The sequence below is a fragment of the Thiohalobacter sp. genome, assembly GCF_027000115.1.
Lineage (GTDB): Bacteria > Pseudomonadota > Gammaproteobacteria > Thiohalobacterales > Thiohalobacteraceae > JALTON01.
Genome location: NZ_JALTON010000058.1, coordinates 1 through 102448 on the forward strand (window position 1 = coordinate 1; position 102448 = coordinate 102448).

General features: G+C 66.0%; 87 protein-coding genes, 1 tRNA gene and 1 pseudogene. 31 read left to right on the plus strand and 58 right to left on the minus strand.

Going from position 1 to position 102448, the window contains the following annotated elements:
* Nucleotides 1-159: 159 nt before the first annotated feature.
* Genes pgi through gnd form a run of 3 tightly spaced genes read right to left on the minus strand, consistent with a single transcriptional unit; the run spans nt 160 to nt 4248 of the window.
* Complete coding sequence (gene pgi / locus MVF76_RS11720; RefSeq protein ID WP_297529338.1) at nt 160-1803, minus strand: glucose-6-phosphate isomerase; 1644 nt, start codon at nt 1801-1803, stop codon at nt 160-162.
* Nucleotides 1804-1834: 31 nt separating this feature from the next.
* Complete coding sequence (zwf, locus tag MVF76_RS11725; RefSeq protein WP_297529340.1) at nt 1835-3319, minus strand: glucose-6-phosphate dehydrogenase; 1485 nt, start codon at nt 3317-3319, stop codon at nt 1835-1837.
* A 20-nt stretch (nt 3320-3339) separates the two neighbouring features.
* Complete coding sequence (gene gnd / locus MVF76_RS11730) at nt 3340-4248, minus strand: phosphogluconate dehydrogenase (NAD(+)-dependent, decarboxylating) (RefSeq protein WP_297529342.1); 909 nt, start codon at nt 4246-4248, stop codon at nt 3340-3342.
* Nucleotides 4249-4379: 131 nt separating this feature from the next.
* On the opposite strand from gnd, the gene glgA reads away from it, so the two are divergent.
* Nucleotides 4380-5843, plus strand: coding sequence for a glycogen synthase GlgA (glgA, locus tag MVF76_RS11735; protein ID WP_297529343.1), 1464 nt, complete (start codon nt 4380-4382; stop codon nt 5841-5843).
* A 106-nt stretch (nt 5844-5949) separates the two neighbouring features.
* Nucleotides 5950-8745 (plus strand): phosphoenolpyruvate carboxylase, encoded by a 2796-nt coding sequence (gene ppc, locus MVF76_RS11740; protein WP_297529345.1) that lies wholly within the window; start codon nt 5950-5952, stop codon nt 8743-8745.
* Nucleotides 8746-8811: 66 nt separating this feature from the next.
* Here ppc and panD read toward each other — a convergent pair whose 3' ends face one another.
* The 6 genes from panD to pcnB form a co-directional block, all read right to left on the minus strand.
* On the minus strand, nt 8812-9195 hold the full coding sequence (panD, locus tag MVF76_RS11745; RefSeq protein ID WP_297529347.1) for an aspartate 1-decarboxylase: 384 nt from the start codon (nt 9193-9195) through the stop codon (nt 8812-8814).
* Nucleotides 9196-9268: 73 nt separating this feature from the next.
* Nucleotides 9269-10129, minus strand: a complete 861-nt coding sequence (panC, locus tag MVF76_RS11750) for a pantoate--beta-alanine ligase (protein ID WP_297529349.1) — start codon at nt 10127-10129, stop codon at nt 9269-9271.
* Nucleotides 10126-10935 carry a 3-methyl-2-oxobutanoate hydroxymethyltransferase gene (panB, locus tag MVF76_RS11755; RefSeq protein WP_297529351.1) on the minus strand — a complete coding sequence of 270 codons (810 nt, stop codon included), beginning with the start codon at nt 10933-10935 and terminating at the stop codon, nt 10126-10128. The genes panC and panB overlap by 4 nt, the downstream gene beginning before the upstream one ends.
* A 7-nt stretch (nt 10936-10942) precedes the next feature.
* Nucleotides 10943-11593, minus strand: coding sequence for a deoxynucleoside kinase (locus tag MVF76_RS11760; protein WP_297529353.1), 651 nt, complete (start codon nt 11591-11593; stop codon nt 10943-10945).
* 45 nt (nt 11594-11638) lie between these two features.
* On the minus strand, nt 11639-12169 hold the full coding sequence (gene folK / locus MVF76_RS11765; RefSeq protein ID WP_297529355.1) for a 2-amino-4-hydroxy-6-hydroxymethyldihydropteridine diphosphokinase: 531 nt from the start codon (nt 12167-12169) through the stop codon (nt 11639-11641).
* Nucleotides 12166-13488, minus strand: coding sequence for a polynucleotide adenylyltransferase PcnB (gene pcnB / locus MVF76_RS11770; protein ID WP_297529357.1), 1323 nt, complete (start codon nt 13486-13488; stop codon nt 12166-12168). Before pcnB ends, folK begins: the two co-directional genes overlap by 4 nt.
* 72 nt (nt 13489-13560) lie before the next feature.
* On the opposite strand from pcnB, the gene MVF76_RS11775 reads away from it, so the two are divergent.
* Nucleotides 13561-13636, plus strand: a tRNA-Glu gene (locus MVF76_RS11775).
* 194 nt (nt 13637-13830) lie between these two features.
* Here MVF76_RS11775 and MVF76_RS11780 read toward each other — a convergent pair.
* Genes MVF76_RS11780 through MVF76_RS11790 form a run of 3 tightly spaced genes read right to left on the minus strand, consistent with a single transcriptional unit; the run spans nt 13831 to nt 14904 of the window.
* Entirely contained in the window at nt 13831-14163 is a 333-nt protein-coding gene (locus tag MVF76_RS11780) for a DUF2173 family protein (protein ID WP_297529359.1), read from the minus strand.
* Between the two features lie 9 nt (nt 14164-14172).
* Nucleotides 14173-14511 carry a DUF2173 family protein gene (locus MVF76_RS11785; protein ID WP_297529361.1) on the minus strand — a complete coding sequence of 113 codons (339 nt, stop codon included), beginning with the start codon at nt 14509-14511 and terminating at the stop codon, nt 14173-14175.
* Between the two features lie 36 nt (nt 14512-14547).
* Entirely contained in the window at nt 14548-14904 is a 357-nt protein-coding gene (locus MVF76_RS11790; protein ID WP_297529363.1) for a DUF2173 family protein, read from the minus strand.
* 175 nt (nt 14905-15079) lie between these two features.
* Here MVF76_RS11790 and MVF76_RS11795 point away from each other — a divergent pair, with 175 nt between their 5' ends.
* Nucleotides 15080-15526: an RDD family protein gene (locus MVF76_RS11795; RefSeq protein ID WP_297529365.1), complete on the plus strand. Its 447-nt coding sequence runs from the start codon at nt 15080-15082 to the stop codon at nt 15524-15526.
* Between the two features lie 71 nt (nt 15527-15597).
* Here MVF76_RS11795 and lptG read toward each other — a convergent pair whose 3' ends face one another.
* Together lptG and lptF are read right to left on the minus strand one after the other, a co-directional pair.
* Nucleotides 15598-16662: an LPS export ABC transporter permease LptG gene (gene lptG, locus MVF76_RS11800; protein ID WP_297529367.1), complete on the minus strand. Its 1065-nt coding sequence runs from the start codon at nt 16660-16662 to the stop codon at nt 15598-15600.
* Nucleotides 16659-17738, minus strand: a complete 1080-nt coding sequence (lptF, locus tag MVF76_RS11805; protein WP_297529369.1) for an LPS export ABC transporter permease LptF — start codon at nt 17736-17738, stop codon at nt 16659-16661. Before lptF ends, lptG begins: the two co-directional genes overlap by 4 nt.
* A 158-nt stretch (nt 17739-17896) precedes the next feature.
* Between lptF and MVF76_RS11810 the strand changes: the two genes are divergently transcribed.
* The 7 genes from MVF76_RS11810 (at nt 17897) to MVF76_RS11840 (ending at nt 27030) form a co-directional block, all read left to right on the plus strand.
* Nucleotides 17897-19390 (plus strand): leucyl aminopeptidase, encoded by a 1494-nt coding sequence (locus tag MVF76_RS11810; RefSeq protein WP_297529371.1) that lies wholly within the window; start codon nt 17897-17899, stop codon nt 19388-19390.
* 16 nt (nt 19391-19406) lie between these two features.
* Nucleotides 19407-19850 carry a DNA polymerase III subunit chi gene (locus tag MVF76_RS11815; RefSeq protein WP_297529373.1) on the plus strand — a complete coding sequence of 148 codons (444 nt, stop codon included), beginning with the start codon at nt 19407-19409 and terminating at the stop codon, nt 19848-19850.
* A gap of 175 nt (nt 19851-20025) precedes the next feature.
* Nucleotides 20026-22788 (plus strand): valine--tRNA ligase, encoded by a 2763-nt coding sequence (locus tag MVF76_RS11820; RefSeq protein WP_297529375.1) that lies wholly within the window; start codon nt 20026-20028, stop codon nt 22786-22788.
* Between the two features lie 259 nt (nt 22789-23047).
* Nucleotides 23048-24133 (plus strand): HD domain-containing phosphohydrolase, encoded by a 1086-nt coding sequence (locus tag MVF76_RS11825; RefSeq protein ID WP_297529376.1) that lies wholly within the window; start codon nt 23048-23050, stop codon nt 24131-24133.
* Nucleotides 24134-24205: 72 nt separating this feature from the next.
* Nucleotides 24206-25300, plus strand: coding sequence for a ferrochelatase (gene hemH / locus MVF76_RS11830; RefSeq protein ID WP_297529378.1), 1095 nt, complete (start codon nt 24206-24208; stop codon nt 25298-25300).
* On the plus strand, nt 25297-26250 hold the full coding sequence (locus MVF76_RS11835; RefSeq protein ID WP_297529380.1) for a YbgA family protein: 954 nt from the start codon (nt 25297-25299) through the stop codon (nt 26248-26250). Before hemH ends, MVF76_RS11835 begins: the two co-directional genes overlap by 4 nt.
* 255 nt (nt 26251-26505) lie before the next feature.
* Nucleotides 26506-27030, plus strand: coding sequence for an REP-associated tyrosine transposase (locus MVF76_RS11840; RefSeq protein WP_297529382.1), 525 nt, complete (start codon nt 26506-26508; stop codon nt 27028-27030).
* Between the two features lie 168 nt (nt 27031-27198).
* On the opposite strand, the gene MVF76_RS11845 is transcribed toward MVF76_RS11840, so the two are convergent.
* Entirely contained in the window at nt 27199-28152 is a 954-nt protein-coding gene (locus MVF76_RS11845) for an RsmB/NOP family class I SAM-dependent RNA methyltransferase (protein ID WP_297529384.1), read from the minus strand.
* Nucleotides 28153-28307: 155 nt separating this feature from the next.
* On the opposite strand from MVF76_RS11845, the gene MVF76_RS11850 reads away from it, so the two are divergent.
* The 3 genes from MVF76_RS11850 (at nt 28308) to MVF76_RS11860 (ending at nt 31082) form a co-directional block, all read left to right on the plus strand.
* Complete coding sequence (locus MVF76_RS11850) at nt 28308-29543, plus strand: TIGR03790 family protein (protein WP_297529386.1); 1236 nt, start codon at nt 28308-28310, stop codon at nt 29541-29543.
* Nucleotides 29540-29866: a putative signal transducing protein gene (locus MVF76_RS11855; protein ID WP_297529388.1), complete on the plus strand. Its 327-nt coding sequence runs from the start codon at nt 29540-29542 to the stop codon at nt 29864-29866. Before MVF76_RS11850 ends, MVF76_RS11855 begins: the two co-directional genes overlap by 4 nt.
* Nucleotides 29867-30134: 268 nt before the next feature.
* Nucleotides 30135-31082 (plus strand): SH3 domain-containing protein, encoded by a 948-nt coding sequence (locus tag MVF76_RS11860; RefSeq protein WP_297529390.1) that lies wholly within the window; start codon nt 30135-30137, stop codon nt 31080-31082.
* A gap of 39 nt (nt 31083-31121) precedes the next feature.
* Here MVF76_RS11860 and MVF76_RS11865 read toward each other — a convergent pair whose 3' ends face one another.
* The gene (locus tag MVF76_RS11865) at nt 31122-31790 is read right to left on the minus strand and encodes an adenine nucleotide alpha hydrolase (RefSeq protein ID WP_297529392.1); all 669 of its coding nucleotides are present in this window, start codon (nt 31788-31790) and stop codon (nt 31122-31124) included.
* A 307-nt stretch (nt 31791-32097) separates the two neighbouring features.
* Here MVF76_RS11865 and MVF76_RS11870 point away from each other — a divergent pair, with 307 nt between their 5' ends.
* Nucleotides 32098-32301 carry a cold-shock protein gene (locus MVF76_RS11870; RefSeq protein ID WP_297529394.1) on the plus strand — a complete coding sequence of 68 codons (204 nt, stop codon included), beginning with the start codon at nt 32098-32100 and terminating at the stop codon, nt 32299-32301.
* 165 nt (nt 32302-32466) lie between these two features.
* Here the strand turns inward: MVF76_RS11870 and MVF76_RS11875 are convergent, their stop codons facing one another.
* Nucleotides 32467-32994 carry a hypothetical protein gene (locus MVF76_RS11875; RefSeq protein WP_297529396.1) on the minus strand — a complete coding sequence of 176 codons (528 nt, stop codon included), beginning with the start codon at nt 32992-32994 and terminating at the stop codon, nt 32467-32469.
* A 539-nt stretch (nt 32995-33533) separates the two neighbouring features.
* Complete coding sequence (locus MVF76_RS11880) at nt 33534-33962, minus strand: hypothetical protein (protein WP_297529398.1); 429 nt, start codon at nt 33960-33962, stop codon at nt 33534-33536.
* 292 nt (nt 33963-34254) lie between these two features.
* On the opposite strand from MVF76_RS11880, the gene MVF76_RS11885 reads away from it, so the two are divergent.
* A complete protein-coding gene (locus MVF76_RS11885; RefSeq protein WP_297529400.1) occupies nt 34255-35268 on the plus strand; it encodes an integron integrase in 1014 nt (337 codons plus the stop codon).
* Nucleotides 35269-35441: 173 nt separating this feature from the next.
* A complete protein-coding gene (locus MVF76_RS11890; protein WP_297529402.1) occupies nt 35442-36008 on the plus strand; it encodes a YSC84-related protein in 567 nt (188 codons plus the stop codon).
* 233 nt (nt 36009-36241) lie between these two features.
* On the opposite strand, the gene MVF76_RS11895 is transcribed toward MVF76_RS11890, so the two are convergent.
* The 7 genes from MVF76_RS11895 to nirB all read right to left on the minus strand — a co-directional run bounded on the left by MVF76_RS11895 (nt 36242) and on the right by nirB (nt 46842).
* Complete coding sequence (locus tag MVF76_RS11895; RefSeq protein ID WP_297529404.1) at nt 36242-36577, minus strand: TusE/DsrC/DsvC family sulfur relay protein; 336 nt, start codon at nt 36575-36577, stop codon at nt 36242-36244.
* An 11-nt stretch (nt 36578-36588) separates the two neighbouring features.
* On the minus strand, nt 36589-39270 hold the full coding sequence (locus MVF76_RS11900) for a nitrate reductase (RefSeq protein WP_297529406.1): 2682 nt from the start codon (nt 39268-39270) through the stop codon (nt 36589-36591).
* Nucleotides 39271-39291: 21 nt separating this feature from the next.
* The gene (locus tag MVF76_RS11905; RefSeq protein WP_297529408.1) at nt 39292-39624 is read right to left on the minus strand and encodes a hypothetical protein; all 333 of its coding nucleotides are present in this window, start codon (nt 39622-39624) and stop codon (nt 39292-39294) included.
* Nucleotides 39625-39649: 25 nt separating this feature from the next.
* Entirely contained in the window at nt 39650-41524 is a 1875-nt protein-coding gene (locus MVF76_RS11910; RefSeq protein WP_297529410.1) for a DmsC/YnfH family molybdoenzyme membrane anchor subunit, read from the minus strand.
* 262 nt (nt 41525-41786) lie between these two features.
* Nucleotides 41787-43967, minus strand: coding sequence for a molybdopterin oxidoreductase family protein (locus MVF76_RS11915; RefSeq protein ID WP_297529412.1), 2181 nt, complete (start codon nt 43965-43967; stop codon nt 41787-41789).
* Nucleotides 43968-44034: 67 nt separating this feature from the next.
* The gene (nirD, locus tag MVF76_RS11920) at nt 44035-44391 is read right to left on the minus strand and encodes a nitrite reductase small subunit NirD (protein ID WP_297529414.1); all 357 of its coding nucleotides are present in this window, start codon (nt 44389-44391) and stop codon (nt 44035-44037) included.
* Nucleotides 44392-44400: 9 nt separating this feature from the next.
* Nucleotides 44401-46842: a nitrite reductase large subunit NirB gene (gene nirB, locus MVF76_RS11925; RefSeq protein WP_297529415.1), complete on the minus strand. Its 2442-nt coding sequence runs from the start codon at nt 46840-46842 to the stop codon at nt 44401-44403.
* Between the two features lie 394 nt (nt 46843-47236).
* On the opposite strand from nirB, the gene MVF76_RS11930 reads away from it, so the two are divergent.
* Nucleotides 47237-48706, plus strand: a complete 1470-nt coding sequence (locus MVF76_RS11930) for a NarK family nitrate/nitrite MFS transporter (protein WP_297529417.1) — start codon at nt 47237-47239, stop codon at nt 48704-48706.
* 55 nt (nt 48707-48761) lie between these two features.
* The gene (locus MVF76_RS11935) at nt 48762-50468 is read left to right on the plus strand and encodes a bifunctional protein-serine/threonine kinase/phosphatase (RefSeq protein ID WP_297529419.1); all 1707 of its coding nucleotides are present in this window, start codon (nt 48762-48764) and stop codon (nt 50466-50468) included.
* Between the two features lie 4 nt (nt 50469-50472).
* Here the strand turns inward: MVF76_RS11935 and MVF76_RS11940 are convergent, their stop codons facing one another.
* The 8 genes from MVF76_RS11940 to MVF76_RS11975 form a co-directional block, all read right to left on the minus strand.
* Nucleotides 50473-52980 carry a bifunctional diguanylate cyclase/phosphodiesterase gene (locus MVF76_RS11940; protein ID WP_297529420.1) on the minus strand — a complete coding sequence of 836 codons (2508 nt, stop codon included), beginning with the start codon at nt 52978-52980 and terminating at the stop codon, nt 50473-50475.
* A gap of 327 nt (nt 52981-53307) precedes the next feature.
* A complete protein-coding gene (locus MVF76_RS11945; protein WP_297529423.1) occupies nt 53308-54888 on the minus strand; it encodes a peptide chain release factor 3 in 1581 nt (526 codons plus the stop codon).
* Nucleotides 54889-54996: 108 nt separating this feature from the next.
* Nucleotides 54997-55689 (minus strand): hypothetical protein, encoded by a 693-nt coding sequence (locus MVF76_RS11950; protein ID WP_297529425.1) that lies wholly within the window; start codon nt 55687-55689, stop codon nt 54997-54999.
* An 84-nt stretch (nt 55690-55773) separates the two neighbouring features.
* Entirely contained in the window at nt 55774-56205 is a 432-nt protein-coding gene (locus MVF76_RS11955; RefSeq protein WP_297529427.1) for a hypothetical protein, read from the minus strand.
* Nucleotides 56206-56548: 343 nt separating this feature from the next.
* A complete protein-coding gene (gene rimI / locus MVF76_RS11960) occupies nt 56549-57049 on the minus strand; it encodes a ribosomal protein S18-alanine N-acetyltransferase (RefSeq protein ID WP_297529429.1) in 501 nt (166 codons plus the stop codon).
* Nucleotides 57046-57801 (minus strand): uracil-DNA glycosylase, encoded by a 756-nt coding sequence (locus MVF76_RS11965; protein ID WP_297529431.1) that lies wholly within the window; start codon nt 57799-57801, stop codon nt 57046-57048. Before MVF76_RS11965 ends, rimI begins: the two co-directional genes overlap by 4 nt.
* A gap of 3 nt (nt 57802-57804) precedes the next feature.
* Complete coding sequence (locus MVF76_RS11970; protein ID WP_297529434.1) at nt 57805-59349, minus strand: 2-isopropylmalate synthase; 1545 nt, start codon at nt 59347-59349, stop codon at nt 57805-57807.
* 438 nt (nt 59350-59787) lie between these two features.
* Complete coding sequence (locus MVF76_RS11975) at nt 59788-61068, minus strand: tetratricopeptide repeat protein (RefSeq protein ID WP_297529436.1); 1281 nt, start codon at nt 61066-61068, stop codon at nt 59788-59790.
* Between the two features lie 163 nt (nt 61069-61231).
* Between MVF76_RS11975 and MVF76_RS11980 the strand changes: the two genes are divergently transcribed.
* Nucleotides 61232-61864 (plus strand): transglutaminase-like cysteine peptidase, encoded by a 633-nt coding sequence (locus MVF76_RS11980; RefSeq protein ID WP_297529438.1) that lies wholly within the window; start codon nt 61232-61234, stop codon nt 61862-61864.
* Nucleotides 61865-61883: 19 nt separating this feature from the next.
* Entirely contained in the window at nt 61884-63935 is a 2052-nt protein-coding gene (locus MVF76_RS11985; protein ID WP_297529439.1) for an HD domain-containing phosphohydrolase, read from the plus strand.
* A gap of 36 nt (nt 63936-63971) precedes the next feature.
* Here the strand turns inward: MVF76_RS11985 and pssA are convergent, their stop codons facing one another.
* The 5 genes from pssA to MVF76_RS12010 form a co-directional block, all read right to left on the minus strand.
* Nucleotides 63972-64751: a CDP-diacylglycerol--serine O-phosphatidyltransferase gene (pssA, locus tag MVF76_RS11990; RefSeq protein ID WP_297529440.1), complete on the minus strand. Its 780-nt coding sequence runs from the start codon at nt 64749-64751 to the stop codon at nt 63972-63974.
* Nucleotides 64752-64766: 15 nt separating this feature from the next.
* Nucleotides 64767-65390, minus strand: a complete 624-nt coding sequence (locus MVF76_RS11995; protein WP_297529442.1) for a phosphatidylserine decarboxylase — start codon at nt 65388-65390, stop codon at nt 64767-64769.
* Between the two features lie 50 nt (nt 65391-65440).
* The gene (gene ilvC / locus MVF76_RS12000) at nt 65441-66451 is read right to left on the minus strand and encodes a ketol-acid reductoisomerase (protein ID WP_297529503.1); all 1011 of its coding nucleotides are present in this window, start codon (nt 66449-66451) and stop codon (nt 65441-65443) included.
* An 84-nt stretch (nt 66452-66535) separates the two neighbouring features.
* The gene (ilvN, locus tag MVF76_RS12005) at nt 66536-67027 is read right to left on the minus strand and encodes an acetolactate synthase small subunit (RefSeq protein ID WP_297529444.1); all 492 of its coding nucleotides are present in this window, start codon (nt 67025-67027) and stop codon (nt 66536-66538) included.
* A gap of 69 nt (nt 67028-67096) precedes the next feature.
* Nucleotides 67097-68791, minus strand: coding sequence for an acetolactate synthase 3 large subunit (locus MVF76_RS12010; RefSeq protein ID WP_297529446.1), 1695 nt, complete (start codon nt 68789-68791; stop codon nt 67097-67099).
* 298 nt (nt 68792-69089) lie between these two features.
* Between MVF76_RS12010 and MVF76_RS12015 the strand changes: the two genes are divergently transcribed.
* The 5 genes from MVF76_RS12015 to MVF76_RS12035 all read left to right on the plus strand — a co-directional run bounded on the left by MVF76_RS12015 (nt 69090) and on the right by MVF76_RS12035 (nt 73443).
* Nucleotides 69090-69548 (plus strand): DUF4124 domain-containing protein, encoded by a 459-nt coding sequence (locus tag MVF76_RS12015; protein WP_297529448.1) that lies wholly within the window; start codon nt 69090-69092, stop codon nt 69546-69548.
* Between the two features lie 22 nt (nt 69549-69570).
* Nucleotides 69571-69915 (plus strand): phenylpyruvate tautomerase MIF-related protein, encoded by a 345-nt coding sequence (locus MVF76_RS12020; protein WP_297529450.1) that lies wholly within the window; start codon nt 69571-69573, stop codon nt 69913-69915.
* A gap of 45 nt (nt 69916-69960) precedes the next feature.
* The gene (locus tag MVF76_RS12025; protein WP_297529452.1) at nt 69961-70911 is read left to right on the plus strand and encodes a hypothetical protein; all 951 of its coding nucleotides are present in this window, start codon (nt 69961-69963) and stop codon (nt 70909-70911) included.
* A gap of 68 nt (nt 70912-70979) precedes the next feature.
* Nucleotides 70980-72680 (plus strand): proline--tRNA ligase, encoded by a 1701-nt coding sequence (locus MVF76_RS12030; RefSeq protein WP_297529454.1) that lies wholly within the window; start codon nt 70980-70982, stop codon nt 72678-72680.
* Nucleotides 72681-72912: 232 nt separating this feature from the next.
* Nucleotides 72913-73443: a lytic transglycosylase domain-containing protein gene (locus MVF76_RS12035; protein ID WP_297529456.1), complete on the plus strand. Its 531-nt coding sequence runs from the start codon at nt 72913-72915 to the stop codon at nt 73441-73443.
* A 249-nt stretch (nt 73444-73692) separates the two neighbouring features.
* Here the strand turns inward: MVF76_RS12035 and rlmD are convergent, their stop codons facing one another.
* From rlmD to cysM, 5 genes are all read right to left on the minus strand, one after another.
* Nucleotides 73693-75012 (minus strand): 23S rRNA (uracil(1939)-C(5))-methyltransferase RlmD, encoded by a 1320-nt coding sequence (gene rlmD / locus MVF76_RS12040; RefSeq protein WP_297529458.1) that lies wholly within the window; start codon nt 75010-75012, stop codon nt 73693-73695.
* 7 nt (nt 75013-75019) lie between these two features.
* Nucleotides 75020-75790: a 3'-5' exonuclease gene (locus MVF76_RS12045; protein WP_297529460.1), complete on the minus strand. Its 771-nt coding sequence runs from the start codon at nt 75788-75790 to the stop codon at nt 75020-75022.
* A gap of 98 nt (nt 75791-75888) precedes the next feature.
* Entirely contained in the window at nt 75889-76482 is a 594-nt protein-coding gene (locus MVF76_RS12050) for a YdbL family protein (protein ID WP_297529462.1), read from the minus strand.
* Nucleotides 76483-76573: 91 nt separating this feature from the next.
* Nucleotides 76574-78616, minus strand: coding sequence for a hypothetical protein (locus MVF76_RS12055; RefSeq protein ID WP_297529464.1), 2043 nt, complete (start codon nt 78614-78616; stop codon nt 76574-76576).
* An 84-nt stretch (nt 78617-78700) separates the two neighbouring features.
* On the minus strand, nt 78701-79591 hold the full coding sequence (gene cysM / locus MVF76_RS12060) for a cysteine synthase CysM (protein WP_297529466.1): 891 nt from the start codon (nt 79589-79591) through the stop codon (nt 78701-78703).
* A 215-nt stretch (nt 79592-79806) separates the two neighbouring features.
* Here cysM and MVF76_RS12065 point away from each other — a divergent pair, with 215 nt between their 5' ends.
* The 4 genes from MVF76_RS12065 to MVF76_RS12080 all read left to right on the plus strand — a co-directional run bounded on the left by MVF76_RS12065 (nt 79807) and on the right by MVF76_RS12080 (nt 89300).
* Nucleotides 79807-81912, plus strand: coding sequence for a TonB-dependent receptor plug domain-containing protein (locus tag MVF76_RS12065; RefSeq protein ID WP_297529468.1), 2106 nt, complete (start codon nt 79807-79809; stop codon nt 81910-81912).
* A 15-nt stretch (nt 81913-81927) separates the two neighbouring features.
* The gene (locus MVF76_RS12070) at nt 81928-82875 is read left to right on the plus strand and encodes an ABC transporter substrate-binding protein (protein ID WP_297529470.1); all 948 of its coding nucleotides are present in this window, start codon (nt 81928-81930) and stop codon (nt 82873-82875) included.
* The gene (locus MVF76_RS12075; protein ID WP_297529472.1) at nt 82875-85595 is read left to right on the plus strand and encodes an ATP-binding protein; all 2721 of its coding nucleotides are present in this window, start codon (nt 82875-82877) and stop codon (nt 85593-85595) included. Before MVF76_RS12070 ends, MVF76_RS12075 begins: the two co-directional genes overlap by 1 nt.
* Nucleotides 85596-85766: 171 nt before the next feature.
* Nucleotides 85767-89300, plus strand: a complete 3534-nt coding sequence (locus MVF76_RS12080; RefSeq protein WP_297529474.1) for a sensor domain-containing protein — start codon at nt 85767-85769, stop codon at nt 89298-89300.
* 55 nt (nt 89301-89355) lie between these two features.
* Here MVF76_RS12080 and acpS read toward each other — a convergent pair whose 3' ends face one another.
* The 14 genes from acpS to rpoE all read right to left on the minus strand — a co-directional run bounded on the left by acpS (nt 89356) and on the right by rpoE (nt 100520).
* Nucleotides 89356-89766 carry a holo-ACP synthase gene (gene acpS / locus MVF76_RS12085; RefSeq protein WP_297529476.1) on the minus strand — a complete coding sequence of 137 codons (411 nt, stop codon included), beginning with the start codon at nt 89764-89766 and terminating at the stop codon, nt 89356-89358.
* On the minus strand, nt 89763-90518 hold the full coding sequence (pdxJ, locus tag MVF76_RS12090; RefSeq protein WP_297529478.1) for a pyridoxine 5'-phosphate synthase: 756 nt from the start codon (nt 90516-90518) through the stop codon (nt 89763-89765). The genes acpS and pdxJ overlap by 4 nt, the downstream gene beginning before the upstream one ends.
* Complete coding sequence (recO, locus tag MVF76_RS12095; protein ID WP_297529480.1) at nt 90515-91261, minus strand: DNA repair protein RecO; 747 nt, start codon at nt 91259-91261, stop codon at nt 90515-90517. Before recO ends, pdxJ begins: the two co-directional genes overlap by 4 nt.
* Nucleotides 91262-91382: 121 nt before the next feature.
* Nucleotides 91383-92288 carry a GTPase Era gene (era, locus tag MVF76_RS12100; protein ID WP_297529482.1) on the minus strand — a complete coding sequence of 302 codons (906 nt, stop codon included), beginning with the start codon at nt 92286-92288 and terminating at the stop codon, nt 91383-91385.
* 7 nt (nt 92289-92295) lie between these two features.
* Nucleotides 92296-92991, minus strand: coding sequence for a ribonuclease III (gene rnc, locus MVF76_RS12105; protein ID WP_297529504.1), 696 nt, complete (start codon nt 92989-92991; stop codon nt 92296-92298).
* A complete protein-coding gene (locus tag MVF76_RS12110) occupies nt 92988-93335 on the minus strand; it encodes a DUF4845 domain-containing protein (RefSeq protein ID WP_297529483.1) in 348 nt (115 codons plus the stop codon). Before MVF76_RS12110 ends, rnc begins: the two co-directional genes overlap by 4 nt.
* A gap of 43 nt (nt 93336-93378) precedes the next feature.
* Complete coding sequence (lepB, locus tag MVF76_RS12115) at nt 93379-94185, minus strand: signal peptidase I (protein ID WP_297529485.1); 807 nt, start codon at nt 94183-94185, stop codon at nt 93379-93381.
* 37 nt (nt 94186-94222) lie between these two features.
* Complete coding sequence (gene lepA, locus MVF76_RS12120) at nt 94223-96028, minus strand: translation elongation factor 4 (RefSeq protein ID WP_297529487.1); 1806 nt, start codon at nt 96026-96028, stop codon at nt 94223-94225.
* Between the two features lie 103 nt (nt 96029-96131).
* Nucleotides 96132-96371 (minus strand): glutaredoxin family protein, encoded by a 240-nt coding sequence (locus MVF76_RS12125; protein WP_297529489.1) that lies wholly within the window; start codon nt 96369-96371, stop codon nt 96132-96134.
* A gap of 44 nt (nt 96372-96415) precedes the next feature.
* Nucleotides 96416-97849, minus strand: a complete 1434-nt coding sequence (locus tag MVF76_RS12130; protein ID WP_297529491.1) for a DegQ family serine endoprotease — start codon at nt 97847-97849, stop codon at nt 96416-96418.
* Between the two features lie 67 nt (nt 97850-97916).
* Complete coding sequence (locus MVF76_RS12135; protein WP_297529493.1) at nt 97917-98408, minus strand: SoxR reducing system RseC family protein; 492 nt, start codon at nt 98406-98408, stop codon at nt 97917-97919.
* Nucleotides 98405-99391, minus strand: a complete 987-nt coding sequence (locus tag MVF76_RS12140; protein WP_297529495.1) for a MucB/RseB C-terminal domain-containing protein — start codon at nt 99389-99391, stop codon at nt 98405-98407. Before MVF76_RS12140 ends, MVF76_RS12135 begins: the two co-directional genes overlap by 4 nt.
* Nucleotides 99378-99929 (minus strand): sigma-E factor negative regulatory protein, encoded by a 552-nt coding sequence (locus MVF76_RS12145; RefSeq protein WP_297529497.1) that lies wholly within the window; start codon nt 99927-99929, stop codon nt 99378-99380. Before MVF76_RS12145 ends, MVF76_RS12140 begins: the two co-directional genes overlap by 14 nt.
* Nucleotides 99930-99935: 6 nt before the next feature.
* The gene (gene rpoE, locus MVF76_RS12150; protein ID WP_297529499.1) at nt 99936-100520 is read right to left on the minus strand and encodes an RNA polymerase sigma factor RpoE; all 585 of its coding nucleotides are present in this window, start codon (nt 100518-100520) and stop codon (nt 99936-99938) included.
* A gap of 162 nt (nt 100521-100682) precedes the next feature.
* Here rpoE and nadB point away from each other — a divergent pair, with 162 nt between their 5' ends.
* A complete protein-coding gene (gene nadB / locus MVF76_RS12155; RefSeq protein WP_297529501.1) occupies nt 100683-102320 on the plus strand; it encodes an L-aspartate oxidase in 1638 nt (545 codons plus the stop codon).
* Here nadB and MVF76_RS12160 read toward each other — a convergent pair.
* A pseudogene (locus MVF76_RS12160) lies at nt 102317-102448 on the minus strand (IS481 family transposase); the annotation flags it as partial. The gene nadB and the pseudogene MVF76_RS12160 overlap by 4 nt on opposite strands.

The following is a 102448-nucleotide window of genomic DNA, read 5'->3' on the forward strand; positions in this document are numbered from 1 at the left end:
GTGCGCGACTTCACCATCAGGGCCCGGGCGGGCAACAGACCGCCCATATCACAGAGGCCGAATATATGCAGGCAACCGACCCCACCTGTCTTCCGGCGTCTTGCAAAACGGGGGAGTCCATATATGTCTTCCGTGGCGCTCTTTCTTCCGGCGCCCGGCTTAGCCCCCGCGCAGCGACTTCCAGTGGTTGATCAGGCCATTGGTCGAGGCGTCATGGCCGGTGACCTCGGCGCCGTCTTCCAGTTCGGGGAGGATGGCGCGGGCGAGCTGCTTGCCCAGTTCCACCCCCCACTGGTCGAAGGAATTGATGTTCCAGATCACGCCCTGGACGAAGATCTTGTGCTCGTAGAGCGCAATCAGGCTGCCCAGGGTGCGCGGCGTGAGGCGCCGATAGAGGATGGCGTTGGTCGGCCGGTTGCCCGGGAACACCCGATGGGGAAGCAGCCGCTCCAGGGCCTCGCCGGACAGGCCCTGCGCCGCCAGCTCCGCCCGCGCCTCGGCCTCGGTGCGTCCGCGCATCAATGCCTCGGTCTGGGCGAAGAAGTTGGACAGCAGAATGCGATGATGCGCGTCCAGCGGATGCTGCGGCTCGGCGGCAGCAATGAAATCCGCCGGGACCAGCCGCGTGCCCTGATGGATGAGCTGGTAGAAGGCATGCTGGCCGTTGGTACCCGGTTCGCCCCAGATCACCGGGCCGGTGTCATAGTCCACCACCTGCCCGTTGCGGTCCACGCGCTTGCCGTTGCTCTCCATGTCCCCCTGCTGGAAATAGGCGGGGAAGCGGTGAAGGTACTGGTCGTAGGGCAGCAGGGCGTGGGTCTCGGCGCCGAAGAAGTTGATGTACCAGATGCCGAGCAGCGCCAGCAGCACCGGCAGGTTGTCTTCCAGGGGCGCCGTGCGAAAGTGCTCGTCCATGGCATGGGCGCCCTCGAGCAGGGCCTCGAAGTTGTCCATGCCGATGTACAGGGCAATGGACAGGCCGATGGCCGACCACAGCGAATAGCGCCCGCCCACCCAGTCCCAGAAACGGAACATGTTGCGGGTATCGATGCCGAATGCGGCCACGGCCTCGGCATTGGTGGACACCGCGACGAAGTGGCGTGCGATGGCAGCGTCATCGCCGGCAGCCTCCAGCAGCCAGCGCCGGGCCGTGCGGGCATTGGTCAGGGTCTCCTGGGTGGTAAAGGTCTTGGAGGCCACGATGAACAGGGTACGCGCCGGGTCCAGGCCCTTGAGCGTTTCGTGAATGTGGGCGCCATCCACGTTGGACACGAAATGCACCCGCAGCGGGCCGCCCCAGGGCTTCAGCGCCTCGGTGACCATCAGCGGCCCGAGATCCGAGCCGCCGATACCGATATTGACCACATCGGTAATGGGGCTGTCGTCGTAGCCTCGCCATTCGCCGCGCCGTACCCGGTTGCTGAACGCACGCATCTGCGCCAGCACGGCATTGACTTCGGGCATCACGTCCTCGCCATCGACCTCGATGGGGCGGTTGCTGCGGTTGCGCAGCGCCACGTGCAGCACGGGTCGGTTCTCGGTGAAGTTGATCCGGTCGCCACGGAACATGCGCTCGATCCAGGCCGGCACGTCGCGCTCGCGGGCCAGATCCAGCAACAGCGCCAGCGTCTCCTCGGTGATGCGGTTCTTCGAGAAATCCAGCAGCAGATCCTCGAAGCGCCGGGAAAAGCGCCGGAAACGGTCCGGGTCGGCGGCAAACCAGTCGCGCATGTGCGCGTCCCGGATCTCGTAATAGTGGTCGGTCAGCGCCTGCCAGGTGCTGCCGTGGGTCAGTTCACTCATGGGCGGGCAGAGGGTCCTTCATGGCTGCGGATCAGGCCGGGCTGTCGTCGAGGGTATTGCGCCAGCGCTGGTCGTCACGGATGAAAAGACGATTTGCCTCGGGCGGCCCCCAGCTCCCGGCCGGGTAGGTGTGGATGTAGTCGCGCTCCACCGACCAGACCTTGAGGATGGGATCGACCACCTTCCAGGCCCAGTTGACCTCGTCGTAACGCAGGAACAGCGAGCGGTCACCGTCGATCACGTCCAGCAGCAGCGCCTCGTAGGCATCGAGCCCGTAGGCAGCGATCCCGCAGCTTGCTGCGTCAAGGCGTTGGGTCTGGGTGCGCATTTCCAGCCCCGTTTCCTTGACCTGGAGTTCGATGCGCACGCACTCGTTGGGCTGGATGTTGAGCAACAGCCAGTTGGGTTCCAGTCGCTCGATGTGGGTCTCCCGGAACAGTTGCTGCGGCGGGTGCTTGAAACGGATGCTGACCATGGAGTTGGCCTGGGCCATGCGCTTGCCGGTGCGCAGGTAGAAGGGCACGTTCCGCCAGCGCCAGTTGTCGATGAACAGCTTGAGCGCGCAATAGGTCTCCGTCGAACTGTCCGCGGGCACGCCCTCCTCTTCCAGGTAACCGGGCACCTTCTCGCCATCGACCACGCCCGCCGCGTACTGGGCGCGGAAGGCGTGGGCGTGCACCGCATTCTGCGGAATCGGTCGGATGGAGCGCAGCACCTTGACCTTCTCGTCGCGCAGCGACTCGGCATCCAGATTGGCCGGCGGCTCCATGGCCACCAGGGTCAGCATCTGCAGGAGGTGACTCTGCACCATGTCGCGCAGCGCACCGGCACCGTCATAGTAGCCGGCGCGCCCCTCGATGCCGCGCGACTCGGCATGGCTGATCTGCACATGGTCGATGTAGTTGCGGTTCCACAGCGGCTCGAGCATCAGATTGGCGAAGCGGAACACCAGGATGTTCTGGACCGTGCCCTTGCCCAGATAGTGATCGATGCGGTAGAGCTGCTGCTCGGTCCAGTCCCGGTGCAGGCGCTGATGCAGGATCTCGGCGCTCTCCAGGTCGTAGCCGAAGGGCTTTTCGATGACCACCCGGCGCCAGCCGCCATCCTCGACATTGAGCCCGACGGCAGCCAGCGAGCGGCTGACCACGCCGAAGTCGGCAGGGCTGATGGACATGTAGAAGGCGATGTTGAGCGAGAATTCCGGCCCGTTCTCCAGCCGCGCGCGCAGCCCGCTGTACATGGCGTCGTCGGTGAGATCGCCGGCAAAGAAGTACAGCCGGTCGCGGAACCGCGGCCAGACCTCGGGGTCCAGGCCGCCGCGCGCGCGCGGCGACAGCATCTGCTCGACCTCGTCACGCCAGCGGGCATCGTCCCAGTCCCGCCGGCCGATACCCAGGATGTGCGTGCCCTCCGGCAGGCGCCCGGCCTGATCCAGGTGATAGAGCGCGGGCAACAGCTTGTTGCGCGCCAGATTGCCGGTGGCGCCGAAGATGACAAAGGTGCAGGGGTCGGCCATGGATGCTCCCGGGGCAGAATTCAGCGCCTGACAATGCCGTGGCCGCCGAAGGCCTTGCGCATCATGGCCAGCAGACGATTGGCATAGCCTTCCTGGTCCTGGCTGGCGAAGCGCATGGCCAGTGCCATGCTGATCACCGGCAGCGCCACGCCTTGGTCGATGGCCTCGACGGCGGTCCAGCGACCCTCGCCGGAATCGGCCACCACCGGCGCGACATCGGCCAGTTCCTGGTCCTCGGCCAGGGCCTCGGCGGTCAGGTCCAGCAGCCAGCTTCGCACCACCGAGCCGTGCCGCCACAGCTCGCTGATCTGGGCCAGGTCCAGGCCGTACTCGTCCTTGCCGCGCAACAGCGCAAGCCCCTCGGCCAGCGCCTGCATCATGCCGTACTCGATGCCGTTGTGGACCATCTTGGTGAAGTGACCGGAGCCGATGGGACCCACGTGCGCCCAGCCGCGGTCGGGCGCGGGCGCCAGCACCCGCAGCGCCGGTTCCAGCAGCGACACGGCGGCGTCGCTGCCGCCCACCATCAGGCAGTAGCCATTGTCCAGACCCCAGATGCCGCCGGAGGTGCCGGCGTCGACGAACTCGATGCCGGCCTCGCCCAGCCAGGCGCCGCGCCGCTCGCTGTCGTGATAGTTGGCGTTGCCACCGTCCACGACCAGATCACCGGCATCGAGCAGCTCGCGCAGCCGCACCAGGTGGCTCTCGGTGACCTCGCCCGCCGGCAGCATCACCCAGACCACGCGCGGCGCGGACAACCTGCCGACCAGGTCCTCGACCGAGTCCGCCGGCTCCAGGCCTTCCTCGCGTGCCAGCGTCTGCACGATTTCCGGACTGCGATTGTAGCCGACCACCTCGATGCCACCACGCCGCAGGCGCCGTGCCATGTTGGCACCCATGCGACCCAACCCGATCATCCCCATGCGCATCTTGGCTCTCCCTGGTCCGCCGCTCCGGGCACCAGTATAGAACGCCTCGTCGTCCGACGTCAGACGACCGGGCATCTTGACCCCGCTGACCCGCTCGCGCAGGCTTGCGCCTTTACCCCGATGGATGCCACATGAAGATCCTGTTCGCCAGCAGCGAGGCCGTACCCCTGGTCAAGACCGGTGGCCTGGCCGACGTCTCCGGCGCCCTGCCCCAGGCCCTGCGCCGGCAGCATCAGGACGTGCGCCTGGTGCTGCCGGCCTACCGCAGCGTGCTGGACAGGGTCGGGGATTGCAGTACAGTCGCGCGACTGGTGGTCCACGGCCAGCCAGTGGACCTGCTGGAAACCCGGCTCGATGACAGCCGCGTGCCGGTCTATCTGGTGCATACGCCCGCCCTCTATGACCGACCCGGCAATCCGTACGTGGGCGCGGACGGCCAGGACTGGCCGGACAATGCCGACCGTTTCGCCCATCTCGCACGGGTGGTGGTCGAAATCGCCACCGATCGCGCGGGACTGCGCTGGCAGCCCGAACTGGTGCACTGCAACGATTGGCAGACGGCGCTCGCACCGGCGCTGCTCAGCCGCGAGGTCAAGCGCCCGGCGACCCTGTTCACCATCCACAATCTTGCCTACCAGGGCCTGTTCGACTGGCCTACCCTGCAGCGGCTCGGCCTGCCCGAGGAATGGTGGTCCTGGCAGGCACTGGAGTTCCACGGGCACCTGTCGTTCATCAAGGGCGGGCTGGCCTTTGCCGACTGGATCAGCACCGTGAGTCCGACCTATGCCCGCGAAATCCGCACGCCCCGGTTCGGCTATGGCCTCGAGGGCCTGCTGGAGCACCGTGCCGATCGTCTCGGCGGCATCCTCAATGGCGTCGACTACAGTGTCTGGGACCCCCGCCACGATCCGCTGTTGCCGGCTACCTACAACGGCCGCTCGCTGGCCGGCAAGCGCCGCTGCCGGGAGGCATTGCAGCAGCGCTTCGACCTGGATACGAACGCCGCGGCGCCCCTGTTCGCCCATATCGGCCGGCTGGTCGAACAGAAGGGCGTCGACCTGATCCTCGACTGCCTGCCGAAGCTGCTGGCCGAGGGCGCGCAACTGGTGGTGCTGGGCAGCGGTGATGCGCGCCTGGAGGCGGCCCTGCGCGCGGCGGCGACGAAGACACCCGGCCGGGTCGGCGTACACATCGGATACGACGAAGCGCTGGCCCACCTCATCGAGGCCGGCGCCGACAGCTTCCTCATGCCTTCGCGCTTCGAGCCCTGCGGCCTCAACCAGCTCTACAGCCTGCGCTACGGCACCGTGCCGGTGGTGCATCGCACCGGTGGCCTGGCCGACTCGGTGGTCGACACCACGGAGGAGACGCTGGCCGCAGGCAGCGCGACCGGCTTCCAGTTCGACATGCCAACCGCCGAGGCCCTCGCCGGCGCGCTGGAGCGGGCACTGGATGCCTGGCGCCAGCCAAAGCTGTGGCGGCAACTGGTCGCGTCCGGCATGCGCCAGGACTTCAGCTGGACGCGCAGCGCGCGCAGCTACCTGGAACTCTATCACCGCATCCTGTCGTCGCCGCGACACCCGGCGCCGGCCTGACAACGCCCTGATCCGGTGCGCCGGGTGCAGGATTACTCGGCTTCCAAGCTGGGCTATAATGCGCGCTCTTTGCCCGGGCTCGGGCGCCGATTCGCCGTGCAACCCCATGATCGATCAACCACGCGACAAGGAATTGCGGTCCCGTGTCCGCCTGTTCGGCAACCTGCTGGGCAACGTCCTGCGCCAGCATGCCGGCGGGCAGATCCTGGCGGCGGTGGAAACCCTGCGCAAGGGCTTCATCCGCCTGCGTTCACACGACGACCCGGACCTGCGCCAGCACCTGATCGAGCTGATAGATCGCCTGGACCCGGAGACGCTCACGCATGTAGTACGGGCCTTCAACGTCTACTTCAGCCTGGTCAACATCGCCGAACAGGCCTTCCAGTACCGCCAGCGCCAACGCCAGTTGTCCGGGGGCGGGCCGCTGTGGCTGGGCTCCTTCGACGACACCCTGCGCCGGTTCCGGCAACAGGGCATCGAGCCGGAACAACTGCGCGAACTGTTCGCACAGACCCGCTACATCCCGGTCTTCACCGCCCATCCCACCGAGTCCAAGCGCCGGACCATCATGGAATCGCTGCGTCGCATCTACGAAACGGCCGAACAGCTCGACCGCGGGCGCATCAGCCGGGAGCAGCGACAGGACATCATCGATGCCATCGAGGCCGAGATCCAGATCCTGTGGAAGACCGACGAAGTGCGCGCCCAGCGGCCACGGGTCAAGGACGAGATCCGCAACGGCCTCTACTATTTCCGCGAGAGCCTGTTCGAGGCCGTGCCCCAGACCTGCCGCAATCTCGACAAGGCCCTGACACGCATCTACGGCCCGGATCACGGCGTGGAGGTCAGCGGGCTGTTGCGTTTCGGCTCCTGGATCGGCGGCGACCGCGACGGCAACCCCTACGTGAAGCCGGAGACCACCGAAACGGCGCTGCGCCTGCACATGCGCGAGGTGCTCTGCCACTATCTGCGCCTGCTCGATGAACTGCGCCATCGCCTGACCCAATCCAGCCGCCTGATCACGCCCAGCGAGGCCTTCAGCGCCAGTCTGGCCACCGACAACGAACATTACGGGGCACGCTGCTTCGGCGACCACCCCCATCGCTTCGCCACCGAGCCCTACCGGCGCAAGCTCTATATCATGCGCTACCGGCTGCGGCAGACACTGCGCGCAGTCAGCGCCCGCCTCGACGGCGAGGACTGCGGCGACTGTACCGACCGCTATTGCAGCGAGCATGAACTGCTGAGCGACCTGCGCCTGATCCGGGACTCGCTGATATCGCACGGTGACGCACGCATCGCGGCCGGACGTTTGCAGGATGTCATCCGCACCGTCGAGACCTTCGGCTTCTTCCTCATGCAGCTCGACATCCGCCAGGAGTCCAGCCGGCACACCGAAGCAGTCGGCGAAATCTGTTCCGCAGCAGGACTGGGCGATTACATGGCCCTCGACGAAGCGTCACGCTGCGAACTGCTGGCAGGGTGCATCGCCGCCGGCGACCCGCCGACACTGGCGCGTGACCGGCTAACCGACGGCACGCGGGAAACACTGGAAGTCTTCGACGTCATCCGCCGCATGCATGCCGAGGTCAGCCCCGAGGCCTTCGGCAACTACGTCATCTCCATGACCCACAGCGCCAGCCATGTGCTCGAGGTCATGTTCCTGGCCTGGTGCTGCGGCCTGGCCGGCCGGCGCGACGACGAATGGTTCTGCCAGGTGCGGCCCAGCCCGCTGTTCGAGACCATCGAGGACCTCGCCCACGTCGAAACGGTGCTCACCGCGCTGCTCGGCAACGACACCTATCGCGCCCTGCTCGCCGCCTCCGGCAACCAGCAGGAGGTCATGCTGGGCTATTCGGATTCGTGCAAGGATGGCGGCATCCTGGCCTCGAGCTGGAGCCTGTACGAGGCGCAGCAGAAGATCATTGCCATCACCGGCCGCATGGGCGTGGGCTGCCGCCTGTTCCATGGCCGCGGCGGCACGGTGGGCCGCGGGGGCGGCCCCACCCACGAGGCCATCCTCGCCCAGCCACCGGGGACAGTGCATGGCCAGATCAAGTTCACCGAACAGGGCGAGGTGCTGTCCTACAAGTACGGCCATCCGGTCACGGCCGTGTACGAACTGACCATGGGCCTGACCGGCCTGATGAAGGCCAGCCGTTCCCTGATCGCGCCGGTCGAACCCGACCGGCCGGAGGACCAGGCCCTGATGGCGGAACTGGCCGGCATCGGCGAGCGCGCCTACCGCGACCTGGTCGACCGCACCGAAGGCTTCCTGGACTATTTCTACGAAGTCTGCCCGGTGGACGAGATCGGCATGCTCAACATCGGCTCGCGGCCCAGCCATCGCAATCGTGCCAATCGTTCCAAGGAATCCATCCGCGCCATCCCCTGGGTGTTCGGCTGGGCGCAGTCGCGCCACACCCTGCCGGCCTGGTACGGCATCGGCTCGGCACTGGCGGAGTGGCGGGGCTCGGATCCCGCGCGACTGGAACGCCTGCGCGGCCTGTACCGGGAATGGCCCTACTTCCGCGCCCTGCTCAGCAACACCCAGATGGCGCTGTTCAAGGCCCAGATGGACATCGCCCGCGAGTACACCCGACTGGCACACGACCAGCAACAGGCCCAGGCCATCTTCGAACGCATCCGCGGCGAGTATGAACGGACCCTGACCGAGGTACTGGCCGTCGCCGACATCGAAGTACTGCTGCAGGAGAACCCCGGCCTGCACCTGTCGCTGCTGCGGCGGGATCCCTACCTGGATCCGCTGAACCACATCCAGATTGCGCTGCTGGCCCGCTATCGCAACGAGGGACTGCCGGAAGAGGAACGGGAACGCTGGCGCGATCCGCTGCTACGCTCCATCAACGCTATCGCCGCGGGGATGCGCAACACCGGCTGATTGCAGAACGCCCCATCCCGGGCCGCCGGGATGGCGCGCGAGTGGCATCCGGGCGAAACCCGGATATCAGGAAACCGCCTGAACAGGGATGCTGTCGCCGATGCGGGTGATGCGGTTGTCGGCATCCAGATACACCAGCGTGGGACGAAAGTTCGCCGCCTCCTGCTCGTCCAGCATGGCGTAGGCGCAGATGATCACCCGGTCGCCCGGCGCGGCCCGGTGCGCCGCGGCACCATTGACCGAAATGATCCCGGAATGGGCCTGGGCGCGGATGGCATAGGTGGAAAAACGTTCGCCATTCGCGAGGTTGTAGATCTCGATGCGCTCGTATTCACGGATGCCGGCGGCGTCCAGCAGGGCGCTGTCGATGGCGCAGGACCCCTCGTACTCGAGTTCCGAGTGAGTGACGTGCGCCTTGTGGAGCTTGGCCTTGAGGAGAGTGAGCTGCATGCCGGATCACCTGCCTGTGGGGACGGCGAATTATCCCCAATCGCCCCCGGATTGGCAAGGTTAGCGCGTTAAATCAACTGCTTACCACGGGGATATTGTCGATCAGGCGGGTCCGCTCACCGAGCCAGGCGGCGGCCAGCAGGCGAAAGGCGCGATCGGCCGCGGTCGGCGGCTCCAGATCCGGGCGGCGGATGCTGAGGTAGTCGGGGCGGAAGCCGGCCTCGGCCAATGTCTGCACGCCCTCCGCCTCCAGGACGGCGAAGTCCCGTCGTCCGGCCTGCAGGGCCTCGCCGAGCCGGCACAGGGTCCGGTACAGCAGGGGCGCCCGCGCCCGCTCCTCTGCGCTGAGGTACTGGTTGCGCGAACTCATGGCCAGGCCGTTCGGCTCGCGGCAGACCGGGGCACCGATGATCGCCACCGGGAAGTCCAGGTCCTCGACCATGCGCCGGATCACCAGCAGTTGCTGGTAGTCCTTCTCCCCGAACACGGCCAGGTCCGGCTGCACGATGTGGAACAGCTTGGCGACCACGGTCGCCACCCCGGTGAAGAAGCCGGGCCGCGAGGCCCCGCACAGGATGTCACCCAGGCCGGGCACCGTGATCCGCGTGGTGGCCTCGCGCGGCCGCGGATAGAAACTCGCCTCGTCGGGTGCGAACAGCAGGTCTACGCCCAGCTCCGTGAGCGCCGCCCGATCCGCATCCAGGGTGCGCGGGTAGCTGTCGAAGTCCTCGTTGGGCCCGAACTGCAGCGGGTTCACGAACACGCTCACCACCACCCGGTCGGCACGCGCCTGCGCCATCCGCACCAGCGACAGATGCCCCTCGTGCAGGTTGCCCATGGTGGGCACGAAGCCGATGCGATCGCCGCCCCGCCGCCACTCGGCGATCCGGGCACGGGTCTCGGCGACAGTCGCGGTCTCGAGCAGCCGGGTCATGCGTATGCCTCCTCCGGCCCCGGGAAGTCACCGGCCTTCACCGCCCGCACATAGGCCGTGAGGGCGGCCGGAACGCTGTCCCGGCCGGCGAGAAAGTCGCGCACGAAACGCGGCCGGCGGCCGGGGGTGATGCCCAGCAGGTCATGCAGCACCAGCACCTGGCCGTCGCAGTCGGCGCCGGCGCCGATGCCGATGGTGGGCACGGCAAGATCCCGGCTGATTGCCGCGGCCAGCGGCGCGGGAATGCACTCCAGTACCAGCAGCCCGATGCCGGCCTCGGCCAGCACCTCGGCATCGGCGCGGATGCGTGCCGCCTGTTCCGGTTCCCGACCCTGCACCCGATAGCCGCCCAGCCGCCGTACCGACTGCGGCAACAAGCCGAGGTGGCCGCACACCGGGATGCCGGCGGCCAGCAGCGCCCGAATCACGGGCAGCATCTCCGAGCCACCCTCCAGCTTGACCATCTGTGCGCCGCCGTCCTCGACCAGCCGCCGGGCGTTGGCGACGGCCTGCTCGACGCTGGCATAGCTCGCGTGCGGCATATCCACGACCCGCAGCATGGGACCGGCGGCACGGGCCACCGCGCGGGCATGGTAGATCATGTCAGCCAGGCTCACCGGGAGGGTACTGTCCTGGCCCTGCACCACCATGCCCAGGGAATCGCCGACCAGCACCACGTCCACTCCGGCCTCCGCGAGGCGTGCGGCGAAGCTGGCATCGTAGGCGGTCAGGCAGGCAATCTTCTCGCCCGCCGCCTTCATGGCCTGCAGACCTGCCAGGGTCACCTCCGGCCGCGCTTCGTTCACGGCATCCTCACAGCGCCACCGGCGCCGGATTGAAATAGTGACGGCCGCTGCGCACCCGGCGCACCTCGCGCAGCAGCGCCTCGTAGTCGGCATCGTTGCCGGCCAGATCGATGTGCGCGGCGTTGACGATCAGCAGCGGCGCGTCGCTGTAGTGGTGGAAAAAGTGGGCATAGGCATCCGAAAGCCGGCGCAGGTAATCGGGATCGACGCGCTGCTCGAAGTCGCGGCCTCGCTTCTGGATGCGCTGCATGAGCACGTCCACCGGTGCCTGCAGATAGATCACCAAGTCAGGCCGGGGCGCGTCCAGCGTCATATGCGCATACACCTGCTCATAGAGCCGGAACTCTTCCTCATCGAGCGTGAGTTCCGCGAACAGCCGGTCCTTCTCGATCAGGAAGTCCGCCACCCGCACCGGCCGGAACAGGTCGGCCTGGCGCAGCGACTGCATCTGCTGCGCGCGCTGCAGCAGGAAGAACAGCTGCGTGGCCAGCGCCCCCTCGCGCGGATTGCGATAGAAGCGGGCGAGGAAGGGGTTCTCGTCCGCGCCCTCCAGCAGCAGCTCGGTGCCGAAGGTCTCGGCCAGGCGCCGCGCGAGCGTGGTCTTGCCCACGCCGATCGGGCCCTCGACGACGATGTAACCGGGTTGTTCAGACTTCATGGACTCCAGACCGGGACGATGGCAGCGACAGCACTGCGCAGGGGCTCATGATACCGGATCGGGCCAGCCATCCGGCAGCGGTGGCGGCGCCACCCGCACCAGCCCGCTGGCGTCCACGGCGGCGGCCAGCGTTGCCACCGGGCGACCGTCGGGCAGCGCCAGCTCCGGCGCGATCTCGACCAGCGGCGCGAGCACGAAGGCGCGCACCGCCAGTCCCGGATGCGGCACCTGCAGCCGGGGACTGTCGATGCAACGCGCGCCATACAGCAGCAGATCCAGATCCAGCGTGCGCGGCCCCCAGCGGGTGCCGTCGCGCAGCCGCCCCTGGGCACGCTCGATGGCCTGCAGGGCATCCAGCAGCGGTTCGGGCTCGAGCCCGGTTTCCAGCAGGGCAACGGCATTCAGATAGTCCGGCTGATCCGCCGGACCCATGGGCGGGTTGCGATAGAGCGAGGACACGGCCAGCAGGCGGGATTCGGGCAGGCTGGCCAGCGCCGCCACCGCCTGGCGCAACTGGCGTTCCGGTTCCCCCAGGTTGCTGCCCAGGCCGATGCAGGCCCTGACCGCGGCGGTCATGAATCGGGCTTGCGCTGCCGCCTGCGACGGCGCCGACGGCGGCCGCTGCGCGGCTCGGGCGTGACCATGCCGGCCTGCTCCTCCGGGTTCCGTTGCTGGAACTCGGTCCACCAGTCACACAGCGCCTGGTCCACCTCGCCGGCCTGCCCCCTCAGCAGCAGGAAGTCGTAGGCGGCACGAAAGCGCGGATGTGCCAGCAGTCGCTGTGGCCGGCGGCCATTGCGATTGAGGAACCGCGGCTGCAGGGTCCAGATCTCGCGCATGGGCTGGCTGAACCGGCGCGGAATGGAGGTATGGCGCGCCTGCTCGGCGATGATCTCGCCGGCGGCGATCTGGATGGCCTGGATCTCGCTCATGCCGGGCACGTCGTAGTCGGGCATGCGGCGACGCATGGCTTCCCACAGAAAGGCCGCAAAGAGGAAGGCCGGTGTCACCGGCTTGCCGGCCGCGATGCGCTCGTCGGTGTTGCGCAGGGCATGGACCACCAGCATGTGCGGGAAATGGTCTGTCTCCTCTTCCTCGCCCAGAACCTCTTCGGTGAAGGGAAACAGCTTGCCGAACAGGTCGTAGTGGCGCAGCAGTTCAAAGGTTTCCAGCGCCTCGCCACCCAGGAACAGCTTGAGGACCTCCTCGAACAGCCGCGCCGGTGCGATGTCGAACAGCAGCGGCGACAGCTCGGTGATCGGCGCCTCGCTGGGCGGGTCGATGCGGAAGCCGAGCTTGGCTGCAAAACGCGCCGCCCGCAGCATGCGTACCGGATCCTCACGGTAGCGGGCCTCGGGATCGCCGATCAGGCGCAGCCGCCCGGCCTGGATGTCGGCCATGCCACCGACGTAGTCGATGACCGAGAAGTCGGCGATGTCATAGTAGAGCGCGTTGACGGTGAAATCGCGCCGCCAGGCATCCTCCTCGATGGTCCCGTAGACGTTGTCGCGGAGGATGCGGCCCTCGTCGCTGAGCGCCGCCGCCCCGGTCTCCGCCTCGGGTGCGGCGCGGAAGGTGGCCACCTCGATCACCTCGCGGCCGAAGATGACATGGGCCAGGCGGAAGCGCCGGCCGATCAGCCGGCAGTTGCGGAACAGGGCGCGGATCTCCTCCGGATGGGCGTCGGTGGCCACGTCGAAGTCCTTGGGTTCGCGCCCGAGCAGCAGGTCACGCACGCCGCCGCCCACCAGACAGGCCCGGAAACCGGCATCGCGCAGCCGGTAGAGCACCTTGAGCGCATTGGGGCTGATGTCCGCCCGCGAGATGTTGTGTTCGGCGCGGGGAATCACCACCGGGGCAGGGGCAGCGGGTGGATTGGGGATGTCGCCGGGCAAGTCGGTTTCCAACGCAAAGGGTCGCTTGTGCGGAAAAAAGGTCGGCGTATAATACCACGCCGTTCCACCCCCGCTCCCTTCGTCTAGCGGCCTAGGACACCGGCCTCTCACGCCGGCGACAGGGGTTCGATTCCCCTAGGGAGCGCCATCTTTCCCGCTGTCTGATCGTGGCGGACCTGGTGCAGTGAATTTGCAGGATGGGCAAAGGAGCGCAGCGACGTGCCCATCAGCATCCCGTGACCGTCATGATGGGCACGGCCCTTCGGGCCTTTGCCCATCCTACAAATTCACAGGACTTCCATGTTCAGACAATTGTGAGAGGACTAATATCGACACTGGCGCTCAGTAGGTCGACGCCAGCTTCAGCTCTTCCATGACCTCGTTGAGCCGTGCCTCGCGGGTGTCGACCATGGCCGCCAGGTTGCCCACGCTGCACACGGTGCCCTGGGCGGCGCGGACAATCCAGCCGCCGGGCGGGGTCCAGCCACGCATCTGGGTGAACATGGACAACTGGTCGGCGTTGCCCTGCACCATGCGCTTGTACTCCAGCGCGAAACGCGCCAGGCGCTGCATCTGGGCATCATCCAGCATGCCATAACCCTCCACGAAGGCACCGTCATCCCGAAACTGGCAGACGGCAAATACGCCATCGAGTGCCAAAAGTCGCTTCAGCATGCAGCCTCCTCAGGCACCCAGGGCCGCATAGGCCGCGTCGTAATCGGCCTTGTCATTGTCCAGCACCACGCCCATGTTGCCATTGGCCACTGCCGACCACTCGAAACCGACCATGGTGAAACCCTCGATGGGGTAGAAGCCGCCCTGGCCGGTCAGTTTCTCCCAGCCGCGCGCCTGCATGGTCGCGATGGCCATGTTCGCCACCACGACATGCGCAAGCAGGTCCAGGGTATCGGCATCCAGCGGCGTATCCGCCGCGGCCCGATGATCCTCGAGTTCCCCGCGGTCGTTGAAACGAAACGCCGCCACGGCGCCATCGAGCTGCATGAGACTTTCCAGATCAGCCATGCGTACATCCCCCTTGCACTGTTCGTCCCTGCTGGTTCAGATGAGATCTTCCGTGGCATCAGCCAGCCGCTCGCGCATCAGCTTCATCACCCGGTTCAGGACCCCGGGCTCGTTGCGCAAGAAGCAGAACACGTTGGCGATCACGCAGACCGTCATCTGCGGGCCCCGCACCGCCCAGCCGCGCGCCGGCGCCACGCCGCTGTCCTCGCGGAAGCTGGCCATGATGTCGGTCTGCATGTGAACACCCATGGTATTGGCCCGGCACATGATGGAAGCCATGCGTGCCAGGTCTTCGTTGAGTTGCCCCTTGTAGGAAAATCGATCGCCGCGGTAGGAATACTCGCCGGCTGCGATCACACCTTCCTGATCTGCCAGCTCTCCGATCAATGACATCGCCCCCTCTCCTCTGGTGACCCGCCGTCTTTGTTGCTGTTCTGTGCCCAGCGCCTGGGAACAAGGGCTATACCTGAGCATTTAGGAAAACTATTTACACAACCCATCCCCCTTTGTCACGGTTGCGTCACCCCTTGTCATCTGGTACGAAGGTGTATTGACCCGACGGGCCGCCATGAAACGTCCACCGATTCCCTCACCCGCCACCGGCCTGCCGCGCGCAGGGCTGCTGCGCCGACTGGGCGCCATGTTCTATGACACGCTGCTGGTGCTGGCTCTGTTATTCGTTGCCACCGCGGCCGCCATGCCCTTCGGTGGCGGCGCGCGCATCGCACATGACAACCCGCTGTTCCCGGCCTATCTGCTGGCCGTGATCTACCTGTTCTTCGCCTGGTTCTGGATCCATGGCGGCCAGACACTGGGCATGCGCGCCTGGAAGCTGCGGGTACAGCGCATGGACGGCCGGCCGCTGGGCTGGCTGCAAAGCCTTTTGCGCTTCATGGCCGCCATCGCCGCGCTGCTGCCGCTGGGCCTCGGCCTGTGGTGGCTGCTGTTCGACCGCGAGGGCCTGGCCTGGCACGACCGCTTTTCGGAGTCGGAGGTGGTGGTACTGCCGAACTGACGTCCCCGGATTCCGCTACGCCGTATCCGGGCTAGCCCGCATATTGCTGCGGCCCTGGTGCAACATGCGGGCTAGCGCCGCAGATGCAGCATCCAGCCGCCGAAGGCAGCAAACAGGAGCGACGGCAACGCTGCGCTGGCGAGCGGCGGAAAACCGTATACCTGTCCGAGATGACCAAGAAACTGGTTGATCAGGTAGAACGCAAGCCCGAGCAGGATGCCGATCAGCAGCCGCTGTCCCACCCCGCCGCTGCGCTGCTGGACAAAGACGAACGGCAGTGCGACGTAGAGCATGACCAGCGCCGCGACCGGCGCCATGACACGCTGCCAGAAGGCCAGCTCGTAGCGGCCGGTATCGAGCCGGTTCTCGCGCAGATAGCCGATGTAGCGGCGCAGATCGCGCGCCGAAAGGCTGGCGGGCTCCAGTGCCACCACGCTCAGCAGTTCCGGATCGAGCACGGAATCCCAACGCATCTCGTCGAAGGGCTCCAGCGAGAAGCCGTCCTCGGCCAGGGTCGCCGCGCGCCCCTTGTACACCACCCAGCCGCGTTCGTCGAAGGCGGCGGTCTTGGCCTGCAGGATGCGCCGCAGCGCGCCGCGGTCGTCGGTTTCGTAAATCTCCACGCCACCGAGCCGGCCATCGGGGAAAACCTCGAGAATGCGCACGAATCGGTTGCCGTCGCGTGCCCAGATGCCGTACTCGCTGCGATAGGTCACCCGCTGCGACTGCGCCGTGGCGCGCAGGTTCTCGGCCATGTGCTGCGCCGGCGGCGCCACGAACTCGCCCACCGCCACCACCACGGCCAGCATCAGCAGCCCCGCGCGCAGCACCGACAGCGCAATGCGGTTGATGGACACCCCGGCCGCGCGCAGCACCACCAGTTCCGACTGCGCCGCCAGCGCACCGAGTCCCAGCAACGCGCCCAGCAGGGCCGATACGGGAAACAGCTCGTGGATCCGCCCGGGCACGGTCAGCGCGACATAGAGGATCACCTCGCGCAGGCCATAGCGGCCGCGGCCGATCTCCTGCACCTCGTTGAGGAAGGCAAAGAAGACATCGATGGCCACCAGCACCAGCAGCGCCATACCGGTGCCCAGCACAACCGTGCGCCCCAGATAGCGGTCGATGATCTTCATGTCCGCACGCGCCCGGGCCGCGGACGCGCCCGCCACCACAGCAGACCACCCAGCAGCAGTGGCAGGGCATGCACCCACCAGACGCCGGGCAGGGGCGGCAGCAGGCCGCGTTCCACCCAGACCTGGGCGGTGCCAAGGAGGTTGTAGTAGACGACGAACACCAGCACAGCGATGAACAGCCGGCCCCAGCGTCCGTCACGCGGCCGTGCGCGGGCCAGTGGCAGCGCCAGCCAGGTCAGCATCACTGCGGCCAGAGGCAGCGACAGTCGCCACTGCAGCTCGGCAATGTCCTTGGCGCTCGCCGAGGCCAGCAGTGCCGGCGTGGGCCGCGCGTCCTGCTTGTCCGGAACCGTCACCGTGCCGCTGTACTCGACGCGCAGCCCATGACGCTCGAAGCGCATGATGCGGAACGCCGGATCCCCCGGCAGGCCCTGATAGCGCCAGCCGTCCTCCAGCACCAGGAAGCGATCTCCGGTCTCGGGATGGGGCGCCACCTCGGCGCGACGGGCGGTGACGATCAGCGGCGGATCGTTGCGCAGATCGCGCACGAAAACATTTTCCATTGCCTGGCCGCCGGAGACCCGCTCGGCGTAGAAGATCAGCCGGCCCTCGCGGGCCTCCTGGAAGCGGCCCGCGACCACGCCACCGATGTCGGTGGCGGCCTCGGCCTGCGCGCGCAGCTCATAGCCGAGCGCCGCGGTCCGGGGCGCCACCTCCAGCGCCAGCAGCGCCAGCAACAGCGCAACCACGCCGGCCAATGCCAGAAGCGGCCGATACAGGGTGGCGGGACCCACGCCACAGGCAGCCAGCGCGACCATTTCACTGTCGCGATACAGGCGGCCCAGCGCCAGCAACACGCCCAGGAACAGCGCCAGAGGCAACAGCGTGGTGAGATAGCTGATGGACTTGAGGCCCAACAGGGTCATGATGACCGAGGCGGGAATCTCGCCGGCGGCCGCCTCGCCCAGGTAGCGGACCAGGCGGTTGACCACCACGATGGCCCACAGCACCAGGGTCACGGCCAGCCAGCTGGCCAGCACCTCGCGCAGCAGATATCGATCCAGGACTCGAAGCACCCGCGTACCCGTCCACCCATCTGGAAAAGGCCGGCGAAACCGGTAGACTAGCCGCCAAGTTGCGCCGGGCCGCGGCGCGGGCGGAAAGCCGCAGTGTACACCCTGCCCGCCGCGCTTTTCGAGTCGCTGCCCCCCTCACGCTTGCACAGGAGTCCCCCATGAAATTCACCGTCAAGAGTGGCAATCCCGAAAAGCAGCGATCCGCCTGCCTGGTGCTGGGCGTGTTCGAAAACCGCCGCCTCTCGGCACCGGCGCGCTCGGTGGACAAGGCTTCGCACGGCTTCATCGGCGGCGTGCTGCGCCGCGGCGATCTGCCCGGCCAGCCAGGCCAGACGCTGCTGCTGCACAATGTCCCCGGCGTGCTGGCCGACCGCGTGCTGCTGGTGGGCTGCGGCAAGGAACGCGAGTTCGACGAGACCAAGTTCCAGACCGCCGTGAGCGCCGCCGCGCGCTATCTGAACGATACCGGCGCCACCGAGGCGGTGAATTGCCTGACCGAGTTGCCGATCAAGGGCCGCGACCTGTACTGGAACCTGCGCCAGGCCGTGATCGCCACCGAGGACGCCCTGTACCGCTTCGAGCAGTGCAAGAGCGAGGTGCAGAAGGTCCGCAAGCCACTCAAGCGCATGACCCTGAGCGTGCCCAGCCGCCGCAACCTCGACCATGGCGAGGCCGCGGTGCGCGAGGGGACGGCCATTGCCGCCGGCATGAACCTGGCCAAGGACCTCGGCAACCTGCCCGGAAATATCTGTACCCCCACCTATCTCGCCGATACCGCCCGCGAGCTGGCCCGCAAGTCGCGCAAGGCAAAGGTGACGGTGCTGGATGAGAAGGCCATGGAAAAGCTGGGCATGGGTGCCCTGCTGTCGGTGGCACGCGGCAGCCGCGAGCCGGCCCGGCTGATCACGCTGGAATACCGCGGCGGCCGCAAGGACCGCAAGCCGGTGGTGCTGGTCGGCAAGGGCGTGACCTTCGACTCCGGCGGCATCTCGCTCAAGCCGGGCCAGTCCATGGACGAAATGAAGTTCGACATGTGCGGCGCGGCCAGCGTGCTCGGCACGCTGAGGACGGTGATCGAGCTGGAGCTGCCGATCAATGTCGTCGGCATCATCCCGGCCACCGAAAACCTGCCCGACGGCCAGGCCACCAAGCCCGGCGACATCGTCACCAGCATGTCCGGACAGACCATCGAGATCCTCAACACCGATGCCGAAGGACGCCTGATCCTGTGCGATGCCCTCACCTATGCCGGGCGCTACGAGCCGGACGCGGTCATCGACATCGCCACCCTCACCGGCGCCTGCGTGATCGCGCTGGGCAGCCATGCCGCCGGCCTGCTCACCAACCACGCGCCACTCGGCAACGAGCTGCTGAACGCCGGCCGCGCCGCGCGCGACCGCGCCTGGGAGCTGCCGCTGTGGGACGACTACCAGCAGCAGCTCGAAAGCAACTTCGCCGACATGCAGAACATCGGCGGCCGCGAGGCCGGCACCATCACCGCCGCCTGTTTCCTCTCCCGCTTCACCCGCGACTACCGCTGGGCGCACCTCGACATCGCCGGCGTGGCCTGGAAGCAGGGCAAGGAAAAGGGTGCCACCGGCCGCCCCGTGCCGCTGCTGACCCAGTACCTGCTGCACAAGGCGGGCCACTGAGCCGCCGGACCCCGGCATGACGCGGGTCGACTTCTACGTTCTCCCCGGCAGCGACCGCCGCGAGCGCGAGCTGCTCGCCTGCCGCATCGCCGAGAAGGCCTATGCCGCCGGCCACCGGGTCTATGTGCATGCCGCCAGCGCCGCCGAGGTGCAGGCACTGGACCAGCTGCTGTGGACCTTCCGCGCCGGCAGCTTCGTGCCCCATGTCTGTCACCCGGATCCCGAGGCCGCGCACACGCCCGTCCTGCTCGGCCACGACCACGAGCCCGACACCCACACCGACGTGCTGATCAACTTTGCCCAGGAAGTCCCCCTGTTCTTCGGCCGCTTCGAGCGCGTGGTGGAACTGGTCGACCAGCAGCCGGAATGGCTGGAGGCCGCCCGCGCCCGCTATCGCTTCTACCGTGAACGCGGCTACCCGCTGGCATCGCACAAGCTGGGCGAGGACAGTCGGAAATGAGGCGCTGACAACGCAGAGGTCGCAGAGGCGCAGAGCACGCCGAGAAGAAAGGGATGCCCGCCCGGCACGGCACGGCACCCACCGTGCCCCGCGCCCTGCCCTCACGCCTCACGCCCCACCCCTCACTCCGCTATAATGCGCCCTCCGCATCGCAGCCCCCGGAGCCCCTGGCCTGATGGACAAGACCTACGATCCCCACGCCATCGAGCAGCGCTGGTACGAAACCTGGGAATCCCGCGGCTGGTTCGCGCCACGTGGCGAGGGCAGGCCCTACTGCATCATGATCCCGCCGCCGAACGTCACCGGCAGCCTGCACATGGGGCATGCCTTCCAGGACACCATCATGGACGCGCTGATCCGCTACCACCGCATGCGGGGCGACAACACCCTGTGGCAGCCGGGCACCGACCATGCCGGCATTGCCACCCAGATGGTGGTGGAGCGCCAGCTCGAGGCCGAGGGCCTGACGCGGCACGATCTGGGCCGCGAGCAGTTCATCGAGCGGGTCTGGCAGTGGAAAGCCGAGTCCGGCGGCACCATTACCCGCCAGTTGCGACGCATGGGCGCCTCGCTGGACTGGTCGCGCGAACGTTTCACCATGGACGAGGGCCTGTCGGCGGCGGTGCGCGAGGTCTTCGTCAAGCTGTACGAGGACGGCCTCATCTACCGCGGCAAGCGGCTGGTGAACTGGGACCCGGTGCTGCACACCGCGGTATCCGATCTGGAAGTGGTGTCCGAGGAGGAATCCGGGCACCTGTGGCACATGCGCTATCCGCTGGCCGATGGCTCCGGCCATCTGGTGGTCGCCACCACCCGTCCCGAGACCCTGCTCGGCGACACCGCCGTGGCCGTGCACCCCGATGACGAACGCTACCGCGACCTGGTCGGCAGGACGGTGAGGCTGCCGCTGGCCGACCGCGAGATTCCGATCATCGCCGACGAATACGTCGACCCCGAGTTCGGCACCGGCGTGGTGAAGATCACCCCGGCGCACGACTTCAACGACTATGCCGTGGGCCAGCGCCACAAGCTGCCCATGATCAACGTGTTCACGGTCGATGCGGCCATGAACGACCAGGTCCCGGAGAAGTATCGCGGGCTGGACCGCTACGAGGCGCGCGATGTCATCGTGCACGACCTGCAGGCACTCGGCCTGCTGGAGAAGGTCGAGGACCACCGGCTGATGGTGCCGCGCGGCGACCGCTCCGGCGCGGTCATCGAGCCCTTCCTCACCGACCAGTGGTTCGTCCGCGCCGAGCCGCTGGCGAAGCCCGCCATCGAGGCAGTGGAAACCGGCCGCATCCGCTTCGTGCCGGACAACTGGAAGAACACCTATTTCGAGTGGATGCGCAACATCCAGGACTGGTGCATCTCGCGCCAGATCTGGTGGGGCCACCGCATCCCGGCCTGGTACGACGAGGCCGGCAATGTCTACGTCGGCCGCAGCGAGAAAGAGGTCAGGGAGAAGCACGGCCTGGGCGACACCCCGCTGCGCCAGGACGAGGACGTGCTGGACACCTGGTTCAGCTCCGCGCTCTGGCCCTTCTCCACCCTGGGCTGGCCCGAACAGACCCCGGAACTCGAAACCTTCTATCCCACCAGCGTGCTGGTCACCGGCTTCGACATCATCTTCTTCTGGGTGGCCCGCATGATCATGATGGGCCTGAAGTTCATGGGCGACGTGCCCTTCCGCGAGGTCTACATCCATGGCCTGGTGCGCGACGCCCACGGCCAGAAGATGTCCAAGTCCAAGGGCAATGTACTCGATCCCATCGATCTCATCGACGGCATCGATCTCGAATCGCTGATCCGCAAGCGCACCTCGGGACTGATGCAGCCGCAGATGGCTAAGAAGATCGAGCAGCAGACGCGCAAGGATTTCCCCGACGGCATCCCCGCCTTCGGCACCGACGCCCTGCGCTTCACCTTCGCCGCGCTGGCTTCCACCGGCCGCGACATCAACTTCGACCTGGGCCGCATCGAGGGCTACCGCAACTTCTGCAACAAGATCTGGAATGCCGCGCGCTACGTGCTGATGAACACCGAGGGCCGGGACTGCGGCATCGACGGCGGCGACATGGTGTTCAGTGTCGCCGACCACTGGATCCGCTCGCGGCTGGCGCAGGCCACGGCCCGGGTGCGCGAGGCCGTCGACGGCTACCGCCTCGACCTGGCCGCCCAGGCCATCTACGAGTTCACCTGGAACCAGTACTGCGACTGGTACCTGGAACTGTCCAAGAGCGTGCTCAGCGACGAGGCCGCCAGCCCGGAGGCGCAGCGCGGCACGCGCCATACCCTGATCACCGTGCTCGAGAGCCTGCTGCGGCTGACGCACCCGCTGATGCCCTTCATCACCGAGGAAATCTGGCAGCGCGTCGCGCCGCTGGCGGGTCGTGGCGGGGAAACCATCATGCTCGCGCCCTATCCCGAGGCGGATGAAAGTCAAATAAATGACGCGGCCATCGCCGAAATGGAATGGGTGATGACATTCATCCTCGGTGTACGCAAGATCCGCTCCGGCATGAACATCGATCCGCGCAAAAAGCTGCCGGTGATCGTCGATCCGGCCGGCGAGGAAGACAGAAAGATTCTGGAAAGGAACCGCCAGTACTTGATTAATCTCGGAAGAGTGGCGAGTATAGAGATCCTCGCCGAGGGCGGGGAGGCGCCCGAGTCCGCCACGGCCCTGGTCGGGAAGACCCGACTGTTCATCCCGATGGCCGGGCTGATCGACAAGGAAGCGGAACTGGCGCGCCTGAAGAAGGAACTGGACAAGCACCGTACGGAGTGGGAGAGGGCCGAGAAGAAACTCGCCAATCCCGGCTTCGTGGAAAAGGCTCCGGAGGCCGTGGTGGCCAGGGAACGGGAAAAACTCGAACGGCTGACCACCACCATCCGCGAGCTCAAGGAACAGCTGGCCAGGATCGAGCGCATCTGAGGCCGGGGGCAGTCTCAGCGTCCCTGACCCGGATCACGAATCGCGAAATCCGGGCTAAAGTTGTACGGACTGCCGGCCGATAGGCACCCTTGTCTGTCGGGAAAGCCGGGCACGAGGACCACGCGCAGAATGCGGTCCCGAGTCCGGTGACACGGAAAGAAACACCGGCAGCCGGTTGGAACCACCGACACGCGAAGGACAGGGAGGAACAAGAAGCTCCGCGTGCCGCCCAAGGGAACGAGGGACGATTGGGGGCCCGATGCCGACTGTCTTGATAGTCGACGACCAGTTCCAGAGCAGGCAGGCCCTGGCCGAACTGGCACTGACATTCGAGGCCGAGACCCAGGTCGAGGTCTTCACCCAGCCTTCCGAAGCGCTGCACTGGCTCAACTGGCACGCTGCGGACCTGGTGCTGTTGCGCTATGACCTGCCGGAAATCACCGGCGTCGAACTCATCCGCCGCATTCGCGAACTGCCCAACGGCGCCCACCTGCCGCTGGTCATCGTCACCGCCGCCGAAGACCGCTACGCCCGCTATGCCGCGCTCGATGCCGGCGCCACCGATTCCCTGACCGATCCCGTGGACTGCGTCGAGTGCCGGGTTCGCTGCCGCAACCTGCTGACCCAGTTCCGCCAGCACAAGATCATCCAGGACCGTGCCCGCTGGCTGGAGAAACGCGTCTCCGAGGCCGTGAGCGCCATCCGCGTCCGCGAGCAGGAAACCCTGCTGCGGCTGGCGAAGGCCGGCGAATACCGCGACGAGGAAACCGGCAACCACGTCATCCGCATGGCCAAGTACGCCCGGCTGGTGGCCGAAGACATGGGCCTGTCCCGCGACGAGGCCGAGGTCATCGAGCTGGCCGCGCCCATGCACGACATCGGCAAGATCGGCATCCCCGACAACATCCTGCAGAAGCCCTCGCGCCTGCCGCCCGACGAATTCGAGATCATGAAGCGGCACACGCTGATCGGCTACGAGATCCTCAAGGACAGCCCCTCCGAGTTCCTGCAGACGGGTGCCGTCATCGCCCTCGGTCATCACGAGAAGTTCGACGGCACCGGTTATCCCTTCGGGCTGCAGGGCGAGGACATTCCGCTCTGTGCCCGTATCGTCGCCGTCGCCGACGTCTACGACGCGCTGACATCGGTACGGCCCTACAAGCGTGCCTGGACACCACGCGAGGCGCTGGAGTTCATGGACCGCCAGAGCGGCCGCCACTTCGATCCGCGCTGCCTGCAGGCCTTCCACAACCAGCTCGATCGCGTGACCCGCATCCAGTACCTGCTCCGCGACGAGCCCGAACCGCCCGCCGAGGACACCCAGGCCCATCCCGACATCGCCTGAGCCGCGTACCCGCGCGCGCCCTGATCGGATACACTGGAGCTATCCAGGCCACACCCCGTATCCGAATCCTCCATGCCCCGTTTTCTCGGCAGCCCCGACTTTGCCCACGACCTGCCCGACCGGCTGGGCGTGCTGGTCACCAACCTCGGCACGCCGGATGCGCCGACAGCGGCCGCCGTCCGCCGCTATCTGGCCGAGTTCCTGTGGGATCCGCGCGTGGTCGAATTCCCGCGGCCGCTGTGGTGGCTGGTACTCAACGGCATCATCCTGCGCGTGCGCCCGCGCAAGGTGGCGAAGAGCTACGCCGCCATCTGGACCGACGCCGGCGCCCCGCTGCTCGACATCGCCCGCCGGCAACAGGCGGCCCTGCAGGCCGAACTCGAACGCACCCTGCCCGGCCCGGTGGTGGTTGCGCTGGGCATGCGCTACGGCAACCCCTCCATCGCCTCGGCCCTGCGCCGGTTGCACGAGGCCGGCGTGCGGCGGCTGCTGGTGCTGCCGCTGTATCCGCAGTACTCGGCGACCACCACCGGCTCCACCTTCGATGCCGTGGCCGAGGAACTGCGCCAGTGGCGCTGGCTGCCGGAACTGCGCATGGTCACTCACTACCACGACGATCCCGGCTACATCGACGCGCTGGCCAACAGCATCCGCGAGCAGCGCGATCCCGAGGCGCGGCTGCTGATGTCCTTTCATGGCGTGCCGCGCCGCTATCTGGATGCGGGCGATCCCTACCATTGTGAATGTCACAAGACCGCCCGCCTGCTCGCCGAACGCCTCGGGCTGGCCGACGACGAGTGGCAGATCGGCTTTCAGTCGCGCTTCGGCCGCGAGGAATGGCTCAAGCCCTACACCGACCACCTGCTGCGTGACTGGGCGCGCGAAGGCGTGCGCAAGGTACAGGTGGTCTGCCCGGGCTTCTCGGCCGATTGCCTGGAGACACTGGAAGAGATCGCGGAACAGAACCACGACCTCTTCCTGACCCATGGCGGCGAATCTCTGCACTACATTCCGGCGCTCAATGACCGCGCCGACCACATCGCCGCGCTGGCCGACATCGTCCGCCGCAGCATCGCCGACTGGCCCGAGGCGCGCGCCGGCCACGACGCCGCCACCGAGGCCACCGCCCGCGCCGAACGCGCGCGCGCCCTCGGAGCACCGCGTTGAGCGCACGGCAAAGCCCCATCCGCATCGGCATCTCCAGCTGCCTGCTCGGCGAGCGGGTGCGCTGGGACGGCGATCACAAGCAGGACAGCTACATCCGGCGCACGCTGGGCGAGCTGTTCGAGTTCGTTCCCGTGTGCCCCGAGGTCGGGATCGGCCTCGGTGTGCCCCGCCCGCCCATCCGCCTGGTCGGCGATCCCGAAGCTCCGCGGCTGGTGGGCGTCGAGGATGCCGATCTCGACGTGACCGGGGCCATGCAGCGCTTCGGCCGCCGCCAGGCCCGCCACTTGGGCGACCTGGACGGGTACATCTTCAAATCGAAGTCGCCCAGTTGCGGCATGAAGGGCGTCAAGCTGCATACCGACCAGGGCATGAAACGTCAGGGTGTGGGGCTCTATGCCCGGGAATTCATGGCCGCCAATCCACTCATTCCCTGCGAGGAGGACGACCGCCTCGGCGATCCCGCCCTGCGCGACAACTGGCTGGAACGCGTGTTCACCTGGCATCGCTGGCGCCAGCTCCGCCGGCGGCGGCTCACCGCGCGGCGACTGGCGGATTTCCATGCTCGCCACAGACTCGCCATCATGACCCACGGCCAGGCATCCTGCCGTGCCCTTGACGATCTGATTGCGCGCATCGGTACTCACCCCCTGCCCGAACTCGCCGACCGCTACATCGTCCTGCTCATGGAAACCCTCAAACGGCGCGCAACGCCCAGGCGTCATAGCAACGTCCTGCATCGCCTCATGGGCCATCTCAAGCGCGCGCTCTCGCCCGAGGACAGGCAGGAACTGCTGGAGCTCACCGACGCCTACTGCCTCGGCAAGGTGCCGCGGACCGTCCCGCTGGCGCTGCTGAAACACCACTTCCGCAAGCACCCGCATCCCGACGTCACCGACCAGACCTACCTCAATCCCGGGCCCGCCGAACTCAGGCTGCGGAGCTTTTACTAGTGCTCCCGATGGGCACGCTGCGCTTTGCCCATCCTACCTCTCGCAGCGGTGGTGACGTAGGATGGGCAAAGGCCCGCTGGGCCGTGCCCATCGGCATGTTCAAACCATTCCCGCGGCAGTGCCGGTAGGATAAGCAAAGCGGAGCGTGCCCATCACAACAACTTTACCGCCCCCCACCCTTTGCCCTACCCTTTGGCCCTCTGGGCGAGAAGAATTTCGCCCGTTGGTCGTCCGAGAAAGGATCAGGGAGGATCCATGAACTACCGTCGCGCACGCCAGGCTGGCGGCTGTTTCTTCTTTACCGTCGTCACCCACCACCGGCAACCCCTGCTCGTCGAGCACATCGACCGGCTTCGCCAGGCATTCCGTCGGGTCATCCACCGACACCCCTTTCGCATCGATGCCATCGTGGTCATGCCCGATCATCTCCATGCCATGTGGACACTCCCGGAATCCGACACTGACTATTCCACGCGTTGGGCACTGATCAAGCGCGGATTTTCGATCGGGCTTCCGGCACGCGCGGACTCGGTGTCCCGGATTTCGAAACGGGAAAAGGGCATCTGGCAACGCCGTTTCTGGGAACACCGGATTCGTGACCAGGCAGACTGGGAAAGGCATCTGGATTACATCCACTTCAATCCTGTGAAGCACGGACTGGTCCCGAGTGCAGGCGACTGGCCGTACAGTTCCTTTCATCGCCTGGTGGCGAGAGGCTGGTATCCAGAAGACTGGGGGCGGGAGGAACCCGCGCGAATTGCCGGGCTGGACTTTGAATAGGCAGGCTTTTGATGGGCACGCTTCGCTTTGCCCATCCTACCTCTCGCAGCGGTGGTGACGTAGGATGGGCAAAGGCCTGCAGGGCCGTGCCCATCGACATGTTCAAGCCGTTCCCGCCGCCAGCGAGGCAGGATGGGCAAAGCGCAGCGTGCCCATCACGGCAACCCATCAACCCTGCGTCGATGCCCGCTTCTCCAGCAGCGCCAGAAAGAACCCGCCCTGCTCCGCCCCGGGCAGCACCCGGACCGCGTGCTCAAGCGCCGGGGCAAAGGCCTTGCCGCGCCATTCCCGCAAGCCCGGTCGCGACGGCAGCGGCACCGACACCGGCACCAGCGCCAGCGCCTCGCCGAACACACGCAACGCACGGTCGACCACGGCCTCGTTCTCTTCCGGCGCGAAGGAACAGGTCGCGTAGAGCAGCCGTCCGCCGGGCCTGAGTGCCTGCACTGCGGAATAGAGCAGGCGCCCCTGCTTGCGGCTCATGTCGCGCAGCTTCTTCGGGCTCCAGTAGCGCAGGCTGTCCGGGGCATCGAGGTGCATGCGCGCCTCACTGGAACAGGGCGCGTCCAGCATCACCCGGTCAAAGCGTTCCGGCACCTTGCGCCAGACCTTCGCACCATCGGCCAGATAGGTCTGCACACAGGTCGCGCCCTGCGCTTCGAGATTGGCGCGCAGCCGGAAGAAGCGGGAGCGTACCGCCTCCACCGCCGCAATGCGGCCGCGGTTCGCCATCATGGCGGCCATCTGCAGCGTCTTGCCCCCGGGCGCGGCGGCGAGATCCAGCACTTCCTCGCCCGGCTGCGGGTCCAGCAGCCAGGGCGCGAGCTGGCTGGACAGGCCCTGAACATAGATCTCGCCCCGCTGTGCAGGCGCGCTCTCGGTGAGGCGGCGCTTGTCGGCCGCGGGCAACAGAAAGGCATCGGGTTTCCAGTCGACGGAGCGCGGCGCGATACCCAGGCGGACAAGCTCGGCGATGACGGGTTCGACTTCCGCCTTCAGCCTGTTGACGCGAAAACAGACGAAGCGGGGCGCGGAGAAGGCCTCGAGCAGCGCGGCTGCCTCGTCCTCGCCATGGATCTCGGTGAAACGATCGACGAACTCGGGTGGCAACCGTGCGGACATGGGCGGGGAATATACCCAATTGCACCAGAAGCGCCCAGCTTGCGTCACGCAGGGGCTCTCTGCCATGTTATTCACCCAGCAACCAAATATGCCCTGTTCAGAGGCTTTCTCTGTATCCTGAACACGACATATTCGGTTGCCGGGTGAATAGACAGATGCCGTCACTGCCAAATCTTCTCCTGCTGCTGGCCTTGCTCTGCATGGCACTGCCCGCGCATGCCGAGCTTCAGGTACAAATGCCCCGCTACCGGCTGCAGCCGTCGGAGCTGGCGGTTGTTATCAACGACGAGGACCCGCTCAGCCTGCGCATCGCGGACTACTACCGCGAGCGGCGGGGCCTCGATCCGCAACAGTTCATCCACGTGCGCCTGAACCCGGAACGCCGGCAGCTACCGCCGAAACAGTTCGAGCGCATCCGCCGCACGGTCATGGACCGCTTACCGCCGGGCACCCGCGCGCTGGCTCTGACCTGGGCCCGGCCCTACCGCGTCGGCTGCATGTCCATCACCACGGCCTTTGCCGCCGGCTTCGACCGCGCCTGGTGCTCGAAGCAGCGCTGCGCCCCCACCCGCCGCAATCCGCGCTATGGCGGCGACCTGTCCGCGCCGGGCGCTGCGGCCATCCTGCCCACCATGGCCATTGCCGCGCGCGACTTCGACCAGGCAAGGGCCCTGATAGACCGCGGGCTTGCCGCCGAGGACCGCTGGCCGCAGGGCCGCGCCTACCTTCTGGTTACATCCGACAAGGCGCGCAATGTGCGCAAGGTGTTCTTTCCGGCCATCCGCGAACGGCTGGCACCACTGATCGACATCAAGATCATCGAGGCGGATGCCCTGCATGACGTGCGCGACATCCTGTTCTACTTCACCGGCCGGGCCCAGGTGGACGGCCTCGACAGTCTCGGCTTCCTGCCCGGCGCCGTGGCCGACCACCTGACCTCGGCGGGCGGCCAGCTCACCGACTCGAAACAGATGAGCGCGCTGCGCTGGCTGGAGGCAGGCGCCACCGGCAGCTATGGCACCGTGGTCGAGCCCTGCAACCTGCTCGGCAAGTTCCCCCATCCGGGCGTGGTGATGGCGCGCTACCTGCACGGCGCGCGGCTGGTCGAGGCCTACTGGGACAGCGTGGCCATGCCCGGCGAAGGCATCTTCATCGGCGATCCGCTGGCCAGCCCATTCGGTGGCCACCGTATCGAGCACACGCCCGAGGGCCCCGTGCTGGTCACCCGCGCCCTCACACCCGGCCGCTACGCCCTGTTCCTGGCCGGCAGCCCCATCGGCCCCTTCCGGCCCATCGGCACCTTCGGTGCACGGCTGGGCCAGACCCGCTATCCGCTGCCGGACGTCGACGGCGTGCTGCGACTCCAGCCCATCCTGGAACAGCCGCAATGATCCGCCTGTACTCGGCCCCGGACCTCATCGCCCTGCAACCGGCGCGCGATCTGCTGGATGCCGCCGGCATCCCCTACCTGGTGCGCAACGAGTTCCTGTCCGGGGCGCTGGGCGAACTGCCCGCGCAGGAGATCTGGCCGCAGATCTGGGTCGCCGAGGCCGATATCGACCGTGCCCGGACCGCTCTGCAACCCCTGAAATCCGCACCGGCGAGGGACAAGGGCAGCCCCTGGACCTGTCCCCGCTGCGGCGAGGAAAACGACGCAAGCTTCGAGATCTGCTGGCAGTGCGGGCAGCCGCGCGACGAGCGCCGGCAGGATTGAGAGGCACGGCAGCCCGTCCCCGTCCATGCGACCGGCCGCAGCGCTGCCCGCGGACCCACCCGCTGCCCATCGCCGGAACAGCAGCACGGCTTGAAAGCCACACATGCCCCATTAGAATGGAACACGGATTCACCCCGGCATCAGCCGGCGCGGCGGAAAACCAACCGAATCTGCGGGATGCGTACAGGCGACGTGGACCACGAGCCCGGAATGCCCCGCAGACCGGCGAGCGACTTCTCAGCGAACAGCAGGCAGAGGGAGATGCACCATGAAAAACATCACAAGATCAGGGCTCGCGGTATTGATGGGGCTGGCATTGTCCGGCTGCGTCGCCAACCAGACGCGGCTCGGCGAAGGCTCCACCATGGTCACGGGCTCCGGCGGCAACGCCGGCGCCGATGGCGAGGCCCGGCAGTTGATCAAGTGCGCGCGGCCGATCGGCACCGCCGCGCTGCTCGAACCGGAGAACGCCAATTACGCGCAGTACGGGCTGACGAGCCCCGTCCCGCTGATCCGTCTCATCATGGCCCAGAGCCGCTGCTTCCGGGTAGTCGATCGCGGCGCCGCTTCCTCGGCGCTCCAGCGCGAACGGGCACTCGCCGCAGGCGGCCAGTTGCAGAAGGGCAGCCAGATGGGTGGCGGGCAGATGGTCGCCGCCGATTACATCATCACGCCCAGTATCATCTTCCAGGATGCCAACTCAGGCGGCGGATTCGGCGGCCTGGGCGCCCTGCTGCCGGGTGTCGCCGGCGCGGTCGCCGCCGGCATCAAGACCACGAACCTGGAAGCACAGGTCATGCTGGCGGTGACCAACGTGCGCACCGGCGTGCAGGAAGCCGTTGCCGAAGGCAGCGCCAAGAAACGTGATATCGGCTTTGGCGGGCTGGCATTCGCCGGTGGCGTCGCCGGCGCGGGCGGCGCCTACGAAAGTACGGATATCGGCAAGATCACGGCCGCAGCATTCCTGGATGCCCACAACAAGCTGGTCACCCAGCTCGGCGCAACGCCGGCCGCGGCAACACAACCGGATCAGGCCGGCTACATGACCAGCGCCAGGGTCAACTTCCGTTCCGGCCCCTCCACCAGCGCGCCCATCCTGAAATCCCTTGCACGCGGAACGCCCGTCACGCCGACCGGCCAGAAACAGGGAAGCTGGTGGGAAGTGGAAGCGGAGGGCCTGACCGGCTGGCTGCATTCCAACTACATCACCCGCTGACAACCCGCCTGTTTGCGACCTGGCGTCGGCGCGGGGCGGCTATGCCCCCGCCGGCACCAGGTCCGCGTACAGGAATCCGTCCCGCTCCACAACCTCGCCCGGCTCAACCGAGACCGGCGCGCTGAACATCGGACCATCCCACACAAAACTGTGGAACTCCCCGCGCTCCCCGCAGGGATCGACACCCTCGGGCAGCTCCGCAAGCAAGGCCGCATCGAACGCACGCCCCGCCAGCGCGGCAGGCGCCTGGCGGGGATCGACACAGGTCAGCACCGCGCGCAGACCGGCCGCAATCATCTCCCGCGCCAGCGCCCCGGTCGGTTCGCCCCACAGGGGAAACACCGGCGCGATGCCGCTGCCCTCGAGCTGCCGCTCGCGATAGGCGCGCACGTCCTCCAGAAACAGGTCCCCAAAGGCGAATGCCCCGATACCCTGCCCCCGCGCCTTCTCCACGAAGGCACCCATGATGCGCTCGTAGGCGGCATTGCTGCAGGGAAAGGGCAGCTCGATGACCTCCAGCGGCAGGCCCAGGCGCGCCGCCTGCGCGCGCAGCAGCGTGATGCGCACACCATGCATGGCCACCCGCCCGAAGGCGCGATTGACGGTACAGAACAGCCCGACCACCTCGTATCGCGCGTCCTGACGCAGGCGATGCAGCGCCCAGGCGCTGTCCTTGCCGCTGCTCCATGAAACCAGCGCCCGCGTCATCTCAGCCCCCTCGTTTCCACTTCACGGGTAATACCGACCTGCAGGCGGACACAACTCACCGAGTCTCGGATCCCGAAAGCAAAATCGATCAACCAAGCAAATTTCTGTTGCCATCCGCCCATTTTCCTGTACACTGAGTCTGTCCCTCAACAAGGCGATACCCGAAACGGGCATCCAGGGGCAAACACAGCGTTCCGATTGCACATCCTCAAGGTCTGTTCAGCAAGCATCCCCGCGGTATCTTCTGTATTACCTTCAGCGTTTTGCAACCGAACCGTTCATCAAATCTGTAAAGAAGGTAATGAAAATGGCAACAGGTACCGTCAAGTGGTTCAACGAATCCAAGGGCTTCGGCTTCATCTCTCCCGCCGAGGGCGGTGACGACGTGTTCGTCCACTTCTCCGCCATCCAGGGCGGCGGGTTCAAGACCCTCGCCGAAGGCCAGCAGGTCAGCTTCGAAGTTGAGCGCGGCCCCAAGGGGCTGCAGGCAGCGAGCGTTACTGCGCTCTGAAGCCCGCGACAATCTGCTGAAAGAGGAACCCCCGCGAAAGCGGGGTTTCTTTTTGGGCGACTCACGTTTTTTATGCCTTCTCTATCCAAATCGCTCGATGGCTAACGACCAAGCTGTGCGGCGCAAACGGAGCGCAGCGTAGTTTGCGTCCGAACGAGCGTATTGTTATGTGTTTTCATCTCGTTCCGCTATAATTTCTTTTACAGACTCAAGACTAAGCTTGGACCTAACCTTTTTTATCCTGCTTTCTAGGCGCTCAATGTCTTTACTGGTTAGCTCAGAGAGTTGATCGTAAAATAGCTTCACGCCTAACTTGATATTGTCAATTTCATTTTTGGTCAATCCCGAGATCCCGTGCAGTATCTTAGTTCCGTCTTCAAATATTTCGATAAGATTCTCTTTGACGGTTTTATAGTTGACTAGGACGAACGCAAGAGCACCCAACCATATGTTATCAACTACTATCGTGATTTCTGGCGGAGAGCTTACGCGAAAGCCAATAAGCCTAGCGCCTTCAATTTCTTTATATTCTTTCCTTCGAAAATCTATCTTTCGCGTTTGACGGATTACTTCAGGCCTCGACATTAATCGGTATATCTCATCCACTACTACCAGCGCCTCTGTTAGACGATTAAGCTCAGAAAAATCGTCTACGGATTTGGTGGATTTTATTGTGATACGGCTCGTCGGCACCTATCTCTCCATTCCTTTACACATAACGGTTTGGGTAAGACGCGCCAACACCGGACTTTCCTAAGAGCCGCCGACAGTTACAGCGTCGGCTTGACCCAATGGTTATACGCCTATCACTGATGGTTGTTTGGAATGCCATACGCTCTGCTGCCACCTCTTCCGTTGAATGACAACTCTACGCCGCCTTTAAACTCCATGCCAGATTTCAAAACAGCCTTTCTGAAACAAAAACAACACGGGTACGGTACCCGAGACCACTGTGGCCAAATTACTCGCCGCGCATCAAACGGACAAGATCGGCCTGGTGGAACCGATAAACTTTGCAGTGATGCAGACTCACTGAAGCCAATGACCGCAACGCTGTACTGCTTACCCCCTCAAAACAACCACGAAATTCTGGGCTGGAAAATGCACTGGGCTTTCAGGCTCAATCCCTCATATGTCTTTTGGCTTCATGACGCGTATAACGATTAAGCTGTGCGGCGCAAACGAAGCGCAGCGTAGTTTGCGTCCGAACGAGCGCCTTGTTAGGCGATAGATTAGCCATATAACTTTTTCACTACAGGACGCCTACCCGCTACATATAAACGCATATATATCTTTCGTCCCTTAAGCGTTTTTAAACCCCAATCAAAATAATTTTCTTCAGCGAATGTGAATGTTTTACTTGAATGAGGATCAATCCTTATATCACATGCATCTGGCCCAGGCGATTCGATCTCCTCAAGTTTTCGAAAAGGCCATTTGCCTGATCCGTATAACAACTCCCAGTAACTCAAAATTATTGGTTTTGAACTAAGGTTTCGAACAAATATTTCATTTCCTATATCTGGTGCCCCTGTAAAGTTATAGCCAATATCGATGCGGAATCGATCATTCCATAATTCCCATAACTTCACCAATGCCAGAAATGTAGAGAGAAGCGCACCCCACCAGGCAATAATGTTAATATCGTGTGTTTCCTGCATTTGTATTTTCGCCTAACAGTGATTAGACGGCCGCAGGCCGCAATACAAACACGGCCACCCGCCGTCTAACCCATCTCCCGGCTAGCACCGCCCGCTGTTCTTTTCTCCAAAACCTAGCGCAGATCCCCCATCCCAGCAAGCGTTTACAGGGCCTCGTTCCCTCGGCACCCGTGTCTCCGGATGCCGGGATGGTGTGATAGGCGGCCGACACTCGGCCGTCTATCACACCCCTTGCAAGACTCGCCCATATACTATATAAAAATACAGTCCCTGTTGCCAGGGAAGGCAGATCATGGGACGGAAACCCTCCCCCTTTCTGGAGCAAGTGCGTCGCGCCTGCCGCGTCCGGCACTACAGCTATCGCACCGAGCAGGCCTACGTGGACTGGATCAGGCGCTTCATTCTGTTTCACGGCAAGCGGCACCCGGAAGTTCTGCGGGAACGCGAGGTTGCTGACTTCCTGAGCTGGCTCGCGGTAGAGCGGCACGTATCTACCAGCACGCAGAATCAGGCCCTGAACGCGCTGGTGTTTCTGTACCGCTGCGTACTCGAACGTCCCCTGGGGGATATCGGTGCCGTGGCCCGGGCGCGGCGGCCGCGTCGCATCCCAGTGGTACTGAGCCGGGCCGAGGTGCAACGCTTGCTGGCGGAGCTTCGTGGTACGCCCTGGCTGGTGGCGGGGCTTCTGTACGGCTCCGGACTGCGACTGATGGAGGCGCTGCGGCTGCGGGTAAAGGACTTGGATTTCGAACACCTGGCCATCCTGGTACGCGCCGGTAAGGGCAACAAGGACCGGGTGGTGACTCTGCCCGAACCCCTCGTCGAGCCGCTGCAGCGCCAGCTTCGAACGGTACGCAACATCCACGAGCAGAATCTCGCCGAAGGATTTGGCGATGTCGCCCTGCCGCACGCGCTGGCACGGAAATACCCGGGCGCAGCGAAGTCACTGGCCTGGCAGTATCTGTTCCCGGCCTCGCGGCGCAGCCGGGACCCGCGCTCGGACCGGACCGGCCGGCATCATCTCGACCCCACAGTGATACAGAAGGCCGTGCGCGGTGCCTTGCGGCGGGCAGGCATTTTCAAGCCGGCGAGTTGCCATACGCTGCGGCATTCGTTCGCCACTCATTTGCTGGAGCGGGGCATGGACATTAGAACGGTGCAGGAGCAATTGGGTCACAAGGATGTCAAGACAACCCAGATCTATACCCATGTGCTTTCGCGTGGGGGATCAGCAGTGGTCAGTCCGCTGGAGGAGACGCTGAGGTCTGACGATGAGCGGCGTTCGGTTGCCAGCCAGGTGGGTTGATTGATGGGCACGCTTCGCTTTGCCCATCCTACGGGATACGTTGCTTTGGAGGTTCCCGATGGGCACGCTTCGCTTTGCCCATCCTGCCAGGCTACCGGGCGGGGGCGGGACTCAATTCGGGCGCATGACGGCCGATAACCGGGGATGAGCTGTGCCAACCCGGGAGATTTACCGTGAAATCCTTGAGAATGTTTGCCCTGACTACCCTGCTGGCAGGCCTGACGCTGGGCGGCCCGGCGCCAGCGGGATGGAACCCGCTGGCGAAGGAGCAGGCCAGCGACCAGAAGGCGGCGTCGGACGATGCCCGCGAGGCCATTGCGGCCTTCCGCAACAAGGATCCGAGCATGAAGGTGTTCTTCGACCGTGCCTACGGCTATGCGGTGTTCCCCACCGTGGCCAAGGGCGGCATGGGCATCGGCGGCGCCTATGGCAAGGGCGAGGTCTACGAGCGCGGGCGCCTGGTGGGCCGCTCCAGCCTCACCCAGGTCACCATCGGTTTCCAGCTCGGCGGCCAGGCCTATAGCGAGATCATTTTCTTCAAGGACAAGGCGACGCTGGATGATTTCAGGTCCGGCAACTTCGAGTTCAGCGCCCAGGCCTCGGCCGTGGCAGCAACGGCCGGCGCTTCGGCGGATGCGGACTACAGCAATGGCGTGGCCATCTTCACCCTGGCCAAGGGTGGGTTGATGTACGAGGCCAGTGTCGGCGGGCAGAAGTTCAGTTTTACGCCGCTGCGGTAGGGAGCGGAGGTCGCGTGTTGATTGGGGTGGTGATGGGCACGCTTCGCTTTGCCCATCCTACCTGTGAACCTCTCGTAGGATGGGCAAAGGCCCGGAGGGCCGTGCCCATCGGGGTCCGGTTCCTGCCGGACATTCGCTGATGGGCACGCTTCGCTTTGCCCATCCTACCTGTGAATCTCTCGCAGGATGGGCAAAGGCGCATGGCGCCGTGCCCATCGGGGTTGCTGTCCTGCTCAGACATCCAGCATCAGCTTGAGCGGCTTGCGCATGCCGGCGATCTTGCAGGCCTGCTGGCCATAACCCCATGGAAACAGGCTGTAGATGTAGCGGCGGGTGGCGCGCGCCTTGCCGTGGCGCTCGCGCAGGCGCTTCAATATCATTCTCGCCTCGGGCACTACCTGGTGCGATTCGAAATGTTCCCGCACCAGTTCCACGATCTCCCAGCGCTCCGGGGTCATTTCCAGGCCAAGTTCTTCCGCAAGGCGTTCCGCGACCTGGGGCGACCAGTCGGCGGGGTCGATCAGGAAGCCTTCGTTGTCACGGGCGATCTCCAGATCGTTCAGGCTCATGGATGTATCCTCTATCGGTTTTCCGCAGCCGCATGCCCATGGGCTTCGAGCAGGGCGTGCAGTTCGGGAATGCAGGAACCACAGTTGGTGCCGGCCTTGAGCAGGGCGCCGATGGCCTCGACGCTGTCCACCTTGCCCGCGCGAATGGCCTCGACGAGGGTGTTCTCGCCGACATTGAAACAGGCGCAGACCACGCGGCCGGCATCGGTCCGGCCCTTGCCGGGGCGGCCGGTGAGCAGGCTCATGCGTGCGTCGTCGTCGAGAGCCGGCTCGGCGAACAGCGCGGCCAGCCAGTCGCGGGACGGCAGCCGGGGATCCGGGCCGATGAAGATGCAGCTTTCCAGCCGCCCGTCGACCAGCCGCGCGGCACGATAGCGGTTGCGCGCGGAATCGAAATATTCCAGCCAGTCGACCTGCTCCTCGGCGCTACAGAGCAGGTCCCGGGCACAGGCCGCCCAGTCGCGTGGCGGCTGGTCGCCGGCGATCTCGTAGCGCCAGTAGCCGTTGCCCCGGGCACAGCTCCAGTAGCGGGCATGGCGCATGGGCAGGCGCCGGCGTGACAGAAGGAAACCGTGCCAGGCCGCAGCAAAGGCACGGATGCGCACCGGCGTGTGCTTGAACTCGGGCTGACCGGAGAGCGGGTCACGGTCGGGGTTCACCAGCAGGTCGATACTGGGCAGGCTGGAAAAGCGGCTGTTCCAGTGCATGGGCACGAACACCGAGCCGGGACGCTGGCCGTCGCTGACCCGCGCGCGGAGCAGGGCGCTGCCCCAGCGGCTCTCGATCTCCACCAGTCCGCCGTCGGCGACCCCGGCGGCCTCGGCATCGTCGGGATGCAGCTCGCAATAGGGCTCGACGATGTGACCGGACAGGCGCGGCGACTTGCCGGTGCGGGTGAGCGTGTGCCAGTGGTCGCGCACCCGGCCGGTGTTGAGCACCAGCGGATAGTCGGCGCCCGGCGCATGCGCGGGCGCCCGCTCGCCCACGGCCACGAAGCGCGCGCGGCCGCTGTCGGTGAAGAAGCGGCCATCATCGAACAGCCGCGCCCTGCCCTGCCCCGCACCCTTCGGCACCGGCCACTGAATGGGTTCGAGCAGGGCATAGCCGGCGTCGGACAGCTCGGCCAGGTCGCCGATGTCGAAGTCGCGCCGGCCGTCGTTCTCCCAGGCAGAGAGCGCGGCATGCTCACGGAACACGTCGGCCGCCGAGGCATAGGGGAAGGCCTCGGCGAAGCCCATGCGCCGCGCGACCTCGGTAACGATCCACCAGTCGGGACGCGCCTCCCCGGGGCTGGGCAGGAAGGCGCGCTGGCGCGAGATGCGGCGCTCGGAGTTGGTCACCGTGCCTTCCTTCTCGCCCCAGGCCTGCGCCGGCAGCAGCACGCGCGCGTACTGCGTGGTGTCGGTGTCACGCACGCAGTCGGACACCACCAGCAGCTCGCAGGCGGCCAGCGCCTCGCGCACTCGGGCGCTGTCGGGCAGGCTCACCGCGGGATTGGTGCCCATGATCCACAGCGCCCGCACGCGCCCCTCGGATACGGCCTCGAACAGGTCCACCGCCATCAGCCCGGGACGGTCCGCGATCACCGGCGCGTGCCAGAAGCGCTGCACGCGTTCGCGGTCCTCCGCGCTGCCCAGCTCCATGTGCGCGGCGAGCTGGTTGGCCAGCCCGCCGACCTCCCGCCCACCCATGGCATTGGGCTGGCCGGTCAGCGAGAAGGGGCCCATCCCCGGGCGGCCGATGCGCCCGGTGAGCAGGTGGCAGTTGATCAGGGCATTGACCTTGTCGGTGCCGTAGGAAAACTGGTTGAGGCCCTGCGAGAACAGGCTGACCACCCGCTCGGTGCGCGCGAACAGGCGATAGAAGTCGATCAGCGCGGCCTCCTCCAGCCCGCAGGCCACGGCGACGCGGGCGGGATCGCCGACCTGCGCGCGCGCAGCCTCCAGCGCCGCGTCCAGGCCCTCGGTGGCCTGCGCGGTGAATAGCGCGTGCGTCTCGCCCTGGTCGTGCAGCCAGCACAGGAGGCCGTTGAACAGCAGGTGGTCGGTGCCCGGTGCCAGGGGCAGATGGCGGTCGGCGATATCGCAGGTCGCGGTGCGCCGCGGGTCGATGACCACCACCATGAGGTCCGGGTTGTTCCGCTTTGCCTGTCGCAACCTCTGGAACAGCACCGGATGACACCAGGCCAGGTTGGACCCGGCAATGACCACCAGCTTGGCGCGTTCCAGATCCTCGTAGCAGCCGGGCACGGTGTCGCTGCCGAAGGCCCGCTTGTGCGCGGCCACGGCCGAGGACATGCACAGGCGGGAGTTGGTGTCGATGTTGGCGGCGCCGATGAAGCCCTTCATCAGTTTGTTGGCAACGTAGTAGTCCTCGGTGAGCAGTTGCCCGGAGACGTAGAAGGCCACCGATTCCGGGCCCGTCTCGGCAATGATGCGCGAGAACTCGCCGGCCACGTGATCAAGCGCGCGGCCCCAGTCGGTGCGTTCGCCGTCGATCTCCGGAAACAGCAGCCGGTCCTCCAGCCCCACCGTCTCGCCCAGCGCCGCGCCCTTGGAACAGAGCCGCCCGTAATTGGCGGGGTGCTCCGAATCGCCGGCCACGCGCACATTCATCGCCTCGTCCACGGTGGCCAGTACGCCGCAGCCGGTGCCGCAGTAGGGGCAGGTGGTTCTGACTGTCTGCTCGGACATGAATTTTCCCGCCGGGGCGCTTCAGAGAACATTTCGGAACAGGCTCCGGTCGTGCAACCGGCCCCGAACGAAGCGATTGTAGTCGTCACGGATGGACCCGAGAATGTAGCGGCGGAATGCAAGCAGGGCCAGTACCCCAAGCAGCACCCGCAGACCATCCCACCAGCCGGGCAGATCCAGGAACAGGATGAGCACCAGCGGCCAGACATACAGCAGCCCGCGCAGCCCGTGACGCGCCAGGATCAGGCCGCCGGCCGTCAGCCGCAACAGGCGCTGGCCGGGGCGCCGGTATTGTACCTGGAATACGGCGGCTTCGAGCGGGTTGTCGATGTCGTCGAGGGAGCGGGCTCTCATGCGGTCATCCAGCCCATCGCGACGATCAGTGATGCGCCACCTGGACGCCGACCTGCGGCATCTCCGCCAGGCCTGCCTCGCGGGCATGCGCCTGGAACCCGGGATTGCGCCAGAAGAAGGCACCGGGCAGGGTGGTCGGGATCACCAGCACATAGAAAAGTGCCCGCCCCAGCAGCTCCGCGGCCAGCACCAGCACCCCGCCCAGCGCCCAGAGCAGCGCCGTACCGATACCGCCCTGCCCGCTCAGCGCCACCGCCGCAAGCGCCACCGCGGCGGCACCCGTCAGGCCCCAGCGCAACAGGTCCACACGGCGGAACCGGGTGCGTAACACCCCGAGCGCGGCCTCGCCTTCGCCGCCGATGGCCCGCAGATGCAGAACATGCCGCCAGGCACCGAACGCCGTGAGCAGGATCCCGGCCAGCATGGGCAAGGCGAGTCCCCGCAACAGCGTACCGCTGGGCTCGCCCGCGGCGGCCGCGACCGGCACGAACACCAGCCCGGCGAACAGGGGACCCAGAACAAGCATGCTGCCGTAGAAACTGCTGAGCACCTGCCAGTGGTTCCAGTAGGGCCGCGCGGGGATGCGGTAGATGCGGTGCATGAACCACAACGCCAGTGGCCCCGCGATGACCGCCAGCCAGCCCGAGGCCGTGGCCAGCCCGCCGGCGACCCCGGCCGGCACCAGCTCCGTGACCTGCGGCAACACCGAGAACAGGGCATGGGCGCCGAGCAGGTTGTAGAACAACGCCACCGCGGCGACTTCCCGGCTCACCGGCGAGTATCGAAGATTGTTGAAGGCGCGGTAGAAGCGGTGCGGGCGCCCCAGGTGCAGGGTGGATATCACCAGGCCGAAGGTCTGCAAGGCGATCAGCCCGAACAGGGTCACAGGATAGGCGACCGGATGCGCCGCCGGCGACAGCATCTCCAGTCCGAACAGCGGACCGAGGAACAGCATCAGGAAAGCTCCGACCACGCCCTGAGTAATGAGGGTGAACAGCACCAGCGGGTCCTCGCGCGAACGCAGGGCCTTCAGGTTCCAGCCCGTATCCGACTCGCTGACCGGAAGGGGCGCGGGCCGGTAGCCGGTGTGATGGCCGCTCTTGACGCCCGGATCGGGACGCGCGTTCTGGTCATCGCGCACATAGCGCAGTGGCACGCTGTCCACCCGCCGCATCTCCCGCGGCAGGCTGCGCATCTGCTGGAAACGGATATTGGGGTGGGTGATCGAGGGATCCGGGAACCCCGGTATGCGCGTCTCCAGCTGGCTGCGCCCCTCGGGCGTCGTCTCGATGATGCCGAAGTCCAGCGCACCGCCCAGGCAGGCCGCCGCGCAGGCGGGCTTCAACCCCACTTCCAGCCGGTCGATGCACATGTTGCACTTGGACACGTGCCCAGCCTCGGTATCGAGCTGCGGCGCATTGTAGGGGCAGACCCAGGTGCAGTAGCCACAACCGAAACAGATGTCCGGGTCCTGCAACACGGCGCCGTATTCCGCGAACTTGGTATAGGCGCGCGTCGGGCAGCCCTTGAGGCACACCGGATTGTCGCAGTGGTTGCAAGCCATGGAAATGTTCAGGCGCTGTACCGCCGGATAGCTGCCGCCTTCGAGATACCCGACGGAGCGGAATGCGAGGTGCGGCGGTGTATTGTTCTTTTCAGCGCAGGCCGCCTCGCAGGCATGGCAGGCGATGCAGTTGTCGGCGTTGAAATAGAAGCCGTGCTGCTTGTAGCGGTTGGGATTGTCGCCAATGCCGCTGTCGCCATTGATGTTCAGGCTCTTGCCGGCCAGCGGATCGTTCTCGTCCACCAGTTGCACGGGCTTGCCATAGCGGTTTCTTTCCGGGTGCTCTACATCCGGAATGAAGGCATATTTCGGCTCGTCTTTTCTTACCTTGTACATGGCGGCGGTTTATCCTTCAAATCAATGGCCACGAAATCCATGTGATAGCCACGGAATCCGCGGAAACACATGATTGCTTGATTTCATAGCCACGTGAGCACACTGACATTGGTGAGAATGGTCCGCTGCTCGACCCTGAACCCAAAATACAGAATCCGGAATGTCACAAACCATGAATGTTGTTTTGCTCTTCTGGATTCTGGCTTCTGAATTCCTGAACAATTGATTGCTGTGGGTTCCGTGGATTCCGTGGCTATCATCGTCAATAGGCGCGTGCAGCGAGATTGAGTTTCGCAGCCGCGGCCTGGTCCTCGATCCTTTCCACCCGAACCGCGCACTGCTTGTAGGCCGGCTGGCGGGAATGTGGATCGAGCAGACCCAGGCTGACGCGATTCACGCACTCGTGGTAATGAAAGGGGATGAAGATCATGTTGCGCGGCACGCGCTGGGTCGGCTGTGCCATGACCACGGCATCCCCCCGACGCGACACCACGCGTGCATACTCGCCGCCCCGGATGCCCAGTTCCGCGGCCGTATCCGGGTTGATCTCCATGTAGGGCGTGGGACTGAACTTGTTCTGGTTGCCGATCTTGCCCGTGCGGGTCCGGGTATGGAAATGTTCGACCACCCGGCCGCTGTTCAGCCACAGCGGATAATCCTCGTCCGGCCGCTCGTTGTTGTCCACGAAGGGCAGGGGTATCAGCTTCGCCCGGCCGTCCGCGTGCTGGAACACGCCATCGGTATACAGGCGCGGAGCACCCCGCTCCGCGCCGTCCGGGCAGGGCCACTGCAGGCCCCGGGCCTGCTCGATCTTCTCGTAGCTCATGCCCGATATGTCGAGCATGCGCCCGCGCGACAGCGCCTTCATTTCCTCGAATACCTGCTCGGTGGTTTCGGGGAAATTCGGCTTCCTCTCCCTGTCGAAGCGCTTGGCCATCTGGTTGAAGATCCAGAAGTCGGGACGCGAATCGCCGTGCGGCGGCACCACGTTGCGCACCAGGTTGACGCGGCGCTCGGTATTGGTGAAACAGCCCTGCTTCTCCGCCCACAGGGCCGCGGGCAGATACACGTGGCTGTATTCGTTGGTCTCGACGTCGGCGTAGGCATCCTGAACCACCAGGAACTCCAGCTTCTCCAGGGTGCGGCGGATGCGCGCGGTGTTGGGCATGGAGGTCATGGGATTGGTGGCGATCAGCCACAGGCCCTTGATCTGCCCGGTCTCGATGGCGGGCAGGATGTCGGTCATGAACATGCCGCGCCGTGTGGGCAGGAAGTCCTCGTCGATGCCCCAGAACTCGGCGATCTCGCGCCGGTCCTCGGGATTCTCCAGGTAACGGTAACCGGGCAGGCCGGAGGCCGAGGACCATTCTCGCGTGCCCATGGCATTGGACTGGCCGGTGATCGACAGCGGCGCCGCTCCCGGCCGGCCGATGTTGCCGGTGATCAGGTGCAGGTTGTTGATGGCCACCACGCCATCGGACCCGTGAGTGGACTGGTTGATGCCCATGGTCCAGATGGTCATGGCAGCGCCGGTGCGTCCGAACAGGCGCGCGACATTGCGGATGGTGTCCTCGTCGATGCCGCAGATGCGCGAGGCCGTATAGGGATCGTACTGCTCGACCAGCGCGCGGAACGCCTCGAAGCCGCTGGTATGCCGGGCGATGTAGTCCGCGTCCTCCAGACCCTCGGCCAGGATGACGTGTGCCAGCGCATTGAGCAGCACCACGTCGGTACCCGGATTGATCGCCAGGTGCATGTCGGCGTTCTGCGCCAGCATGGTCACACGCGGATCCACGACGATCAGCGGGAAGCGGCGGCGTTCGCGTTCCTCGCGCATGCGCCAGTAGATCACCGGGTGCTGCTCGGGAAGGTTGGACCCGAAGGCGAGCAGGCAGTCGGTGTGCGCAAAGTCGTCATAACAGCCCGGCGGGCCATCGGAACCGAACGAACGCTTGTAGCCGGATACCGCGGAGGCCATGCACAGCGTGGTGTTGCCGTCATAGTTGTTGGTGCCGATCACACCCCGCACCAGTTTCCCCAGCGTATAGAACTCCTCGGTCATGATCTGGCCGGTGGAAATGACAGAGAAGGCATCCCTGCCGTACTGCGCCTGTATGCGCTGGATCTCCGCCGCGGTTCTGTCGAGAGCCGTGTCCCAGTCCGTCTCCCGGAAGGGTTCGTGAATGCCCTCCCGGATCAGCGGTACCCGGCCGCGCCCCGACGTGGTGAACAGCTCATGTTCGAGTATGCCCTTGATGCACAGCTTGCCGCGGTTGACATCGGCACCACCGACACCGCGCGAGCTGACGGCCCTGCCCTCCCTGTCCAGCCCGACCTCGATGGAACAGCCGGTGGAACAATAGCCGCAGGTGGTATAGCGCCACTCGACCACACCCTTGTCGGGGAGCTTGATGGGATTCTTTTTCTTGCGTCCGAAGAGCATCTGTATCCACCTCGGTGAGAAGCAAGGAGAAAGATCCCCGACCGCACCTCACCTCGTCATGCGCCATTTATCGATTCGGGCAGCCTTCATCGGGGGTCAGGGAAAGAAAGATCACATCCTCCCGCACTTCCACCGGGAAACGCGCGGCACAGCCTTCATCCGGTGCAACCGCTTCCCCGCTGTCGAGATGGATCTTCCAATCGTGCAGCGGGCAGGCCACCCTGTGGCCATGGACGATGCCCTGGGACAGGGGCCCGCCCTTGTGGGGGCAACGGTCCCGGAGCGCGAACACCTGGTCGTCCAGGGTCCGGAATACGGCGATGTCGCCATCGGCCGTGCGCACCACCCGCGCACCCTGGCGCGGGACGCTGTCGAGCGGACCAACTTCAATCCAGTTTTCGGTGTTGACGTTCTCTGCCTGCATCGTCCTCTCCTAGCCCACCTGTCGGATGGGGGTGAATTCGTGAGCGTCCGTGCCCTCGGCACGTGCCTTCCAGGGATCGACCTGGGCATGCTTCTGCGATTCCAGGAAGCGCTCGGCCAGGGCCTTGCGACCCTCCGGGTCCTCGACCACGCGTTCCTTGACGTAGGACAGCCCGACCCTTTCCAGCCAGGGCGCCGTGCGCTCCAGATAGTGCGCCTCCTCGCGGTAGAGCTGGATGAAGGCAGCGCAGTATTCCAGCACCTCCTCCGGTGTCTTGACGTGGCAGAGAAAATCGGTGGCCCGCACCTTGACGCCACCGTTGCCGCCGACGTGCAGCTCGTAACCGGAATCCACGCAGACCACGCCGAAGTCCTTGATGGTGGCCTCCGCACAATTGCGCGGACAGCCGGATACCGCGGACTTGAACTTGTGCGGCATCCAGGCACCCCAGGTCATCTTTTCGATCTCTATGCCCATGCGGGTCGAATCCTGCGTGCCGAAACGGCACCACTCCTTGCCCACGCAGGTCTTGACCGTGCGCATGGCCTTGCCATAGGCATGCCCCGACACGAACCCGGCAGCGGACAGGTCGCCCCAGATGCCCGGCAGGTCTTCCTTCTTCACGCCCAGCAGGTCGATCCGCTGGCCGCCGGTGACATGCACGGTGGGCACCTTGTACTTCTCCGCGATCTCGGCAATGGCCTTGAGTTCGGCCGGGGTCGTTTCGCCGCCCCACATGCGCGGGACCACCGAGTAGGTGCCGTCCTTCTGGATGTTCGCGTGCACCCGTTCGTTGATGAAGCGGGACTGGTTGTCGTCCTGGTACTCGCCCGGCCAGGCGCAGAGCAGGTAGTAGTTCAGGGCCGGCCGGCACTTGGAGCAACCATCCGGAGTCTTCCATTCGAAGAACTGCTGCACTGCCGGAATCGTCTTGAGTTCATGCTCGCGGATGCCGCGGCGCACCTCGTCGTGCGTATGCTCGGTACAACCGCACAGCGGCTTCAGATGCGGCGCGACCGAGTAGTCGCCACCCACCACATGCGCCAGCAGCGCCTCCACCAGCCCGGTACAGGACCCGCAGGAGCTGGAGGCCTTGGTATGGGCGCGCACTTCCTCCAGGGTGAACAGTTTCTTGTCGGTAATGGCCTTGACGATCTCGCCCTTGCACACGCCGTTGCAGCCGCAGATCTCGGCGCTGTCCGCCATGGCCGCCACCCGGGTGTCCTCGCCATGCCCGGAATCCCCGAGATGCGCCTGACCGAACAACAGGTTGTCACGGATGTCCGAGACGTCGGTATGGTCGCGCATCAGCTCGAAGTACCAGGCCCCGTCGATGGTGTCTCCGTACATCACGGCACCGACGATCCGGTTGTCACGCAGGACGACCTTCTTGTACACACCGCGCCCCGGATCCTGCAGCACCAGCGACTCGGTCGTCTCGTCGCCGATGAAGTCGCCGGCGGAGAACAGGTCGATGCCGGTGACCTTGAGCTTGGTAGAGGTCACGGAGCCTTCGTAGCGGGCGATGCCGATCTTCGCCAGGTGGTTTGCCGCCACCTTGGCCATCTCGAACAGGGGCGCGACCAGGCCATAGGTCACGCCGCGATGCTGGACGCATTCGCCGACGGCATAGATCCGGGGGTCGAAGGTCTGCAGGGTATCGTTGACCACCACGCCGCGCTCGCAGTGCAGACCGGCGCGCTGCGCCAGCTCGACGTTGGGGCGGATGCCGACGGCCATCACCACCAGGTCGGCGGGAATCTCCAGGCCATCCTTGAGGCGGACACCTTCGACATGGTCCTTGCCGAGTATGGCCTCGGTCTGGGCTTCGAGCAGGAACTTGAGCCCGCGCTCTTCCAGAGAAGCCTTCAGCAGCGCAGCGGCCGGCTTGTCGAGCTGGCGCTCCATCAGGGAATCCATCAGGTGAACGACGGTTACGTCCATGCCCTGTTTCATGAGGCCGTTGGCGGCCTCCAGGCCCAGCAGCCCGCCACCGATCACGACGGCCTGGCCGCCCTTGCGGCTGTGCGCGGCGGCCAGCATGGCATCGACATCGGCGATGTCGCGGAAGGCCACCACGCCCCTGAGCTCATTGCCGGGCACCGGAATGATGAAGGGATTCGATCCGGTTGCCAGGATCAACCGGTCATAGGACGCCTCAGTCCCGTCCTCGGCCCTGACCACCCGGCGCACGCGGTCGATCTCGGTCACCCACTTGCCCTTGTGCAGGGTGATGCCGTTGTCCGCGTACCATTGCTCGTCGTTGAGCATGATCTCGTCGACGGTCTTCTCGCCGGCAAGCACCGGTGAAAGCATGATGCGGTTGTAGTTGCCGTAGGGCTCGCCGCCGAACACCGTGATGTCGTACATCTCCGGCGCCAGCTTCAGGAGTTCTTCCAGGGCGCGCACCCCGGCCATGCCGTTGCCGATCAGAACCAGTTTTTCCTTCATGGGTCTTCACTCGATGAAATCAGTCGTACCCCCCTTGAGCAGAAAGCGTGCCAATCGCGGATGCTCATGTAACGCGTTGAGCTTCTTGACGATTCACAATACCCGAGCGATAAAGCCCGGAATCCGCACCGCGAACGTGCACCATGATGGTGCAGACCGGGCGCCCTCCGCTGCAGCACAGTGCGAAATTACCCCTGCATTCTGCACCGGAATGGCACAGGCCCGGCCCGCGGCCCCGCAGCAATCCGGTAATTTCGACAGGGACTCAAGCGCTTGCAGCGGCCAGGGGCATGAATCCGCCATTGCTGGCACAGCCATTGCTCTATGGCATGCAGCGACCGGAAACGGATCCGGTCTGTCAGGGCGCAGCGCTGCGCGTACAGGAGTCGTTTCAATGAGTGACGGGCGTTTCAATCTGTTTTCGTTTTCGGGCCGGATGCGCATCCTGCATCTCACCTGGTTTGCCTTCTTCCTGAGCTTCTTCGTCTGGTTCAACATGGCGCCGCTGCTGGGCATGATGCGCGAGACACTGGGTCTCAGCGACCAGCAGGTGAAGGCCCTGCTGATTCTCAACGTGGCCCTGACCATTCCCGCCCGTATCGTGGTCGGCATGCTGGTCGACCATTTCGGCCCCCGGCGCATGTACTCGCTGCTGCTCGCCATCGGCGCCTTCCTGTGTTTCGCCTTCGCCATGGCCGATGACTACGAACAACTGGCGCTGACACGCTTCCTGCTCGGCTTCGTCGGCGCGGGCTTCGTCATCGGCATCCGCATGGTGAGCGAATGGTTTCCGGCAAAACAGGTCGGCGTGGCAGAAGGCATCTACGGCGGCTGGGGCAACTTCGGTTCCGCAGCCGCGGCCATGATCCTGCCCAGCGTGGCGCTGATGTTCGGCGGCGATGACGGCTGGCGCTACGCCATTGCCCTGACCGGTGCCATCGCGCTGGTCTACTCTCTGGTCTACTTCTTCTCGGTCAGCGACACGCCCAAGGGCTCGACCTACTTCAAGCCCAGGAAGACCGGCGCCATGGAGATCACCAGCCGCGGGGACTATTTTCTCTACCTGGTCATGAACCTGCCCATGTACGGCGCACTGGCCCTGCTGGCCTGGAAGCTCGGGCCGGACAACCTGGGCATGATCGGGGAAACCGCAACCTGGCTGATCTACGCGACCCTGGCCGGCATCTACCTCTTCCAGGCCGTGCGCATACACCAGATCAACCACCATGTGTTCACGGAGGAAGTCCCGGAAATCGAACGCTACAAGTTCAAGCAGGTGGCCGTGCTGGACCTGGCCTACCTGGTGACCTTCGGCTCGGAGCTGGCCGTGGTTTCCATGCTGCCCCTGTTCTTCCTGGACACCTTCGACCTGGATCCGCGCCTGGCCGGCCTGCTGGCCTCGGGCTATGCCTTCATGAACCTGCTGGCGCGGCCGGGCGGCGGCCTGTTCAGCGACCGCTTCGGCCGCAAGCGCACCCTGCTCATCCTGCTCGGGGGACTCACCGCAGGCTACTTCCTGCTCGGCAACATCACCGGCACCTGGCCGGTATGGCTGGCGGTGGTTGCCACCATGGCCTGCTCCTTCTTCGTACAGGCGGGCGAGGGCGCCGTGTTCGCCATGGTGCCACTGGTCAAGCGCCGGTTGACCGGACAGATCGCGGGCATGGCGGGGGCCTACGGCAACGTCGGCGCCGTACTGTTCCTGACCGTGCTCTCCTTCGTCTCGCCGCAGACCTTCTTCTTCGTCATCGCCGGCGCGGCCCTGCTGGTGCTGGTGATCACGGCACTGTTCCTGGAAGAACCGCGCGGGCACATGGCCGAGATCCTGCCCGACGGCACGGTGCAGATGATCAAGGTACACTGAGCGGAAGGCCACGGCGCGGTGCCGTGGCCTTCCGTTCGGCCGCCGGAACCCAGGCATGACCCAGCTCAGGCTCTCCGCCGCCCAGCGCTCGGAGGCCGGCCTCAAGCCGGTCAACGAGGACTCGGTCGGCATACAGATCCCCGACCCGCCCCTGCTGACCAGCAAGGGTGCCGCGGCGGTCATTGCCGACGGCATGAGCGGCAGCGAAGGGGGACGCGAGGCGGCCGAGGCCTGCGTGACAGGCTTCCTGTCCGACTATTTCAGTACCCCGGAATCCTGGTCCGTGGAGACCTCCGGGGAGAAGATACTGGGCGCCCTGAACCGCTGGCTGTACGGGCAAGGGCAGCAACGCTTCGGCAACAGCCGCGGCCTGGTGACCACGCTGAGCGTGCTGGTGATCAAGTCGCATCTTGCCTGCCTGTTCCATGTCGGCGACACCCGCATCTACCGTTTCCGCGACGGCGAGCTGGAACCCCTGACCCAGGATCACAACCTGGTGGTCGGCGGGGACAAGACCTGCCTCAGCCGGGCCATGGGCGTGGATCCGCACCTGGACATCGACTATTCCTGCCAACCGGTGGAGACCGGCGACCTCTTCCTCCTCACCACCGACGGCGTCCACGGCTTTCTCCCGGACGCCCGCCTGCGCGAGCTGCTGCAGCGCCATGGCGGCAATCTGGAAACCGCGGCGGACCGGATCATCGAGGCCGCGCTGGCCGCAGGCAGCAATGACAATCTGAGCGTCCAACTGCTGCGCATCGATGCCCTGCCCGAAGCCAATGATGCCGAGTTCTATCGCCAGCTCACCGCCCTGCCCTTTCCGCCGCCACTGGCGCCGGGCATGAAGCTGGACGGCTTCCGCATCCTGCGCGAGCTGCATGCCAGCAATCGCACCCAGGTCTATCTCGCAGAGCGCGAGGGAACCGGCGAGCGGGTCGCTCTGAAGACGCCCTCGGTCAATTTCGAGGACGATCCCCTGTACATCGACCAGTTCCTGCACGAGGAATGGGCCGGCCGGCGGCTGAACAGCCCGCACCTGCTCAAGGTGCTGCCACCGCCGGACGACCGCCAGTGCCTGTACTCGGTCACCGAACTGGTGGAGGGCCAGACGCTGCGCGCCTGGATGGACGACCATCCCCAGCCGCCGCTTTCCGAAGTGCGCGACATTGCCCGCCAGATTGCCCAGGGACTGCGGGTCATGCACCGCCAGGAGATGATCCACCAGGACCTGAAGCCGGAAAACGTCATGATCGACCGCGACGGCCTGGTGAAGATCATCGACTTCGGCTCCACCAAGATTGCCGGCATCGCCGAGATCCGCACGCCCCTGGAACGGGACCGGCTACTGGGCACCCGCGACTACACGGCGCCGGAATACCTGCTCGGGCACCCAGGCAGCAACCGCTCCGACATCTATTCATTGGGCGTGGTGGTCTACGAAATGCTCACCGGGCACCTGCCCTATGCGCACACGCCGACGGCGCGCAATCTCAAGCGACTTCGCTACCGTTCCGCTCGCCACTTCAATCCGGAGATTCCCGACTGGATGGATGGCGCCCTGCAAAAGGCGGTGCACCCGGATCCCGCGCGCCGCTATGAGCGGCTGTCCGAGTTCATCCATGACATCAGCCAGCCCAACGACGCGCTGGTTCCCGATGCGCAGCTCCCCCTGATCGAACGCAACCCGCTCGGTTTCTGGAAGGCGCTGGCGCTGTTGTCACTCGCCGCCAATCTGCTGTTGCTGATACTGCTGGCTTCCTGAAAAGTCAGTGCGCGGTAAAGGGCACCACACGTACGTCGTCCGCCGTCTGCTCGAACAGGGCAGCCAGGGGGCGGGGACGGGCAATATGGAATCCCTGCAGAAGATCCACGCCCATGCTCTCCAGCATGGTCGCCGTTGCTGCCGACTCCACGTGCTCGGCCACGGTCTGCTTACCCAGACTGGCGGCAATGTCGCGTACCGACCGCACCATGGTGCGGTCGACCTCACTGTCGGTGATCCGGCGCACGAAGCTGCCGTCTATCTTGACCATGTCCACGGGCAATTCCTGAAGCAACACGAAGGAAGAGAGCCCACTGCCGAAGTCGTCCAGGGCAATCCGGCAGCCGCGGGCCTTGACAGCCTGCATGAACTGGGTGGATCGGACCAGATCCGAGGTGGCCACCGACTCGCTGATCTCGAAACACAGTTTCCGGGCCGGAAAACCGCTGCTGTCGAGCAGTCCCAGCACAAAATCCACGAAGCCCTCGTCGGCGATGGCCGCGGCGGAAAGATTCACGGCACAAAGCTCGGTTTCTTCCAGGCATTCGCGATGGCGCCCGAACCAGTCCACGACACGACGCAACACCCAGCGATCGATGGGAATGGCCAACCGGTAGCGCTCCGCGGCTGACATGAAGGCGCCGGGAAGTATGACCTCGCCCTCATCCGGGCCGTTCTCCGGCAGGCGCAAAAGAATCTCCAGCCGCCGTCGTCCGTCATCTTCTCCGACTGCCTGCATGGGCTGGGCATAGAGCCGGAACCCGTCGGCATCCAGTGCTGCCGTCAAGCGCGGTGCCCACTGCATGTCGCCCGCGGGTGCTGCCTTCTCGAGGCCGCGCTCCACGGGATAGACATAGATGCAGTTGCGGCCCCGTTCCTTGGCCGTGTAGCAGGCCGAGTCGGCATGACTGAGCAGCACCTCGAAGGCAACGCCGCAATGAAAGGGCACCATGCCGATGCTGACACCGATACTGAACTGGCGCGCATGCCACTGGAAGCGGAACTTCTCCACCGTTTCGCGCATGCGTTCGGCCAGTGCCTGCGCCTCTTCCAGCGAGGCATTTTCCAATAGCAGCGCAAACTCGTCTCCGCCCACGCGCGCCAGCATGTCACGTGTCCGCACCTGGGCCGAGAGCAGTGCTGACACCCGCCGCAGCAGCTCGTCGCCGGCGAGATGGCCGCAACTGTCGTTGACCGCCTTGAAGTTATCGAGATCGAGGTAACAGAGCACATGCAACTGGTCGGCGTGGTTCTCGCGCTGCGCCAGCAACCGCAGCCGGCGCTCGAACTCGCGGCGGTTGATGAGTCCGGTCAGTCCGTCATGAGTCGCCTGGTAGGCCAGGCGCTCCTCGAGTTCGCGCCGGTCGGTGATGTCGCGGCAGATGACCAGCAGACGCGGGTTGTCATCGGCGGCCGGGTCCAGGCTGGCGCGCTGATGCACCCAGAGCACGCTGCCGTCCTTGCGCAGCTTGCGGTACTCGATGCCCTCGTCCGGTTGCGTATTCCGCAGCCGGCCAGCGATGTGTTCCAGCACCCGGGCCTGGTCCTCTGGATGGATGACCAGGGTCGCCGACTGGCCGATCAGCTCTGCCGGCTCGTAACCCAGCATGTCCGCACCCACCTTGTTGATGGAGAGGATGACGCCCTCGGCATCGATGGTTGTATAGATGTCGGGTGCATTCTCGTACAGGGCCTGGTAGCGGGCCTCGGACAGGCGCAACGCGCGCTCGGCACGGATGGTATCGGTAACGTTGCGGAATATGCCGCGGGTGGAAATGGGCCGACCATCCTTGAAGATGGACCCGCAGTCTCCCTCCAGATGTACCGTCTCGCCATCCTTGGTGACGAACTTGAAATCGATGCGATTGAGCGTTTCGCCCTGCTTCAGCCGGCGGAAGCGGTCCTGGCAGCAGATCATGCTGTCCGGATGCAGCACATCGAGCAGATTGAGTCGCTTGACCTCTTCCTCTGTATAGCCCATGGTCTCGCGCCAGGCACGGTTGACATAGAGGAAGGAGCCGTCCGGCGCCAGGCACTGAATGAGGTCGCTGGTGTTGTCGAACACATCGAGGTAGCGTTCCCGGCTCTCATGCAGTTCCTCCTCGATGCGCTTGCGGGCGGAGGCCTCGATGCGACGGCGCCGCAGCAGATCGATGAGCACCGGCAGCCGGCGCAGACTCTCCGGATTCAGGGGCAGGAACTGGTCGATGCCGGCCGACAGGCAGGCCAGCGCCGTCTCCTCGCCACCGTGCTCCACCAGCAGCACCAGGCGGTCGGCCAGACCCAGGGTTTCACACAGACCGGCCAGTTCCAGGGCCGTGATATCGCCGCAGGCCAGCTCGGCCAGAATGACATCGGGCGCCCCGTTGCGCAGCGCGCGTTCGACCTCCGCGTGATCGACTGCGTGCGACAGCTCAATGGCCCCTGCGTGGGCATCCAGTGCCCCCCTGCACAACCGCAGGGCCTCTTCGCCGCCGACCAGGAGCAGCCTTGTGTCGGTTTCTTCCATCATCCATCGCCTCGACCGGTGGCCGACGGACCGTGCCTTCTGCCGGAGGCGTTCGGTCCCAGCATCGACCGGCAGGGTGCCGGCCCTGCCATCGTCCTGATTGTTCTTGTTTGCCTCCGCTGCATTCCCCGACGCGCGAAGTCATGACGGTATCGCCGCCCGCCGAGAGGGCGACACCGGGCGGCCAATTATAGCGCCACCGCCCCCGGAGGGGATCCCCCAACCGACGAGTGGTCGTGTTTTGACGGCCGCTGACAACAGCCTGCTCCGTGCTGACGGGACAGAAGCAGGGAATACAGTTGGTTATGTCAGAAGACCCGCAGACCCGCGTCAGTGCTCTCGGGTGGCGAGGAAGCGGATGTCCGGCCACTTCTCCTCGGCCAGTTGCAGGTTGACGCGGGTGGGCGCGATGTAGACCAGATCCCCGCCCTGGTCCAGGGCCAGGTGGTCGTGGGCCTTCTCGCGGAAGCGTTCCAGCGCGCGCGGATCGTCGCACTCGATCCAGCGTGCGGTGGCGACCTGCACCGGCTCGAAGCTGCATTCCACCTTGTACTCGTCCCTTAGCCGCTGGGCGACCACGTCGAACTGCAGCACGCCGACCGCGCCCAGGATGAGATCGTTGTTGCGCAGCGGCCGGAACAACTGGGTGGCGCCCTCCTCGCAGAGCTGGTCGAGGCCCTTCTGCAGGGCCTTCATCTTCAGCGGGTCGCGCAGGATGGCACGCCGGAACAGCTCCGGGGCAAAGCTCGGAATGCCGGCAAACTTGAGGTCCTCGCCCTGGGTGAAGGCATCGCCGATGCGGATGGTGCCGTGATTGTGCAGGCCGATGATATCGCCGGGAAAGGCTGCCTCGATATGATCGCGGTCGGAGGCGAGGAAGGTCACGGCGTTGGCCACGGTGACATCGCGGCCGATGCGGACATGGCGCAGCTTCATGCCCTTGCGGTAGCTGCCGGAGCAGACGCGCAGGAAGGCGATGCGGTCACGGTGCTGCGGGTCCATGTTCGCCTGGATCTTGAACACGAAGCCGCTGAAGGCTTCCTCTTCCGGCCACACCTCGCGCGACTCGGTTTCGCGCGGCAGCGGCGCGGGCGCGTACTCGACGAAATAGTCGAGCAGTTCCTGCACGCCGAAGTTGTTGATCGCCGAACCGAAGAACACCGGCGTCTGCTCGGCACGCAGGTAGGCCTCCGGGTCGAAGGCGTGGCTGGCCCCACGCACCAGCGCCACCTCGTCGCGCAGTTCGGCAGACTGGTCACCCAGCACCTCTTCGGCCAGGGGATTGTCCAGCCCCTTGATGAGGGTCACATCCTGGCGCTCGCTGCCCTTGCCGGGCGTGTACAGGTGGATGCTGTCGTCGATGAGGTGATATACACCCCTGAAGCGCTTGCCCATGCCGATGGGCCAGGTCACGGGTGCGCATTCGATGTCCAGCACCGATTCGACCTCGTCGAGCAGTTCGATCGGCGCCTTGCCCTCGCGGTCCAGCTTGTTGATGAAGGTGAAGATGGGCGTGGTGCGCAGCCGGCACACCTCCATCAGCTTGATGGTGCGCTCCTCGACGCCCTTGGCCACGTCGATGACCATGAGCGCCGAATCCACCGCCGTCAGGGTGCGGTAGGTGTCCTCGGAAAAGTCCTCGTGACCGGGGGTGTCGAGCAGGTTGACCATGCGCGCCCGGTAGGGGAACTGCATCACCGAGGAGGTCACCGAGATGCCGCGCTGCTTTTCCAGCGCCATCCAGTCGGAGGTGGCGTGGCGCGCGGCCTTGCGGCCCTTGACGGTGCCGGCGAGCTGGATGGCGCCGCCAAACAGCAGCAGCTTCTCGGTCAGCGTGGTCTTGCCGGCGTCCGGGTGGGAGATGATGGCAAAGGTGCGGCGGCGCGCGGCCTCCGCGGCGATGTTCGACATGGCGGGTGATACTCGGCGTCGGTCAGGGACTGCAACGGCCGGCCATTGTACCATCCCGTGAAAAAGGCGGCGCAAGCGCCGCCCTTCCCGTTGCCCGGATGCGGGCCCTCAGCGGCGGCGGGCCAGCCCCACCAGGCCGAGCAGCCCGGAGCCGAACAGCCAGACCGCGGCCGGGACCGGGACCGCGGTGGTCGGGGCGCTGGTGTAGAAGGCACCGGCCAGATTGAGCACCACCGGGTTGCTGCCGCCCTCGACCAGACGCAACTGCATGTCGCCGGCCAGCGCCGCCCCCGCGGCGATCCCGAAATCGGACAGATCGACCAGCGCAATGCCCAGGTACTGGTTGTTCAGCGTACTGCCGTTCCAGATCATGCCGTCGAGCACGCACTGGGTGGACGGGCTGCCGCAGCCGAACAGGGTCGCCGGTGCCAGGCTGGCAGTGGTGCCGTTGATGGTGAGATCGATGGTGTTGCCGGTCTGGTCCCAGGTGAACAGGAAGGCGAGATCGGCGCCACTGCCGTTGTAGGCGCTGTTGTCGCTGAAGCCGAGGCCCAGCGTCACGTCGTCGTACCCCGGATAGGGCGCGGTGGCATAGAAGGTGGTTGCGTCGATGTCGGTCACCGGGCCCGGCGTGCTGGACGGATGGTCGTAGCCGCTGCCGTCGTACATGCCGCTGCCCGTGAAGGAGGTCACAGTATCGACGAAGGCATTGTCGTCGAAAGTATAGGACCCCAGGGTAACGGCGGCCTGCGCCCCCGTCGTCGCGATCGCCAGGATCGCACTCAGCCAGATCGGTTTCATGGTGTCTGCTCCTCGTTACGCCGGCCCGGATCCGCCGGTATGTTCCGGCTCGGCATGTCTCCGGACCGCCCGTGTTCGCTTGCCTTAGAGTGCCGCCCCGGGCGGTGGTGGTGGCGGCGACGGCGGGCCGTTGCCGATGGGCTGGTTCGGGTCCACCGGCACCACGCCCGGCACTCCGGGCGGCGGTGGCGGGGGCGAAGGCGGCCCGCTGCCCACCGGCTGGGTGGGATCGACGGGGACCACGCCCGGCACCGAGGGCGGACCCGCAGGCGGCGTACCGCCACCACCGCCCGTGGTCTGGATCTGCGGCGTGAGCTGCTGGCTGTCCTCCGGCCGCAGGTTCACGCCCTGGACGCTCAGTTGCGGCGTCGGGTCGGGCAGGCCACCGGCGGCGGGATTCAGCGTCTCCCAGCGCCCCCAGCTCAGCACCGAGTCCTGGTCCGGTTGCGTGGCGGCGGATGCCGGCGCGGCGCAGACCGCCGCAAGCAGTAGGCATCCCGAAATTGTGTATTTCATGTGTGTTCGACCCCTTCCGGCCGTGCCTCTGCCAGGCACTTGCTGATTCACCAGGCCCATTCCTTCGGAGTGGCCCATGACCGAAGGCAAGTTTCGCGCCAGAACCGGATTCTGTTCCGGACTCAGTCACTTGGCGCAGCCATTGGGGACGCTGAACGAATTTTTTGTAAGGAATCCCAGACATGCTTTCCCATGCGGGAAAACAAAAACCTTCCTGTTCTCTTTTGAGAACAGATAGTTGTGCGTTATTCCATCAATATCCGAACTGTCAGAAATACCGACATGCGGCCAATCAATCGTCAAATCCATCGACCCGGCCTTCACCGCCAGGCCGTTTTCCCCGTCAAATCCGGCGCTTGCCGTGCGGCCGCCGAACGTTGTCCAGACTGCGCGCAAGCACCAGCGCGTTCTCGCGCCCGCGTTCGGCGGGATAGTAGTTGCGGCGCTCGCCGATTTCGTTGAAGCCGAGTCCGCGATACAGGGCCAGTGCGGCCTCGTTGGATGGCCGCACCTCGAGGAACAGGCTGTCGGCGTCCTGCCGGCGGGCGACGTCCATGAGGAACAGCAGCAACCGGCGCCCCAGGCCCTTGCCCTGGGACTCGGGCCGCACGCAGAGGTTGAGCAGATGGGCCTCGCCCACGGCAATACTCATGACGGCATAGGCCTCGATGATGTGTTCGCGTTCGAACACCCAACAGTCGTAGCCGACCCGAAGGCAGTCGCGCAGGATACCCTCGGTCCATGGGAAAGGATAGGCACGGCGTTCGATGTCCATCACCTCATGGACATCGCCCAGGCCCATGCGCCGGAAGCGGCCGCCAGGCTGGCGCAGCACGGCACTCATGGCGCGGCCTCCGCAACCAGGGAGCGGGCCAGCAACAGGTCGGCCCAGGCCTTGCGCTTCTCGCCGGGGCTGCGCAGCAGGTAGGCCGGGTGATAGGTCACCACCACCGGGATGCCTTCCGGTTCCAGCCGGTGGACGCGACCCCGCAGGCGGCCGATGGGGGCGTCGCTGTGCAGCAGGTTCTGGGCGGCGATCCGGCCCACCGCCAGGATCAGTCGCGGCCGGATGAGCTCGATCTGGCGGTTGAGGAAGCCGGCACAGGCCTCGACCTCGTCCGGCCGCGGATCACGATTGTTCGGCGGGCGACACTTGAGGATGTTGGCGATATAGGCCTGGTTGCGGTCCAGCCCCACGGCGCGCAGCATGGCGTCCAGCAGTTGCCCGGCCCGGCCGACGAAGGGCTCGCCGCGCCGGTCCTCCTCGGCCCCGGGCGCCTCGCCGATCACCAGCCAGTCGGCGTTGCGGTTGCCGACGCCGAATACCGTCTGCGTGCGGCTCTGATGCAGCGGACAGGCGGTGCAGCCGGCCACGGCCGCGGCCAGGCCGTCCCAGTCGGCCGGTATCACCGGGGCGGTGGCCACTGCGGGCTCGGCGACCGCCTGCGTGGGCCGCTCAGCCGCCGGCCGAGCCGCGGCCGCTGCCGCCGGCACGGCCGCTTCCGCTGCGGGGGCCGACTGCGCCCCCTTCCCCCGGCGCACCCAGACCTGCACGCCCAGGGCGTCGAGATAGGCCTGTCGCAGCGGGTCCGTCATGCCTCAGACATCACCGAGCTGCGGGTGCTCGCGCTCCGGGATCACGATCTTGTTCAGGGCGTTGATGTAGGCCTTGGCCGAAGCGATGACGATATCCGTATCCGCACCCTGGCCGTTGACGATGCGCCCGGCCTTCTCCAGCCGTACCGTGACCTCGCCCTGGGCATCGGTGCCGCTGGTGATGTTGTTCACCGAGTAGAGTTGCAGCTCGGTGCCGCTGTGGGCCACGGCCTCGATGGCGCGAAAGGCGGCGTCGACCGGTCCGCTGCCCGATTCGCGCGCATGCCGCTCCTCGCCGTCCACGGACAGCGTGATCTCGGCTGTTGGCGTCTCGCCCGTCTCCGAGCAGACCCGCAGCGCCAGCAGCCGGTAACGCTCGTTCTCGGCCTCCAGCGCGGCCTCGGTGACCAGCGCCTGCAGGTCCTCGTCGTAGATCTCGTGCTTCTTGTCGGCCAGCTCCTTGAACCGGGCGAAGGCCTCGTTCAGCGCCTCTTCCGAGTCGAACTCGATGCCCAGCTCCCTGAGCCGGGTGCGGAAGGCATTGCGACCGGAATGCTTGCCCAGCACGATGCGGTTGGCGGTCCAGCCCACATCCTCGGCGCGCATGATTTCGTAGGTCTCGCGGCTCTTGAGCACGCCGTCCTGGTGGATGCCGGACTCGTGCGCAAAGGCATTGGCGCCGACGATGGCCTTGTTGGGCTGCACCGGAAAGCCGGTGATGCCGGACACCAGGCGCGAACAGGGCACGATCTGGCTGGTATCCAGACCGGTATCGCAGGGGAACACGTCCTGGCGCGTGCGCACGGCCATGACCACCTCTTCCAGGGCCGCGTTGCCGGCACGCTCGCCGAGGCCGTTGATGGTGCACTCCACCTGGCGCGCACCGTTGAGCACCGCCGCCAGCGAATTGGCCACCGCCAGTCCGAGGTCGTTGTGGCAGTGCACGGAAAAAACCGCCTTGTCGGCGTTGGGCACCCGCTCGATCAGGGTACGGATCAGCTCGCCGAACTGCTGCGGCACGTTGTAGCCCACCGTGTCCGGAATGTTCACGGTGCGCGCGCCGGCATCGATCACCGCCTCGATCACCCGGCACAGGAAGTCGATCTCGGACCGGCCCGCATCCTCGGGCGAGAACTCGACATTGTCGGTGTACTGGCGCGCCCGCTTCACGGCATGCACGGCCTGCTCGACCACCTGGTCGGGCGACATGCGCAGCTTCATCTTCATGTGGATGGGCGAGGTGGCGATGAAGGTGTGGATGCGGGCGCTGGCCGCGTCCTTGAGGGCCTCGCCGGCGCGGTCGATGTCGCGGTCCAGGGCGCGTGCCAGGCCGCAGACGGTGCTCTCGCGCACGGCCTGGGCCACCGCCTGCACCGCCTCGAAGTCGCCGGGACTGGCGATGGGGAAACCCGCCTCGATCACGTCCACGCGCATGCGTTCCAGCGCCTTGGCGATGCGGACCTTCTCGTCACGGGTCATGGACGCGCCGGGGCTCTGCTCGCCGTCGCGCAGGGTGGTATCGAAGATGATCAGCTTGTCCTGGTTCATGTCCTGGCTCCACGGGCCGCGCTGCGCGGCGCCTGCCGTCACCCGGCGTCCGGAACTATATCAAAGCAGGGACTGGCTCGCCTCGGCCCGGATCCGGGGCATGTGAATAATTAAGGGTGCGTGCGGAGATTGTCGGTGAGATTCGTCTGCCCCTCAGGGCAGCAGCAGGCCGAACAGCAGCAGGCCGCGCCCGGACGGGGCGGCGGTAAGCTCGAATGCTGCAAGGGGCGTGGCCATGCTTCGACTATAGTGGCTTGGGGCGGATTTGCCAAGCGGTGGGGGATGATGGCCACGGGATCCACTGAATCCACGGAAAGGATACTGGTATCGGCAAACCCGGCCCGGGATCACGGCGAAGCATGGCTGCGCCGCCGACAGCCCTTCCGTGGATTCAGTGGATCCCGTGGCTATCCCCCCAGCGAACCGGACGCCACACCCTCAGAAATCCCGGATCAGCGCCAAGTTGATCTGGGTGCGGCGATAGTCGTACAGGTCCAGGTTCGAGGCATTCAGGGTGCGCAGCAGGTCGCCGTTGAGGCGCCACTTGTCGAAGGCACCACCCGCGAACTGGTGACTGAAACCGACCAGCAGGCGGCGGTCGCGGTCGTCGCGGGACTGGCTCGTGAGCACGGGATCGGTGCCGTCGTAGTCCAGATCCCGCTGCGAGATGCGGGCATGGAGCTGGCCGCGCGGCCAGGCACGCCACTGGCCGGCGAGATAGTATTCCGGCCCGCTGCTGCCGTAGCCGGCCACGTCGGCCTCGAAGTCATGATGGCGGGCCCCGAGCTGCACGGCGACGCGACGGTTGTCGTAGTAGTGCGCCAGCATCACGCCCAGCTGCCGGTAGTCGCCCTCGCGCCCGCTGTCGGCATCGTCGTCGTAGTCGCGGCGGCCGACGCTGCCGTCGAGGGTGAACTCGCCGTCGCGGAACTGCCAGGTGACCAGCGGGTTGAGCGAGGTGAAGCGCGCCAGCGGGCTGCCGCCCAGTTCGATGTAGTCGAGCTGCAGGTTGAGCGCGGCGCGCCAGTGGCGCAGCACCACCAGCGCGGGGCCGGTGCCGAGGCTGGCGACGGTGAGATCGAACTCGGATTCGTGGTTGTAGCCGCGGTGATAGGCGCTGAGCTGGGTCTGCCACAGGAACTCGGCGGCGCGCTCGCCGATCATGTGCCGGCTGCCGGGATTGAAGGTGTGGCTGAGCGCGGCCTGCAGGAACAGGCCGTTGTCGCTGCGCGCGGTATTGCCGGGCGCCAGACGGAAGGCCTCGGTGACGATCTCGGAGCTGGGTCCGACATTGACGTTGTTGTCGTACAGGCCACCGAGGCCCAGTTGCGCGCGCCAGCTATGGCGCACTGCCAGCCGCTCGGCATCGGCCTTGACCTGGGCCAGAAAGGCGAGGATGGACACCCGCACCTGCGGCGGCGTGGCGGGGTCGTCGAGCACCTGCTGCGCCAGCGCCTGCGCCTCGGCGTAGTTGAGCGCCCGGTAGTAGGCCACGGCCAGTTCCAGCCGCGCGCGATGCAGGCTGGGGTCGCTGGCCAGTATGGTCTGGAAGGCCTCGATGGCGCTGCGCAGGCGGTCTTCCTGCAGCGCCGTCATGCCGTCGCGAAACAGCCGTTCCAGTTCGTTGGCATCCCTGTCGGCTGCCCGGGCAAGGGGCGAAACCAGTACCGCGAGCAGGGCTGCCACGCGCAGCCAGCCTCCTCTCCCTGATGCGTTCATGTTGCCCACTCCGTCGCGTGGCCCCTGTCAGGGTGCCTTGTTGTTGGTTCGAAACTGGGAATGTTAGCCCCTTGGCACAGGCAGCTCAAACCCCGCTCGGCGGCTGGCGCCCGATCCGGGCGATTGCTAGACTTCGCCCGGGAATACAAAAAGATACCAACCCATGCCCCGATTCGCCGTCATTGTCCTGCTGCTCGCCCTGCTGCCCACTGGAGCAGGCGCGCAGGCGGCGGAACTGTTCGGCTACCGGGAGCTGCGCCAGTCCGACATCAGCCCCTTCACCCAGTGGCTCTCCGTGCTGGAGCGCCACGTCACCGAGGATGTGCCGGAGGCGGACTGCTCGGAGCGCCGCTTCAACCGCTGCCACCTGCGGCAGTGGCGTGCTTTCCTGGATGGCTTGCGCGGCCGGCCGCTGACCGAACAGCTTCAGGCGGTCAACGCCTACGCCAACCGCAAGCCCTACGTGCTCGACATCGACAACTACGGCATCCCCGACTACTGGGCGGTGGCGCGCGAATTTCTCTACAACGGCGGGGACTGCGAAGACTACGCCATTACCAAGCTGTTCTCGCTGCTGTGGCTGGGGGTGGCGCCGGAACGCATGCGGCTGGTGGTGCTGCAGGATACCAACCTGCGCATCCCGCACGCCGTGCTGGCGGTATTCACCGACGACGGCCGGACGCTGATCCTCGACAACCAGATCCAGGCGGTGGTGGAGGATCGCAGCATCGTCCACTATGTGCCCGTGTACTCGATCAACCAGCAGGCGTGGTGGATCCACACCCCGCGTTCCTGACCCGCAGCAGGTGGCAACCGTGAACCGAAACGCCGTTCGACCCGTCCTGTTCAGCCTGGCCCTGCTGGTCCTGCTGGTGGCACTGGGCATCTGGGGTCTGTTTGCCTACATCCAGCTCGAACAGCGCCGCGACCTGGCCGACTGGCAGCAGCGGCTGGGCATGCTGGCCGATGATCGCGTCGCCGACATCGAGGCCTGGGTGCAGGCACAGTTTGCACCGCTGGACGAACTGGCGAACAACGCTTCCCTGCAGCTCTACGTCTCGCAGCTCGGACTGGCCGGCACGCCCGAGTCCGGCTCGGTGGAACCGGCCCAGCTCGGCTACCTGCGCAACCTGATCGTCGCCAGCGCCGAGCGCGCGGGCTACCTGGCGCCAATGCCGCAGGTGCCGGCCAACCTGCCGCCGAGCACCCGTACCGGGCTGGCCGTGCTCGATGGCCGCGGCAACCTGCGGGTGGCAACGCCCGGCTTTCCCACCCTCGGAGCCCAGGAACAGGCGCTGGTGGAACGGGTACTGGCCGACAACCGGGCCGCCCTGCAGGCCCTGCCGGTGGCGACCGACGGCAGCCTGCGCGTCGCCTTCGCCGTGCCCGTGCCCGCGGTGCAGGGCCTGGGCACGCCGGACCGTCCGGTGGGCGTGCTGCTCGGCATCCGCCGCGCCGACACCGAGCTGCTGCCACGCCTGCAACGGAGCAGCCGGCTGGCGAAGGAAACCCGCAGCCTGCTGGTGACGCTGGAGGACAATCTGGTGGTACTGCTCGGCCCGCTGGCCGACGGCAGCCGGCCCGGCGAACGACGCCTGGCCCTGGACACGCCGGGTGTGGCGGCGACCGAGCTGATGCGCAAGCCGGGTGGTTTTGGCCTCTACCGCGACCACCATGGCCACGAGGTACTGGCCACCAGCCGGCCGGTGCCCAGCCTGCCGTGGGTGCTGATCCAGCAGACCGACGCGGCAGCCGCCCTGCGCGAGTCCCGCGAGCACGCCCGCTTCCTGTTGTCCGTGTTCGGACTGGCGCTGGCGCTGGTCGCCATCGGCCTGGTGGCGGCCTGGCGGCACGGCAGTTCCATCCGCGCCCAGGCCATGAACGAGGAACTGCGGCGCAAGAGCCAGGCGCTGGAGACCCAGACCCACCTGCTGCATGCCGTCACCGACAACATCCAGGACTTCATCTGTCTGCTGGACGAGCAGGGCCGGCTGCTGTTCGCCAACCAGGCCCTGGCACGGACACTGGACGTGAGTCCCCCGGACCTGCGCGGCAAGGACCTGGCCAGCGTGCTGGGCCCGGATACCGCGCGCCGGCTGGAAGACTGGATGCGGTCGCCGCAGGAGGAAGGGCAGGTCATCGATCTGGACGTCGCCGGCCGCCGCGGCCGCTACCAGTGCGTGGTGCAAGCCCTGCCCGACCAGCCCGACCTGCGTTCAGCGCGGCTGGTGGTGCTGCATGACGTCACCGAACTGGAAGAGGCGCAACGCAAGCGCGCGCGCCAGCTCACCCAGTTGGTGCAGGCGCTGATGCGCGCCGTGGACAAGTACGACCCCTACTCCGCCGACCACTCGGCGCGCACCGCACGCGTGGCCGTGGCCATTGGCAAGGCACTGGAACTGCCGGCGCGCGACCTGCAGACCCTGGAGCTGGCCGCCAGCCTGGCCAACGTGGGCAAGATCTTCGTGCCCAAGGAGATCCTCACCAAGACCGGACCCCTCACCCCCGAGGAACAGGCCATCTTGCAGCAACACGTGAAGTACTCGCTGGACATCCTGTCCACCATCGAGTTCGACGGGCCGGTGCTGGAAACCATCGCCCAGAAGCAGGAACACCTCGACGGCAGCGGCTATCCCAGGGGACTGACCGGGGACCGGATCCTGCTCACCGCGAAGATCCTGGCCGTGGCCAATGCCTTCGTGGCACTGGTCAGCCCGCGTGCCTACCGCGATGCCGTGGACGTGGAGACGGCGCTGTCGCGGCTGCTCGAGGAAAGCGGCAGCAAGTACGACCGGCATGTGGTGGCCGCCCTGTTCCATATCGCGGAGAACCGCCGCGACGAGCTGGACGCGCAGGGGGAAGGCTGAACAGGCCGCGACGCCGCCGGCGGCCTATCCTGGATGTCACGCCTCCGGATTGCGCCGCTGACGACGCTCGCGCAGATGCCATAGGGTGAGCGCGGGCCCGGACACCAGGTAACAGAAGAACCCGGCAAACAGGAAAGTGGCCGGATCCAGCGCGACAAACACCAGGAGCAGCACCACCATCAGCAGCACCACGAAAGGTACCCGGTTCTTGAAATCGACTTCCTTGAAACTGTAGTAGCGGAAGTTGCTGACCATCAACAGGCCGGAAAGCAGAGTCAACGCCAGTGCCGGCCACACCAGCTCGCGGCCGAGAAAACCCGCATCGGTCCCCAGCCAGACGAAGCCGGCCACGACAGCCGCCGCCGATGGACTGGGCAGCCCCTGGAAATAGCGCTTGTCCGCCACACCCACCTGGGCATTGAAACGCGCCAGCCTCAGCGCCGCGCCGGCGGCATAGATGAAGGCCCCCAGCCAGCCGACCTTGGCCCAGAACCAGCCATAGGCCGAAAGGTCGCGCAACGCCCATTCATAGACCACCAGCGCCGGGGCCAGCCCGAAGCAGACCATGTCCGACAGGCTGTCGTACTGGACGCCGAACTCGCTCTGGGTATTGGTGAGGCGTGCCACCCGACCATCGATGCCATCCATGATCATGGCCACGAATATGGCCACGGCGGCGGCCTCGAAACGGTCGCTGGTGGCGGCAACGATGGCGTAGAAGCCGGCAAACAGGCCGGCCGTGGTAAAGAGATTGGGCAACAGGTAGATGCCGCGCGGCCGCTTCCGTTGCCGATGCCCACTGCCGCCGTTCTCCATGCGCCCTCCCGCGCCCTACTTGTGCACCAGCAGGGCGATCAGATCCGCGCCACCGACCACGCGGTCACCTACCGACACCTTCACCTTGCTGTTGGCGGGCAGGTACACGTCCACGCGGGAACCCAGGTGCACGAAGCCGCAGCGCTGACCCTGGCCCACCCGCTGCCCGCACTGGACGTAGCAGTGGGGTGTGTTGTGCAGCGGCCCCGGATACATGACCACGACCAGATCGTCGCCCTCGTCGGTCCGCAGCCAGACACCGTGGCGCACACCGCCTTCCTCGATCTCGTCGGCCGTGAGCGTGTCCATGATCTTGCCTTCGACCGGGCTGCGGGTGGTATAGACGCCGAAGTGGTTCATGTCCACCGAAACCAGGATGCTGTCGCGCTTGAGGAAAGGATCACGTCGACTCTCGACCCGGGAGACATGGCCATCGGCGGGACTGACCACGCCCAGCGGCGTGGGCGGAATTTCGCGATCGGGATCGCGGAACAGGAACAGCAGCAGGACGACAGACAGCCAGAAGGGCAGCGACCAGGCCCAACCGGCCAGATTGCCGGCCAGCAGCGCCACGCCCACCAGCAGCGCGACCGCCAGCCAGCCTTCACGCGCAATCAGCGGATAACGTGACCCGGCCACTGTACCTCCGGACGGATGCCACCGGCGGCACCGGTGCGCACCCCTTATGCTCAGTTGCGGCTCTTGTCGACGATCTTCTGGATCCAGGGCATCATGCTGCGCAGCCGCTCGCCGACCTGCTCGATGGGATGCGCGGCGTTCAGGCGACGATGCGCGGTCATCTCCGGATAACCCGTCTGCCCTTCCAGGATGAAGCGCTTGGCATACTCTCCGGTCTGGATGTTCTTCAGTGCCTCCCGCATCGCCTTGCGGCTTTCCTCGTTGATGACTTTCGGGCCCGTGACGTACTCGCCATACTCCGCATTGTTGGAGATGGAGTAGTTCATGTTGGCGATGCCGCCCTCGTACATCAGGTCCACAATCAGCTTCAGTTCGTGCAGGCACTCGAAGTAGGCCATCTCGGGCGCATAGCCTGCCTCAACCAGGGTTTCGAAACCCGCCTTGACCAGTTCCACGCAACCACCGCAGAGCACGGCCTGCTCGCCGAACAGGTCGGTCTCGGTCTCGTCCTTGAAGGTCGTCTCGATGATGCCGGTGCGACCGCCGCCGATGGCCGAGGCATAGGACAACGCGATGTCCTTCGCCTTGCCAGAGGCATCCTGGAACACGGCAATCAGGTCCGGGATGCCACCACCCTTGACGAACTCGCTGCGCACCGTGTGGCCGGGCGCCTTGGGCGCAATCATGATCACGTCCAGATCGGCACGCGGGACGATCTGGTTGTAGTGAATGGCGAAGCCGTGGGCAAAGGCCAGCACCGCGCCCTGCTTGAGCCGGGGCTCGATGGTGCCATAGTAGAGTTCCTTCTGGTTCTCGTCCGGCGCCAGAACCATGATCAGATCGGCGCCCTCCACCGACTCGGCGATACCCTTCACGGTCAGGCCCTCGGCTTCGGCCTTGGCCACCGAGGACGAACCCTCGCGCAGGCCGACGGTGACATCGACGCCGGAATCCTTGAGGTTCAGCGCATGGGCATGCCCCTGCGAGCCGTAGCCGATGATGGTGACCTTGCGCGCCTTGATCAGGGAGAGGTCACAGTCCTTGTCGTAGTAGATGTTCAGCATGGTCTGACTCCAGAGCTCCGAATGTTTGCCATGACGGCCCGGCCGGCCCGCCACAAGACTGGTTGAAATCCGAATGCGCGCCTACACTCTCAGCGCCCGATCCCCGCGTGCGATGCCGGACACGCCGGTGCGGACGACCTCGATGATCAGCGCATCGTCCAGCGTATCGAGAAAGGCGTCCAGCTTGCCGCTGTTGCCGGTCAGCTCGATGACGTAGGTATGGTCGGTGACGTCGATGATGCGTCCGCGAAAGATGTCCGACACGCGCTTGAGTTCGTCGCGATTGGCGCCCTCGGCCCGTACCTTAATCATCATCAGCTCGCGCTCGATGTGCGGACCCTCGGTCATGTCCATCAGCTTGACCACGTCGATCAGCTTGTTAAGCTGCTTGGTAATCTGCTCGATGACCTCCTCGGTGCCACGGGTCACGATGGTCATGCGCGACAGCGAAGGGTCTTCGGTCGGCGCCACAGTGAGAGATTCGATGTTGTAGCCGCGCGCAGAAAACAGCCCCGCCACCCGGGACAGCGCACCCGATTCGTTCTCCAGCAGTATCGAAATGATGTGTCGCATTTTTTCCAGTGAGGCGGGGAGAGAGAGGCTCGGGATTTGCCTTCGCCTCTCACGCCTCACCCCTCACTCCTAGATAAGAATCATCTCGTTCTGTCCGGCACCGGCCGGGATCATCGGGTAGACGTTCTCGTTCTGGTCGGTAATGAAGTCCAGAAACACCAGCTTGTCCCGGGCCTTCATCGCTTCCTTGAGCGCCGCCTCGACGTCCTGGGGCTTCTCCACCCGGATTCCGGTGTGGCCGTAACTCTCCGCCAGTGCCACGAAGTCCGGCAAGGATTCCATGTAGGACATGGCGTAGCGCTTCTGGTAGAAGAACTCCTGCCACTGCCGGACCATGCCCAGATAACGGTTGTTCAGGTTGATGATCTTGATCGGCAGCCCGTACTGGCGACAGGTGGACAACTCCTGGACGCACATCTGGATGCTGCCCTCGCCGGTAACACAGCACACGGTCTGGTCGGGGTGCGCAAGCTGCACGCCCATGGCCGCCGGGAAGCCGAAGCCCATGGTGCCCAGCCCGCCGGAATTGATCCATTGCCGCGGCTTGTCGAACTTGTAGAACTGCGCGGCCCACATCTGGTGCTGGCCCACATCGGAGGTGACGAAGGCCTTGCCTTTGGTAACCTTGTACAGGGTTTCGATGACATACTGGGGCTTGATGATCTCGCTGTCGCGGTCGTACTTGAGACAGTCCATGGCCCGCCATTCGTCGATCTGTTTCCACCATGCGGCCAGTGCCTCGGCATCCGGCTTGCGGCCGGCCTCGGCCAGCAGCGTGTTCATCTGCTTGAGCACATCGCCGACCGGGCCGACGATGGGAATGTCGACCTTGACGTTCTTGGAGATGGATGCCGGGTCGATGTCCACATGCACGATCTTCGCCGTCGGACAGAATTTCTCGACATTGCCCGTCACGCGGTCGTCGAAGCGCGCGCCGATGGCGATCAGCACGTCGCAGTTGTGCATGGCCATGTTGGCCTCGTAGGTGCCATGCATGCCCAGCATGCCGACGAACTGGCGATCGGTGGCCGGATAGGCCCCCAGACCCATCAGGGTGTTGGTAATGGGAAAACCCAGACGCCGTGTGAAGTCGATGAGCTGGCGCGAGGCATTGTCCAGGATGACGCCGCCGCCGGTGTAGATCATCGGCCGCTTCGCGCCCAGGATCAGGTCCACTGCCTTGCGGATCTGGCCCTTGTGTCCCTTGGTGGTCGGATTGTAGGACCGCATGCGCACCCGCTTCGGATAGTGGTACTCGCAGCGCTGCGCGGTGACATCCTTGGGGATGTCGACGACCACCGGGCCGGGGCGCCCCGTGGTGGCGACGTAGAAGGCCTTCCTGATGGTCTCGGCGAGATCACACACGTCCTTGACCAGGAAGTTGTGCTTCACGCAGGGACGGGTGATGCCGATGTTGTCGACCTCCTGGAAGGCATCGTTGCCGATCAGCGCCGTGGGTACCTGGCCGGTGAAGACCACCATGGGAATGGAATCCATGTAGGCGGTGGCGATGCCGGTAACGGCATTGGTCGCCCCGGGGCCGGAGGTGACCAGCACCACGCCCGGCTTGCCGGTCGAGCGGGCGTAACCGTCCGCGGCATGGGTGGCCGCCTGTTCGTGCCGTACCAGGATGTGCTGAACCTTGTCCTGCTGGTACAGGGCATCGTAGATGTGCAGTACGGCGCCGCCGGGATATCCGAAAATGAGGTCGACGCCCTCATCCTGCAGACAGCGGACAAAGATCTCGGCACCCGTCAGTTCCACGAATTCCTACTCCCGAATATCTTGTCGACCGGGCCCGGGCGCTGGCCGCGCGCCCCGATCGAAACAGCCCCTGGGGAAACAAAAAATGCCCGCACAGGGGCCAAGCCCCCCGACCGGGCGTAATATGAGAACGTACTTATATTGAAAGGCAAGGTCAAGTCGTTGAACGAATTTGGCCGGTCTCGTCCATGGCTCCGGGTGGCGGGGGGACGCTGGCTTCGCAAATTCGCGTGTCCACGCTTGAGCAGACCGTCCAAACCGCCTATGTTGAGGCCACCACAGGATCAGGGAGCGCCCCATGCACCACCCCCATCGCACGCGAATCCTGCTGTCGGCCCTGCTCCTGGGCTGGAGCCTCGCCGTCCCGGCCGCCATGTACAAGTGGGTCGACGACCAGGGCCAGGTCCACTACAGCCAGTATCCGCCCAGGGATCGCGAGGTAGAGACCATCGCCCCCCCGCCGCCGCCCGCCACGCCGGCGGCCGAGGCGCAGAAGCGGCTGGAGGAAACCCTGCGCACGCTGGACGAAACCCGCAAGGCGCGCGAGGCATCCAGGCAGAAGGCCGCGGAAGAGGCCGCGGAGGCCGAGCGCATCCGCAGCAATTGCGAGGCCGCCCGCGCCAATCTGCGGCGCCTGACCGCCGGCGGACGCAAGAAGATCGTCGGCGAGGATGGCGTAGCCTATTACATGACCGAAGAAGAAAAACGGAAAAAGATTCAGGAAGCGCGCGATCAGATCGATAAGTACTGCAAGTAGGACGTACAGGAACCCTGAAACCATGCCCTTTCTGAGGATTGAGACCAACCAGCACCTGGAGGCCGACCGCCGCAGCAGCCTGCTAGCCGCCGCTTCCGCCGGCGTGGCCAGCCTGCTCGGCAAGCCGGAGCGCTACGTCATGGTGAGCCTGGTGCACAACCCGGACATGCTGTTCGCCGGCGGCGCCGAGCCGCTGGCCTATCTCGAGCTCAAGAGCATCGGCCTGCCGCGGGCGCACACCGCGGATCTGTCTGCCGCCCTGTGCGCACTGATGGACGAGCATCTCGGCGTTCCGGCGGACCGCGTCTACATCGAGTTCGCCGATGCCGAGCGGCCCCTTTGGGGCTGGGACGGCGCCACCTTCTGAGCGCAGCCACTGTCTGCCATGCCCTGCCGCCGCATATTGCTGGCCATGCTGGTCCTGTTCGCCCAGTCGGTCGTCGCCGCTGCCGGCTGCGATCGCGCCGCCGACCGCTTTCTGGAGGAACTGCTGGCCTCGGTCCGCGCCTGGGAACAGATCAACCGCCACGGCAACCGGATCCTCGACGAGGACACCGACTACCGGCGCTACGACCTCGCCAAGCGCAAGATCTACGCCGGCTTCCACAAGGATGCCCGCGACTGCCATGGCGTGACCCTGCTGGCGAACCTGCTGGAGCAGCCGCCCAGCCCGCGAACGGTCGGCTTCGTGCGCGCCCTGCTGCGTGCCGGCCACGACCCCAACCTCCGCAGCCGCAACGGCCTCACCCCTCTGCTCACCTTCACCGAGCACCTGCCCGAGTTCCTGGCCGCGGGCGGTGATGTCGACAGCGCCCTGGAGACGCTGGACGTGCTGCTGGAGTACGGCGCCGACCCGAACCTCGTGGCCGAGGTCTCCGGCCCGGACGGCGTGCCCGAACCCTATCCGCTGACCCTGTTCGATGGCCTGGTGCGGGTGAAGGACCCGCGCTTCATCGACCGCCTGCTGCCGCATCTGACCCGCGACTTCATCAACATCGCCCTCGACCTCCCCGTGTTGCAGGGCCCGCGCGGCCAGGCCATCGCCGGCAAGCTGCGCACCCGGCTGGCCCTGCTCAGGCAGCAGGCGAAGGCGCGCGCCGAAGCCGAAGCGGCGGCAAAGGCGGCTGCCGCGGCCGCGAAGGCCGATGCCGAGGCGGGGGCAGTGGCGGAGGGCAGAGAGGGCGAAGCGGCCGCCGACGAGGATCCCTTCGTGCGCGGCAACCCGGACGAGGATCCCTTCATCCGCGGCACCCCGGCGCCCGCGCCGGCCGCGCCGCAGCCGCCCGCCTCGATGCCGGATACCTCCGCACCCGTCGAGGAAGATCCCTTCATCCGCAGCCCCGCCCCCGCAGCGCGGCCCTGAGTCCTCGCCATGGCGACGGCGGTGCGAGTAAAATGCCCGCTCTTGCCGACCCGAGGACAGGATCCCGCATGCGCACATCCCGCTTTCCGCTTTCCACCCTCAAGGAAGTTCCCGCCGACGCCGAGATCGTCAGCCATCAGCTGATGCTGCGCGCCGGCATGATCCGCAAGCTCGCCGCCGGCGTGTACAACTGGCTGCCGCTGGGCCTGCGGGTCCTGCGCAAGGTGGAGCGCATCGTGCGCGAGGAAATGGACCGCGCCGGCGCGCTGGAGCTGCTGATGCCGGCCATCCAGCCCGCCGAACTGTGGCAGGCGTCCGGTCGCTGGGACCAGTACGGCCCCGAGCTGCTGCGGCTGCGCGACCGCCATGATCGCGAGTTCTGCTTCGGCCCCACCCACGAGGAAGTGATCACCGACATCGCCCGCCGCGAGCTGAAGAGCTACCGCCAGCTGCCGGTGAACTTCTACCAGATCCAGACCAAGTTCCGCGACGAGATCCGCCCCCGCTTCGGCGTCATGCGCGCGCGCGAGTTCCTGATGAAGGATGCCTACTCCTTCCATCTCGACCAGGCCTCGCTCTCGGAAACCTATGAGCGGATGTTCGAGACCTACTCGCGCATCTTCACCCGCCTCGGCCTCGACTTCCGCCCGGTGCAGGCCGACACCGGCGCCATCGGCGGCGCGGTGTCGCACGAGTTCCACGTCCTCGCCGACTCCGGCGAGGACGCCATCGCCTTCTCCGACGCCTCCGACTATGCCGCCAACGTCGAACTCGCCGAGGCACTGCCACCGGAAGGCGAGCGCCCGGCGCCGGGCAAGCCCATGCAGGCCGTGGCCACACCCGGCCAGCACAGCATCGAGGAGGTCAGCACCTTCCTCAAGGTGCCACCCGAGCGCTGCCTGAAGACCCTGATTGTCCATGGTGCAGAGGAAGGCCAACTGGTCGCCCTGGTCCTGCGCGGCGATCACGAACTGAATGCCATCAAGGCCGAGAAGCATCCTGCCGTGGCCGCGCCGCTGACCTTCGCCTCGGATGCCGAGGTGCGTGCCGCCACCGGCGCCGCACCGGGATCGGTCGGGCCGGTGGGCCTGGAGATCCCGGTCATCGCCGACCGGGCCGCCGCCCATGTCGCCGACTTCGTCTGCGGCGCCAACCGCGACGGCGAGCACCTGACCGGCGCCAACTGGGGCCGGGACCTGCCCGAGCCCGAGGTCGCCGACCTGCGCAATGTGGTCGCCGGCGACCCCAGCCCCGACGGCAAGGGCCGGTTGTCCATCGTCCGCGGTATCGAGGTCGGCCACATCTTCCAGCTCGGCACCAAGTACAGCCAGGCCATGAATGCCACCGTGCTCGACGAGGACGGCAAGGAGCGGGTGCTGCTCATGGGCTGCTACGGCATCGGCGTGTCGCGGGTGGTGGCCGCCGCCATCGAGCAGAACCACGACGACCGCGGCATCCTCTGGCCCGAACCTATCGCGCCCTTCCGCGTGGCCCTGTGCCCCATGAACATGAAGAAGTCGCCGCGGGTGGCCGAGACCGCCGAGCGCCTGTACCGCGACCTGCTCGACGCCGGTGTCGAGGTACTGTTCGACGACCGCGATGTGCGTGCCGGGGTCATGTTCGCCGATATGGAGCTGATCGGCATCCCGCATCGCATCATCGTTGGGGAGCGCAACCTCGATAATGGCAAGGTGGAATACAAGCGCGGCCACGAACGCGACGCCGAGCTCATCGATATCGACGCCGTCGTCGATCGCTTCCGCGACTGATCACCGAAGAGCGCCGCGAGAGCGCTACGGAACTCACCGAATCCACGGAAAGCAAGGCTGGCCGTAGCCCGGATGCAGCGCAGAGGAATCCGGGGGAGGCACCGGATCGACTCAACAAGCGGGATCATCTGCCGATCAGGGGACTGACACACTGGAAAGCTCCCTGACCACGGGCGATACTCCTGCCATGCACCGTCTCTCAAGACACCTGCTCTTTCTGCTGCTCTGCGGCATGGCGAACGTACAGGCCGCCACCCAGGAGCGGCCCGATGCCGAGCTGCGTGACCTGTTGCGCCAGGCCATCCACAGGGCCGAGAGCTTCTCCGACCGCTTCGAGGCCGAGGTCTGGCTGACCGACATGGCCGGACGGCTGGAACGCTGGGATCACATTCCCGCAGACGAACGGCTGGAAATCCTGCGCGTGGTGCACCAGGAGGCCTCGCACCAGTCACTGCCACCCGAGCTGGTGCTCTCCGTCATTCAGGTCGAGAGCAACTTCGACCGCTTCGCCATTTCCACCGCCGGCGCCCGCGGCCTGATGCAGGTCATGCCCTTCTGGCTGGAGGAACTCGGCCGCCCCGACGACGACCTGTTCGACATACGCACCAACATCCGCTACGGCTGCACCATCCTCAAGCTCTACCTCGACCGCGAGCGCGGCGACTTCCAGCGCGCCCTGGCCCGCTACAACGGCAGTGTCGGCAAGGTCTGGTACCCACAGCGGGTATTCAGCGCACTCAATCGGCACTGGTACCGGCAGTGATGTGGCCTGTCCCGGACGTAACAGCCATCAACGCAGAGGCCGCAGAGGCGCCGAGGCCGCGAAGGGGACCCAATCGTTGCAAAAACCCGTAGGATGGGCAAAGGCCTGAAAGGCCGTGCCCATCGAAATGCCGCCGAATCATGATGGGCACGTCGCTGCGCTCCTTTGCCCATCCTACCTATCCTGACGAAGCACGGGCAGCCCGATTCCTTTCCGTGGATTCGGTGGATTCCGTGGCGCTCTTGCTCTTTACCGCACGAACAGCGCCATCGACTCCACATGAGCGGTATGCGGGAACATGTCCATTACCCCGGCGCGTTCCAGGCGATAGCCCTGCGTGGCGAGCAGGCCGGCGTCGCGGGCGAGCGAACCGGGATGACAGGAGACATAGACGATGCGGGGGACATCGAGGCCCGCGAGGCGCGGCATCATGGCCTCGGCGCCGGACCTTGGAGGATCGAGCAGGATGCGATCGTAGTCTCCCTGCAGCCAGGGCGCGCCCTCGACGCTTTCCATCAGGTTGGCGACATGGAATTCGACATTTCCCAGGCCGTTGCGCCGGGCGTTGTCGCGGGCGCGCTGTACCAGCCCCGCCTCGCCTTCCACACCGACCACCTCGCGCGCATGACGCGCCAGCGGCAGGGTGAAATTACCCACCCCGCAGAACAGGTCGAGCACCCGTTCGCTGCCCTCGAGTGCCAGCCAGTCGAGGGCCTGGGCGATCATGGCGCGATTGATGTCGGCGTTGATCTGGGTGAAGTCGGTGGGCAGGAACTGCAGGCGCAGCCCTTCCGCCGGCAACGCGTATTCGAGCACCGAGCGTTCGGGCCAGAGCAGGGTCACGGTATCGGGACCGCCCGACTGCAGGTGGATGTGCAGGCCGGTGGCCTCGCCGAAGGCGCGCAGACGGGCCTGGTCCTCGGCCGTGGGTTCTTCCAGCACGCGAAACACCAGGGCACCGGCGTCGTCGCCGAAGGCCACCTCGATCTGCGGCACGGCACTGCGAATGCCGAGGCGCTCGACCAGGCGCGACAGCGCCTCGATGCGCTCGCCTACGGCCGGGTGCAGTACCTCGCAGCGCGAGAGGTCGGCCACATAGGGCGTGCCCTTCTCGCGAAAGCCCACCAGCACCTTGCCCTTCTTGCGCACGTCCTTCACCCCCAGCCGCGCCTTGCGGCGATAGCCCCAGTGCGGGCCGGTGAGCGGCGGTGCGACGCTGGCCGGCTGGACCCCGCCGATGCGCTGCAGGTTGTCCAGCAACACCTGCTGCTTGGCGCGGATCTGCGCCGCGGGGTCCATGTGCTGCAGACTGCAGCCACCGCACAGGCCGGCATGCGGGCAGCGCGGTTCCACCCGCTCCGGCGCCGCCTGCTCGATGGCCATGGCCACGCCCTCGTCATAGCGGCGCGAGCGCTTCACATAGCGGAAACGGACATCCTCGCCGGGCAGGGCGCCATGGATGAACACCGCCTTGCCCTCGATGCGGGCGACGCCGCGGCCGTCGTGGGCAAGGCTGTCGATGTGCGCCGGAAAGTCGCCTTCCGGCAGTCGCTTGCGCTTCCGGGCCATGGCGGGATCAGTCGGCCCAGGCGTCCAGGAAGGCGTCGAAGTGCGGCCGGCCCTCGGCCTTGAGATAGCTGCGCAGGCGTTCCAGTTCGCGGGCATGTCCGTCGGGCATCAGCCGGCCCCGCATCAGCTCGAAGCGCAGATAGACGAGATAGGTGTTGAGCACGTCGGTTTCGCAGTAGTCGCGGATGGCGCCGATCTGGCCATTACACCAGGCGTCCCAGACCCTGGCGCCGCTCATGCCCATCTTGCCGGGAAAGCCCAGCAGGGTGGCGATCTCGTCCAGCGGGGCATTGGCGCGCGGCTGGTACATGGCGATCAGGTCCATGAGATCCAGGTGCCGGGTGTGATAGCGGCTGATGTAGTTGTTCCACTTGAAGTCGCGATCGTCCTCGCCCATGTCCCAGTAGCGCGGCGCCTGGATGCCGTGCACCAGCGCCCGGTAGTGCAGTACCGGCAGGTCGAAGCCGCTGCCGTTCCAGGACACCAGCACGGGCGTGCGCTTCTCGATGACATCATAGAAGGTCTGGACCAGGGTGCGCTCGTCGTCCTCGGGACTGCCGAGCGAGGCGACCTTGAGCTGGGTGTCGGTCGCGTAGACCGCGGAGATGGCCACCACCCGGTGCAGATGCAGGCGTAGGAAGTCGGTGCCCGCCTCCTGCTGGCGCAGGTGGAACATGGCCTTGGCCACGTCCTCGTCGGGCAGTCCGTCCAGCCCGTACAGGCGCCGGCCACCGTCCAGGTCGGGGATGGTTTCGATGTCGAAGACGAACACGTTCATTCAGCAACCTCTGGGAACCGGGGCCGGTTTCATATCAGGGCACGGGGAAAAGCGCTTCGGGCGCATGATGTGCGCCCGAAGTGGTGTGACGAACCGGATTACTTGCGCTTCCAGGCACCGCTGGCGTCCTGGTACCACCAGCCGGCGGGGGCACGATCGATCCAGCGCCGGGCGAAGGTAGCGCGGATGTCGCCTTCCCACTCGGGATGGCCGTTGGCACGGGCGATCTCGCGGTACAGGGCATCGCGATCGCGGTTCTCCTCCCGCACCAGCGCCTGCACCCGCGCGCGGTCCCGCAGCGGTATGGCGGCCAGGTCGCGCACGGCGATGCGGCCGTCCGCCGTCATGCCCACCGCCCCGCTGCCGTAGAAGGGCGCGAGCCGGGCGTGGCGGGCCTCCATGCTGGCGGTGAGACTTTGGATCGCGGGCGTCTGGATGTCGAAGTTGGGCGCGGCCTCGGCCGCAGGCACCAGGCGCTCGAGCAGGGCGACCAGCAGCGGCCGCTCAGTGCGCGAATGCGGCTGGGGCGCCGTTTCCGGCGCGGCCGGCTTGCCGCCCTCGCTGCCGTAGACCTGATCGATGATGCGATCGGCCGCTTCCTGGGCGGCGGCGGCCGGGAAATAGACGTTGATGGTGACGCAGCCGGCCACGAACAGGGCCAGCAGCGGGGTGAACAGTCGTTCAAGCTTCATCGGGGTGCTCCCTTTTCCGGTCTTCTGACGGGCATGCTTCGTCCTGCCCATTGTGCGCGAAGCGACTGAACGGCGGCTGAACAGTCGCGGCTCAGCGGACTTCCGGCGCGCCCTGTTGCGTGGCTGCCTTCAGCCGCGCCACCAGCGCGGTCCAGTCGACCTCGTCGGCATAGCCGATGATGTCGATGCGCGGCGGCAGCAGGCGGCCCTTGACCAGGTAGTAACCGTCCTTCGCCGGTGCGACGCCACGCATGTGGCAGACGCCGTTTTCCAGCCGGCAGCCGATGCCCAGGCGGGCATACGGAAATTCCTCGAACAGGCCGAGAAAGCCGCGCGACAGCGCGCCGCCGATGCCGCCCCCGCCGATGCTGGAGAGGTTGTCCACCGCCCGCTGGCTGATGCGGTGCCGCGAGCGGTCGTCCTCCGGGGTGCGGAACCAGGCGTCGAAGGCCACCGGCCGCCAGCGGACCATGCGCAGCCCCTTGACCTCGCCGTCCAGCCGCCCGGTGATCTTACCAAAGGAGAAGGTGCGGGTGAGTTGTTCCAGGTCGAGATCGTCCAGGCGGATGTCGGCCGCCAGCCGCGGCACCAGCCCGAAAGGCCGTTCCAGGCGCAGGTTGCGCACCGTGAGGCTGCCGTCAAAGGCCTGTGCCAGCAACACGCCACCAACCGTCAGTACGCCGTCTTCGTAATGCACCTCGGGTACTACCCCGGACAGCCGGCCCGCCAGCAGCGGCCAGTCCAGCGCCTGCGACAGGCGCTCCAGCGAGACCGGGGTGAGGATGGCGTCGAAGTCGAACACCATGTCCGGCCGGCCCGGCCGCCGGATGCGCCAGGTGTCGACCACCAACCGGCCGTCGAACACCGGGATGCTGGCCGACTCCAGCAGCCGGAAGCTGTCGCCCTCGTTACGGATCCGCAGGCGGCTGGCACCCAGCTCGATGCGATACAGTCGCCCGGCCGACCAGGCGACGGTGGAATCACGGCCCTCGGCGGCATCCCAGGCGATCCGGGCGGCAAGGCCCTGGAAGGCCAGCCGGTCCTGCCGATCCTCGATGCGTCCGTCGGCGAGGTCGAGCGAAAATGCCGTCAACTGCCCGGCCCGCCAGCGCGCCGTGCCCGCGATCCGGCCGGCCGCATCCAGATCCCCGCCCAGGGTGCCGAACAGCCAGGGCTGAACATAGAGCGGATAGAGCGTTTCCAGTGCGGCGCCTGAAAGCGACAGGTCCAGATCGACGGGCCGGCCGGTGCCGTCCAGTCGACCCCGGCCTTGCAGAAGACCGACCCCCGGCTGCGATGCGCGCAGGGCTTCCAGGGTCCAGCCGTCGCCATCCCCGGCTGCCCGGACCCGCAGTGCCGCGGGGTACTCGGCGAAGTCCACGCCGACCGGGTCGGCGTAGAGATAACCGGCTTCGAGCTGGAGTTCGCCCGCAAGCTGCCAGCCCCTGCCCTGCGGCGAGGCCTCCAGCCGGGCGTGGCCGACAAGCCCCTCCGCGGCCAGGGTGCCGGCGGCATTGCCGAAACCCACGCCCGCCGGCGCAAGCTCGATCTGCGCCCGCGCCAGCCGCGCCTGCTGCCCGCGCGCGTCCAACCGCAGCCCGAGCCGGCCCTGGGCCTGGGCCAGCGGCGTGGCCAGACCGAGCCGGCCCGCCAGGGCAAGCAGCGCGGGGGCGTCCAGCGAACGGCCGTCGAGGACCAGCCGCCAGCCGTAGGGACCGTGCCGGGCGCGAAAGCCGAACGCCAGTTGTCCGAACCGCAGCCGGCCGGCCTCCAGGGCCAGCACACCGGTCACGGGATTCAGACGCAGGCGAGCGGAGAGCTGGACAGGCTGACCCTCAATACGCGCCACGCGCAGACGGACGCGGGGACAGACCCAGTCGGCCCCCTCGAAGCGCAGCGCGTCACAGGCGAGTTCCAGACCCGCCATGGGTCTATCGTTGACGCGGGCCTCGGCCACGGACAGCAGCAGCGCCGGGGCGGTGCCCGCCAGCGACAGGCGCGCGCGTACCGAATGCAGGCTGAGGCCGGGGCCTTCGAGGTCGGCGAGCCCGATCTCCAGACTGTCGAAGGCCTGCGCGGCCGGTGCCGACAGCAGCAGGACGCAGAACAGAGGGGCCAGCAGGCGGGCATTCACCGCTTGGCCCGCATATTGCGCCGGGGCGACCCGAGGCCGGCTGCAAATACGCCAGCACCTGCGGCCCCTGGTGCAGCATGCGGGTCAGGCGGGGAACACACCGGTCGAGAGGTAGCGATCCCCGCGGTCGCAGATGATGGTGACGATGACAGCGTTCTCGAGCTGCGCGGACAGCCGCAGGGCGGCGGCCACGGCCCCGCCCGAGGAGATGCCGCAGAAGATGCCCTCGCGTGCGGCCAGGGCGCGGGTGGTGTCCTCGGCGGTCTGCTGGTCGACCTCCATGATGCGGTCGACCCGCGAGGGGTCGTAGATGCGCGGCAGGTATGCCTTCGGCCAGCGACGGATGCCGGGTATGGAGGACCCCTCGGTGGGCTGCACACCGATCACCTGCACGCCCTGATTGCGCTCCTTGAGGTAGCGCGAGGTGCCCATGATGGTGCCGGTGGTACCCATGGAACTGACGAAGTGGGTGATCGCGCCCCCGGTGTCGCGCCAGATCTCGGGGCCGGTGGTCTCGTAGTGGGCGAGCGGATTGTCGCGGTTGGAGAACTGGTCGAGCACCTTGCCCTTGCCCTCTGCCTGCATCTGCAGGGCCAGGTCACGCGCGCCCTCCATGCTCTGTTCCCGGCTGACAAGCATGATCTCGGCACCGTAGGCCTTCATCACCTGGCGCCGCTCCACACTCATGTTCTCGGGCATGATGAGAATCAGCCGATAGCCCTTGATGGCCGCGGCCATGGCCAGGGCGATGCCGGTGTTGCCGCTGGTGGCCTCGATCAGGGTGTCGCCGGGGCGGATGTCGCCGCGTTCCTCGGCATGGCGGATCATGGACAGTGCCGGGCGGTCCTTCACCGAGCCGGCCGGGTTGTTGCCCTCCAGCTTGACGAGGACGACATTGCTGGTCTCCCCGGGCAGGCGCTGCAGCCGTACCAGCGGGGTGTTGCCCACGAAGGCTTCGAGTGTCGGAAAGTCCATGGCGCTCAGTGTACTGCAAGCCCGGCCGGGGCCGAAACCGCCGCGCCTCGGCAGCTTTTTGACGCCCCCGGACAAAACCCGCATATTGGAACTTCGGGCACGGGCATGCCCGTATCCGCGGACATGGTGGAACACCGGCGGCAGGGACAGGGCCGCACGCCAGGGAAAGGCCCATGAACATAATGAACGACGCTTTCGACCGAGGAGAGAGACCCATGGCATCGTCCCTGCGCGGCCTGATGGCGGCCGCCTGTCTGCTGATACCGCCAACGCTGGCGGCCGACACCCTGACTCTGGCCGGCCTCACCGAGGAGGACTACTACCTGACCCGTTACCCCGTGGTACTGGCCGCCACCCGCCTGCCCCAGCCCCAGTACCGTACGCCGGTGGCCGTGACCGTGATCGACCGCGCCATGATCGATGCCAGCGGTGCCCTCGACATCCCCGACCTGCTGCGACTGGTGCCGGGGTTCCAGGTTGCCCATGCAAGCGGAAACACGGTAACCGCCACCTATCACGGCCTCGCCGACGAAAACGCGCGTCGCATGCAGGTACTGGTGGACGGGCGCCCGGTCTACAGCCCCGCCATCGGTGGCGTACGCTGGACTGACCTGGCGCTGGACATCCAGGACGTGGAGCGCATCGAGGTGGTACGCGGACCCAACACCGCCGCCTACGGCGCCAACGCCTTTCTCGGTGCCATCAACATCATCACCCTGGATCCCAGCCAGGCGCCCCGTGCCCACCTGCTTGCCGCCGCGGGCAACAAGAACATGCGCAAGCTGTTCGGCCGCGTAGCCGGTCGCATCGGCGCCATGGAGTACCGGCTGAGCATGGGCCGGCGGCTGGACGACGGCTTCCAGTCCTATGTCGAGGAATCCAACGGCCTGACCTTCCAGCGCCGTGACCGCTTCCGGCTCACCCTGCTCAATTTCCGCGGCGACTACATCGCGCCCAACGACGACCAGTGGAATATCCAGTTCGGTTTCAATCTGGGCCCGCGGGAAACCGGGGACGAGAACGACCCCGTATTCGACCCGCCCCGCGACCGCGAGGTACAGACCGGCTTCCAGCAGCTCCGCTGGACCCGTACCACCGATGCCGGTCACGAATTCACGCTCCAGTTCTATCACAACCGCTTTCGCAACCGGGAACGCGTAACCCTGCCACCCCTTTCCGAGATCGATCCTGCATTGCTGATCCTTTTCGGCCAGCCCGATCAGGTGATCTCCACCCAGATCGGCACCACCGAGGAACGTTTCGAACTCGAGTTCCAGCATACCCTGCCTGCCTTCGCGGGGGCGCGGCTGCTCTGGGGTGCCAGCAGCCGACTGGACCGGAACTGGAGCCCGGGCTACTACAACCGTGACGACTACATCGAAACCCACCTGCAACGCCTGTTCGGCACCCTGGAGTGGGCGGTCACCCCGCGCCTGAATCTCAACCTCGGCGCCATGCTGGAACATGCCTCGCTGGGCGGCAGCCATGCCTCGCCGCGACTGGCACTGAACTACCAGTGGCGCGAGAACCATGGCTTCCGCGCCGGCATCTCCCGGGCCGTTCGCATGCCGACCGTGATCGAGTCCTATCAGGATCTGGCCTTGCGCTTCTACGACGGGACCCTGATCGACCAATTGTTCAAGGGCAACGACAGGCTGGATGTAGAACGCCTGACCTCCTTCGAACTGGGCTACCTTGGCCGTTTCCCGAAGCAACGTCTGACGCTCGACGTCAAGGCCTTCCACAACGAGCTGCGCGATCGCATTACCGCGGTGAAGGACAAGGCCTTTCCCGAACCCGATTTCCCCGGTGACGAACCGGCAGGGTGCAGCCCGCCGCTGTTTACCAATGCACTGGTCTATGTCAACAGCGGGGCGATGGAACTGAACGGTGCCGAACTTGCCGTGAGCTGGCGCCCGCGCCTGCGCACCCTGGTAACCTTCAACTACGCGTACGCTCGCGGCAAGGGCTGGGCACTGGACACCATCAACAACTTCTGCGATCCATGGCAGACCGAGAACCTTCAGGACGATGTGCCCACCCACACCCGCAGCCTGTTCGTCATGCACCGGCTGCCCGGCGAGATCGACGTCAGCGCCACCTGGTACAAGGTCAGTGCCATGAAATGGCTGGGCAACGGCGACAAGCTGGGTCCCCAGGACCGTCTCGACCTGCGCATCGCGCGCAGCTTCCATCATGGGGGCCTCAAATCGCAGATCGCGCTCACGGTCCAGAACGCACTGGACGAGTACCGCGACTTCCGCGACGAGAACATCTTCGATACCCGCGCCTATCTCGAATACGCCGTGTCGCTGCCCTGATCCGATGCCGCCGCCATGAGCCACCCCGCTGCCATTTCCGCTACCGCCCGGAGACCTGCCCTCCGGCGCTGGCTGCTGGCGGGGCTTGCGCTGCTGCTCGCGGCTGCACCCCTGCATGCCGCCGACGTCGGCATCCTGCTCAGCGACGAGGCCCCGCTGTACCGCCAGCTCGCCAGGGACATCGGCAAGCGTCTGCGGGCCGCCCGACCGGATCTTGCCATCGAGGTCCGGGTCCGAAACGGCGTCCTGGCACAGGGGGCGCGCCTCAACATCGCCATCGGCACCCGTGCCGGGGCCCAAATGATGGCCGCGGGCACCGAAACCCCGCTGCTGGTCACCCTGATCCCGCGTGCCACCTTCCGTGAACTGGCGCAGCGCCTGACGCCGAAGGCAACACGGCGCATCAGCGCGCTCTACATAGACCAGCCGCCCCGGCGCAGCCTGGCACTGCTGGAAGCACTGCTGCCGCCACCGCGCCGGGTCGGCGTGCTGGTGGGTCCCCGGAGCCGCTACCTGGTTCCGGAACTCGAGTCGGCCGCGGGCACCCAGGTCATCGTCCAGGCGGCCGATCCCGCCGCCCCCCTCATCGACCAGCTCGAGCGCCTGCTGGACCGTACCGACAGCCTGCTCGCCGTACCCGATCCCGAACTCTACAACCGCGAGACGCTCAAGCCCATCCTGCTTACCACCTTCCGCTATCGCCAGCCGCTCATCGGCTTCTCGCGGGCCTATGTCCGCGCGGGTGCACTCGCCGCACCCTATTCGGCACCCGGCCACCTGGCGCGCGACGCCGCCGAAACCGCGCTGGCGCTGCTGGAACCGGGTGCACGGGCCGTGGTGCGGGCGCCCGCCTATTTCGACATCGCCCTCAACCGGCAGGTTGCCCGCTCGCTGGGTATCCGCCTGCCGGACATCGACGACCTGCGCGCCCGGCTCGGCGCGATACCGGAGGAAACGCTCTGATGCTCAAGAGCATACACAGCCGCATACTGCTTGCCGTGCTGCTGCCGTCGGTGCTGACTGCCGTGGTGCTGGGCACCTTCTTCAGTCTCACCCGGCTGGACGATCTTCGCCGCTCGCTGGAGGCACGCGGCCAGGCGATCGCCAACCAGCTGGCGCCGGCCGCCGAATACGGCGTGTTCGCGGGCAACATCGACATCCTGCGCAATCTGGCCGAGGCCACGCTGGCCGAACCCGACGTAGTCGCCATCCATATCTACGACGTCGACGGCACACTGCTGGTCACCACGGACAGGAACACAGCCACCTCCGAAGACCTGCTGTTCACCGCGCCCATCGAAATCCACCCGGTCGCCGTAAGCGACTATGAACAGACGGCCAGCGATGTCAGACCTCTGGGCCGGGTGGAGGTATTGCTGTCGGGTGCCAGCACGCTGGCACGACAGCGCGACATCGTGTTCACCGGCGTTTTCATCACCCTGCTGCTGGTCCTGGCCGCCATCTTCGTGGCCCTGCGCGTCAGCCGCGGCGTGGCCACGCCCATCGAACAGATGATCGGTGTGGTACAGCGCCTGGGTGCGGGCAACCTGCGGGCACGCGCCCGCACCGGCGCCTCGGGCGAGCTGGGCAAGCTCGAGCGCGGCATCAACCAGATGGCCGCGGCACTGGAGCAAGCCCAGAACGAGCTGCAGGGACAGATCGACCAGGCCACCGCGGAACTGCGCGAGACACTGGAAGCGGTCGAGATCCAGAACGTGGAGCTGGACCTGGCCCGCAAGCGCGCGCTGCGCGCCAGCCGGGAAAAGACCGAGTTCCTGGCCAACATGAGCCACGAGATCCGCACCCCCATGAACGGGCTGCTGGGCTTTGTCGACCTGCTGCTGCGCACGCCACTCAACCCGGAACAGCGCGACTACACCACCACCATCCGCAAGTCGGCCACCAACCTGCTGGTGATCGTCAACGACATCCTCGATTTCTCCAAGATCGAGTCCGGCAAGCTCACCATAGAACCTGCGCCCTTCGAGCTGCGCGAGGCCATGGAGGACTCCGTGGACCTGATGGCCCCGGTGGCACACGAGAAGGGCCTGGAACTGGTACTGCTCATCTATGCCGACGTACCGAACGAGCTGCATGGCGACTCCAACCGCATCCGCCAGATCCTGCTCAACCTGATTGGCAATGCCATCAAGTTCACCACGCACGGCAGCGTGGTGGTACGCGCCATGCTCGACGAGTCCGACGAAGCGGCCGGGGAAACCGGCTGGGTGCGCCTGCGCATCAGTGTCACCGACACCGGTATCGGCCTCACCCAGGCCCAGAAGAGTCGCCTGTTCCAGCCCTTCAGTCAGGCGGACACCTCGATCACCCGACGCCATGGTGGCACCGGCCTGGGACTGTTCATCTGCAAGAACCTGGTGGAACAGATGGGTGGTGAGATCGGCGTCGAGAGCACGCCCGGCGAAGGCGCGACCTTCTGGTTCACGCTGCCGCTGGAGGTGCGCGAAGGGAAGACCAGCCCCGAAACCAGCTGCATCCATGGGCTGCGCCGCGCACTTGTCTACGACGGTCATCCCCTGGCACGCCTGGCCATCCGTCATCCTCTGGAGTCGTGGGGCATCGAGGTGGAGGAAGCCGGCGATCATGTCACGCTCAACCAGGCCGCGCAGGCCATCCGCGGCGGCGAGCGCGATATCGATCTCATTGTGGTCGGCCTGTCACCCGAAAACTCGGACGAGTACCAGGTGCAGGAACTGTTGCGCGAACTGATGCCGGCGGGTCGGCCACTGCTTTTCCTGATCAACAGCTTCGAACGCGACCGGCTGGACGAGGTCATGGCCCTGGGTGCCGACGCCTGTCTGCCCAAGCCGCCACGCCGGGAAGCCCTGCGCAGTGCCGTCTGCCGCATCCTCGGCCAGCCCGATCAGAGCACCCGCCCCTTCGTCGAACGCCGCAAGTCGCCGCGACCCCGGATGCCCGACATGCGCGGCGCCCGCATCCTGGTTGCCGACGACAACGAAATCAACCGCAGCCTGATCGAACTGCAGTTGCAATCACTGGGCGTGGAAGTGGACAAGGCCGACAATGGCCAGACCGCGCTGGAGCTGGCGCGCGAGAACGCCTACGACCTGATTCTCATAGACCTGCACATGCCGATCATGAGCGGCGACATGGCTGCGCGCGAGATCCGTGCCGGCGGCAACCCCAACCAGTACACGCCCATCATCGCGCTCACCGCCAACGTCTTCAGCGGCGAGTCCGAGCGTCTCGACGAGGCCGGCATCAACGAATGCCTGATCAAGCCCATCTCCGAGTACCGGCTGTGGGAATGCATGCGCCGCTGGACCGGCCGCACCATCGACTCGCCGCCCGAGGACCTGCGCGAAGCCCAGGGGTCAACCGAGGCAGACGACCATCCGTCCAGCACCCTCGTCCGCGACCTGCGCCGCATGCTCGCCGAGGAACTGCCCGAGCAGACGCGCGCCATCGAGGCCGCCTACACCCGGTGCGACTGGCCGGCCCTGCGCGATGCCGCCCACAAGCTCAACGGCTCTGCCGCCTACTGCCAGATGGACGACCTCAGGCAGGCTGCCTCAGCCCTGGAAAAAGCCGCCCATTACGCCAACCCCCGACAGATCGAACAGGCCCTGGATGTCTGCCGCAGGGCCATTCAGACAGCCCGGGAACTGCTGGACAAGCCGAATGGCTGCAAAAATCCGTAGGCTGGTCGGCATATTGCACCAGAGACTGCGGATGATGGCGGCTTTGCAGCCGGCTCGGGACGCACTGGCGCTCAAGCCGTTTCCCGACACGGCAGGCCCGGAACCGGAATCCCCGCACGCGCCATGGGCCGCTGGTATCGCCGGCCGCCATGGATGACTGGCAAATCCCCAATGCTGGTTTACACTGTGGTCATGCGGGCACCCTTCTGGCCATCGAGCAACACCCATTTCCATTCAGCCAGGGCCGCTCCCGCCGCACAACCCTGGCGTTTCTGGCTGTTCCTTGCCTTCGGCCCGTTGCTGTTTGCCGGCAGCCTGTACTGGCTGGACATACCCGAACGCCTGCGCCACGAGCAACTGGGTCAGCAGGCGATACGCGAACTCGATGTCATGCGCCGCCCGTTGCTGGACATCAAGCGGCAGGAAGTCGCCCTGGTTTCGATCCTGGACCAGCAGCCGTCCCGGGCACCTGAACTCGAACAGGCGATCCACCGGGCCGATCTTCAGATCGACCGTTTCCAGCGGGCCGGCGCCTACAATCCGGAACTCGCCGGGCGCATCGAACGTTTCGCTGCCCGCTACGGCTCATGGGTCTCCACCTTGCGCCATCTGGCGATGCATGCCGACGGCAGGCCGGACGAGCACGGCATTGTTCAATACCTGAACCAGGCGGAACAACGGTTCCTCGCAACCATGAATGCCCTGGGTGACTGCGAGGAACCGGTTCACGATGACATTCACGACGGCCAGCAGGCCGTATACCAGTTGCAGATGGCCACCGGACTGCTGGCCTTCTACGTCTTCCTGCTGATCCTTCTTTACCAGCGCGCCGTGACCCGGGCCGTCAGCGACCAGGAAAAACAGCTATCCATCACCCTGCAATCCATCGGCGACGGCGTCATCGTGACCGACACCGCGGGCCGGGTGACCCGTATGAACCCCTTGGCCGAGAACATGACCGGCTGGACCCTCGAGGAAGCCCGCAACCGGCCAATCAGCGAGATTTTCGTCATCACCAATGCGGAAACCGGCGCCACCGTGGAAAATCCGGTGCTTCGGGTACTGCATGAAGGCACCATCGTGGGGCTGGCCAACCATACCGTGCTGACCGCCCGCGACGGTACGCGACGGCAGATCGCAGACAGCGGCGCGCCCATCCGCGATCACGACGATCAGCTGCACGGTGCGGTTCTGGTATTCCGGGACGTCACCCGCGACTACGAACTGCGGCAAGCGCTCCAGGAACACGCCGAACGCCTGGACCGCATCCTGGGTGCCGCCATGGATGCCGTCGTCGTGGCCGATGAGCATGGCACCATCCTGGAATGGAACCCCCAGGCGGAACGCCTGTTCGGCTTTCCACGCACTGACGCCATCGGCAGCACGCTGCACGAATTGATCATTCCGCAACGCTACCGCGAGGCGCACCGCCAGGCCATCGAGAGGCGTATAAGGGACACGGACGGCGAAGCGGTCGCCCGCCGCATGGAAACCGAAGCCCTGCACAGGGACGGTCATGAATTCCCCGTCGAACTGTCGGTCACCCAGTTGCATCAGAGCCAAGGCTGGCTGTTCTGTGCCTTCATACGCGACCTCAGCGACAAGAAACGCGCCGAGGCAGCGCTGAAAAAGCATTCGCTCCAGCTTGCCGAGGCCCAGCGTCTGGCCCAACTGGGGAGCTGGGAGCTGGACTTGAGGCATGACCGCCTGGACTGGTCGGACGAGATGTACCGGATTCTGGAACTGGATCCGAAGGCCTTCTCGCCAAGCCATGAGGCATTTCTGGGTTTCGTGCACCCCGAGGACCGGGAACGGCTGAATCGCGCCTACCGGGAATCCGTGGAAAGGAAGCGCAACCTCGACATCACCCACCGGCTGCTGCTTGCAGACGGTCGTATCAAGCATGTGCATCAGCGCTGCGAAACCCATTACGACGCCGACGGCAATCCGCTGCACTCGGTGGGCACGATGCAGGATGTCTCGGCCAGCGTCGAACTGCAGGAGGAATTGCGCCTGGCCGCCACCACCTTCAACAGCCATGCCGGCATCCTGATTACCGATCGCGACAACAGGATTCTGCGCGTCAATCCCGCCTTCGAGGCCATGACCGGCTACAGTGCCGAGGAGCTCGTGGGCAAGAACCCGCGCATACTGAAATCGGGGCGCCAGGACGAAAACTTCTACAAGCACATGTGGTCGGTCATCGACCGGACCGGCCAGTGGTCGGGAGAACTCTGGAACAAGCGCAAGGACGGCAGCCTGTATGCCGAGATGCTGACCATCACCGCGGTGCGAAACGACGCGGGCGAGGTCACCCATTATGTCGGTACCACCCAGGACATCACCGAGCGCAAGCGCGCCGAGAGCCGGGTGGAACACCTGGCCTATCACGATGATCTGACCGGCCTGGCCAACCGCCGCCTGCTGCACGATCGCCTGCAGCGCGAGCTGGCAGTCGCCCGACGCCACTCGGCTTATGGCGCGCTGCTGTTCATCGACCTGGACCGATTCAAGCACCTCAACGATGCCCTGGGTCATCCGGTCGGCGACGAACTGCTGCGTCAGCTCGCCCGGCGCTTCACGGACATCATGCGCACCGAGGACACCGTGGCGCGCCTGGGCGGGGACGAGTTCGTCTTCATTCTGCCGGCCGAGAACAAGGATCTTTCCCAGGTGGGCTTCGAAGCCCAGGCGGTGGCCGAGAAGATTCTGGAACAGGTGGCCAGGCCGTTTGACCTCAATGGCCACCGCTATCACATCACTGCCAGCGTCGGGATCGTATTATTCCCGGAAGCCGACGAAGACGCGGACGACGTACTGAAGCATGCCGATACTGCGCTGTATCGCGCGAAGGAAGACGGACGCAACACGGTTCGTTTCTACCAGCCCAGCATGCAGGCAGCCGCCAACGCCCGCCTGGCGCTGGAAAAGGATCTGCGTGCGGCACTGGAACTCGGGCAGTTCGAGCTGCATTACCAACCCCAGACCGGTCTGAAAGGCCATATCGTCGCGCTCGAGGCCTTGATCCGCTGGCAGCATCCGGAACGCGGCCTGGTCGCGCCCGACACCTTCATTCCCGTTGCCGAGGAGACCGGGCTGATTCTCGAAATCGGCAACTGGGTGCTGCGCACTGCGGTCCGGCAATTCCATGGGTGGCTGCGGGATGGTACCGGTCGGCATCTGCGGCGCCTCGCCATCAACGTCAGCCCGCGCCAGTTCCACCAAGGCAGTTTCACTGACCAGGTCATCGAAATCTGCAAGGACGCCGGCCTGGGCCTCGACTTCATCGAGCTCGAGATCACGGAAGGCATGCTCATGAGCCGCCTCGGCGATACCATCGAGAAAATGACGGAACTCCGGACCCGCGGCATCCGTTTCGCCATCGACGACTTCGGCACCGGCTATTCGTCGCTGAGTTATCTGAAGCGACTGCCGCTGGACGCCCTCAAGATCGACCGCTCTTTCGTACGCGACATCGTCTCCGATCCCAATGACGCCGCCATCGTCGACACCATCATCGCCATGGCAAGGCACCTGGACCTGGGCGTCATCGCCGAGGGGGTGGAATCCGACCCGCAGCGGGAATTCCTGAGGGACAAGGGTTGCGAGTGTTTTCAGGGCTATTACTACAGCAGGCCCGTACCCGCCCGGGAGGTGCCCGAGTTGTTGCGGGCCGGCAGGCTTCCCCCCGCTTCCAGCGACTGACCCGCCCGCCTGCCTGGTCGGGAACTGAGGCGCCCGTGGCAGCCAGCATCCTGAATCAAGGGCTGCGGACAGCGGCCTTCCCAAGGTCACCGCCCTCTACCACCACAAAGGCCACTGCATACTCCTGCTCGTCGGTGAGCGAGAGATGGATGCGGCCAACGCCCATCTGCTCGGCCTGGTCGCGGGCGGCGCCCGTGAGCTGGAGTTCGGGCTTGCCGAGGTCGTCGCGGTGGACGACCACGTGGCGGGGGCGAATACCGTCGCGGAAACCGGTGCCCAGCGCCTTGACCAGGGCCTCCTTGGCGGCGAAACGCTTGGCGAGAAAGGCGGCGGGACGCGCGGCGCGCATGAAGTCGTCCAGTTCGGAGCGGGCCAGCAGGCGGATGGCGAAGCGGGCGCCATGGCGCGACAGCGCAGCCTCCATGCGCTCGATGCGGACGATATCGGTGCCGATGCCGAGGATCATCCGGCACGCGCGGCAAGCATGAGCCGCTTCATTTCACGCACGGCCTCTTCCAGCCCGGTGAACAGGGCGCGGGCGATGATGGCATGGCCGATGTTGAGTTCATGCACGTCGCGCAGTGCGGCGACGGGGGCGACATTGTGATAGTGCAGGCCGTGCCCGGCATGCACCCGCAGACCGAGATCGGTCCCCTGCTCGACGGCGGCGACGATGCGCCGGAACTCGGCCTCCTGCGGCGCGCCGGGCTCGGCATCGGCATAGTGACCGGTGTGTATCTCGATGCAGGGTGCGCCGACCTCGGCGGCGGCCTCGATCTGGGCGGGGTCGGCATCGATGAACAGGGACACCCGCACGCCGGCCTCGGCGAGCCGGGCACAGGCCTCGCGCAGACGGTCCTTCTGGCCACGCACGTCCAGTCCGCCCTCGGTGGTCAGTTCCTCGCGCCGCTCGGGCACCAGGCAGCAGTCGGCCGGACGCACGCGCTCGGCGATGGCGAGCATCTCCTCGGTGACGGCCATTTCCAGGTTCATGCGCGTCTGCAGCGTCTCGCGCAGGATCTCCACGTCGCGTTCCTGGATGTGGCGCCGGTCCTCGCGCAGATGCAGGGTGACACTGTCGCCACCAGCCTGCTCGACGATGGCGGCCGCCTGTACCGGGTCGGGATAGCGGGTACCTCGCGCCTGACGCAGGGTCGCGACATGGTCGATGTTGACGCCGAGCTGGATGGAGCTGGGGCTTTCCTGAAAGTGGATCATGGGGTCGTGGGGCTCCTGGTCTTGCTGCGCAGCAGTGCAGCGAGCACTTCGCGGGTCTTGAGGGGTCGGTCGCCCAGGTAGAGTGCCAGCGCGCGGCGCAACAGCCGGCGGCACTCCTGCAGGGTCCGTTCATCTTCGAGATTTTCCCGCGCCAGCGCAAGCAGGCTGGCGCCCTGGATGCCTTCGCTGCCGATGCCCGCGTCGCGCACCGGGCCGCGTTCCAGCTCATAGCGATAGCGTGCGCCGGCCTCGACGGGCATGCCGCTGTCGGCCTCGACATCCAGCAGCAGGCCGTAGCCGAGACCTTCGAGCAGGCGCTTCTCGAACAGCCGCAGAACCGGCTGGGGATCGGTCTCGCCGGCCCGGGCCAGGGCCTTGAGTGTCTGATGGTAAAGCTCGAAGAGCTCGGGATGCGGGTCGTCACGGCGCAGCAGGCGCAGCATGAGTTCATTGACATAGAAACCGGAAAACAGCGCTAGCCCCTTGAGCGCCAGTACACTGCCTTGCGCTTCGGCGCCGGTCAGCGTGCCCAGCTCGCCATGCCGCCGCCACGACAGCAGCAGCGGCTGGAAGGGCTGCAGCAGCCCCTGGCCACGGCCGCGCCCTCCGCGCCCGCCACGCGCAACCAGACCGGTACGGCCATGTGACGCCGTGAACACCTCCAGCAGCAGGCTGTTGTCGCGGTAGGGCCGCCGGTGCAGCAGCAGACCCGGTTCAAGGTCGATGCGTTCGCGGTCAATCACGGGCGGCATCCCGGATTGCGCCTCGCTTCATCCGGGCTGCCGGGTTCGGAACAGAAGCACAAGCTGCTGCGGCAGCCCGAACGCAGGCCATGGTCGAAAACCCCGAATGGAGAGACATGTCTCAACGCCCATGCTCATCGATGCCCAGGCTGCGCAGGGCACGCTCGTCGTCTGCCCATCCTTCCTTGACCTTGACCCACAGCTCGAGGAAGACCTTGCGATCGAACAGACGCTCCATGTCCTCGCGTGCCTCCCGGCCGACCTTCTTCAGCATCTGTCCCTGCCGACCGATGACAATGCGCTTATGGCTGTCGCGCTCGACCCAGATCAGGCCATTGATGCGCAGCAGCCCCCCCGCCTCCTCGAAGCGCTCGATCTCCACCGTCAGGCCATAGGGCAGTTCCTGGCCAAGGTGGCGAAACAGCTTCTCCCGGATCAGCTCGGCGGCCAGGAAGCGCTCGCTGCGATCGGTGATCTGGTCTTCCGGGAAACAGGGCTCGGACTCGGGCAGGCGGGCAATGACCTCCTGCTCCAGCGCAGCCAGGTTGTCGCCGCGCAGCGCGGCCAGCGGCACCAGCGCGGCAAAATCGTGACGCCCGGCGAGCGCCTGCAGCCAGGGCAGCAGCTCACGCCGGTCGCGCAGGCGGTCGATCTTGTTGACGGCAGCGATCACCGGCTGGCCGGCCGCCTTCAGCCGTTCCAGCACCAGTTCGTCCTCGTCGGTCCAGCGGCCTGCTTCCATCACCATGACGATGACATCCACGTCCAGCAAGGCATCCAGTGCGGCGCGGTTGATGGCACGGTTGAGCGCCTTGCGGCCCGGCCTGTGAATGCCGGGCGTATCGACGTAGACGATCTGTGCCTGTGGCAGCGTCCTGATGCCGAGGATGCGGTGGCGCGTGGTCTGCGGCTTGCGCGAGGTGATGCTGATCTTCTGGCCGATGAGGCGGTTGAGCAGGGTCGACTTGCCCACGTTGGGGCGTCCGACCAGGGCCACGAAGCCGCAGTGAAAGGGTTTGCCGGTCATGGGTTTCTCAAGCGCGGGTTGCAGCGGGATCGGCCTCGAGGCGCGCGAGCATCGCAGCGGCAGCCTGCTGCTCGGCCTTACGGCGGCTGCGGCCGCTGGCCCGGACCCGCTGCCCCAACGCCGGTATGTGACATTCCACGTCGAAGGTCTGGGCGTGGGGTTCGCCATGCACCGCGATCACGTTGTACTCCGGCAGTTCAAGCTGGCGGGCCTGCAGAAACTCCTGCAGGCGGGTCTTGGGATCCTTCAGTTCGGCTGCGGTGGGCAGGGTCTCGAAGCGCTCGGCGTAGAGTCGCAATACCAGCGTGCGGGCGGCCTCGAAACCGCCATCCAGATATACCGCGCCAAGAATCGCTTCCAGCACATCGGCGAGAATGGAGTCGCGGCGATAGCCGCCGCTCTTGAGCTCGCCGGAACCCAGCCGTACATGTTCGCCCAGCTCCAGCTCGCGAGCCAGCTCGGCCAGCGTGGTCTTGCGCACCAGCGAGGCACGCAGGCGGCTGAGCTCCCCCTCGCGGTAGTCGGGAAAGCGCTCGAACAACTCTGCCGCGACCACCAGCCCCAGCGCAGCGTCACCGAGAAATTCGAGGCGTTCGTAGTTGTAGCGGCCGGCACTGCGGTGGGTCAACGCCTTGTCGAGCAGGTCGGGATCCCCGAAACGATAGCCGAGCTTCGCCTGCAGGGATTCCAGGTCCTTCATCAGCGATGGACGATTTCTACCGACTTGTCGAACTTCGTCACTGCATCGACGTTGCCCAGAACAGGCACCCGGACCTCGTACTTGACGGAAACGATGGTACGGCCTCTGTCGCGAGTGATCTTGACCTCCTTCGCCTTCACATGCTCGACATCGTTGATGTCGAAGCGACGACTGATGAGGGTGCGGATCTCTCCCGGCGACTTTTGCGTGATGCCGGGTTCGTTCTTGAGCGACTCCAGGGTGCTCTCGACCTTGAAGTACTCGAGATAGTTCGGCACCAGGCGCAGCACCAGGATGGCAAAGAAGGCGATCAGGCCGAGGACGACCAGCCAGCTGATGAGAGTCATGCCCCGCTGTTGCTCGCGCATGCGAATTACCCCGCTCCGATTCTCAGTGTATGGTCTCGCCGATGCGGCGCCAGGTGATCCGCTTCGCCGTGGCATCCCAGTTCATCCAGATCATGAACGCCTTGCCGACGAGGTTCTGTTCCGGGACCGGTCCGAAGTAGCGGCTGTCCCGACTGTTGTCCCGATTGTCGCCCATCATGAAGTAGTGTCCTGGCGGCACCACCGTTTCGCCCTCGACACCCGGCACCCCGGGCCGCACCAGGATCTCGTGACGCACGCCCATCAGATCCTCGATGCGATGGCTGGCGCCGGTGCTGGCAATCCCTGCGCCGGATCCCACATAGGTGCCTATGACTTCCTGCGGCATGGGCTTGCCGTTGATATAAAGGATTTTGTCGCGATAGGCAACACGATCGCCAGGCACCCCCACCACGCGCTTGATGTAGTCGACGGAGGGATCCTCGGGATAGCGGAACACCACCACGTCGCCGCGCTGCGGTTCGCCGACCTCGATGATCTTGGTGTTGAGCACCGGCAGCCGGATGCCATAGGCGAACTTGTTGACCAGGATGAAGTCACCCACCAGCAGGGTCGGCATCATGGATCCGCTGGGAATGCGGAAGGGTTCAGCCAGAAAGGAACGCAGCAGCAAAACGATGAGAATGACCGGAAAGAAAGCGCGCGCATACTCGACCAGCACCGGCTCTTTGAGCACCCGCTCGCGCTCAGGCTCGGGCAGCGCGGCAGCGCGCTGGCGCCGGCGTGGCGCCAGCAGCAGTGCGTCCAGCCCCCAAAGGGCGCCGGTTATGAAAGTGGCCAGTACCAGGATCAGCGGAAAATCGAAGTTCATGCCTGTGGTTCCTTGAGGGGGTTGCCTTCCATGCGATTCACCTGTTCTTGCCCACGTGCAGCACGGCCAGGAAGGCGGACTGCGGGATCTCCACCTTGCCGAACTGCTTCATGCGCTTCTTGCCGGCCTTCTGCTTTTCCAGCAGCTTGCGCTTGCGGGTGATGTCGCCACCGTAGCACTTGGCGGTGACGTTCTTGCGCAGGGCCTTGACCGTGGTGCGGGCGATGACGTGGGTGCCGATCGCCGCCTGGATGGCCACATCGAACATCTGCCGCGGAATCAGTTCCTTCATGGTCTCGGCCACTTCGCGGCCACGGCTCTGCGCCTGGTCGGCATGCACGATCATGGACAGGGCGTCGACCCGCTCGCCGTTGATGAGAATGTCCAGCTTGACCAGATTCGCCGGCTGGAAGCGCAGGAAGCTGTAGTCGAAGGAGGCATAGCCGCGGCTGGCCGACTTCAGCCGGTCGAAGAAGTCCAGTACCACCTCTGACAGCGGCAGCTCAAAGGTCAGCGACACCTGCTTGCCCATGTACTGCAGATTCTTCTGCACGCCGCGTTTCTCGATGCACAGGCCGATGACCGCCCCCAGGTAGTCCTGCGGGACCAGGATGTTGGCAAGGATGATGGGCTCGCGGATTTCGCTGATCTGGTTGACCGGGGGCAGCTCGGCCGGATTGTCGATCTCGATCACCTCGCCGCGGGTAGTCTCCACCTGGTAGACCACGGTCGGCGCGGTGGTGATGAGATCGAGATTGTATTCGCGCTCCAGCCGCTCCTGCACGATCTCCATGTGCAGCATGCCGAGAAAGCCGCAGCGGAAACCGAAGCCCAGCGCCTGGGAGTTCTCCGGTTCGAAGTGCAGCGAGGCGTCGTTCAGGCGTAGCTTCTGCAAGGCGTCGCGCAACGCCTCGTAGTCGTCGGACGCCACCGGGTACAGGCCGGCGAACACCCGTGGCTGCACCTTCTGAAAGCCGGGGAGGGGCTCGCTGGCGGGCCGGTCGGCCAGGGTCAGGGTATCGCCCACCGGGGCGCCGTCGATCTCCTTGATGCCGGCAATCACGAAACCCACATCGCCCGCAGTGAGCACGTCACGCTCGGCGCGCTTGGGGGTGAACACGCCGACACTGTCGACCACGTGGCTGCGCCCGGTGGACATGACCAGCATCTTCTGCCGCTTGCGCAGCGAGCCCTGCTTGATGCGCACCAGCGAGATCACGCCCACATAGGCATCGAACCAGGAATCGATGATCAGCGCCTGCAGCGGCGCCTCCGGATCGCCTTCCGGTGGCGGGATGCGCTCGATCAGCGCCTCCAGGATGTCTTCCACGCCCTCCCCGGTCTTGGCGCTGGCGCGCACGGCATCGTGCGCCTCGATGCCGATGATCTCCTCGATCTCCTCGATCACCCGGTCGGGGTCCGCCGAGGGCAGGTCGATCTTGTTCAGCACCGGCACCACCTCCAGGCCCATCTCGATGGCGGTATAGCAGTTGGCCACGCTCTGGGCCTCGACGCCCTGCGCGGCATCGACCACCAGCAGCGCGCCCTCGCAAGCGGCCAGCGACCGCGATACCTCGTAGGAAAAATCGACGTGACCGGGCGTATCGATGAAGTTGAGGCGGTAGGTCTCGCCGTTTCGCGCCCTGTAGTCCAGGGTGACGCTCTGCGCCTTGATGGTGATGCCGCGCTCGCGCTCCAAGTCCATGGAGTCCAGCACCTGCTCGGCCATTTCGCGCTCGCTCAGCCCCCCGCAGATCTGGATGAAACGATCGGCGAGGGTGGATTTGCCATGATCGATGTGGGCGATGATGGAGAAGTTGCGGATGTGGCTGAGATCGGTCACGAATGCCTGCCTGCGACGACACGCCGCGCGGTCGCCGGAAATGGAATCCTGTCTGATACGGTGTGCGGGGTAAGCCCTTGTATGGGCGAAGGATTATACACACTCAGACGGGGGACAGATAGCGCCTGAAGGCGACCTCGTCAAAAAACGGGCTGCAGACTTCTTCAGCGCCGGCCACCAGCACCGGTACGCGCGTGCCGTAGCGCTCGACCAGCGCGGGATCGGTGTCGATATCAATCACTTGCAGCTCGAACGAGGCCTGTTCGCGCCAGCGCAGCAACTCCGCCTCCATGTCCTGGCAGAGATGGCAGGCGGGGCGTCCGTAGAGCACGAAGACCGGCATGGTGAAGGGGAGGCCCGGGAAAGGATTCTCCCGGGCCCCTTGCCTCAGTCCTTCGGAATGCGCACCGCCAGGAACAGCGGCCCCGCGCGGCGCTGGACCAGCACCGGTACCGTGCTGCCCGGCTTCGCCGCCTCGACCAGCTCGCGGAAATGCTCGACGTCCTTCACCTTCTTGTTGGCGAACATCACGATCACGTCGCCCTTGCGGATGCCGGCCTTGGCACCGGCGCCCTGCTCCAGCTCGGTGACCAGCACGCCACCCTTCTCCAGGTCGAGATCCTCGCGCAGTTGCGCGGGCACCTCGGTCACAGCCAGGCCGATGCGGTTGGTACGCTCGACAGGTGCCTTGCCCGGTTCGGCCTCGGCGACCTGCTCGTCCTCCAGCTCGCCCAGGGTCACGAACAGTTGCTTCGGCTTGCCGTTGCGCAGCACCTTGACCGCGACCCGCTCGCCCACCGGCGCGCTGCCCACCATGGGCGGCAGCTTGGCCGAGGTCGTCACCTCGCGGCCGTTGAACTCGACGATGATGTCACCGACCCGGATGCCCGCCTTGTCCGCCGGACTGTCCGGCACAACCTTGGACACCAGCGCGCCGATGGGCTTGTCCATGCCAAAGGATTCGGCCAGGTCGCGGGTCACGTCCTGGATGAGCACACCCAGCCAGCCGCGGCTGACCTTGCCCTTGGTCTTGAGCTGCTCGGCGACATCCATGGCCACGTCGATGGGAATGGCGAAGGACAGGCCCATGTAGCCGCCGGTGCGCGAGAAGATCTGCGAATTCACGCCAACCACTTCGCCGTCCATGTTGAACAGCGGCCCCCCCGAATTGCCGGGGTTGATGGCGACATCGGTCTGGATGAAGGGCACATAATTCTCCCGCGGCAAGGCCCTGCCCTTGGCGCTGACGATACCGGCGGTTGCCGAGCGTTCGAAACCGAACGGCGAACCGATGGCCAGCACCCACTCGCCCACTTTCAGCTTCTCGGCACTGCCCAGTTTGGCAACCGGCAATCCGGCGGCCTCGACCTTGAGCAAGGCGATGTCGCTGCGGGCGTCGGTGCCCACCACCTTGGCGCTGTACTCGCTACGGTCATACAGCCGCACCACGATCTCGGTCGCGTGCTTGACCACATGGTTGTTGGTCAGGATGTAGCCATCGGAGGAGATGATGAAACCGGACCCCAGCGACTTGGTTTCCTCTTCCCGCTCCTCGCCCTGGCCGTCGCCGAAGAAATGCTTGAACAGGTCGTTGAACGGACTGTCCTCGGGCAGATCGGGCACTTCGATGCCCGGCGGCAGGCCGCCGAAGCGACGCTTGACCAGCTGGGTGGTGCTGATATTGACCACAACCGGCGAGCTTTCCTCGACCAGTTCGGAAAAATCCGGCAGCGAGCGGGCCTGGGCCTGCGCTGCCAGGGAAACCAGCAGCACGCCCACCAGCCAGGCAGTCGCGCGCTTGTATAGTGCGTAATCCTTCATTGCTTCTCCTGGAGACAAGGTTTCGTTTGTTGTCCGCCTGTTTAAAGGGTCTCGTTCCCCGCGCGGATCATCCCCCGGATGCGACCGGACCGATGCCGGAGACCGGGGATTCCGTTGCCAGCCGCCGCAACACCACGGGCTGGAAACGGGTATCGGCCTGGACGCGGCGCGCGAAACGCCGCACCCAGGCCAGTCCGGCCAGGAAACCGGCCAGACCCGCGAGCAGCGCGGCGGCCTCTCCGGACCACAGCATCCGCTGCCCGAGCAGTTCTCCCAACAGACCGCCGGCGAGCAGCCCCGCCAGCGGCACCAGATACACCGCCAGCGACCCCTTGACGAAGGCATCCTCGCGCAGACCGATGAGCACGGTATCGCCGACCTGCATGCCTTCGGGCGCCACGGCGCGCACCCGTGCCCGACGCTGACCATACACCTTTGCCAGCACCGAGGTCCCGCAACCGGCCTTCGCGGCACAACTGCCGCAGGCACTCTGGCGCTGCGTCTCGACCCAGACAAAGCCGGGTTCGACCGCCACTACTGTAGCCGATTCCTCGATCATCGGCGCCGCATGCCTTCGGCGATGCGCTGCACCGTGACCGGCGGCACCTCCCCAACCACGGTGACGTGCACCCCGTCGCGGCTCAGGCCCATGGCACTGACCGCGCCCATGCGCGACAGCCCCTGCAGGCGTTCATCCGGATCTTCCGCACGCTCCACGTAGACGGACACCGCAGCCAGACCATCACTGTAGACCATGTGCTCGACCCGTGCCGAGCGGCCCGGCATGCCATGGCGGTTATGGTGCCTCAGGCTGAATCCCGGCGGCAGCCAGCCGGCTTCCCAGCTCATGGCTGCGTGGGTTTCCATCTCCTGCTCCCGGCCCTCGTCGTCGCCGATGTGCCGGAAGGTGCGCCCGTCCAGCGTGGGCAGCAGTTCCTCGTCGGCGATGCGGTCGCTGATTTCCAGCTCCGTGAACATCATCTGTTCGACCGGGATTCCCTCGGGTGTGAGCAACTCGAACCGCAGCGGCAGCCGCGAGGGATCGGCCAGCCAGACCCGGTAGCCGTACCGATAGGTGTCGCGCGGGCGCACTGCCACCACTTCGCAGGGCTGGCCGGCCACGCGGTCGCGGCCAACGCGCAGAAATTCATAATGGGCATCCAGTGCATCCAGATCCTCGGGAAACCCGGTGTTCAGGGGCGTACGCGGAAAATTGCGATCCACCATCACCGCCTGGCTGTCGGGCATGATGCAGACGACGCCCTCGGCGTCACGCAGAATCTCCCGCGCCGCCCCGGTGAGCGCCAGCAGACGCTCCCGCGCCTCGTCCCCTTCGACGCGATGCACCAGCCGCATGGCCTCCATCTGGCCGTCATGGAAATAGACGAAGGTGCCGCGAAAGCTGGTGCGTTGCACCGCCTCGTTCATATCCATCAGCAGCCGCTGCGCGGATTCGTCGGCGCGCGCGCTCGGGGAAACCGCCAGCAGCAAGACCAGCAGGCCGGGGACAAGGCGGGAAAGGGGGTTTCTAGCGAACGGCATTCGGACCCTGATCGTAGCCGGCGATCCGCACATGGGGCGCTATGGGCGCAAACCCGGCCCTTACGGCGTATTCGCTGTGATTGACCAGATAGGGGTTGAGACGCTCGGCCAGTCCCCGGTCCACACCCTGCCAGCGGGTGCCCGCCACGCGCCGGAACTGATCCGCGGCGGGTGCCGCCGCCAGCGTGGCCCCTGGCGCCTCGGCGGAGGGCGTGTCGAGACGCTGGGCCACCAGCACTGCCGCCAGCGCCACGCTGGCGGCGATGGCGGCGCCGCCCAGCGGCCGCAGCCAGCGCAGATGCCGGCCACCACGGACAGGCGGTTCGTCATCCAGGGCGGCCATCACGCGGTCCGCCAGATCGGGTGCAAGCCGGTCGGGCAGCCGGCAATGCAGGGCATCGGCGATCAGATGGTAGCGGTCCCAGCGGGCGCGCAGCCCGGGCTCGCGTTGCAGCCGCGCCAGCAGCAGGGCCTGCTGCTCGGCCGGCAATTCACCGTCCATCCAGGCGGAAATCTGTTCGTCTATGGTTTCTTTCATGTCCTGCTACCTCTCCGGCTCCAGCAAGGGTCGCAGCCGCTTCTCGATGGCCTCGCGGGCCCGGAAGATCCGCGAACGCACGGTCCCGATGGGGCATTCCATGGCCTCGGCGATCTCCTCGTAGCTCAGCCCCTCCAGCTCGCGCAGCACGATGGCGGTACGCAGATCCTCGGGAAGATCCTCGATCGCCGCCTCCACGGTCCGGCCGATCTCGGCGCTCAGCACTTCGTGCTCGGGCGTGGCGTATTCCTTCAGACCCGACTCGCCCTCGAATTGTTCCGCGTCCGCGGCATCGATGTCGTCACCCGGCGGCCGCCGCCCCTGGGCGACCAGGTGATTCTTGGCCGTATTGATGGCGATCCGGTACAGCCAGGTGTAGAAGGCACTGTCCCCCCGAAACTTCGGCAGCGCGCGATAGGCCTTGATGAAGGCCTCCTGGGCGACGTCCTGGGCATCGGCCGGATTGTGCACGTAGCGGGTCACCAGCTGGACGATGCGGTGCTGATACTTGCGCACCAGCAGGTCGAAGGCCCGCTTGTCCCCCTGCTGGACGCGCTCGACCAGCGCCTGGTCGGTATTCCGGTCTGACATCCACCCCTCTCGAACCCGCCATCGCCTGGCGCACCCCTGCCCGCTGGACCTCCGCCCGGCGGGCGTTCGCCAGCCACCGGGGATTGCGGTAAGGTACGTTCCAAATCAGTGCCTTCCGGCAGCCCAGACTTTACCGATCCGATACGGGGACCACAAGCCGGCATGTCAGCAGAAAGCCACGACGTTCTGGTCATCGGCAGCGGCGCCGCCGGGTTGCGGCTCGCCCTGGAACTGGCCGACCGCGCCCGGGTGGCCGTGCTGGCCAAGCGCAGTCTCACCGAGGGCAGCACCTACTATGCCCAGGGCGGCATCTCGGCGGTACTGGCCGAGGACGATTCCTTCGAGTCGCACATACAGGACACGATCAATGCCGGTGCCGGCCTCTGCCACCCCGAGGTGGTGCGCCACGTGGTCGAGAACGGCCCGGCGGCCATCCGCTGGCTGATGAACCACGGCGTGAACTTCACCCGCGAGGGGCCGGACCCCGATGCCCCGCTGCATCTCACCCGCGAGGGCGGCCACTCCCACCGCCGCGTGGTGCATGCCGCCGACGCCACCGGCCGCGTGCTGGAGACCTCCTTGCTCGAATGCGCCCGCGCCCATCCCAACATCGATCTGTTCGAGCGCCACATCGCCATCGACCTGGTCACCGAGGCCAAGCTCGGCCTGGCTGGCGACCGCTGCCTGGGCGCCTATGTACTGGACCGGGACGCCGGCCACGTGAAGGTGTTTGCCGCGCGCTGCGTGGTGCTGGCCACCGGCGGCGCCAGCAAGGTATACCTCTACACCAGCAACCCCGACACCGCGAGCGGAGACGGCATCGCCATGGCCTGGCGCGCCGGCTGCCGGGTGGCCAACATGGAATTCAACCAGTTCCATCCGACCTGCCTCTATCATCCGCAGGCCAAGTCATTCCTCGTCACCGAGGCGGTGCGCGGCGAGGGTGGCGTCCTGCGTCTGCCCGATGGCGAACGCTTCATGGACCGCTTCGACCCACGCGGCGAACTGGCGCCGCGCGACATCGTCGCCCGCGCCATCGACCATGAGATGAAGCGACTGGGCGCCGAATGCGTCTATCTGGACATCAGCCACAAGCCCGCCGATTTCATCATGTCGCACTTTCCCACCGTCTACGAGCGCTGCCTGGCCTTCGGCTTCGACATGACCCGCGAGCCCATCCCGGTCGTGCCGGCCGCGCACTACACCTGCGGCGGGGTGATGACCGACCTGCATGGCCGCACCGACCTGCCCGGCCTCTACGCCATCGGCGAGACGGCCCACACCGGCCTGCATGGCGCCAATCGCATGGCCAGCAACTCGCTGCTGGAGTGCCTGGTATTCGGCCAGGCCGCGGCCGCGGACATCGGTGCCCGGCTGGACGACATTCCCGAGCCGCCCGCGCTGCCGCCCTGGGACGAATCACGGGTAACCGATTCCGATGAGGAAGTGGTCGTCAGCCACAACTGGGACGAGCTGCGGCACTTCATGTGGGACTACGTGGGCATCGTGCGCACCAGCAAGCGGTTGCAGCGCGCGTTGCGCCGGGTAGACATGCTGCAGAACGAGATCCACGAGTACTACAGCAACTTCCGGGTCACCAACGACCTCATCGAACTGCGCAACCTGGTGCTGGTGGGGGAACTCATCATCCGCTCGGCGCAGGCGCGGCGCGAATCCCGCGGCCTGCACTATACCCTGGACTACCCCCGTCCCGACGACAGCCATCCGCCGCAGGACACCGTTCTGGTTCCGCCGCGTCCACGCGCCATCCAGAGTCTGGCCTGGGCCGACAATCGCTAGCTGTGTAAACCCACCAGGTTGTTCACAGCTGGCAGCCGGCTGATGGGCGGGTGGTAGTCCAGGCTAGCATGAGGGCGATGCCAGTTGTACTGGTGGAGCCAGCGGGGGAGATGGCTCGCCCGCTGTTC

Excerpts from the sequence above, each read along its gene's own strand:
- MVF76_RS11840 (WP_297529382.1), top strand. The coding sequence starts at position 26,506 with ATGAACTACCGTCGCGCACGCCAGGCTGGCGGCTGTTTCTTCTTTACC.
- MVF76_RS11935 (WP_297529419.1), top strand. The coding sequence starts at position 48,762 with ATGACCCAGCTCAGGCTCTCCGCCGCCCAGCGCTCGGAGGCCGGCCTC.
- MVF76_RS11955 (WP_297529427.1), bottom strand. The coding sequence starts at position 56,205 with ATGAAATACACAATTTCGGGATGCCTACTGCTTGCGGCGGTCTGCGCC.
- glgA (WP_297529343.1), top strand. The coding sequence starts at position 4,380 with ATGAAGATCCTGTTCGCCAGCAGCGAGGCCGTACCCCTGGTCAAGACC.
- MVF76_RS12050 (WP_297529462.1), bottom strand. The coding sequence starts at position 76,482 with ATGAAGCTTGAACGACTGTTCACCCCGCTGCTGGCCCTGTTCGTGGCC.
- MVF76_RS12140 (WP_297529495.1), bottom strand. The coding sequence starts at position 99,391 with ATGCCGTTCGCTAGAAACCCCCTTTCCCGCCTTGTCCCCGGCCTGCTG.
- MVF76_RS11860 (WP_297529390.1), top strand. The coding sequence starts at position 30,135 with ATGAAAAACATCACAAGATCAGGGCTCGCGGTATTGATGGGGCTGGCA.
- panC (WP_297529349.1), bottom strand. The coding sequence starts at position 10,129 with ATGACCCGGCTGCTCGAGACCGCGACTGTCGCCGAGACCCGTGCCCGG.
- rpoE (WP_297529499.1), bottom strand. The coding sequence starts at position 100,520 with ATGTCAGACCGGAATACCGACCAGGCGCTGGTCGAGCGCGTCCAGCAG.
- MVF76_RS11790 (WP_297529363.1), bottom strand. The coding sequence starts at position 14,904 with ATGTCATTGATCGGAGAGCTGGCAGATCAGGAAGGTGTGATCGCAGCC.
- MVF76_RS12045 (WP_297529460.1), bottom strand. The coding sequence starts at position 75,790 with ATGAACGTGTTCGTCTTCGACATCGAAACCATCCCCGACCTGGACGGT.
- MVF76_RS11905 (WP_297529408.1), bottom strand. The coding sequence starts at position 39,624 with ATGAGAGCCCGCTCCCTCGACGACATCGACAACCCGCTCGAAGCCGCC.
- MVF76_RS12125 (WP_297529489.1), bottom strand. The coding sequence starts at position 96,371 with ATGCCGGTCTTCGTGCTCTACGGACGCCCCGCCTGCCATCTCTGCCAG.
- MVF76_RS12065 (WP_297529468.1), top strand. The coding sequence starts at position 79,807 with ATGGCATCGTCCCTGCGCGGCCTGATGGCGGCCGCCTGTCTGCTGATA.
- lptG (WP_297529367.1), bottom strand. The coding sequence starts at position 16,662 with ATGAAGATCATCGACCGCTATCTGGGGCGCACGGTTGTGCTGGGCACC.
- MVF76_RS12015 (WP_297529448.1), top strand. The coding sequence starts at position 69,090 with ATGCACCACCCCCATCGCACGCGAATCCTGCTGTCGGCCCTGCTCCTG.
- MVF76_RS11795 (WP_297529365.1), top strand. The coding sequence starts at position 15,080 with ATGAAACGTCCACCGATTCCCTCACCCGCCACCGGCCTGCCGCGCGCA.
- MVF76_RS11850 (WP_297529386.1), top strand. The coding sequence starts at position 28,308 with ATGCCGTCACTGCCAAATCTTCTCCTGCTGCTGGCCTTGCTCTGCATG.
- MVF76_RS12145 (WP_297529497.1), bottom strand. The coding sequence starts at position 99,929 with ATGAAAGAAACCATAGACGAACAGATTTCCGCCTGGATGGACGGTGAA.
- hemH (WP_297529378.1), top strand. The coding sequence starts at position 24,206 with ATGCCCCGTTTTCTCGGCAGCCCCGACTTTGCCCACGACCTGCCCGAC.
- MVF76_RS11855 (WP_297529388.1), top strand. The coding sequence starts at position 29,540 with ATGATCCGCCTGTACTCGGCCCCGGACCTCATCGCCCTGCAACCGGCG.
- MVF76_RS11865 (WP_297529392.1), bottom strand. The coding sequence starts at position 31,790 with ATGACGCGGGCGCTGGTTTCATGGAGCAGCGGCAAGGACAGCGCCTGG.
- MVF76_RS11975 (WP_297529436.1), bottom strand. The coding sequence starts at position 61,068 with ATGAACGCATCAGGGAGAGGAGGCTGGCTGCGCGTGGCAGCCCTGCTC.
- MVF76_RS11820 (WP_297529375.1), top strand. The coding sequence starts at position 20,026 with ATGGACAAGACCTACGATCCCCACGCCATCGAGCAGCGCTGGTACGAA.
- MVF76_RS11895 (WP_297529404.1), bottom strand. The coding sequence starts at position 36,577 with ATGAGCCTGAACGATCTGGAGATCGCCCGTGACAACGAAGGCTTCCTG.
- nirD (WP_297529414.1), bottom strand. The coding sequence starts at position 44,391 with ATGCAGGCAGAGAACGTCAACACCGAAAACTGGATTGAAGTTGGTCCG.
- MVF76_RS11845 (WP_297529384.1), bottom strand. The coding sequence starts at position 28,152 with ATGTCCGCACGGTTGCCACCCGAGTTCGTCGATCGTTTCACCGAGATC.
- acpS (WP_297529476.1), bottom strand. The coding sequence starts at position 89,766 with ATGATCCTCGGCATCGGCACCGATATCGTCCGCATCGAGCGCATGGAG.
- MVF76_RS11945 (WP_297529423.1), bottom strand. The coding sequence starts at position 54,888 with ATGTCGAACATCGCCGCGGAGGCCGCGCGCCGCCGCACCTTTGCCATC.
- MVF76_RS11785 (WP_297529361.1), bottom strand. The coding sequence starts at position 14,511 with ATGGCTGATCTGGAAAGTCTCATGCAGCTCGATGGCGCCGTGGCGGCG.
- MVF76_RS12070 (WP_297529470.1), top strand. The coding sequence starts at position 81,928 with ATGAGCCACCCCGCTGCCATTTCCGCTACCGCCCGGAGACCTGCCCTC.
- MVF76_RS11900 (WP_297529406.1), bottom strand. The coding sequence starts at position 39,270 with ATGTCCGAGCAGACAGTCAGAACCACCTGCCCCTACTGCGGCACCGGC.
- rlmD (WP_297529458.1), bottom strand. The coding sequence starts at position 75,012 with ATGGCCCGGAAGCGCAAGCGACTGCCGGAAGGCGACTTTCCGGCGCAC.
- MVF76_RS11815 (WP_297529373.1), top strand. The coding sequence starts at position 19,407 with ATGACGCGGGTCGACTTCTACGTTCTCCCCGGCAGCGACCGCCGCGAG.
- MVF76_RS11870 (WP_297529394.1), top strand. The coding sequence starts at position 32,098 with ATGGCAACAGGTACCGTCAAGTGGTTCAACGAATCCAAGGGCTTCGGC.
- gnd (WP_297529342.1), bottom strand. The coding sequence starts at position 4,248 with ATGCGCATGGGGATGATCGGGTTGGGTCGCATGGGTGCCAACATGGCA.
- MVF76_RS11880 (WP_297529398.1), bottom strand. The coding sequence starts at position 33,962 with ATGCAGGAAACACACGATATTAACATTATTGCCTGGTGGGGTGCGCTT.
- ilvN (WP_297529444.1), bottom strand. The coding sequence starts at position 67,027 with ATGCGACACATCATTTCGATACTGCTGGAGAACGAATCGGGTGCGCTG.
- MVF76_RS11980 (WP_297529438.1), top strand. The coding sequence starts at position 61,232 with ATGCCCCGATTCGCCGTCATTGTCCTGCTGCTCGCCCTGCTGCCCACT.
- MVF76_RS11760 (WP_297529353.1), bottom strand. The coding sequence starts at position 11,593 with ATGAAGTCTGAACAACCCGGTTACATCGTCGTCGAGGGCCCGATCGGC.
- MVF76_RS12135 (WP_297529493.1), bottom strand. The coding sequence starts at position 98,408 with ATGATCGAGGAATCGGCTACAGTAGTGGCGGTCGAACCCGGCTTTGTC.
- MVF76_RS12110 (WP_297529483.1), bottom strand. The coding sequence starts at position 93,335 with ATGACTCTCATCAGCTGGCTGGTCGTCCTCGGCCTGATCGCCTTCTTT.
- MVF76_RS11885 (WP_297529400.1), top strand. The coding sequence starts at position 34,255 with ATGGGACGGAAACCCTCCCCCTTTCTGGAGCAAGTGCGTCGCGCCTGC.
- lepB (WP_297529485.1), bottom strand. The coding sequence starts at position 94,185 with ATGAACTTCGATTTTCCGCTGATCCTGGTACTGGCCACTTTCATAACC.
- cysM (WP_297529466.1), bottom strand. The coding sequence starts at position 79,591 with ATGGACTTTCCGACACTCGAAGCCTTCGTGGGCAACACCCCGCTGGTA.
- rimI (WP_297529429.1), bottom strand. The coding sequence starts at position 57,049 with ATGAGTGCCGTGCTGCGCCAGCCTGGCGGCCGCTTCCGGCGCATGGGC.
- pssA (WP_297529440.1), bottom strand. The coding sequence starts at position 64,751 with ATGGAGAACGGCGGCAGTGGGCATCGGCAACGGAAGCGGCCGCGCGGC.
- MVF76_RS12075 (WP_297529472.1), top strand. The coding sequence starts at position 82,875 with ATGCTCAAGAGCATACACAGCCGCATACTGCTTGCCGTGCTGCTGCCG.
- MVF76_RS12020 (WP_297529450.1), top strand. The coding sequence starts at position 69,571 with ATGCCCTTTCTGAGGATTGAGACCAACCAGCACCTGGAGGCCGACCGC.
- MVF76_RS11915 (WP_297529412.1), bottom strand. The coding sequence starts at position 43,967 with ATGCTCTTCGGACGCAAGAAAAAGAATCCCATCAAGCTCCCCGACAAG.
- nadB (WP_297529501.1), top strand. The coding sequence starts at position 100,683 with ATGTCAGCAGAAAGCCACGACGTTCTGGTCATCGGCAGCGGCGCCGCC.
- MVF76_RS11825 (WP_297529376.1), top strand. The coding sequence starts at position 23,048 with ATGCCGACTGTCTTGATAGTCGACGACCAGTTCCAGAGCAGGCAGGCC.
- MVF76_RS12035 (WP_297529456.1), top strand. The coding sequence starts at position 72,913 with ATGGCGAACGTACAGGCCGCCACCCAGGAGCGGCCCGATGCCGAGCTG.
- era (WP_297529482.1), bottom strand. The coding sequence starts at position 92,288 with ATGACCGGCAAACCCTTTCACTGCGGCTTCGTGGCCCTGGTCGGACGC.
- MVF76_RS11970 (WP_297529434.1), bottom strand. The coding sequence starts at position 59,349 with ATGAACCAGGACAAGCTGATCATCTTCGATACCACCCTGCGCGACGGC.
- zwf (WP_297529340.1), bottom strand. The coding sequence starts at position 3,319 with ATGGCCGACCCCTGCACCTTTGTCATCTTCGGCGCCACCGGCAATCTG.
- MVF76_RS11930 (WP_297529417.1), top strand. The coding sequence starts at position 47,237 with ATGAGTGACGGGCGTTTCAATCTGTTTTCGTTTTCGGGCCGGATGCGC.
- panD (WP_297529347.1), bottom strand. The coding sequence starts at position 9,195 with ATGCAGCTCACTCTCCTCAAGGCCAAGCTCCACAAGGCGCACGTCACT.
- pgi (WP_297529338.1), bottom strand. The coding sequence starts at position 1,803 with ATGAGTGAACTGACCCACGGCAGCACCTGGCAGGCGCTGACCGACCAC.
- pdxJ (WP_297529478.1), bottom strand. The coding sequence starts at position 90,518 with ATGATCCACTTTCAGGAAAGCCCCAGCTCCATCCAGCTCGGCGTCAAC.
- MVF76_RS12130 (WP_297529491.1), bottom strand. The coding sequence starts at position 97,849 with ATGAAGGATTACGCACTATACAAGCGCGCGACTGCCTGGCTGGTGGGC.
- MVF76_RS11810 (WP_297529371.1), top strand. The coding sequence starts at position 17,897 with ATGAAATTCACCGTCAAGAGTGGCAATCCCGAAAAGCAGCGATCCGCC.
- MVF76_RS11780 (WP_297529359.1), bottom strand. The coding sequence starts at position 14,163 with ATGCTGAAGCGACTTTTGGCACTCGATGGCGTATTTGCCGTCTGCCAG.
- MVF76_RS12025 (WP_297529452.1), top strand. The coding sequence starts at position 69,961 with ATGCTGGTCCTGTTCGCCCAGTCGGTCGTCGCCGCTGCCGGCTGCGAT.
- nirB (WP_297529415.1), bottom strand. The coding sequence starts at position 46,842 with ATGAAGGAAAAACTGGTTCTGATCGGCAACGGCATGGCCGGGGTGCGC.
- MVF76_RS11940 (WP_297529420.1), bottom strand. The coding sequence starts at position 52,980 with ATGATGGAAGAAACCGACACAAGGCTGCTCCTGGTCGGCGGCGAAGAG.
- folK (WP_297529355.1), bottom strand. The coding sequence starts at position 12,169 with ATGACCGCCGCGGTCAGGGCCTGCATCGGCCTGGGCAGCAACCTGGGG.
- MVF76_RS11910 (WP_297529410.1), bottom strand. The coding sequence starts at position 41,524 with ATGTACAAGGTAAGAAAAGACGAGCCGAAATATGCCTTCATTCCGGAT.
- MVF76_RS11950 (WP_297529425.1), bottom strand. The coding sequence starts at position 55,689 with ATGAAACCGATCTGGCTGAGTGCGATCCTGGCGATCGCGACGACGGGG.
- ppc (WP_297529345.1), top strand. The coding sequence starts at position 5,950 with ATGATCGATCAACCACGCGACAAGGAATTGCGGTCCCGTGTCCGCCTG.
- MVF76_RS12080 (WP_297529474.1), top strand. The coding sequence starts at position 85,767 with ATGCTGGTTTACACTGTGGTCATGCGGGCACCCTTCTGGCCATCGAGC.
- MVF76_RS11965 (WP_297529431.1), bottom strand. The coding sequence starts at position 57,801 with ATGACGGACCCGCTGCGACAGGCCTATCTCGACGCCCTGGGCGTGCAG.
- MVF76_RS12030 (WP_297529454.1), top strand. The coding sequence starts at position 70,980 with ATGCGCACATCCCGCTTTCCGCTTTCCACCCTCAAGGAAGTTCCCGCC.